We start from the raw sequence: 115,343 nt of genomic DNA on the forward strand, positions 1-115,343 counted from the left end.
GGATGCATGATCATGTTCTTCCACACCAAAGCTGCGACAGGCGGCATGACGAAGAAGGGCGAGATGATCATGATGCGCACGATGCCCTGACCGAAAATGTCATTGTCGAGCAGAAGCGCAATGGCGATGCCGCCGATGACGGTGATCAGCAGCACGCCGCCGACGATCAACAGCGTGTTCCAGATCGACTGGAAGAAGGCCGGGTCGGTATAGAAATACTGGTAATTGAACAGACCGGCAAAGCTGACATTGGCCGGGTTGAGGAGATTGTAGTTCTGGAACGAGAACCACAGCGTCATCGCCAAAGGCACGATCATCCACACCAGCAATAACAGCACCGATGGCGCAAGCATTACCCGCGCAAGGCCGCTCGTGTTTCGTGTTGCCATTGCATTCACCTCCCCTTGGGCGCGGGCGTCATGCGATGCACCCGGCATATCCGGAAGAACCGGCTCATTCTTGTTTTGATTTGAAAGCAAGTGAAGCCGCAGAGCGGCCTTCGGCCCGCAGGTGCGCTGCCCGGCGCTCAGGCCGGACAGCGATCTTCGGGAGGATTACTTGATGTAACCGGCGCGGGTCATTTCACGCGTCGCTGTCGACTGGGCGCCCGCAAGCGCATCGTCAACGCTGGACTGGCCGGCAACAACCGCCGAGAACAGCTGACCGACCGTGGTGCCGAGCGCCTGGAATTCAGGGATTGCCACGAACTGACCACCGGTGTAAGGCACGGGCTTTACAGTCGGCTTGGTAATGTCGGCAGCATCCATGGCGGCAAGCGTCGGCTTGGCGAAGGCGGCGGCCTTTTCATAATCGGCGTTCTTGTAAAGCGAGGTGCGGGTGCCCGGAGGCACGTTTGCCCAGCCTTCCTTGGAAGCGACGAGCGTGGTGTAGTCCTTGCTGGTTGCCCAGGAGATGAACTTTTCGGCGGCTTCCGCCTTCTGCGAGCTCTTCGGGATCGCAAGGTTCCACGACCACAACCAGTTGCCATGGTTCTTCAGTTCACCATGGGTCGGGAAGAGCGCATAACCGACCTTGTCGGCAACGGTGGAATCCTTCGGGTTGGACACGAATGAGGCAGCCACCGTGGCGTCGATCCACATGCCGCATTTGCCCTGCTGGAACAGCGTCAGGTTTTCGTTGAAGCCGTTGGAGGACGCACCGGACGGGCCGGCATCCTTCATCAGATCGACGTAAAACTGCAGCGCGCTTTTCCATTCCGGCTGATCGAACTGCGGCTTCCAGTTTTCATCGAACCAGCGGCCGCCGAAGGAGTTGGTGAGCGCGCTGATGAAGGCCATGTTCTCGCCCCAGCCGGCCTTGCCGCGCAGGCACATGCCGTTGATATCCGTCTTGCGATCGGTAATCTTGCGGGCCGCGTCACCGATGAATTCCCAGGTCGGGTTGTCGGGCATCTTCAGGCCGGCTTTTTCAAACAGATCCTTGCGATACATGATCATGGCGGATTCGCCGTAGAAGGGCGCTGCGTAAAGCTTGCCCTCGGCGGAAAGACCACCACGGATCGCCGGCAGGATGTCATCCACGTCGTATTTGTCGCCGAGCTTTTCGAGCGGCAGCAGCCAGCCCTGCTTGGCCCAGATCGGCACTTCATAGTTGCCGATAGTCATGATGTCGTATTGGCCGCCATTGGTGGCAATATCGGTCGTCACGCGCTCGCGCAGGACGTTTTCTTCAAGCGTGACCCATTCGACCTTGATGTCCGGGTTCTTGGCCGTGAAGTCGGAGGTCAGCCCCTGCATGCGGATCATGTCGCCATTGTTGACGGTGGCGATGGTCAGCGTTTCGGCGGAAGCAAGGGTCGAAAAGGCGAGTGCCGAGCATGCGCCCAGCAAAATGGTCTTCAGTGTCATATCTTCCTCCCAGAAGAAAAATGATGAGCATTCGCTTTGCTCTAGGGCATTTACTCACCCGGAGAGGAAAAAAGTCAAGCGACATCCTGTGCTGCGACGCACATGGAAAAATCAACCAACTGATTTTGTTTGACTAATTTTTGCTCAGTGCGTGAGCAAATATTCACTTGTCACTTCATCTGTGATGAGGCCGTTCAACAGACCGCCCCTCAGCGCCGCAAGAATCGAGGCGTTCTTGCGCGCCCCCTGCGCCATGCCGATGACCGTGCAGGTCTCTCGTGACGGGATTGGAACGGAGGCGACGCGCTCGTTGACGGAATGCTCCAGAATGCGGCCATGGGCATCATACATCCAGCCGCAAATCTCGCCCACCGCACCGCTGGCCATCAGGGCCTTCATTTCATCGACGCCGAGGAAACCATCAACGCAGAGCGGCGCGTTTTCACCGAGTTCGCCGACGCCGACGAAGGTGACGTTGGCGGCAGCACCGAGCGCCAGCGTGGAACGCACCATGGACTGGTCATGCAGCAATTCCCGTTCCTCCGCCGAGGAGCACAGGACCGGCAACGGCATGGGAAAATGCCGCGCCTTGATGGCGTCTGCCATGCTGAAGATGACGTTGTAATAGGCAGCCGAGCCATCCGGCCCGATATTGCCGGTCAGCGACACGATGCGGTGCTGCGGGCATTCCATCGGCGGCAACTGGTCTACGGCAGCCTTCAATGTACGGCCCGTGCCGATGGCGAGCACGACCGGATCGGCATTTTTCAGCCAGCGCTCGATCTCCGCCGCCCCGGCCTCTGCGATGCCCACCGTGGAGGAGACTCCGGCCGGATCACTCGGCACCACCTCAATATATTTGAGGTCGAATTTCTCTTTCAGCCGTTCGGCTTTTTCAAGACAGGCGGCGATGGGGTGATCGAGTCGGACCTTGATCAGCCGCTCGGCGACGGCCAGCGACACCAGCCGCTGCGCCGATTGCCGGGAGATGCCCATGGCTGCGGCGATTTCATCCTGCGTGCGCCCCGCGACATAATAAAGCCAGCCGGCGCGGGCCGCATCGTCCAGCCGTCCATGTGCGTCGTTTCGTCTGGCCATGCCGCCGCCCTCTCAGAATTATGCTTGAGCATTTGCTGGCATTTTTTTGCGGCGGCTGTCAAACGGGAGGTGACGGGGGAGAGTGTTCGGGGGACTGAAATTGCCCGGTTCGACGGGGCGGCGCATTTCTTTTCCCGCCGGGGAGAAGGTGGCCCGAAGGGTCGGATGAGGGGGCACCGTTGCCGAATATCTCTACCCTTGCCCCCTCATCCCGCTGCCGCGACCTTCTCCCCCTCGGGGAGAAGAAACAAGCGGCGGCCGCCCGATTCCCTACCAGCGCTCAGGCCGGAGCCAGCACTGCTCAATCACGCCGCTTCCTGCACCAGATGTCCCGCCGAAACCTCGCGGTAATGGCGCTGCGGCGGCACGTAATCCACCGGGCGGATCGGGCTTTTGATCTCGTCCGTCGCCATGTTGCGGCGGATTTGCCGCCGCGCCGGGTCGGGCACCGGAACGGCGGACATGAGTTTTTTCGTATAGGGGTGCTGCGGATTGTCGAAGACGGCGGCGCGGGGACCGATTTCGACGATCTCGCCGAGATACATCACCGCAACGCGATGGCTGACGCGTTCCACCACCGCCATGTCGTGAGAGATGAACAGGAAGGCCAGATTGAGGTTCTGTTGCAGGTCGAGCAACAGGTTGCAGACCTGCGCCTTGATCGAGACATCCAGCGCCGAAACCGCCTCGTCGGCAACGATGACCTTGGGGTCGAGCATCAGCGAGCGGGCAATGGCGATGCGCTGGCGCTGGCCGCCGGAAAATTCATGCGGGAAACGTCGCATCATATCCGGGTTGAGGCCCACCTTTTCCATCAGGTCAGCCGCCTTTTCGCGCGCCTGCGGTTTGGGTCCAAGTTTATGCTCGATAAAGGGTTCCATGATCGCCGTGCCGATGCTCATGCGCGGATCGAGCGAGGCGAAGGGGTCCTGAAAGATCATCTGCACGCTGCGGCGCATGGTGCGCAGCGTCGTCTTGTCGAGTTTCATCACCTCGTAACCGTCAAGCGTCACATTGCCGGAAGTGGGTTCGATCAGTCGGGTGATCGAGCGCCCGGTGGTGGACTTGCCGCAACCGCTCTCGCCAACCAGCGACAGCGTCTCGCCTTCGGCCAGATCGAAGGAAACCTTTTCCACCGCATGCACGGCACCGGATTTGCGGCCAAAAAGACCGGAGCGGATATCGAAGCGGGTGGTCAGATCCCTGACCGAGAGAATGGGCGTACGCGAACCGGAAACGGTGTCCTTCACCTCCATCACGGGCTGGCTCTCGCCGGTCTTGATATCGATGATCGGGAAACGGGCCGGCAGCACGCGTTCCCTCATCGAGCCGAGCTTCGGCACCGCCGAAAGCAGAGCGCGCGTGTAAGGGTGATGGCCGCGATGGAAGATGTCGTCGGTGGTGCCGGTTTCCACCACGTCGCCGCGGAACATGACGATGGTGCGATCAGCCACTTCCGCCACCACGCCCATATCATGGGTGATGAACAGGACCGACATGCCCTCCTCTTCCTGCAATTGCTTGATGAGGTCGAGGATTTGCCCCTGAATGGTGACGTCCAGCGCCGTCGTCGGCTCGTCCGCAATCAGCAGTTTTGGTTTGGAGGCGAGCGCCATGGCGATCATCACACGCTGGCGCATGCCGCCGGAAAACTGGTGCGGATAATCGTCAAAACGGTTCTTCGCATTGGGAATGCGGACCTTTTCCAGCAGACGGATAACCTCGGCCCTGGCGGCCAACGAAGAAATATCCTGATGCACGGTCAGCGCCTCGGCGATCTGCTTGCCGATCGGGAAGATAGGGTTGAGGCTGGTCATCGGCTCCTGGAAGATCATCGAGATATCCTTGCCGCGAACCTTGCGCATCTCCTCTTCCGGCAGCGCCAGCAGATCGCGCCCGCCGAGCATGACCTTGCCCTCGATGCGGCTGGTTTTCTTGTCGAGAAGCCGCATGATGGACAGCGACGTCACGCTCTTGCCCGAGCCGCTCTCGCCGACGATCGCCACCGTTTCGCGCGGTGCGATCTCGAAACTCATATTGCGGACCACGGATTTCCAGTCGCCATCGACACGGAAGGAGGTGGTGAGATTCTGAACCGAAAGAACCGGGCTGACCGAACCGCCGGTCTGTTCCATGGATGTTGCCGCCAAAAGCATGCCGATCTCCTGAAAAGCGAAAGGCGGCCATGAAGGCCGCCGGATGTCTTACGCAGCAAGTGCTTTTTCGGCCATCGAGACCCAGTAGCTGATGCCGTAGGGCAGTGCATCATCGTTGAAATCATAGGCGGCGTTGTGCAGCCCGGCGGTATCGCCATTGCCGATGAAGATGAACGCGCCGGGGCGCGCTTCCAGCATGTAGGAGAAATCCTCCGCCCCCATATGCGGGTTGGGATTGATGTTGACGGCGTTCGCACCGGCCACGCCTATCGCCACGCCGGTCGCAAATTCGGTCTCGTCATTGTGGTTGAAGGTGACGGGATAACCGCGATGATATTTCACCTCCACGGTGGCACCATGCGCCATGGCCGTGGCAGTCGCCACTTCCTTCAGGCGTTTTTCGGCGAAATCGCGGGTTTCCGGCAGCAGCGTGCGCACCGTGCCGGTCAGCGTCACCGAGCCGGGGATGACATTGACGGCAGTGCCGCCATGGGTGGTGGCGACGGTAACGACGAGCGATTTCAGCGGGTCCGTCTCCCGCGAAACGATGGATTGCAAAGCGATGATGATATGCGCCGAGGTCAGCACCGGATCGATGGAAAGATGCGGCGCGGCTGCGTGGCTGCCTTTGCCGGTGATGACGATCTCGAAACTATCCGCCGCCGCCATGGTCGAGCCCTTGCGGATGGCGAATTGGCCGACCGGAATGCCCGGCTCGTTATGCATGCCATAGACCTGCGAAATGCCGAATTTTTCCATCATGCCGTCGTTCAACATGGCAAGCGCACCTGCCCCACCCTCTTCAGCCGGCTGGAAGATGACTGCGATGGACCCCTTGAAATTGCGGGTCTCGGCCAGATATTGCGCAGCACCCAGAAGCATGGCGGTGTGCCCGTCATGGCCGCAGGAATGGGCCTTGCCGGGAACCTTGGACGCCCATGGCTTGCCGCTGGTCTCGAGGATCGGCAGCGCGTCCATGTCGGAACGGAAACCGATGGTCGGGCCGTCGCCGTGTCGGCCCTTGATGATGCCGACCACGCCGGTCCTGCCGATGCCGGTCTCGACGATGTCGCAGCCGAAGGACGTCAGTTTCTCGGCCACGAATTTCGAGGTTTCGAAGACGTCATAAAGCAGCTCCGGCGTCTCGTGCAGGTGCCGCCTCCAACCGGCAACGTCGTCCTGCATCTCGGCCACACGGTTCAATATCGGCATTCCCATTTTTCCTTTTTTTGTTCCCCGCCGGGTTGTCGGGAACCATATTGCGTTAGGAATTTCTGCTTTTGCAAGTATGAATTTTGCTGCGTGAGCGAAAAATAGGCCAAAAGTTGAATGGCTCAAATTTTGTTCATCAATAGAAGTTTGGGGCTTGCATTTCAAAAAAACTGACAATAGCATCAGCGAGAGTGAAGGAGTATTCCTTAGCAAAGTCAAATACTTATAAAAATAGACCTTGCATCTGACGATGGGAAAAGCGTCAAACATTCAAATAGATAAAATCTCAAAAGGGGAAAAACACGATGAAGAAGCGCAGCGTTCTCTTTGCCAGCACGGTGGCAGCCTTGGCCATGGCAGGCTCTGCCGCCCATGCCGAGCGCGGCAGTGATGGCGAACTGAAAATCCTGTTCTGGCAGGCGGTATCGACACTTAATCCTTATCTTTCCGGTGGCACGAAAGAGATCTACAGCTCGTCCATGGTGATAGAGCCGCTGGCCCGCTACGACGAAAAGGGCGAATTGGTGCCGATGCTGGTGAGCGAGATCCCGACAGTCGATAATGGCGGCGTCGCGAAGGATCTGCTCAGCATGACCTGGAAGCTGAAAAGCGATGTCAAATGGTCGGATGGAACGCCGCTTACCGCTGACGACGTGATCTTCACGTGGAAATATTGCACCGCACCGGATGGCGGCTGCGCGCAGGCCGCTCAATATGAAGGCGTGAAAAACGTAGAGGCCGTCGATGCCCATACCGTCAAGGTCAGCTTCACCGAACCGAAACCCTACCCCTACTCGGCTTTCGTCGGCGCGCAATCGCCGGTCATCCAGAAGAAGCAGTTCGAAAATTGCCTCGGCGCGGCCGCTCCCGGCTGCACCTCGGCCAATTTCGGCCCCATCGGCACCGGCCCCTTCGTGGTCAAGGATTTCAAGCCGAACGACGTTATCAGCTACGTCGCCAATCCCAATTATCGTGATCCGGCCAAGCCTGCCTTTGCGACCGCCACGCTGAAGGGCGGCGGTGACGCGGCTTCCGCTGCGCGCGCCGTGCTTGAAACCGGCGAATTCGATTATGCATGGAACATGCAGGTGGAGCCGGAAATTCTGGCCACCATGGTGGCCGCCGGCAAGGGCAAGCTGGAAACCGCCTTCGGCACCCAGGTCGAGCGTATCAATCTCAACTGGTACAATGCCGATCCTGCCCTGGGCGACAAGCGCTCCACCAAGGAGGGCGGCCCGCACCCGGCCCTTTCCGACCCCGCCGTGCGCCGGGCGCTATCGCTCGCCATCGACCGCGACATCATCGATGAGACGGGATATGGCGAAGCGGGCAAGCCGACCTGCAACATCGTGCCAGCCCCTGAAGCCGTCGCTTCCACCAAGAATGACAGCTGGTGCCTGAAGCAGGATGTGGAAGGCGCCAACAAGCTGCTTGACGATGCCGGCTGGGTGAAGGGTTCAGACGGCATCCGCGCCAAGAACGGCGTGAAGCTGTCCTTCCTCTACCAGACCTCCACCAACTCCGTTCGCCAGGCAGCCCAGGAACTGGTGAAGGACATGTGGTCGCAGATCGGCGTTGCATCCGAACTGCGCAATGTCAGCGCCTCGGTGTTTTTCGGCGGCGATCCGGCAAGCCCGGATACCTTCCAGAAATTTTATGCCGACGTTGAAATGTACACCAACAATTTCGACGGCACCGACCCGGAAAAATATCTGGCGGAATGGCTGTGCGACAAGATCCCCGCCCCCGCAAACGGCTGGCAAGGTCAGAATGTACCGCGTTATTGCAACCCGGAATTCGACAAGCTGGTGGGCGTGCTCTCCAAGACGACGGATTTCGCCAAGCGCGGGGAAATCGCCAAACAGCTGAACGACATGCTGACGGAAGAGGGCGCGCATATTCCGCTCATCCATCGAGGTAACGTTTCCTCGCATTCGCTGACGCTGGAAGGCGTTCGCATGAATGCCTGGGATTCGGAACTCTGGAACGTCGCGGACTGGTCCCGCAAGAAGTAACACGCAGATGCGCCGGCTCCCCGACAAGGGGGCCGGCCTTTTGCATGCCCCTGGACCATGTTCTGAAGACACATTTGCAGCGTCACGGCGAAGATGCTCCCAATTTTCGTCCCGCCGCGCTCTGGGTCTGGAGAGTTTCAGATGTTTGCCTTTACGCTCCGGCGGCTTGCCTTTGCCGTACCGACGTTGCTCGTCATCAGCTTCGTCATCTTCGCGCTGCTCGATCTCGCGCCCAACGACCCGACCGGCGACCTGCCGCTGACCATTCCGCCTGAGGTGCGCGAACAGATTCGCGCCTCACTTGGCCTCGACCAGCCCTTTTTCATCCGTTACCTGATGTGGCTGCAGCAGTTCTTCATCAACGAACCTTTGAACCTCTTCGAAAAGCTGACCGGCTGGCAGATCGGCGATGGCAGCCGTATGCGGGTGCTGTCCTGGGCGACACGCAGCCCGGTGGTCGATCTCGTCATCCAGCGCATGCCGCAGACGCTTTGGGTGGTCGGTCTCGCCTATCTTTTCGGCGCGCTGCTGGCGATCCCGATCGGCGTCATCTCCGCCTATAAGCAATATTCGATCTTCGACCAGATCGGCACCTTCGTCTCGATGGTCGGTTATTCGGTTCCGACCTTCTTCACCGGCGTGCTGCTGGTCGTCATCTTCAGCTCCTACCTGCAATGGTTCCCCTCGGTCTATGACACCAATTTGCAGGTGCGGGACTGGGCAAGTTTCGTGGCGCAGGTGAAGCAGATGTTCCTGCCGGTGCTGGTGCTGACGCTTTACAACGTCTCGCAGATCAGCCGCTTCGTGCGCGCCTCCATGCTCGACAATCTGCATCAGGATTATGTGCGCACCGCGCGTGCAAAGGGCGTGAAAGAAAAATCCGTGCTGCTGGTGCATGTGCTGCGCAACAGCCTGATCCCGGTCGTCACCGTCATTGCACTCGGCGTGCCGACGATCTTTTCCGGCGCCATCATCACCGAGCAGATATTCCGTGTGAACGGGCTTGGCCAATTGCTGATAACGGCCGTTCAGGGTGCAGATATACCGCTGGTGCAGACATTGACCTTCATTTTTGCGGTGCTTATCGTGCTCTTCAACCTGATTGCCGACGTGCTTTACGGCATTCTCGACCCGAGGATCCGCTATGACTGACGCCACCATCGCAGCGCCGACAGTTGCCGCCTCGCCCACGAAATCAGCACTTGCCGATATCTGGAAACAGTTCCGCGCTCACAAGGGCGGCGTGGCGGGCCTGATTGTTTTCGTCTTCATCCTGCTTGCCGTTTATGTCGGCCCCTATATCCACACCGTCGCGCCCAATGTCATCAACGTCAGGGAACGCAACCAGTGGCCGTCGCTGGCCCATCCCTTCGGCACCGATAATCTGGGCAAGGACATGCTGGCGCAGGTTCTGGCCGGCGGGCGCATCTCGCTTGCCGTCGGCATCACCGCCATGCTGCTGGCGCTGTTTCTCGGCACGCTGGTGGGAGTGCTATCAGGCTATTTCCGCAGGCTCGACGGACCGCTGATGCGGCTGACGGACCTGTTCCTGGCCCTGCCGCTTCTGCCGCTGCTGCTCGTCATCCTGATGCTGTTTCGCGATACGCTGCGCGCAGCCTTCGGGCCGGAAACCGGCATCTTCATCCTGATCGTCTTCGTGATCGGGATAACCAGCTGGATGCATACGGCCCGTATCGTGCGCGGCGACGTGCTGACGATCAAAAGCCAGGAATTCATCATGGCGGCGAAATCGAGTGGCATGCGCGAATATCGCATCATCATCAGGCACATCCTGCCGAATGTGCTGAGCTCGATCATGGTCTCGGCCACGCTCGGCATCGCTGCCGCCATTATCACGGAATCGGCCCTGTCCTTCCTCGGCCTCGGTTTCCCGTCCGACTTCCCGACCTGGGGACGGCTGTTGTTCGATGGCGCCAACTTCCTGCAATTGACGCCGTCGCGCGTGTTGTGGCCGGGGCTGGCGATTTCGCTGACGGTTCTGAGCGTCAATTACATCGGTGACGCCGTGCGCGATGCGCTCGATCCAAGGGCGCTGAAAAGTTGAGCGCTCCCCTTCCCTCATCCCTGTGCTTGTCACAGGGATCCAGCCAGTCCAAGTCCTTGGGCTGAAAGGAGTCTCTCTGCCGCGCAGACGCGCGTCGGCTGGATTCCTGTGACAAGCACAGGAATGAGGTTGAGGGGATGCCCAGGCAGATAAAAAACGAACGTGCCCTAGTGATAGTTCAACTTTTCCGCATCAAGAATGCTGTCCGCATCCAGCGCCGCAATCGGAATATCGCTGCGCGCCGGAATATCGCCGGAAAGCTGAAGCGCAAGATAACGCCCGCAGCAAACCCGCAGGAACGAGGTGAAATTGCCGAGATCGTGGCCGGCATCGATCGATTCATTATAAAGCTTGGCGATGAGCTGCACGCTGTTCATGCCATCGCGACGGGCGATCTCGTCCAGCGTCGTCCAGAAGAAGTTTTCGAGCCGCACACTGGTGACCATGCCATCGATCCTGAGCGACCTTGTGTGGCTTTCCCACAGCGCCGGGTCAGCCTTGATGAAAAGCTTACACATGGTTTTCCTCCCTCACCACGCTTCAAAAATAGACGGGAAACGGGGCCGGAAAAAGCCCCGTTTCACCACAGCTTATTTGCCGAGAACCGCCATGAACTGCGAAAGCCAGGCCGGATGGGCGGGCCATGCGGGAGCCGTTACCAGCTTGCCGTCGGTCACGGCGGCATCGATGGCGATATCGGCATAGGTGCCGCCTGCCAGTTCCACCTCGGGGCGGCAGGCCGGATAGGAAGAGCAGGTGCGGCCCTTCAGGACACCGGCGGCCGCCAGCAATTGCGCGCCGTGGCAGACCGCCGCCACCGGCTTGTCGGCTTCAAAGAAATGTTTCACCGCCGCCAGCACATCGGCATTGAGCCGCAGATATTCCGGCGCACGCCCACCCGGAATGACCAGCGCATCGTAATCCGCCACCTTGATATCGGCGAAGGTGGCGTTGAGCGCGAAATTATGGCCACGTTTTTCCGAATAGGTCTGGTCGCCCTCGAAATCATGGATGGCCGTGGCAATGGTCTGGCCCGCTTTCTTGCCGGGGCAAACGGCATGGACCGTGTGGCCGACCGCAAGCAGGGTCTGGAACGGCACCATGGTCTCATAGTCCTCGGCGAAATCGCCGGTGATCATCAAAATCTTCTTCGGCATGTTTTGCTCCTCCCGTTTTCGAATGCCTTCGGGCAACCTAACAGGCGGGGCGCAGGTGTGGTATTACGGCAATACTACATGGGCGACAAAGGCGGGATCAGCGGGCCTGCGGCGGCTCCGGCCAGCGCCGCACACCACCGCCCCAATCCTCGAAAGCCCTGGAGAGTTTGAGCACGAACATATCCTCGTAACGGGGGCCGACAATCTGCAGGCCGATCGGCATGCCGGATGCCGAGAAACCGCAATTGATCGAGGAAGCCGGCTGTTCCGACATGTTCCACGGCACGGTGAAGGCAATATGTTCGAATGGCCTTGCGGGATCATTGGTGGGCGAGGCCCAGTCGGCCGGATAGGAGACGATGGGATTGGTGGGCGAGATCACCGCATCCACTTTCTGCATCAGCCGCCCGCAGGTCTTGCGCATTTCCATGGTCTGGTTGAAACCGAAGACCGCACGGGAGCCGGTAACCTCCGCCCCCTTCTCCGCCCATTCAAGAATATAGGGAAGGATCGCCGCGCGACGCTCCTCACTCAGCGCCACCATGTCGCCCCAGAATTTTGCCCGCCAGAAATCATCCAGCCCGTCCAGCATCTCGCGCGTCAGCACCGGCTCGACCGGGATGACGATGGCGCCGGCCGCCTCGAACAGTTTCGCGGCGGAAAGCACGGCGCCGCGCACTTCCTCGTCCAGCGGCAGGCCGCAGCCGGCATCCAGCATCAGGCCGATCTTCAGGCCCTTCACGTCGATATCGAGATCCATCCAGTCGATGCTGTTTGGCGGCAGTGATGTGCCGTCGCGCCAGTCGGGCCGCGAAAGCGTCGCCATCGCATAGGCAGCATCGACAACGGTGCGGGTCATCGGCCCGGCGCAGCGGCCGGTATAATAGGGATCGACCGGGATGCGGCCCTGGCTCGGCTTGAAGCCGAACAGTCCCGTCCAACCGGCCGGGAGCCGCACCGAGCCGCCAATATCCGTGCCGATATGCAGCGTGCCGTAACCCGCGGCCCCGGCCGAGGCTGCACCGGCACTGGAGCCGCCGGGGTTCTGCGTCGGGTCCCACGGGTTGCGGCTGAGCTTGTGGAAGCTGGAAAGGCCTGATGATAACATGCCGTAGTCTGGGCAGGTCGTCTTGGCGTAAAGGATCGCGCCATCCTCGCGGCAGCGGGCAGCGACGGGCGCATCTTCAACCGCAGGCACCAGTTCGACCGCCCTAGTGCCTAGCGGCACAGGATGGCCCTTGGTGGCGATCAGTTCCTTCAGCGAAACGGGAAGCCCATCGAGCGGGCCGAGCGTTTCGCCTTTTTGCCAGCGCTGCGTCGAGGCCAGCGCCTGCCTGCGGGCGTCTTCGGGATCATAGGCATAGAGCGCGTTCACCGTCGGCTCGAACGCCTCGATCCGCGCCTCCACCGCCTGCCAGTATTCCGATGGCGACAGCTTTTTTTGCCCGTAAAGCGCCAGGATTTCGAGCGTGTTGAGGTCTATGAGATCGGTCATGGCATCGTCTCGTGAGAAAAACAGGAAATAGGGGCGATATCGACTTGAAGTGGTCAGCTGGTATCGCGCGGGTCGAGCAGGTCACGCAGGCCGTCGCCAAGAAGATTGAGACCGAAGACGGCAAGCGCAATTGCAAGGCCTGGCATGATGGCAAGCCAGGGTGCCGCGCCGAGATAGGTCTGCGCATCGGCCAGCATCCGCCCCCAAGTGGCGGCCGGCGGCGGCATGCCGAGACCGAGGAAGGAAAGGCCTGCCTCCGTCAATATCGCAAGACCGAGCTGGATCGTCACCTGCACGATGATCTGGTTGGAAATATTCGGTATGATATGAAAGAGCGTGATCTTGGCACGGTTCTGGCCGATGCTGGTGGCGGCGGTGATGTATTCCCGCGCCCAGATTTGCAGGGCAGCCCCCAGCGTCAGCCGGGCAAACACCGGCACCATGAAGGTGGCGATGGCGATGATGGCGGTAAAACGTCCCGTGCCGATGAAGGCGCCGAGCATCATGGCCGAGAGGATGGGCGGCACGGCGAAGATGATGTCGCAGATGCGCATGACAACGGTTTCGGTGACACCGCGCAGAGCCGCGACCGTCACGCCGATGGCCGTGCCGAGAGCGGCGCCGATGGCGACGGCGGCGATGGCGGTGGAGAGCGAGTTCCACGCACCGGTCATCAACATCGACAGCACATCACGGCCGAAATGATCCGTGCCAAGGCCGCCATAAACGAATGGCGATTTCAGTTTCTGGACAATCTGCATCTTGGTCGGCGAGACTGGCGTCCAGACCAGCGACAGCAGGGCGACAGCAACCAGAAAGGCGGTGACAGCAATACCGAGTACGAAGGCGGGGCGGCGGCGGATCAGTCGCATCATCGCGCACCTGCCCGCAGTCTCGGATCGATGAAGAGATAGGCGATATCGACCACGAAATTCATGGTGATGACCAGTGCCGAGAAAAACAGCACCACCGATTGCATGACGACGATATCGCGCTGGGTCAGCGCCTGATAGGCGAGCCGCCCCAGCCCCGGCAGGTTGAAGACATTTTCCACCAGCACCGCGCCGGCGATAAGAAAGGTGAATTGCAGGCCGATCATGGTGACGACAGGGATCATCGCATTCGGAACCGCATGCCGCCACAACGCCACCCGCTCGCTCAGGCCCTTGGCCCGGGCGGTGCGCACGAAATCCTCATTCATCACCTCCAGCACGGCGGAGCGGCAGACGCGGGTAAGAACACCGGCCTGCGACAGCGCCAGCGCGACCGCGGGAAGTACCAGGGCCTTAAGACTCGCCGAAAAACTCGGTGCCCAGCCGGGAAAACCGCCAGCCGGCATCCAGCCGAGCGTTGTGGAAAAGACGATGATAAGCAGCAGCCCGACCCAGAAACCCGGCACGGCAATGCCGATATGGGAAAACAGCCCGGCCGCGAAATCCACCAGCCCGTTGCGGCTCCTCGCCGCCGCCACGCCGAGCGGAATGGCAATGGCGACCGAAAGGCAGACCGCGAGCAGCGCCAGCGGCAGGGTGACGGCAAGCCGCTCGACGATCAGCCCTGCCACCGGCACGCCATAGGTATAGGATTGCCCGAGATCACCCCGGAAGACGCCGCCGAGCCAGTGGAGGTACCGCAGCGGCAGCGGCTGATCGAGACCCATCTGCTTTTGCAGCGCCGCCAGCGTATCCGGACTGGCGGAAGTGCCGAGCATGATGGCCGCCGGGTCGCCCGGCAAAAGCCCCATGATGACATAGATGATGAGGGAAACGGCAAACAGTGTGATGACGAGGCTTACGAGACGCCGGATGAGGAGGGTTAACATCTGGCATCTTCTCCTTGCTTGGCTTCGTTTGCGGGCGAGCGTCCGGCCGCCTCTCTCCCGTCATTCCGGCCCTGAGCCGGAATCCAGCCGACGCGCGTCTGCGCGACGGGGAGAGCCCTTTCAGCCCAAGGACTTGGGCTGGCTGGATGCCGGATCAAGTCCGGCATGACGGCGATGGAGGATATCGGCAAACCCTACTCTTCCCAATGCACATCCGTCAGCACATTAGAGGGAATGGGCTCGTTTTCCCACAGCCCCTTCACCTTCCTGTCCCAGACACCAAGCTTCGGCATGACGAACAGAAAGAGAGCCGGCACATCTTCGGCAAGGATTTTCTGGGCATCGCCATAAAGCTTTTCCTGCTCGCCGGCATCCGCCGTCTTTTCGACGCTGGCAATAACCTCGTTGAAGGCCGGGTTCTTGTAGTTGAAATAATAGGGATCGCGGGAATAGATATCGATATCCATCGGCTCGGCATGAGCGACGATGGTCATGTCATAATCCGCGCCCTTTAGAACGTCGGCCACCCATTTTGCCGGAAATTCGGTGGTCTCGATGGTCATCGTCACACCGATTTCGGCCAGCATCGCCTGCAGGATTTGCGAGGTGCGCTGGGCATAGGCCATCTGCGGCGCCTTGATGGTGAAGCTGAAGCCATCCGCATAACCCGCTTCGGCAAGCAACGCCCTGGCCTTGTCGACATCGTAAGGGTGCACCCCTGTCGTCTCGATGTATCCGCGGTCATTCGGGGTGTAATGGCTGCCAATGGCCGTGCCGTAACCGGACCACGCGCCTTCAATGACAGTGCCACGATCCACCGCCATCATCAGCGCCTGGCGTACGCGCTTGTCGTCAAAAGGCTTGCGGGCATTGTTCATGCCGGCCACGACCTTCAGCTCGGTATTGCCGACGAAGGTGCCGAGGCGTTTATCGCCGTCAAAGGAGGCCATCAGTTCCGGCGCACCGAATTCCGGGAAGGCATCGATATCGCCAGACTTCAGTGCCGCAGCCTGCGCCTGCGGGTCGGACACGAAGCGGAAAGTCGCCTTGTTGAGCTTCACCGCCACGGCCTTGTCCCAATAGGCGGCGTTCTTCTCCAGTTCCACCTTGTCGCCCTTGGCCCAGTTCAAGAATTTGAACGGGCCGGTGCCGACGGGCGTGGTGCGGTTATTGTCGGCGCTTTTCGGCGCAACAATCACGGAGGCAGGCCAGCCGAGCCAGTAAAGAAGGCTGCCGGCCGGCTGCTTCAGCTTCAGCACCAGCGTTGTGGCATCCGGTGTCTCGATACTGTCGATAGCGGCAAAGAAGCGTTTCTGCGGATTGACGGAGCTATCACCGCGCGCCCGATCCAGCGAAAATTTGGCGACGGAGGAATTGAAAGCCTCACCATCGTGGAAGCTGACGCCCTTGCGCAGCTTGAATGTATAGGTCTTGCCGTCAGGAGAAATCTCCCAGCTTTCGGCAAGCTGCGGCTTCACCTTGCCGTCGCGATCGATCTTCACCAGTCCTTCAAAGACATTCTGCCAGGTGACCTGGCCGATGGCGACGGGGGCGGCGATGGTTGGATCGAGACCGGTTGGCTCGACTGCCATGCCCAGTGTCAGCGCGGTTTTCGGTGCAGCCTCGGCTCGCGCAACCGAAAGCGGCAGCCAGAGCGCCGTGCCCAGGGCGAGGGTCAACGCGGTGCGGCGCGAAAGCGTTGCCGCCTGCGAAAGGTAAGTGCGTGGCATCATTGTCCCCAATCTTGCGGCCGGGGGCATTTTTGCCCTCTCATCGACCGCCCGTTGCAAAAAGAGTGTCATGTTGCAGGCGCACACACAATCTCGATTTTTGTGTGCTCCGTGTAGCTGAAATGGCTACACGGAAATGCGAACGGAAATCAACCTCTAGGACAGAGACATGGGAGCGCCCCGTTTACCCCGCCGTTGCCTCGCGCATGAAGCGCTCGATGAAATCGGCAAGCTTGGACGCGGCGAAGGACAATTGCCTGTCGGGAGCAACGCAGAGATCGATCTGGGTATGAATGCCCTTCTTGCCGGCAAGGGGAACGGCGACCATCTGACCGCTGCGGATTTCGCGCGCTACCGACAAGGCCGGCAGCAGCGTGGCCGCCGCGTGCCCCAATACCAGTTCCTTCAGCATCTCCAGCGAGCTGGTGATAAAGACGGGATCAAGCTCGACATCCGCATCGGCAAACAGCGTATCGAATGCCTGTCGTGCGGCGAAACTCTTGTCCGGCAGGGCAAGCGGCAGGCCGGCCAGTTCCTTCAGCGAAACCTCCGGCTGGGCCGCGAGCGCATGACCGGCCGGGAAGATGACATCGTAACTGATGCGGGTGCGCGAGCGCACTTTCACACCGGAAACCTTTGGGGCAAAAAGGCTGACAACCAGATCGGCCTCCGCCGCACCCAGCGCCTCTATCGCCTGCCGGGCGCTGGTAATATGCACCTCGAAACGCAATTTTGGATATTTCAGGCTGAACTGCGCCAGCACCGGCGCCAGAAGGTTCGCCACCGTTGCGCCATTGGCATAGACCGTGACCCGGCCGCGCTGCAGCCCCTTCAGGTCATCGATCAACTGGTGAACATGATCGAGTTCCCGCAGCGTCTTGCCGGCGCGGGCGGCGAGCAACTCCCCCGCCGCCGTCAACTTCACGCCGCGGCTGGAGCGCTCCACCAGCGGCGAGCCGAAATAATATTCGAGATTTTCGATCTGCCGGCTCACCGCCGTTGGCGCAACATTCAGGTTTTCCGCCGCGGCGCGCATGGAATTGGTGCGGACGAGTTCGTCGAAATACATCAATGCGCGCAGTTGCATATTGGGGGTACCTTGTTCGGATATGCCGGTGTGGCGGGGCAGCATATCACCGCCGCTCGATGAGAGAATACGTCACAGGAGAAGATCGCGTGGGGAACGAAGCTTGCCACTTGTTTCTTCTCCCCGGCCGGGGAGAAGGTGGCGCCCAGCGCAGGTTGAGGGGGCAACGTTGCCGGATTTCGGAGAGCTTGCCCCCTCATCTGCCCCGTTCGGGCCATCTTCTCCCCGGTGGGGAGAAGAAAGGGAGGCACCTTCCCGCCAATCAACCGCGTTTAAAACCCTCACTCGCCACCAGCAGCTGCCTTGTATAATCCGCGCTGAACTCGCGGCTTTCCAGCGCCTCAGCCTCCAGCATTTCCACCACCTTGCCGCTCTTCATCACCGCCAGACGGTCGCACATGTGGCTGATGACGCCGAGATCGTGGCTGACCATGACGAAGGTGAGGTTACGATCCTTGCGCGCCTGTTCCAGCAGGTTGAGGATTTCCGCCTGAATGGAGGCGTCGAGCGCCGAAGTCGGTTCGTCCAGCAGCAGGATTTTCGGCTCGACGATCAGCGCACGGGCAATGGCGATGCGCTGGCGCTGACCACCGGAAAGCTGGTGGGAATACCGAAACCGGAAACCGGAGCCGAGACCCACCTCGTCCAGCGCGCGGGCAATGCGTTGCTCACGATTGTCGAGACCGTGGATAACCAGCGGTTCCAGCAGCAGCGCATCCACCGTCTGGCGCGGGTGAAGGGAACCGTAAGGGTCCTGAAACACCATTTGCACATCACTGTAGAAGCTCTTGTCGCGATGCTTGCTCGAATAGGAGCGACCAGCCACCATCAATGAGCCTTCGTCGAAATGGTTGAGGCCGGCAATCGCCCTGAGCAACGTCGACTTGCCGGAACCGGACTCGCCGACGATGCCGAAGGATTCGCCCTCCGCCACGTCGATGCTGACGCTGTCGAGCGCGATGTAACCGTCGAAGTCGACCACCATGTCGCGGATAGAAAGAACTGTGCTCATGCGCGCCACTCCGGCTTGCGTTCCAGAACCGGCAACGGATGCCGGTGGCCGCCAATCTCCGGCAGGCAGTTGAGCAGACCCTGCGTATAGGGGTGCTTCGCTTCCTTCAGATTGGCCGATGACAGTTCCTCCACCACCTTGCCCGCATACATGACGAGAACGCGGTCGCAGAAAGACGAGACCAACCGCAGATCGTGGCTGACGAAAATCAGCCCCATGCCGCGGTCGCGCACCAGCCTGTCGAGAATGTCGAGCACTTCCAGCTGAACCGTCACGTCAAGCGCCGAAGTCGGCTCATCAGCGATCAGCAGTTCCGGGCCGCAGACCAGCATCATGGCAATCATGACACGCTGGCCCATGCCGCCGGAAACCTCATGCGGGTATAGATCAAACACCCGCTCGGGATCACGTATCTGCACCGCCTCCAACATGGCGAGCGTGCGCTGGCGCGCCTCGCCTGAGCTGACGTTCTCATGGGTCCGCAAGGTTTCCATGATCTGGCGGCCGATGGTCATGACCGGATTCAGCGAATATTTCGGGTCCTGCAGGATCATGGCCATGCGCTTGCCGCGCATGAGCCGCCTTTCTTTCGCCGAAGCGCTGAGAAGATCGATATCGCCGAAGCGCAGCGTATCGGCCTCGATGAGCGCCCCCTTCGGGGTCAGCCCCATGATGGCGCGGCCGGTCTGCGATTTGCCGGAGCCGGATTCGCCAACGATGCCAAGCCGTTCGCGGCCCAGCGTAAAGGATACGCCGCGCACCGCCTCCACCAGCCCGGTGCGGGTGGGGAAGGAGACGCGCAGATTGTCGACGGTCAGAAGCGGCGCGCTCATTGGCCCGCCTCCTTGGGGTCCAGCGCATCGCGCAGGCCGTCGCCCAGAAGGTTGAAACCGAGGCTGACGATCAGGATCGCGATACCCGGCATGGCGGCAACCCACCATTGATCGAGAATGAAACGGCGGCCGGAAGCGATCATCGCCCCCCATTCCGGCAGCGGCGGCTGCGCGCCGAGGCCAAGGAAACCGAGACCGGCGGCGGTGAGGATAATGCCCGCCATATCGAGCGTCACACGCACGATGAGCGACGACATGCACAGCGGCATGACGTGTTTCAGCACGATACGGAAGGGCGAAGCGCCCATGAGCTTTACCGCCGCGATGAAATCGGAATTGCGGAAGGTCATGGTTTCAGCGCGCGCGATACGCGCATAGGGCGGCCATGAGGTGACGGCGATAGCCAGCACCGCATTTTCGATGCCTGGCCCCAGAGCCGCCACCAGCGCCAGCGCCAGAACGAGCTTCGGGAAGGCAAGGAAGATATCGGTGATGCGCATCAGGATGGCATCGACCCAGCCGCCGGCATAACCCGAGACGGTGCCGACGATCAGCCCGATGGGCGCGGCGATGATGGCCACCAGCAACACCACGAACAGAGTGAGCCGCGACCCGTGGATGAGGCGTGAGAGAATATCCCGCCCCTGATCATCGGTGCCGAGAAGATAACCCGCAGTGCCGGGCGGCAAAAGCCGGGCATTGCGCAGATCGCCCTGCACGGGGTTGTGCGGCGCCAGCACATTGGCAAACAGCGCCACGAACAGCAGAGCCGCAATGATACCGAGGCCGAGCAGCGCCAGCCGGTTCTCCGAAAACCGCCGCCAGATGACGTAGGCGCGGCCAAGCCGGGCCTGTTTGCGCGAGGCCGGTCGGTCGGAGAGCAGCCATTCGCGGCTGTAAGGTTTCAATGTATCGGTCGAAATCGTCATCGGCTGCGCGTCCTTGGATCGAGCGTCCGGTAAAGCAGATCGGAAAAGATATTAATGCCGACGAAGATGGCGCCGATCACGATCGTGCCACCGAGAACGGCGTTCATATCCGCATTCTGCAGGGAATTGGTGATGTAGAGGCCGAGCCCCGGCCAGGCGAAGATGGTTTCGGTCAGCACCGAACCTTCCAATAGACCTGCATAGGACAGCGCAATCACGGTCACCAGCGGCACAGCGGCGTTGCGCAGCGCGTGGAACCAGATGATGCGGGTTTCCGAAAGCCCCTTGGCGCGCGCAGCAACGATGTATTCCTGGCTAAGCTCGTTCAGCATGAATGAACGCGTCATGCGGCTGATATAGGCCAGCGAAAAATATCCGAGCAGGCAGGCGGGCAGGATGATGTGGCGGAACAGGTCCCACAACACGTCCCATTGCCGTTGCCAGATCGCGTCGATCAAAAAGAAACCGGTGATCGGCGTGAAGGTGAATTCGTAGACGATGTCCATGCGGCCAGGATAGGCCACCCATTGCAGGCGGGCGTAGAAAAACAGCAGCGCCAGAAGGCCGAGCCAGAAGATCGGCACGGAATAACCGATGAGGCCGATGACGCGCACGATCTGGTCGGCAAAGCTGCCGCGCTTGACGGCGGCGAGGACGCCAAGCGGAATGCCGAACACCGCACCGATGATGGTGCCGAGCGTGGCAAGCTCGATCGTGGCGGGGAAAACCCGCTTGATATCCTCCATGACGGGATTGGTGGTGAGCACGGAAATGCCGAAATCACCCGAAAGCGCCTGCTTCAGGTAAAGGAAAAACTGTTGCCAGAGCGGCAGGTTGAGGCCTAGCTCTTCCCGCACGCGCTCCACCACATGGGCGGGCGCACGGTCACCGACGATCGCCAGAGCGGGATCGATCGGAATGACGCGGCCAATGAAAAACGTCACCGCCATCAGCCCCAGAAAGGTGGTGATGACGGTGATGGCGAAGCCGAGAACGGCTTTGGTGCGGGCGTTGGCACGGCGTTTGCCGTGCCTTGCCCTGCTGTTTGCTTCAACGATGCTCAAGAGACCGATCCTTCCGGATCATTCCTTGGAGATGGGCGAAACGAAGTTGGTGTCGAAGCTCGGTCCAAGCTTCAGGCCCTTGAGCTTGTTCGAATAACCGGCCACTTCCGTCTGCTGGAAGATGATGACGAAAGGACCCTTCGCCAGAACTTCCTTCTGCAGGTTTTCATAAATGGCGGCACGCTTGGCGGTGTCCTTTTCCAGAAGCGCCGACTGCGTTTCCTTGGTCAGGTCAGGAACGTCCCAGGCATTGCGCCATGCGAGCGTCTTGTTCTTGCCTTCATCGGAATTGTCGTAGTTGATGGTGAAGGTTTCGGCATTCGAATTCGGATCGAAATAGTCCGAACCCCACTGGCCGATATAGATGTCATGCGTGCGGGCGCGGTATTTGGTCAGCGTCTGCTTGCCGTCACCCGGAATGATTTCGAGCTTGATGCCGGCCTGCGCCAGCGTCTGCTGCACGCTTTCGGCAATGCCAGTCACCGGCTGCGTGTTGCGCACATCCATGGTTACGGTGAAGCCGTCCTTCAGGCCGGCCTTGGCGAGAAGTTCCTTGGCCTTGACGACGTCGAGCTTGTAGGGGTTCTCGTCAAGCGCGCCGAGCTGGCCCTTCGGCAGGAACGTCTGGTGGACTTCGCCGATGCCCTTGATCAGGGTCGCGCCGATCGCGTCATAATCGACGAGATATTTGAAGGCCTCGATCACCTCAGGCTTCTTCAGGTTCTCGTTCTTCTGGTTGAGGCTGAAATAATAGACGGTGCCCTTGGGCGCTGAAGTGACGGCGAGGCCGTCCTTCTTGGAAACGGCATCCATATCGCCTGGCTCAAGATTGCGGGCGATATCGATATCGCCGTTTTCAAGCGCCAGACGCTGGCCGGAGCTTTCCTTCATGTGACGATAGACAACGCGCTTCAGCTTCGGCTTTTCGCCGTAATAATTCGGGTTTACTTCCAGAGCGACCGACTCGTTGGCCTTCCAGCCAAGGATCTTGTAGGGGCCGGAACCGGCATAACCGGTCTTCAGGAAGGCATTGCCGAAATCGGTGTCGTATTTGTATTCGGCGGTCGGGGTTACCGATTTCGCCTTTTCAGTCACCAGCTTCTTGTCCACCACGGCAGCAACGGTGGCCGTGAGCACGTTAAGCACGAAGCTTGGCGCATAGGGCTTGTCGACCGTCAGCACGAAGGTGTTTGCGTCCGCAGCCTTAGCCTTTTCATTGACGTTCTCGCCCTTGAGGCCGAACTGCGTCAGCAGAAATGCCGGCGACTTGTCGAGCTTGACGGCGCGTTCGAACGAGAATGCCACATCATCAGCGGTGATCGGGTTGCCGGAGGCGAATTTCAGGCCGGATTTCAGCTTGAAGGTGTAGGTCAGGCCATCCTCGGAGGTCGTCCAGCTCTCGGCCAGATCGCCGATTACCTTGGAGGTGTCGTTGAGATCGATGGAAACCAGCTTACTATAGGTGTTGCCGGTGACTTCCGCTGCGGAAAGCTCGAAAGCCTCACCCGGATCAAGCGAGATGATGTCGTCGATGGCGAAACCTTCGACCAGCGTATCGGCCGGAGTGGCCGCAAAAGCGTGCGGCGCAGACAGCATCATCAGCGACAGAGCGGCGCTGGTGCTGAGGATACGCATGGATTTGTTGAGCGATTTGATCATAGGATCTCCCCTTTTGTTATAAGATTGATTTCATTCGCTTTTAGTGGTGTCTTCAGGCCGGCTCGTGCCAGGCCTCGGACAAAACACGCAGCCAGTTTTCCCGGCATATTTTAGCAAGTTCTCCATCACCGTAGCCCGCCGATTTCAGCGCCGCAACCAGATTGTGGTTGCCGCTCGCATCGGCTATTCCGACAGGTACGGTTGCGCCGTCGAAATCCGATCCGAGCGCCACGCAGTCGATGCCCATGCGCTCCACCATGTAGTCGATATGGCGCACCATGTCGGAAAGCGGCGTGTCGGCAATGTCACGGGCATCGGCCCGCAGCATTGTCACGGCATAGTTGAGACCAACCAGACCGTGGCTATCCTTGATGGCGTCCATCTGGCGGTCGGTGAGATTGCGAGCAACGGGGGTGAGCGCATGCGCGTTGGAATGGCTGGCGATCAGCGGCTGGTTGGTGGTCCTGGCCACATCCCAGAAACCCTTCTCGGTAATATGCGCGAGATCGATCAGAATACCGAGCCGGTTGCATTCCTTCACCAGCGCGAAACCGGCATCGGTGAGGCCGGGCGCAGTATCGGGCGACATGGGGTAGGAAAAGGGAACGCCGTGGCCGAAAACATTATGCCGGCTCCAGACCGGACCCAACGAACGCAGGCCGACGGCGTAAAATACCTCGAGCGCATCGAGATCGGCACCGATCGCCTCGCAGCCTTCCATGTGCAGCACGGCGGCGAAAACATCCTCGGCAAAGGCCTTGCGGATATCGGCCGTGGAACGGCAAAGCCGCCAGGCGCCAGCGCGATCGAGCCTCAGCGCAATTGCCGCCTTCTCCATGGCGATATCGAGCGAAGGCAAGCGTTCCAGGGGCGCGGCGAGCGGCGTGTCGTAGTGGCCGCTTTCGTCCGGCTCCTGCAAAATGAGGTCGCCAGAGGGAATGTAGATGGCGCAGATTCCGCCGCCAAGACCGCCGGCCCTGGCGCGAGGACCATCGATATGCCCTTCGCGCGTACCGTTTTTGAATTCCGCAACCGGATCGGCCCCGGCCTTGCTGTTGCGCCACAACCGAAGCAGCACATCATTATGACCGTCGAACACTGCATGCATGTTAAGAAATTCCAGTAAGCGGCAAAACCAAAGGGGGCGGGCAGACGCCGGAATGACACCGAACGAAAGCAAACCGGCGCGTTTTTCGCCGAGCGCTATAATCTGTCAGAGGTGATCTTAGGACGATCTCTCGCGGCTTCGCAAGACGCAAATTAGGCAATGATGAAATTATCACCACTTGCGTTTTTCAGGAATTTGCGCAACGTCAAGCCCGCCAGCCACCTTCGGCTTTTTTCAGCAACGGCGTGGTGAAAACACCCCTCACCCGCTCCGGCCATTCCGGCCCGAAAGCGGCAATTTTTTCCCGCCACCGGTCCGATTGCAGCATGGCTGCGCCGATCGCCACCGGCCGGATGCCCGACGAGGCGAGAAGCGACAGACCCGCAATGATGGAACTGCCGCTGGAGATGACATCATCCACCAGCGCCACCCGCCTGCCTTCGATCAGCGGCAGCATACGCGGATCGATATAAAGCCGCTTTTCCTGTTTGGTAGTGATGGAAGACATCGGCACCGACAGTTCCTCGAGATACCAGAATTTGCGCGAGGTGCCGAGCGGTACGTAGCGGGAATGGCCAAGATGGCGGGCAACGGCGGCGGCGAGCGTCAGACCAAGCGTCGGCAGGCCGATGACGACATCGGGCTCGAAGGGAGCAAGCTTTTGGGCAAGGTCAGCCGCCAGCGCCTCCAGCACATGGAAAGAAGCCTGATTGACGATGAGCGAGGCGAGCGCATGCTCGCCGTCCGCCAGCGGCCTTATCGGCAGGCAGATCTGCCTGTCGTCATCCAGTTCCGCCGGAAAGAATGCCGAATGCGGGCCGGCCGTTTCGAAGGCACGAGGCGGATGAATATCCTGCCAGAATTCGTGTGGCGCTGCGGGCGATGATGTGGATGGCGGCATCTTTCATCTTCTTTCAGGAACAGGACGGCGACACGCGACAGCGGTTTTCAGCCCGTTCGGCATATTCAGAATTCAACAACCGCAGACATGCGGCGGGTTCATTTCATAGGCTTTTTCAGCTAGAAGGGAACAAAGCAACAGGCATTCGGACAAACCCACCTATGACGCGGGTTTTTCCCATATTCAAGGACAAGCTGCCCATGAGACTGCTGGACCGGATCGGTGAAGACCTGCCATTCCTGACGGAGCTTCGCCACGATCTGCACGCGCATCCGGAACTGGGCTTCGAAGAGGAGAGAACCAGCGCCATCGTCGCCGATCTTCTGGAACGGGCCGGGCTGAAGGTGCATCGCGGTCTTGGCGGCACCGGCGTCGTCGGCACACTGCAGGTGGGCAACGGCACCCGCAGCATCGGCCTGCGTGCCGATATGGATGCGCTTGCCATGCCGGAAGTGCCCGACAGGCCCTATAAATCGAAATTTCCCGGCAAGATGCATGCCTGCGGCCATGATGGCCACACCGCCATGCTGCTGGGTGCTGCACGTTATCTCGCAAAGACCCGCGATTTTTCCGGCACCGTGCATTTCATCTTCCAGCCGGCCGAAGAAGGCCGTGGTGGTGCGAAGAAAATGGTGGAGGACGGGCTTTTCTCGCTGTTCCCCTGCGATGCCGTTTACGGCCTGCACAATATGCCGGGCTTAGCCATCGACGAAATGGCGGTGGTGGAAGGCCCGCAGCTTGCCTCTTCCGACAGCTGGCGCGTGACCTTCAAGGGTATCGGCACCCATGGCGCCAAGCCACATCTCGGCCGTGACCCGATAACGGCGGCAGGCACCTTCCTCGCCTCGCTGCAAACGATCGTCGGCCGTGTGATCGATCCGCTGCAGCCCGCCGTGGTCAGCGCCTGTTCGGTGCAGGCGGGTGACCCCAAGGCACTCAACGTCATCCCCGATCTCGTCGAAATCGGCGGCACGGCGCGCGCCTATGCACCCGAGGTGCGCGACCAGCTGGAAGCGGAAATCGGCAGGCTCGCCAAAGGCACGGCAGCGATGTTCGGCATCGAGGCACATTATGAATTCATCCGCCGCATCCCCCCCGTCATCAACGAGACGGAAGCGACGAAGCGGGCGCTGAGGGCCGCAAAAACAGTGTTCGGCACCAAAACCCGCACCGCCTTCCCGCCCTCGACCGCCGGCGACGACTTCGCCTTCTTCGCGGGTGAAGCCCCCGGCTGCTACGTCTGGCTCGGCAACGGCCCGGCAGTGGATGGCGCCCTGCACCACAATACTTCCTACGACTTCAACGACATGGCCATCGTGCCGGGTGTGGCCTTTTGGGCGACACTGGTCGAGCAGGAACTGGCAGTGGAATGAATAAGACCGTTCCGGTCCAAGCCCGGAACGGCTTTCAGATGTGAGATTTTCACATGACAGCCCTTGCCTCACGCTGCGGCGCAGATGAATACTCTGTCATCGCCTACATTCAACAAAATATACACTAATACACAATAGACTCTTCGCTTCCCCTAGTATACATTCAAAAAATAGTCAGATTTATTACTTTGTTTTGGTTCAACAATTTTAAGCAGGCAAGCGTCATGGTGAGACTTGTTGTGCCACAAAGTGCGATCATCGGACGTCTGGCCGGCGCCAAATCGTTGAAAAACCTGCCGCCTGACGATTATCGCGATCGCCTTATCAAATATATTCCGGCGGAATCGGTCGCCCTTTACGTCGCGGTCGATAAAATGGTCAATTCCCATTATGGGCTGAGCCAGCTGACGGCGGATAGTATCGTTCCCATGCAGGCAGTGATCGTCAGCTGGATCATTCTGGGCCTCGGCATCGTCGGCACACCGATCTATCTTCACCGTCGCAAACTGCCGGGCCAGCCGTGGCTTTTGAACGCCAGCATTTCCACCATCGCCTTCGTGCTCTGGGCCTATACGCTGAGCGGCTCGGTGTTTCTCGTGCACGGCTGGTACAGCGTTTTCGCGGCCGGCCTGCTCGCGCCAATATTCACCTTCGTCGCGGGGTTTTTCGAACCCAAACCGGAGTAAGCGCCAATGCCGACCTATGAGGAACTGCGCGGCTATTTCGACGCTTCCGAAGCCATGACGCAACTCGCGCGCCAGGCCTCGGAAATCCCCATCGTCCACGGCTTCACACTCGATGTGGATCCGGTGTGGATGCTGCTTTACGATCTGGAAGACGGTGTGGTGCCGGACAACGAACGCTACTTCTATGACTATCTGCTCGACCAAAGCCCCTTGCACGACCGGTGGGGTGCGCCCTTCTCTCTTCCCTATTGGCCGCTTCAGCTTCCCTATCAGGGATACAGACGCCGCGACCTCACGCGCAAGGTTTCCCTGTGGAACGCAATTCCACACCCCGAGAAAAGCGGCCCGGTCATGATGACAATCGTCTACGGACCATTGAAGACGCCGGTAAAAAACCCCACCACAGCGGAAGAAGACGATAACCTGGCGGCCTTGCGCAACTTGACCACCCTTATCAACCAAAGCCCTGCCTACGCGCGTATCCAAGAGCGCCCGAGGGCAAGGCTTGCCTTTGCGGCGGGCGATGAAATCACCACCAATGCGGGCGCATCCGGCACCTATGGCGGAACGCTGACGGACAGTCTCAGCAACAAAAAATATGGTATGACCTGCGCTCATGTCGCCCAAAGCGGCGACGATATTTTCGATGCGTCGGGAAGCCGGATCGGCACTGCCAAACACCACACGAAGCTCCATCCTCTTCCGGCAAGGACGGTCTGCGATCCGGTGGCGCTGCCGATGCCCACCCCCTACCCCGGCAACGATCCGCCTGTGAACATGTTCGATTTTTCGCTGATCGAGCTGAGCGCCGCACCGGCATCGTCATCATTGGGCGGGGTGGCCGCCAGCCTGACGCCGGGGCAGAATGTGACGCTGAGAGGTAAAAGCGGCGTCTATAAATGCAAGCTCGGCTCGCTGGCGATCAGCTACGCTTTCACCGACGGCACGTCGACCTATTGTTTTCGCGACCAGATCGAACTTCGGCCACAGCCGAGCCTGCCGATCGGCGGCGCCCTGGGGCATCTCGTCACCCCCGTGCCGACACAGGGCGATTCCGGCGGCTGGGTTCTGACGGACGATGCGATACCGCTCTGGGCCGGCGTGTTTTTCGGCGAGGATGGTAGTCGGGGTTATTGCTCACGCGCCAGCTGGGCGCATGACTGGGCCGAAAATGAGGTGGGCAATACGCTTTCGGTATAGCCCACTCCATTTACTGGAATGAGAAAAAAGCACACCGGGAATACCCGGCGTTCACTCCACCACCGCAATCACCGGGCTCTCCATCACCCTTCCCGTCAAAACATCGGCAATACCCATATCCGTCTGGTGTGGGCCGATATTGCAGGCGAGCGTGGCGCCGAAACAGGCCTTGAAGACCAGATAGGGCGGTTGCCATTCAACCACCTTGCCGACGGCGGCGCGCAATTCCTCGAAAGCTTCGGCCACCTCTTTGAGCGGCGCTGAGGAAACGAGACCGGAAAGCGGCAGTGGGAGCAGCGCGGTAACCCTGCCTTCTGAGGCGACGGCCATGCCGCCGCCCGCCTTTATCACCGCGTTGGCGGCCAGCGCCATGTCTTCCGCATTGCCACCGAAGACGGTGAGGTTGTGGCTGTCATGCGAGACCGTGGTCGCGAAGGCACCGTTCCATGTTCCCCAGCCGGTGAGAAAGCCGGTTCTGGTGACGGGCTCGGCCTTGCCGTGGCGATGGGTGACGGAAATCATCGTCACACCCTGGGGCGGAATGACGAAACCGTCTTTTACCGCGGCCTCCGTTTCTCCCCATTGGGTGAAACGCGGACGGTCGATGGTGGCGAGGCGCACCTTCGCACCTTCGGATGCGACCCGGAAATCATCGGGCTCGCGAAGCGGCAGTTTCATCGAGCCTTCGAGCGCGGTTGCGTCGCAGGCGGGAACATCCTCAAGCATGCGGCCGCCTTCAGCGACAGCCCTGCCATTCGAGATCACCTGGCGGGCCGCAAAATCGCTCAAATCCTCGAAAACGACGAGATCGGCGCGGCGGCCGGCGGCGATGAGGCCGAGATCGGCACGGCCCAGCCTTTGCGCAGCATTCAGCGTGGCGGCGCGCAGCGCCCATTCAGGCTTGAGACCGTAACGCACAAGCCGGCGCACCACATCATCCAGCCCGCCGCCTCGCAACAGATCATCCGGGAAAACATCGTCGGTACAGAGCGTTACCGTCTGCGGCAGATGGCCAAGCGCATTCAGCGCTTCCACGAATTCCGGCAGCAGATGATCATGCGAACCGCGCAGCTCGATGGTCAGCCCCGCCCGCAGCTTTTCCATCAGATCTTGCCCCGACACCAGTTCGTGGTCAGAGGAGACGCCCGCCGCCATGAAGGCGTTGAGATCGGCACCTTTCAGACCACGGGCATGGCCGCAGACCAGTTTGTCCGAGACAAGCCCGGCCTGCACGATACCGCTCATGCGCGGATCGCGCTCGATGACGCCGCGCATGTTCATGATTTCCGCAACGCCACCAACCTGCGGCCATGACAGGATATCGGCGAGAATGGTAGCGTCGAAGTCCGCACCACCGCGTTCCAGTCCCGGTGCAGAAGGAACGCAGGAAGGCGCCAGCAGAATAGCGCGCAGGGGCAGATTTTCGATTGCCTTCGCCGCCCAGCGCACCCCTTCCACACCATGCACATTGCCGAATTCATGCGGGTCCCAGACAATGGTGGTGACACCTCGGGCGACCACCGCCGCCGCATAGGCGGCCGGCGTGACCATCGAGCTTTCGATATGCATGTGTGTGTCGATCAAGCCCGGCGCGACATAGGCTCCGGCCGCATCGATGATGCTTGCAGCGTCGCTGCGACTAGCGGGTTCATGGACGCTGGCGATCAGCGAGCCAACGATGCCGATATCGGCGGCGCGCAGCTCGCCGGTCACCACATCCACCAGCGTTCCGCCGGTGATGAGAATATCGAAGGGCTGGTCTCCCCGCGCTGCAGCAACGGCGCGGGCGCGCAGGGTGTCGTCGGTGAGATCATCAGCTTCGCGTATCGGGGATTTGGCGCTCATTGGGCAGCCTCCCGGCACAGCGCCTCGAGAACGGCAGCCTTAGCACCTTCGGCATCAACGGTTTCGGCAAAGTGCGCATTGAAGGTTTCCACCTTGTCGGCACGCGTCTCAACCACCGTTCTGCCTCGGGTCAAGGCGGAATGAAGCTCGACATCGATCCGCGCCTGCCGCCAGCCAATCAGACCGGGCGTAAAGGCAACGGCAGCGACGGGATCATAAAGCGCCATGGCCGCCCTGCCGCGGCTGGTGGCAATGCCGATGAAGCCCTCCAGAAGATCGGCAATCAGCCCGGCATTCTTGCCGCCGGCATCGCGGATCGGCAGCACATCGGCCGGAGAGGCTGTAACCTTGCGGCAGGCGTCGAGATCGACCATGCGCAGCGGCAGGCCGTGAGACAGCACGATGGCCAGCGCCTCCGGATCGGCAAAGGCGTTGAATTCGGCCGATGCGGTGTGGTTGCCGCTGGTCAGGCCGCCCCCCATCCAGGTGAGGTCGGAAATCCGGGCGGCAAGATCAGGTCGGGCAAGGCAAAACGCGGCGATATTGGTGAGTGGTCCGAGCGCGAGGATGCGTTTTTCGCCTTCGCCCTCCAGCCAGTTGCACAGGGCGGCAAAGGCATCGCTTCTCGGCAAGGCCGGCGCATCCGGCAGGCTTTGGCCGACGGTCGGGATGCCACTGTCGCCGAGAATCGACTGGGCGGTTTCGAGCGCACCGAGCACGGGCTTGGCGCGACCCTGATGGATCGGCATGGGCCAGCCGAAAGCGGCAACGGCGCCTGCGGCATTGCCGCAGACCGCTTCCAGCGTCGCATTGCCGAAGACCAGCGAAATGCCGTCTATGGCAAGGCCGGACGATTGCACCACCATGATGGCGGCAATGTCATCGAAGCCCATATCGGTATCGATCCATACACCCATGATCAGTTGAACACCTTGAGGCTTGCCGCCTTTTCGACCGGCAGGTCGAAGGCGAGCGTATCGCCGATGACATGCGCGGCAAGCGCCGCATCGGTTTCCGCCTTGATGAGCCCGAGCGGCGTATCGAGCAGATATTCGCGGCTGTTGCCGGCAAAGGATGTACCGCGCACGGTTCCCTGGAACGGACCTGAACCGAGGGTAACCATGCGCGGCCGCCAGGCCAGTCCAGATGCTGAACGGACTGGTCCGGGAAGCGGTGTTGTGCCGTTGGCGGTTTTCAGCGCGCCGCCTTCCAGCGCGAAGATGTTTTCGAAACCGACGAAATCCGCCACGAAGGATGAAACCGGCGCGTTGTAAATCTCTTCCGGCGTGCCGATCTGCTCTATCTTGCCGCCCTTCATGACGACAATGCGGTCGGCCAGCGCCAAAGCCTCGATCTGGTCATGGGTGACGAAGATCATCGTCACGCCGGTTTCCTTCTGCACACGCTGCAATTCGGTACGCATTTCCAGCCGCAGACGCGCATCGAGGTTGGACAGGGGCTCGTCAAGCAGCAGCACCTTCGGTTCCATGACCATGGAGCGCGCCAGCGCCACGCGCTGCTGCTGGCCGCCGGAAAGCTCCGCCGGCTTGCGCGAAGCGAAGTTCGACAGCCCGACCGACTTCAGGCCGGAGGCAACCTTGTCGTCCAGCGCCTTGCCGCTCATGCCTTTGAGCTTCAGGCCGAAGGCGACGTTTTCGTATACCGTCAGATGCGGAAACAGCGCGTAGGACTGGAACACCAGCCCGACGGCGCGCTTGTTGGCCGCGACCCGGGTAATATCGACGCCATCGAGATCGATGCGGCCGCCCGCCACCGGCATCAACCCGGCAATGGCGCGCATCGTCGTGGTCTTGCCACAGCCGGAAGGTCCGAGCAGAGCCAGAAGCTCGCCCTTGCGGATATCAAGATCGAGATCCTTGACGGCGATGCTGTTGCCATAAGCGAGCGAGACTTTGTTGAGCGAAAGATAATTTGCGTCAGACATAACGGGAGAACCCCAGAAAACGTTCGGCCATGAAAACGATGCCGATGGAAAGGAAGGCGAGCAGCGAGGAAAGTGCGGCCACGGAAGGATCGAAGACGATTTCCATGTAACCCAGCATGTCGATCGGCAGCGTGCGCACGCCCGGACCCGACAGGAACAGCGACACCGGCACCTGATTGAAACTCGTCACGAAACCGAGAATGAAGGCCGACAGGATACCGCCGCGAATATTCGGCAGCACCACCCGGAAAAATGCCCCGAGCCGCGACGAGCCGAGCAGCACCGCCGCCTCCTCGATATCCGAGCGCAGATTGTTGAGGCTGGCAGACACCACCCGCACCGCATAGGGCAGGATGAGCGCTGTGTGGGCGAGAAACAGGGCAAGCGTGATGCCGATGCCGAAAGGCACGACGAAATATCGCAGCAGCGCCAGACCGACGATGATACCAGGCACGATAATTGGCGCGGAAACGATGGTGCGTACCGTCTCAGCGAAAGGCAGCTTGTAGCGTGACATGGCGTAGGAGGCCGGAATGCCAAGGATCAGCGCCGTGAACGTGCCGCCAATGGCGAGGAACATCGACATCGCAAAGCTTTCGCGGAAGCTTTCGACCGTGAAGACCTTGGCGATCCACTTCAGCGAAAAGCCCTGCGGCGGAAAGGCAAGCGTATCGCCGGCCGAAAACGAGGCGGCGACGATGATGAGGAACGGCCCGATGAGGAAACCGACGACAAGAAGAAGCGTGAGCGGAATGAAGAGCTGCCGGGTCATTTCTTGTTCCTTGCGGTGGCGATGCGCTTCAGCAGGATATTGGCGGCAAAGCTCATGACGATCAGGATGAAGGCGATGACGCTGGCGGCAACGAAGTTGTTGGAGACTGTGACCTGCTGATAAAGCAGTGTTTCCAGCATCAGCACCTTCGAGCCGCCGAGAATGGCGGGCGTAATATAGGCCGTCAGCGAACCGGTGAAGACCAGCGTGCCGCCGACGACCAGCCCTTCCTTGGTGAGCGGCAGGATGACCTTCCAGAACACCTGAAACCAGTTGGCGCCGAGCACGCGGGCGGCGGCGATGGTATCCTTCGGCATGTTTTCCAGCGCACTGATGAGCGAGATGATCATCAACGGCAGGAACAGTTGCAGAAGGCCGATAAAAACAGCCGTTTCGGAAAACAGGATGCGGATCGGCGCATCGCTCAGGCCCACCGCCTGCAGCGCCTGGTTAACGATGCCGGTTCTGCCGAGAATGACGATCCAGGCATAGGTGCGGGCAACCGGCGAAATCATCAGCGGCAGTACGACGAGATTGACCACATGGCCCTTCGCCCCCTGCGACAGGTTGATGATGGCGAAAGCCGCCGCATACCCCACCACAGCCGAAACGACGGTGACGAGCGCGCCGAGCTTCAGGGTGCGCAGGAAGACCGTCCGGTTCAGCGGATCGAAAAAGAAATCGGCGTAAGCTGACACTGTCCAGCCGTCAGTGGTGCGGAAACCTTCCGACAGAAGCATGAAGACCGGCACAAGAAAAACCGCCGCCGCGAAAATCGCGGCGGGCAAGGCAAGCGCCAGCGCTTCGGCCCGGTTCTGAAACATTGGTTTATTCCCTGAACGGCCCGTGGCCGGTTACACTTGAAGCCGGAATACCAGCTTGCGGCTTTAAAAGGTTGGAAAAGCGGTCAGGGGACGACCAAACCGCTTTTCCTGAAACGGAGCGAGCCCTTGCGGACGCTGAAAATCACCCCGTTCCTGACTGAATTCGACTATTTTGGCTTATTGCCCGACCTTGGAGTTCCACTCCGACAACCACTTGTCGCGGTTATCAAGCGTCACGTCGGACGGAATGAGCTGCAGGCTGCGTGCGGTTTCATCGCCATAGGTGATGTTGTTCGCCACCTCGTCGGAAACCTTGACCTCTTTATTGGTCGGGCTGTCCACCAGCTTTTCGGCCAGCGCCTTCTGCACGTCGGTCGAGAGCCAGAAATCCATGAATTGCAGCGCCAGTTCCTCGTTCTTCGTGCCCTTCGGCACCACGAGCACGTTCATGCCGCCGGTCTGTCCTTCCTTGGGCGTGGCCCAGGCAAGCGGCAGATCGAGCTTGGTGAAGGGCGCCCAGGAGAAACGGCCAATCGGCGCTGCCCAGATTTCTTCCTGTTGCATCAGCTGCACCAGCTGCGAGGACTTGACGTAGAAAGTGACGATATCGTCCTTCTTTTCGCCCACGGCCTCGATGGCGCCGGCAAGATCCGGCGTGTCCTTGCCGATGGCCTTGCCCAGCATGTAAAGCGCCGGCGGGCCTTGATTGGTGGTGACGTTCGGGAAGGCGACGTGATCGACGATGCCGTCCTTCAGGAGATCGGCCCAGCTATCGATCTTCATCTTGTCGGTGCGGTAAACGATTGACGTGGCGTAGAAATTGACGCCGACGCTCATGCCGTCGCCATTCGGGTCCTTGGCGATGTCATAGAGCTTTTCGATGTTCGGCACCTTGGCGGCGTCGATCTTCTGGATCAGGTCCTTGCGGGTGGCGGAAAGCGCATCCGCCATGGAGACGATGGCAAGATCGACCACCGGATTGGCCTTGTTGGCCTCCATCTTGGCCAGACGCTCAACGCTGTTGCCGGTCTCGACCACCAGCTTGCAGCCGCATTTCTGCTCAAACGGCGTATAGACCAGTTCTTTGAATTCGTCCTGCGCGAAGGCGTAGACCGAGATCGTCAGCGTCTTGTCCTGCGCCTCAGCGGCTCCCATCGTCAGCATCAGGGCAGCGCCCGATGCAAGAATGATCTTTTTCATGGTGTGAGTTCTCCTGCTGTGATTTTTTTGGCTTCAATCGCATCATGCTTTGCTTTGCCGGTGGAGCCGCGCATGATCAGCGCCATCGGTACTTTCGAGATTTCTGCCGTGACATTGATGGCGACGCCGTTTTCACCCGCGCCGTCGATGGCGCGCAGCAGCGCCTCGACCGCCAGATCGGCGATACGGCCCATATTCATGCGCATCGTCGTCAGTGGCGGGGTGACCACGGCTGAAAAAATGAGATCATCGAAGCCGGTGACACTGGCCTCTTCCGGCACGTCGATGCCCTCGCGCTGCAATTCGGTGAGTGCGCGCAATGCGTGGAGATCGGAAACGGCGGCAAAGGCGGTGAACCCCGCAGCGACCCTGTCGGCAAGCCCAAGTCGGCAGCCCGCGCCGCCGGCCTTTTCGATGGCGTCTATCCACAGCGTCTGTGTGTCGCAGGCCTTGCCGAGACCATCGCGAATGCCGCCAAGGCGGTCATTCTGCACGTTGGAATCGCGGCTCCTGCCCACCAGCACCACTTTGCGATGGCCAAGCCCCGCCAGATATTCGCCCACCTGCCGACCGCCATCCCAGTGGTCAGCGGCCACAGTGTTTCCGGGAGTTGAGGGGCTGTCGATCACCGCGACGGGACAATCGACATCGGTAATGCGCGTGCCGCGACGAGGAACGATAACCATTCCATCCACGCCGCGCTCGATCAGCCGATTGATGGCATCCGTCTGCATAGCGATCTCGCCGCGCGAGTCGGCGATCAGCACGCCGTAACCGGCAGTCACCGCCGCCTTTTCGATGGCCTGCGCGATCTGCGGAAAGAGAGGATTGGCAATATCGGGCAGAACCAGCCCCAGAACACCTGATCTGCCGGTGCGCAGCGCCCTGCCCGCCGAACTCGGCACATAACCAAGTTCGCTTGCCGTCTTGCGGATACGCTCCGCCAGATCAGGCGAAACCCGGCCCTTGCCCGACAGCGCATTGGACACGGTTGCCACCGACACGCCGAGTGCCGCTGCTATCGCGCTCAGATTGGTGGCAGGCCGTGAAGACGCCATGATGGACCGAAAGGGCTGATTAAACGTTTAATCAAGATAGTCGAGCGAAACCGCCCTGTCGAGTCCAGCGGGCCGCAAAATGGGCGAAAAGCTGGGCATAAGACATAAATGCCCGAAAAAAGTGCGGTTATTTTTGCAGCGGCGAGCCATTCGCCGCACGATAGTTCTCCACCTGCCGCACCAGCCAGTCGCGAAACAGCACGACTGGAACGTGATTGGCGCGCGAAAGCGGCGCCACCGCGTAATAAGAGCTTGGGCTTTTAGCCTGATGATCGAAGGCTTTGACCAGTTGCCGCGATTTCAGTTCGTTGTCGATCAGGAAAAGCGGCATCAGCGCCACACCCAACCCGGCGATGCAGGCCTGCGCCACGCTGGAAAACTGCTCGAACCGCATGCCCTGCGGCAAAGCCAGCGACAGGCCGAGGCTTTCGAACCAGTGGCCCCATGCGCCCGGACGGGAGGCCATGTGCAACAGCGGCAGGCAGGCAATATCGTCTGCTTTCAGCACCGGATTGGCCCGGAGAAATTCGGGGCTGCAAACCGGGGCAACCATCTCATTCATGAGAAAAGTGCATTCAGCCCCCGGCCAGTCCGCCTGGCCGATATGGATCGCCATATCCAGCTGCTCGCGCTCGAAGTCGAATTGCCCGATGCGGGTGGCGAAATTGATGGTGATTTCCGGGTGGCTGGACACGAAATCCGGGATACGCGGCAGCAGCCAGCGGGTGCCAAAAGTGGGCAGCATGGCAAGGTTCAGCGTATTGCCATGCGTTTTGGTCATGATCTGCAGCGACGCGGAGCGTATTTCGCCCAGCGCCGCGGCAATCGATTTCGCATAAGATTGCCCCTCCGCCGTCAACGCCACGCCGCGCGCGCCACGCTCGAACAGCCGCACGCCAAGCTGTTCTTCCAGTGACATAACCTGCCGGCTGATCGCCCCTTGCGTCAGGGCCAACTCATCGGCGGCAGCGGAAAAGCTGCCGAGCCGGGCAACGGAATCGAAGGCGGCAAGCGCGCTGGTGGAGGGCAGGAGTTTGCGGCTGAGAGATGTCATGAGATATGACTATAGGTAATGCAAAAATGAGTAAACATGGCTTGTGCCGTCAGGATCGATTACCAATAATCCGGCCAGCAAATCCGGAGGCATAAAGTGAGCGAACGCGCAGCATTCAATTGGCAGGACCCTTTCCTGCTCGAAGACCAACTGACCGACGACGAGCGGATGATCCGCGATGCCGCCGCCGCCTTCGGCAAATCCGAACTCATGCCGCGCGTGTCCGAGGCCTATCTTTCCGAAACCACCGAGCCAGAACTGTTCCGCCTGATGGGCCGCACCGGCCTGCTCGGCGTCACCCTGCCGGAAGAATATGGCGCGGCCAATGCGAGCTACGTCGCCTACGGTCTCGTCGCCCGCGAGGTGGAGCGCATCGACAGCGGTTATCGCTCGATGATGAGCGTGCAGTCCTCGCTCGTCATCCACCCGATCTTCGCCTATGGCTCGGATGAGCAGAAGAAGAAATACCTGCCCGGCCTCGTCTCGGGTGAGCTTATTGGCTGTTTCGGGCTGACCGAGCCGGATGCCGGTTCCGATCCCGGCGGCATGAAGACGCGCGCTGAAAAGATCGCCGGCGGCTATCGCCTGCGCGGCTCGAAGATGTGGATTTCCAACGCGCCGATCGCCGATGTCTTCGTCGTCTGGGCCAAATCGGAAGCCCATGACAACCAGATCAGGGGTTTCGTGCTGGAAAAGGGCATGAAGGGCCTTTCCGCCCCCAAGATCGGCGGCAAGCTTTCGCTGCGCGCCTCGATTACCGGCGAGATCGTCATGGATGGCGTCGAAGTCGGGGAAGACGCGCTTCTTCCCAATGTTTCCGGCCTGAAAGGCCCGTTTGGTTGCCTCAACCGCGCCCGCTATGGCATTTCCTGGGGTGTGATGGGCGCGGCCGAAGATTGCTGGTTCCGCGCCCTGCAATATGGTCTCGACCGCAAGCAGTTCGGCAAGCCGCTGGCCGGCATGCAGCTTTACCAGAAGAAGCTCGCCGACATGCAGACTGAAATCGCGCTCGGCCTTCAGGCATCGCTGCGCGTCGGCCGCCTGATGGACGAGCACAGGATGGCGCCGGAAATGATCTCCATCATCAAGCGCAACAATTGCGGCAAGGCGCTGGATATCGCCCGTCAGGCCCGCGACATGCATGGCGGCAACGGCATCCAGATCGAATATCACGTCATGCGCCACGCCCAGAACCTTGAAACGGTCAATACCTATGAGGGCACGCACGACGTTCACGCGTTGATCCTCGGCCGGGCGCAAACCGGCATTCAGGCGTTTTTCTGAGGCGTTGCCCCATCATTCTCAGTAAGAAAAAGGCCTTCGAAGACAGCTTCGAAGGCCTTTTTGTCTTTCTGGTTCGCCCGGCGGCTCAGAAGGTGCCGCGAACACCGATGCCGAACATGCGCGGTTCGGTCATGCTGGCCTCGATGCCGCCAATACCGCGATTTTCCTTCATCAGTGTCGGCGCACGCTCGTCGAAGACGTTCTTGACGTAAGCGTAGAATTCAAGCTCCTCCTGGAACTTGTAGCTCGCCCGCACATCCGCGATCGTATAGGGCTCGATCGCATAGACGGCCTTGTTATCCGTGTCGGAATAATAACCGTCGAGATGGCGCACCTGCCCCGAAACGGTGAACTTGTCCGTCACGTCCCAGCTAGCACCGATGGTAAAGCTGTAACCGGGGGACTTGGCGAATTCCTTGCCGAGATAGGCGGAATTGCTGGAAATCTCGTCGATTTTCGTCTTCAGCAAACCGGCGCTGGCTTTGAGCGTCAGATTGTCGAGAACCTGATAATCCGCGCCGATTTCCAGGCCGTAGGCATGGGCCTCTTCAGCATTGACGGTGTAGGATTCGCTGATGCCGGTGGACACGACGATCGGCACGTTGAACTGCGCATCCTTCATGTCCATGTAGAACAGGTTGCCGTTAATCGTCAGCGTATCATCCAGCAGGCTGGCGCGGGTGAAGAGCTCATAGTTCCAGATGGTTTCCTTGTCGAAGGTCCGCCATTTGCTGGTCGTCAGGTCAAATGCGACACCGCCGGGATTATAACCACGGCTGATCAAACCGCCCACCGTCCAGTCATCATTCACGGCATAAGCGAGCGAGGCCTTCGGCAGAATTTCAGAGAAAGTCTCGTCATAATTGACCGAACTTCTGCTTGTGGCGCTCAGCGTTCTGTAACCGCTGCGCTGAATCTGGTCCTGCTGGTAGCGCAGACCACCCGTCAGGGTCCATTGATCGGTCAGGCGATAGCTCAGTTCGCTGAAGAGACCGAGATTGTCCTTGGTGTCGTTGAAGCGCGATGTTCCGCGCAGATAAAGCACTTCGTCGGCTTTCGTATGCGCGTAGAAGATACCCGCTACGCCGCTCAACACATCCTCCTGATCACCGAAGGTCACACGGGTTTCGTGGGAGGTGTTCTTCAGGTCGATATCGGCATCGCCGGTATTGGCAATGCCGACCCTGCGCTTGGCGATGGACGAGGAAAACTGCGTCTGGTTGAACAGTTTCACACCATTCTCGAAATCGTAGTTGATGTCGAGAATGCCGGTATTGGTATACTGGCTGAAGCTCGGCATCGTGTTGGTGATGTGATTGAGATCCTCGAAAGGACGCGACGCCGCTTCCTGGCTTGGACGATTGGAAGCGTTATAGGAATAGGTGAGCTTGGTCGAAAGACCGGGGATTTCCGAAGGTTCCCACAGAAGCTTGAAACGACCGTTGAACTCCTTGAAGTTCTGATCCGTGCCGTCATGGGCAAAAGCGGAATTGATATAATCGATGAAGGTGTCACGACCGGAATAGTCGATCGCCATGCGCGCCGCCAGTTCGTCTTCGATCAGAGGACCGGAAAAGGCGAAGGAACCGCGCTTCTGGTGATAATTGCCGATCTCGGCCTGATAGCTCGCTTCCGGCGTAAACGTCGGGTCTTTGGTATTGACGAGGATGGCGCCGGCAATAGCGTTCGCGCCCTGTGAGGTGGTCTGCGGACCGCGGAAGACCTCGATGCTGTCGACATCCCAGATGGAGGTCGCGCCATAGATGAACTCGTTATAACCGAGATAGTGACCGTCGACATTGATCGTGGCGCGCGGCACCGTGCCGGTGAAGAAGGCGATGGAACCAGTATTCGGCCCCTGCGTGTCCTGTCCGCGAATGATCGGGGCGCTGACATTGTCGGTGTAAACGACGTTCGGAATATCCTTGATCGCATCCGAGACGGTCGGGTCGCCGGTCTTTTCCTTTTTGATTTTCTCGCTGGATATGACCGAAACGGACGACGCCGTATTCCTCATATCGCGCGCCACTTTTTCACCGGTCACGACGATCGGTTTGAGAACGGTCGTCCCCGCTGTCTCAGCCTGCTGATCCTGACCCAGGACCGGCGTTACAAACAGCGTCGCCAGCGTCAGAACGCTGACCCCGTTCATCAAACGACCGTTAGAGCGAAACCCCATAACACACCCCCAAAATAAACATGAGTATTAAAGTCATATTCAAGTAACGGAAGCGTTATCTGTTTCGCAATAGAGAATACGTTCTGCATTGCGGACAATCGGGGTTCCGTAACGGGATGTGCCATATTTACAACAAAATTTATCGACCACCCGTCTGCATCACGATTGGCAAAGCGGCGTAACGGCCTGTTTTCCTGCCAGAAATCAATTCCGGTTTTCGAGCCGATGCGTTAGGCATGTTCAGTCCAAAAATGAGGGAATCTGTTTGAACGCCATGAATGACGATGCCGATGACCTGCATGAGAACGACGGCGAGAAGCGTTCGGCACTCATTCAATCCGTGTCGATCGCGGCGCGTTTTCTCGATCTTCTTGCAAAATCGGAGACGGCAGTCGCGCTTGGCGAACTGGCCAAACGCGCCGGCACCGGCCGTTCAACCGCACACCGTTATATGCAGAGCCTGGTGCGGGAAGGACTGGTGACCCAGGATCCGGCAAGCGGCTGCTACGATCTCGGGCCGGCCGCACTTGGGATAGGCATCAGCGCGCTGAGACGAATCAATCCGGTCGAGACTGCCGGTCGCCAGATGAAAAATCTGGCCTCGCAGATCGGCGCCAGCTGTGGCGTGGCGATCTGGACCGATCGCGGCCCGACCGTGGTTCAATGGCACAGGAGCGCCAGCTTCTCCATCAGTACCGTGGCGCTCGGTGATGTTCTGCCGCTGGACAACAGCGCCTGCGGGCTGGTTTTTCAGGCTTACCTGCCGCCGGATAGAATTGCAGCCGTGCGCAAATTGCAGCCGGACGCCTTTCGCGGCGCACGCCCCGAGGTGAAGGTTCTCAACACCATCCGCGAAACAGGCGGTGCGGAACTCAACGAACACCTGTTTTCCGCCCTGACGGGCAAGGCGGCCCCGGTTTTCGACGCCCAGCGCGAAATCTGTTGTGTCGTCACCACCGTATCCTTCCTGGCGACCGCCGAGGCCGAAGGACATTTTTCGCGACTGCTCGAAGCGGCCACAAAGGCGACGGGCGAATCCGGCGGATCGTAATTCTATTCGGCCAGATGCTCCGCAAAGGTGTGGCCGGAATAGCCGGTGCGAAAAAGCCCGGCATCGGCAAGCCTGGGAAGCAACCGCTCCAATACCAGCCGCATCGAAGCGACAGACCCGCCGGGCACCGCGACAAAACCGTCTATCGCACCCGCCTGCGCCCATTCCCGAATGCTTTCAAAAGCATCCTCGACGGTGCCGATGATCTGCCAGTGGCCTGACCCCATCACTTCCGGTCGTTGCAGCAGGTCCCCGACGCTTAACGTTTCCCGCTCGATCAACCGGCGGAGCAGATTGGCATGGGTGCGGCTTCTGGGTGTTTCAGGCGGCGATGGCAAATCCGAGGCGGTTACGATCCGTGTGAGCGGCCAGTCAGAGAGATCTAGGCCTGTCATGTCGCGGATGGAGGCAAAGGCACGGGCACGGTTGGCGCGGGCATGGGTCTCCGCAAAGAGGTCTTGGGCCTCCTTGCCGGTCTCCGCCAGATAGAGGCTGAGGCCCGGCATCAGCTTCACCCCATCCGGCTTGCGGCCATGCCCCTCGGCCCTTCGGCGCAGATCCGCCCTGAGTTCGATGGCCGCCTGCATATCCGGCGTCGAAGCAAAAACCGCATCCGCCACCGACGAGGCGAAATCACGGCCCTCGGGAGAAGCACCGGCCTGCACCAGCGGAATGCGGCTGGCATGGGCCGGCAGGTTGAGCGGGCCTTTGACGCTGAAGTGCGGCCCTTCATGAGCCACCGGCCGCACCAGCGATGAATCGGCAAAACGCCCGCTTTCCCTGTCGAGCTTCAACGCCTCGTTCGGAAAACTTGCCCAGAGCTGCCGCACCACGTGTGTGAATTCCGCGGCGCGTTCATAGCGCGCCTGCGGCGACGGCATCTCTCTCAGACCGAAATTTTCGTGGCCCTCCAGCGCCGTAACGATGTTCCACCCCGCCCGGCCGTTGCTCAGCCAGTTCAGCGACTGAATCTGGCGGGCAACCACATAGGGCGGCAGAAAGGTCGTCGAAACGGTGGATAACAGGCCGACGCGACTGGTCTCCCGGGCGATTGCGGCGAGAAGCATTGTCGGGTCCATGCTGGCAAATCCGCCGCCGGTTTCCAGCCCCTCGGTGCGCAAAAAAAGCGTATCGGGCCGAAAGACGAAATCCACATGCGCCGCCTCGGCGCGCTGCGCCAGATCGACGAAATAGTCGCTGGAAAACACCCTATCTATATCGCTGTCCGCGCGCCGCCACGCCTCGCCGCTGAGCCAGGTTGGGGCCAGCGACATACCGACATGGAGCTTGGCTGCGACTGACATGATGCACCTCGACTGAAATAACCGGGAAGAAATCTGCGGGTTGAATCGGCAAATTTCGATTTGTGGAGAGTTTTACTATAGTTTAGTGTTACTTCAAGATCAGAGCGTCGCGCTTGCCTGAACGAGACCCGTTTTTCGCAAGATCGATATTTAAATTCAAATGCTTATAACGGCTGTGCGGCGTCTCGACGCATGGCCGCATGAATAACAGGAGTTGTATCCGGTGCTTGATGCGACGGACCTTCACGCCAGCTACGGACACGTCCCCGTCTTGAGAGGATTGTCCGCCCGCTTCCAAACCGGCCGGGTGACGGCGCTGGTCGGCCCCAATGGCTGCGGCAAGTCGACGCTGTTAAAAACCATCATGGGTTTCGTACCCTTGTCATCAGGCAAAATAAGACTTGGCGAGCGTTTGATCGGCGAAATCGGACGCCGGGAACTCGCCCGCCGCATCGCCTATCTGCCGCAGGAATGCCATTGCCCTGACTATATGACGCTCGGCGAGTTGGTTGAGCTTGCCGGTTACGCCCGTTACGGGCTTGGCGGCGGTCCATCTGAGCGCGACCGAGCGCTTTTTGCCGAGGCGCTGAAGACCGTCGGGCTGGAAGACAAGGCGAAGGCGCAGGTCAACACGCTATCCGGCGGCCAGCGCCAGCGCGCCTTCATTGCCATGGTGCTGGCGCAGGATACCGACGTGATCCTGATGGACGAGCCGGTCAACCATCTCGACATGAAATATCAATATGCCGTTCTCGGCCTCGTGCGCGAGTTGACCGACAGGCACGGCAAAACCGTGATCGTCGTGCTGCATGACCTCAACCTCGCCTCCACTTTCGCCGACGATGTCATCATGCTGAAAGCCGGACGGGTTCTGGCGTCAGGGCCGGTTGAAAAAACGGTCACCCCTGAAAATGTCGCCGAGGTCTTCGATCTCGAAGCCGATATCTTCTCCCGTCAGGGGCGGCTCATCTGCGTGCCCCGGCTGGACCGGCAGGAACAGGCCATTTCAGCATGACCTCGAAAGTAATGCTGATTTTTGCCGCCGCGCTGCTGCTGGCCGCCATTCTCACTATTAATCTGCTCGTCATGACCGGCGATATGCCGCTTGCCGAAATCGCGGCGACGCTCTGGCGTGGTGAGGCCGACACCTATGAACAGTCGGTGCTTCTCTATCAGCAAATCCCGCGCTTACTGATTGCGATTTATGTGGGCGCCACCACCGCCGTCAGTGGCTGCGTGCTACAGGGGCTTGTCCGCAATCCCCTCGCCTCGCCCTCTACTCTGGGCTTGAATGCTGGCGCGACGCTTTTTGTGGTTGCCGGCGCGCTGGTGTTCGATCTTTCTCCCGACGTGCAGGGATTAGCGGCTCTCGCCGGCGCCGGTCTCGGCTTTGGCGCCTGCTTCTTCGTCGCCCGACTGGCCGGGCGGGCAAACGATCCGCGCGGCCTGTCGCTCATCCTTGCGGGTGCTCTGGTTTCGATGCTGCTGATCGGCGTGACCAATGCCCTGCTGTTATCAAATCCGACACGGCGCAGCGAATTTCTGAGCTGGGTGGGCGGCAATATCAACCACGTCTATGCCGCACGGCTCACCGATTTCTGGTGGATCGGAGCCATTGCGCTGGCAATATTGTTGTCGGTCGCCCGGCCGCTGACGCTCGTTCTGCTGGGCGCGGAAAAAGCCGCCTCCGCCGGTGTGAACGTGACTCGTATTTCCCGGCTCGCGCTCTTCGCCACCATGCTGGCGTCGGGCTCAGCGGTGGCGATCTGCGGCCCAATCGGTTTCGTCGGCCTTATCGTGCCGCATATGATCCGGCCGCTGGTGGGGGTGAACTTCACGCTCGCTCTGCCAGCTTCCGCCCTTGTCGGCGCGGCTCTCTGCGTGCTGGCCGATCTTGGTGCGCAGACCCTGTTTGCGCCTTATGTGGTCAATACCGGGCTGTTCATGGATCTGCTCGGCGGCCTCGTCTTCATTGTCATCGTCAAGCGCTTCTATCTTTCGCCTTCGCAAAGGGGGCTGTCATGAAACGCCATTTCGCCACCGACGGCAAAGCGGTGCTCAGACTGCCCAGCGGCCTGCAAATCGGCATCGGCAATCTGAAAGCCGGCCTCGCGTTGATGGGGCTGGCGCTTGTGCTCGCCGCCATATCCGTTAGCCTCGGCAATACCGAAACGGGTCTATTCGATCTTTTGCGCGGCCTTGCCGGCGGGCATCTGGGCGACGATCAGGCCTATGCACTATGGACGGTGCGGCTGCCGCGCATTCTGCTCGGTTTCATGGCCGGCTGGAGCGTGGCATTGGCAGGGGCCATGCTGCAATCCGTCGCCCGCAATCCGCTCGCCGATCCCGGCCTGTTTGGTCTGAGCCAGGGGTCGATGACCACCATCATGCTGCTTCTGGTGCTGATACCGGCAGCGCCGAAAACCATGGTAGCGCTGGCGGCCGTCGGCGGCGGTCTGGCAGTGGCCTTCCTCCTGATCACCCTCGTTGGACGTGAACGATCGAGCGGTCTGGCCATCCTGCTGATGGGCATCGCAATCGAATCCGCCCTCTCGTCCGTTTCCTCGGTGCTTCTGCTTTACACGCCGGCGGAAACTTCGCTTTCACTGGCCGACTGGATGGCGGGTTCGCTGTTTCAGGCAAGCTGGTCCACCAATCTCGTTTTTGCTCCCCTCTTTGCCGCAAGTCTCGCCGGCATCTTTTTGCTCGGTCGGGCACTTGCGGTCTTCGATCTCGGCAACGAGATGGCCATGGCGCTCGGCGAAACCGTCAGGCATTCACGCCCGCTCGTCATCGTGTTCGCGGTTATCCTCAGTGCCTCATCTGTCACGGCGGTCGGCCCGCTCACATTCCTCGGCGTCATAGCCCCACATCTCGCCACTTTCGTTTCGCCCGCCGTCGGCCGCGCCAGGCTTTTCCTGTCGGGGCTCACCGGCGGCATCTTGGTGGTAACCGCGGATACGCTGTCGCGCGGGCTGGTGGCTGATACGCCGATGCCGATCGGCCTTGCGCTGACGCTGATCGGCGTGCCGCTTTTCATCCTCACGCTGCGCCTGCAGGCGTTGCGCAGAACCAACAGCCATTAAATGAACTGAATAAAGGGAATGCCATGCGAATTGCCATCCTACTCGCCGCCTTTCTGGCCGCTGGAACGAGCCTTGCCGCCGAGCGCAGCGTGACCGATGCCGCCGGCCGCACCGTCACCGTTCCGGAAAAGCCGCAGCGCATCGTCGTCATGCACGAACCGCTCCTGGGTGTGCCGCTGATGGATCTCGGCGCCAATGTGGTCGGTGCCTATGGTCGCAATAGCGACGGCAAATTCGCCACCGCCGTCGATTTTATCGATACCGTTCTTGGCGAAGGCCGTACGAAACCCAAAGGTTTTGGCGCAGTCGGCCAGATTGATCTCGAAAAGCTGCGGGCGTTGCAACCGGACCTGATCGTGGCAACGGAAATGGATGGTGGCAAGGCCGAGCAGCTTTCCACCATAGCCCCCGTCTATCTGCAAAAGGTCAGCACCGGCCATGCCTATGGTTTCAACGTGGAAGAAAATCTTGCCGGTCTCGTGGGGCGGAGCGACGCTTTCGCCGAACGCCGGAAGGCCTATGACACCGAACTTGCCGCCATCAAAAAGACGCTGGGCGATGATGTCAAAGGCAAGACCTATCTGGCGATCCTGCTGACCGACCAGATCAATGCTGTCGGCGACATGTCCGGCGCAGTGCAGGCACTGGAGGATCTGGGTTATGCCCGATTGAAAATCGACAACGCCGCCTCTTCCGGCGGGCTTGGCTCCACCCTTACCATGCCGCTGAGCGCCGAGGCTTTCGGCAAACTCAATCCTGATCTGCTGGTGGTGATGAACAGCTATAACAGCCCTGCCCGCGGCGAGGATGGAACGCGCGCGGCACTGGAAAAGATCATTCCCGGCTGGGAACGTTTCGTGAAACCGGCCCGCGAAGGCAGGATCGTGTTCCTCGATTCCACCAGGGTCACGACGCCTTCCATTCCCAGCGCCCTGCACACGCTGGACGCGGTGGAAGGCTGGGCGGGCCGGCCCTGATATTCTTGAAAACAGCGCGTACCGGCGCGTATTTCATGTGCCGGCCATAAACTTGAGTTTTTGTGTAAAGTTATATTGCGACGGTCGGAAGCGCCTGTTATGGTTTACACATCTTGACGCAACGATGCCGGATTATCGCACCGGATGACACTTCCGACTAGCGATCATCCCGCACGCCGATCCGGGACAGCGAGACTGCCGAACCCGTCGGCAACATCCCACGAAAGACAACAGCATGAGCATAACCGACAGCATTGAAACCGCCGTTCCGGACCGTACTCCGAAACGTCATCGCCACGCCGTCAAGCTGCGCTGCCTCGATGTTGCGCGGGTGGAACAGCTCAGCCGGTCCATGGTGCGCATAGTCCTCACCGGAGCGGAACTGGAGGGCTTTGCGAGCCTCGGTTTTGACGACCACGTCAAGATGTTCTTCCCGCTTCCCGGCGAAACCGAGCCGAACCTGCCGGTGATCGGCCCGAACGGCCTTGAATTCCCGGAAGGCGCGCCGCGCCCGCTGGGGCGCGATTATACGCCGCGCAGCTTCGATGCAGAGAAAGGCGAACTCGCCATCGATTTCGCCACCCATCATGAAGGCCCCGCCAGCAACTGGGCGAAAGCCGCCAAAGTGGGCGACCGGGCGTGGATCGCCGGTCCACGCGGCTCTTTCACCGTTCCCTTCACCTATGACTGGCATTTGCTGATCGCCGACGATACCGGCCTTCCGGCGCTGGCGCGGCGGCTCGAAGAAATGCCGCAAGGCACACGGGCCGTGGCGCTGATAGAGGTCGAGACGGATGCGGATCGTCTGGACATCGCCACAAAGGCTGATGCTTCGATCGTCTGGGTGACGCAAAACACCGCAAGCGGAACCGATCACGACGCATTGACGGGCGCGCTGCGCAAGCTTGAGCTGCCGAAGGGTGATTTCTGCAGCTGGGTCGCCTGCGAATCGAAGACCGCAAAGGAGGTACGCACCCTCCTGATCGAAGAATTCGGTGCAAACCCCAAATGGACGCGCGCCTCCGGTTACTGGCGGCGGGGCGCCAGCGGCGTTCACGATCATTTCGATGAATGAACCGGCGGTCGCGGCAGATGCCATGCTGGAGGCGGGAACGATGCTGACGGACCTCAAGGCCCTTCTTGCCGGGGTTCTGGAGGATGAGGTGCGCGATATCGAACCGGGGGACAACCTGTTCGGCCACGGGCTTCATTCGCTTGCCCTCATGCGCCTCATCCCGCCGCTTTCGCGGCTTGCCGGAACGCGTCTCGACTATGACGATCTGGCCCGCCAGCCCACGCTTGCCGCCTGGCAGGCGCTGATCAAACCGGCGCGCGTGGGAGACTGATCCCCGCCAACAGGATTTTTCGCGCCTGGCGCGATGTCCCTGAACATTTCCCGGAACATGTCCAAGGAGAGGACCATGGCAGCAGACAATACGCGTATGCTCGCACGTCGCATCGAACAAAGCTTCGACAGAGGCGATGCAGTACCGCCGAGCCAATATGAAGAGCGGATCTGGTTCAAGCAGTTTCAGGATCCCGATCAGGTCTTCCGGCATCTTCTCGCCTACCGAATCGGTGAAGAATGCGACCTGTTGCGCCTGACCGCAGCGCTGAAGACGATCGGCGAAGCCTGGCCCGAGCTTCGCGCACGCTTTACTTTCGGAGAGGATGGCGCCCTTTCAAAAAGCATCGAAGCGCTGTCCGCATCCGATGTGCAATTGCTGCAGGTGCGATCGTCAGCGGAAGCCCTCGCCCTTCTGCACGACCTTCAGGCAAGGCCCTTCGACGCCGAAACCGACCCATCCTTCCAGGCGGTGGTGCTGTTGAATGAAGGGGAAATCCTGCTGGCCTTTCTGGTCCATGGTCTGCTCGGCGAAGTCCTTTCACCGAAGATATTGCTGGATGGCATTTCCGCCGCCTATGCCGGTGAGACACCGAAACCGCTTTCCGCTCGCAAGGTCGAAGATGGCGACATCAACCCGCTTCCACTCGGCTGGCTGCAGCGCCCGGCCTCCGGCTCAGCCGTCGTGGCGTTGCGGCAAAACAGGCCGGAGAGGCCGGCAAGCCACAGCCACGGCGTCGATCTTCCCGCCACCCTGCTCGGCCTCAACAGTTCTACCGCGACGAATGCGCTTCTGGCACGTGCCGGTGCGCGTTTCGCCCTGTTCCTCGCAGCAGGCGACGGTCCCGAAACCGTGACGCTCCGCCTGCAATCCGATGCCGCTACGCCACCTTCAGCGAAGGCTGCATCACGGATGTCGATCTCGCGTCACCAATCGCCCGAACAGGCTGAAAAAGCCGTACTGGCGGGACTGGAACAGCGAAACGGCAATGATGACGAGGCCACCACCTTCACGCTGCATGCGCTGGCGGCACCTGTTCAGCCCGTATCGGAGCATGGCCTCCAGTTCGAACCCCTGCTCCTGCCCTCCCTGCAATCCGGTCTTGGCCTCACCCTTGCCGCCGGCCCGACAGTCGCTGGCGACATCCGTCTCGAACTGACGGGCGGTAAGGAAATGTCGCCGCATGCGACGGCCTTCCTCCTGGAGCGTTTTGTCAGCCATCTCGAAGGCGGCGCGGATTTTTCCGGCATCGTACCTCAAAATGCCTCCGCAGCACCGGAGCAGCCGGCTCGCCTATCCGCCCCCCTTGGCGATGACGCCACCGCCGCCGCCATCCTTGCCGAATTCCGCGAGGCGCTCGCCTCACCCGATATGGGACCGGACGATGATTTCTTCGATTTCGGCGGTCATTCGTTGATTGCCACCCGCATCATCGGACGTCTGCTCAGCAATCACGGCATAGAGCTGCGTTTCAACGACCTGTTCAGCTATCCAACCGCCGCCGCGCTCGCCACCCAGGCGACCCGCCTCGAAACTGCAGCGCCTGCGCATGCGGAAGCGACGGAAACCGGCTCACAGACCGCGCCGCTCTCGCTGGCGCAGATGTCTCTCTGGAAGGCCTATGCCGCCTTTGGTTTCGGCGAGATATTCAACATCCCCTTCGCGCTCGATTTTCTCGATCCCGTCGATGAAAACGCTTTCGAATGCGCCTTCCTGGACATCATCGAGCGCCATCCCGGCCTGCGGACCCATTTTTACGTAGAGAACGACACGGTGCTGCAGAAGATCGTGCCGATGCATGATCTGCCCGGCTACAAATGGTTCTGGACCAGCGAAGAAAGCCAAGGCGTGGACCGGCATTCGGAAGCCGGCTGGCGGTTCGATCTTGCGCGTGAATTGCCGATACGGCTGCGCTTCCTGCGGGATGCGCAGACCGGCAGGCAGGTGCTGTCCTTCCTCTTCCACCACATCGTCCTGGACGAATGGTCGGTGAACCTGATGATGGACGAACTGACCGAGGCCTATAGGGCAAGGGCGGCGGGCAAGGCCCCGGTCTTTGCAACCAACCCTGCCCCCTTCCATGAATTTGCCAGAAAACAGGTCGTATCAGGCGTCAATACCGGCCACCTTGCCTATTGGACCGATATGTTGCGGGATGCGCCGAAGGGCCTTGCCCTCAACGGACAGGGTAGCGCGCCGCACGAGGCATCGCAGGACGAAGCACCGGCGGGCGGCTGGGTCGAATTCAAGCTTGAGAAGCACGTCAGCGACGGGCTTTACGCCATTGCCAAACAGAACAGCGCCTCGCTGTTCAACGTGGTTTATGCGGCAATCGCCGCATCGCTGCGTCACCTGGGTGGCTTGACCGATCTCGTGGTCGGCACCTCGGCTTCGGGCCGTACGGATAGTGGTTATTTCGACACCATCGGCTATTTCACCACGGTCGTTGCCCATCGCGTGCGCTTCGGCGAGAACATGACCGTTGGCGAACTGATTTCTTCGGTGAAGAACACCATCAACGGTTCGCTGGAACACAGCGAAATCCCGATCGATCTCGTTGAGGAAGCACTGGGCATGACGCCGGGCCGCGACCATCTGTTCGAGGTCTTCATCCAGATTCACGCCAGGAACAAGCTGAATGGCACGCTTGCCAGACCAGATGGCAAACCGGTGGAGTTCCGCCAGATCGATCCTGACAAGCACGAATCCATGCTTGGCCTGCAATTCGAGGTGATGGAAGAAATGATCGGCGGTGAACGCTCCATCCGCGTGCTGATGAGCTACCGCTCCGACCGTTACGGACCCAACGACGTCGAGCGGCTGCGCAACACTACCAGCGGCGTCTTCAGCCGCTTTGCCGAAGCCGGCGCTTCGAGCAAGGTGCTGACAACGCTCGCCTGAAACGCACAAAGGCAAATGGAAAACCCGGCTTCGCGTTGCGAGGCCGGGTTATTTTTTTGCTTATGACTGCTGATGCGAAAGTATCGTCACAGCCTCGGCATCCACGCGCCGACACACCGGATCAAATCCGGCAGGGCGGAGATCAGTCGCTCAAACCGCCAGACGGACGCTCGAGGACGCCTCTTCCACCGCAAGCGTCAGCGCTTCCCCCTGCAACATGGCATCGAGGAACAATGGCAGTTCCTCGCGATAACGCGCGAAATCCTCCGCTTGCGTCAGTGCCGAATCCGCATCGATATGCAGGTCCAGATCGCTGCCGTCATCTTCGCCACGGAAGGTAAGGTTGAACCCATCGCCGGGACCATTGGCAAGAATGTGCCGTGAGACGCCGAGCCCGGCAAAGACCGGCGCGCTGAAGGGCAGGACATTGATGAGCGGCGAGAAGAAAAAGCGCCGGCCCTTCGATATTTCCCGGTCGGCGGCAATCTGCTCGATGCGGTAACGGCCATGCAGGCGCTGGCGGCGCAGATTAGCGGCATTGCGCGCCAGAAATGCGCCAACGCTTTCCTGCGGCTCGATCGTGAGGTGGAAGGGCAGGATATTGACGAGCATGGCCGGCATATGCGCACCGACACTGCCCCAGCGGCTCATGAAAGGCAGCCACAAGGTCAGCACGTCACGATCCGGACGCGGCAGGACCCGGTGAAGATAAAGACCGGACAGCAGTACCAGAAGATCAGGCCAGCCGATTTCCAGACGGCCGGCTATCTGCTGTAACCGCGTGCTGAAACCCTGCGGCAAGGCCGCATCGGCATGCAGGCCGCCGCCGCCGTAATCTTCGCAATCCTTGTCCAGCACGGGCAGATCGGCGGATGCGACGAGATAGTCCGTCCAGAAATCGCTGTCCTTTTCGAAACGCCGGCTCTGCCTGTAGGCATCCTCTTCGGCAAGGAAACTGGCGAAGGGGTGGAAATCCGGTCCCGCTTCGCCCTTGCCGCAATAATGCCCGTAAAGCTGGCCGCAGCGCTGCTCCACCAGCGTCAACCCATAGCCATCAACGACGATGTGATGGGCGCGGATGTACCAGAGATAACGATCATCGGCGATACGGTAGAGCAGCTGCGCGGAAAGCCTGTCGGTTCTGAGATCCAGCCTCGCCTCCACATCGGCGTTCATGCGTCGCAGCGCCTCTTCAAAGGGCGCCGGGTCCGTGCGGAGATCGACAAGCGCCACCACCGGGGCATGGCCGGCATCGCAGCATTGCTGCGGCGTCTCGCCATCCTCACCGGTACGAAAACGGATCGACAGAACCTCGGACTCGCGCACCGTGCGGGTGATCGCCTGAAGGAGCGCGCTTTCGTTCACCGCACCGGAAAGATCGATGTAGTGGGCGACGGTGGAAACCGGCTCTTCGGGATGGAAGGAAAACTCCTCCCAGAAATCGAGTTGCGGCTGGGTCAGTGGAAGCCAGCCGCCGGCAGGATCGATATGCGCCATCTGTTTTTCCTTGAACTATTCCTGTTGCCGGGCGCCGCCCGAAATGGTTGGGATCACGCCGCCTTCGCAGCCAGAAGCGAAGTCACCTGCCTGGCGTTGCGGCACCGCAGAAGCTGCTGCGGCGTCAGTTCAACGCCGAAGGCGGTGCGGATTTCTGCCGAAACGGCCTTCAGATGCGATGGCAGGAGGCCAAGCGCGAGCAGGTCGCTGCCTGCATCCACCATCGCCGATTTTTTGCCCAGCACGCCAAGATAGATATCCAGCACCCGGCGGTCGCCCTGATCGACAGCGGCAGCCGCAGGTGCGGAGATTTTTACCGGTTCCGCGCCAACGACCGCAGCCATCAGCAACTCCCGCGCCCGGCGGCGATCCGGCTTGCCATTGGCCGAAAGCGGCAGGTCATCAACCTTGAGAAGCCGGCCGGGCACATGCGATTCCGGCAGATGGCTGCGGGCGAAATTGCGCAGATCAGCGCTGGAGAGTTCCAGGCCGGGCGCGGTGACATAAAGCACGCCAATAGCCGCCTCGCCCTTTTGCTCGACGCCATAATCCACCACCAGCACCCGCTGGATGGCGGGATGGCGAATGAGTTCGTTTTCCACATCCGGCAGCGAGACGCGCACGCCGCGCACCTTGACGTAGCCATTGACCCGGCTTGCAAACATGATCTTGCCATCCGGCCGGTAGCGACCCCGGTCGCCGGTACGGAAGGCGCGCACCGGCTTGCCTTCGGGATCATCCACCGTGACGAAATCAGTCTGGGTGATGGCGCCGTCCTCCAGATAACCGATCGCCACATTCACGCCGACCGTATGGATGCGGCCAACCACACCCGCCGGGCAGTGCTGGCCCTGATCGTTGAGGATGAAATAACGATTGGCTGGCAGGGGATGGCCATAGGGGATGGCCGCGACATCCTCCGCAACAATCTCGTGCCAGATGCTCCAGATCGTCGTTTCAGTCGGGCCGCCGAGCGATATCAGCCGCAGATCGGGCTTCAGCCGGCGCAACTCTTCGATGATGGCAGGCTTGATGTAATCGCCGCCCTGCGCCACGAGCCGGAGTGAAGCAAGCTGGTCGCCACGGCGGCAGGACAGCAGCATTTCAAGGATGGCCGGCACCGAGCACCAGAGCGTCACGCCATGTTCGGCCACCAGTTCGTTCCAGCGCACCGCATCCTTTTCTTCGCCGGGTTCCGGCAGCACCAGAGTCGCGCCTGCGACCAGCGCGCCGAAAACATCGAAGACCGACATGTCGTGATGCAGCGGCGTGACGGAAATGAACACGTCTTTTTCCGTCACCGCCCATTCAGCAAGCGTGCTGCCGATGACATTGGCGGTGGCGCGGTTGGAAAGCACGACGCATTTCGGCTTGCCGGTGGTGCCTGACGTGTAGAGATAATAGGCCGGTTCCTCGCTGCGGGAAAGCGCCCCCAGTTCCGCCAGGGCAACAGGCGTTCCCGCCTGTGCGGGCGTGGCGAGAAGCACCTCCGGATCGACGGCCTCGAAGCCCTGCGGAACGCTGCGGGCAACGATGATGGCCGGGCGGCAATTGGTTAGCAGATAGCACAGCCGGTCTTCCGGCGAGCTGGCATCAACAGGCACCCAGATGGCGCCGGTCAGTGCTGCGGCGAGTGTGATAGCCGTATGTTCAGGACTGCGCGGCAGGCACACCGCCACGACATCTCCCCGACCGATACCACGGGCTTTGAAGCCCGCCATCGCCCCGGCCACCATCTCACCGAGTTCGCCGTAGGAGATGCGCCTTTTGCCGCTGACGAGCGCGGTGCGCGACGGGTCACCCTCGAAAAGATGCGCGGCGATCCGTTCCAGAAATGGCGGGCAGACGAAACTCCGCTCGTCGCTATTCAGCCGATAATGGGACAGATCGACAATATCGCGTGCTTTGAAAGAGTAAGCGCCGCTATCCGTGATCGCGGCAATCGTGCGCTCGATGGCAGCGAGAATATTCCCGACCATCGCGGCATCGATCGCCTCTTCCGCATAGTCGATATCGAGGACGAGATCACCCTGCGGATTTTGTGAAAAGCGGAAATCCAGCGCCACCTGCGGCGTCTGTGTGAGACCATCCGTCCAGCGCATGGTCGATTCGGACGACAGCGTCGGCCAAGTTAGGCCATTGGTGATGACAACAGGCAAAGCGAGCCCGCCCGCATTGGCGTTGAGAAGCACGCGATTAAGATCGATACCGGAAAAAGCGAGGTGGTTCAGCCCTTCCAGTACATCCGTCTGCAGCCCCGCGGCCCGCTCGGCAAACTCGCCCTTGGCTCCTTCCCATTTGACCGCGATGAAGCTTGAGCGATTGGCAAAAGCCCCTTCCACCTGCGGCGCAACGGGAATGCCGACAACAAGCGCCCCCTCGTTCAGCCAGAGCGACAGCACATCGAGGATTACCGCCGTCAGCGCCGAATTCTTGAACAGCCGCTCTTTTGCGCCGATGCGTGAAAAGGCGGCGAAGCGCTGCTTTTCCACCGTCAGGCTTTGGCGGCTGTAGCGGGAAACGGAAATGGTCTCGAGCGCGGCCTTCCACGGCAGTTGCGAGGGTACCTCCGCATCCTTCAGCTTGTCAGCCCAATAGGCGGCGTCCTCGGCACGAGCCGCCGCGATATCCGCCTGCGGCGTGGCTACGGCAGCAGCGGTTTCCAAGGGCAGAACGCCGTCGAAAAGTTCCGCCGCCAGGCTGGCGATGGCTCGCCCGTCGAGGATAAGCGCATCAAAACGCAGGAAGGCCACGACACGGTCAGCCGTTGCCTCACGCGCTGGCAGGCGGAAGACCGTGACCTGCCAGGGAGAGGCGGAAAGATCAAAATGGGCATGAGAAAAATCACGGCGCACGGCGTCCATCCGCGCTTCCGCTTCGGTGGGAGACAGGGCGGAAAGATCAACAATATCAAGGTTGATCTTCAGCTCTTCGCTGACGACCTGCAACAGACGCCGCTCGTCGATGCGGGTGCGCAGGCTCTCATGCCGCTTCACCATTGCGGCGAGACGCGATTGAAGCAGCGCCGGATCGATGCTGCCACGATATTCGCGAAACTCCTGCATCGCCACGCCACTGAGCGGCAGATGGGTGCCACGACCAAGAAGATAGGCCTGTTGCAGGGGCGAGAGCGGGCGTTCCATCAGTTTTCCTTTTGTTTCGGCTGTGGCTTTCGACACCTGTGCGCCGAATCGCTCCGCATTCGCGGAGATGAGATCGGGGCTGGCAGCCAGTTGGCGAAGAAGGGCAGTGTAGGTGTCGAACAGGACGCGGAGCCAGCGTTCCGGCAGGGCGTCGAGCCGCACATCCCAGTTGATCAGCAATCCGCCATCCACCGCCGCGACCTGCGCATCCAGCGCGACACCCGGCCCCTGCGAGACGGTATGGACCATCTGACCGAACACCCGCCCAACCTTTTCCGAAAACAGCTCTCCTCCCCCCAGATCGACACCGGCGGTAAAGACGATTGGCGAGGTCTGCAAACCGCCGCGCAGACGCGAGAGGTCACGCATGACGCTGACGCCCGGATAGGATTGATGGGCAAGAACGTCGTTCATCTCGTTAAACAACCGCCGGAGCAGCGCTTCGAGGCTTTCATCCGGCCTGATATCGACGCCAAGCACCAGCACATTGGAAAATTCGCCGGCGATGCCATCGACCCCTTCCACCAGCGGCGCACGCCAGAAAGCCGGCACGGAGAGCCTGAATTTCTGCGCCTGTGTCGCCTGCGACAGCGCCACGGCGAAAATACCGAGCAACAGGGCCGATGTCGTCACCGAGCAACGCCGCGCCGCCTGTTCCAGACTGCCTCGTTCGGCCGCTGAAAGCGTGGTGGCGAAGCGATCCGTGTGAACGGCACGGGTGGCGTCTTCCGGCAAAAATGGCAGCGGCGGCGCATCGGGAATATCCGCAATATGCTGTCGCCACCACAATCGGTCTCTTTCACGCAGGGTCCTCTGCTCCGGATCGGAGGCAAGACGCTCCACCCAGTCGAAAAAGGAGGGCGTCACCTCTCCCGAAAGCGCGGTTTCGTCTTTGCCTTCGCCCTCTTCGTAAAGCCGGGCGAGGTCCTCCATCACGATCCGCACACTGGCCGGATCGATCGCCAGCATGTCGGTGTCTACATGCAGCCGGCTGCGTCCCTGCGGCAGCAGGCTGAGCGAGACCGCCGCCGGTGATGCGATGCGCAGATCCGTTTGCCGATGGCTCCAGTCCCGCCGTTTTGCCTCGAGCCGGTGCGCAAGCGCCTCCGAATCGAGGGCGGCCAGGTCCTCGACATCAAGGCGGAGCGGCCTGCCGGCAGGATCGACGGATTGACGCCCTTCAGCATCGATCCTGAGGCTCAGCATGGGGTGACGCCGGCAAAGCTTTTCGACCGCAACAGCCAGTTTTTCCACGTCAAACGCCCGCCCCTCGAACTCGAGATAGAGATGGGGCGTAACTTTTCCGAGTATCCCATCTGCCTCTCGGCCGACCCAATAGGCTACCTGCATCGGGGTTAAATTTAGCATGTGAGTTTGCACCGATTGACAAAACATGATTATCATAATCAAGTATAAGCCATCGTCAACCACTCGAACAGGAGGCATCCCATGAAAACGGGAGCACTCAGGACGAATGACGTCGAATCCGACGAAATTACTGATTTTAATAGAGAATTTTTGTTCACCTCCGGCACGGGGCAGTTGCGGGCCGAAGGTATTCGCGAAAGGATAACCCTTCCAGCCCGCGGTGGCGAAGACATGGCAAGCCCTTTGCAGCAGGCGATTAAGGGCGCTTTCGAACAGGCGCATCGGGCTGGACAGGACAATCCGATCGCTATCGGCGCAATCCCCTTCGATGTCAGCGAACCATCATGCCTTTACATCCCCAACAACTATGAGTGGAGCCCGCGCGAAGCGGTTCCGGTTGCCACTGATTCGGCCATGCCGGCGCTTGTCGGCCAGAACAGCCTGCCGGACGAGGCCGGTTTCAAACATGCCGTCGAGCATGCCATCATCAATTTCCGCCATTCCGAAGTGCGCAAGGCGGTGCTTTCCGTCATGCGTGAACTGACCTTCGCCTCCGAGGTCAATGTGGAAAGATTGCTGGCCAGCCTCGCCAAGCAGAATCGCGAGGGCTACCAGTTCCGTATTCCGCTTCCAGATGGCGGCGACCTGATCGGCGTCAGCCCGGAACTGCTCATCCGCAAGCAGGGTGAGAAGATCATCTCGAACCCCTTGGCCGGATCGGCAAAACGCATGACCGACCCGGTGGCGGACAATGCCAATGCGGACCGGCTTTCGGCGTCGGAAAAAGACCATTACGAGCATAGTCTGGTGATCGAGGATATCCGCTCGCTGCTTTCGCCATGCTGCGCGGAACTCGACGTTCCGGAAAAACCCTCCCTCATCAATACGGCCGCGCTCTGGCATCTTTCCACGCGCATAGAAGGCCGTCTTGCCGATCCCGAAACCAACGCGCTGCAACTGGCGTGCCTGCTGCACCCGACACCGGCCGTTTGCGGTTTCCCGACCGAGCGCGCCCATCGTCTCATCCGTTTCGTTGAACCCTTCGAGCGTGGCCTGTTCACCGGCATGGTCGGCTGGACGGATGCGCAGGGTAACGGCGAATGGGTAGTGACGATCCGCTGCGGCACCGTGCAGCGCCAGACCGTGCGGCTTTTCGCCGGTGCCGGCATCGTGGAGGCCTCGGAACCCGAATCCGAATGGGCAGAAGTGCAGACCAAGCTCAAAACCATGCTGAACGCCTGCGGTCTTTCCGCCTGAGCGCGACCGAATTTTTCCAGGGACAAACCATGACAATCGAATTTGAACGCTGGCCCGACGATCTGGCGCGCCGATACCGCGAGCGCGGCTATTGGATCGACAGGCCATTGAGCCGCATCCTCGCCGAACAGGTGCAGCGCCAGCCGGATGCGACGGCGCTGATCTGCGGTGAGCGCCGCTTCACCTATGCCGAACTCGACCGGCAATCCTCCAATCTCGCCGGCCATCTTGCGGCGGCAGGCATCGGCAAGGGCGATACCGCGCTGGTGCAATTGCCTAACATCGCCGAGTTTTATCTCGTCTTTTTCGCATTGATGAAAATCGGCGCGGCACCCGTCAACGCACTCTTCAGCCATCGCCGGCTGGAAATGACCTCCTATGCCGAGCAGATCGCGCCGAAGCTGGTGATCGCCTCGCGCAGCCATGAGCTTTTCGCCAATGACGCGTTTCTGGACGGGCTTAAGGCTACCTCTCCGCAGCTCTCCCTGACCCTGTTGCTGGGCGCGACGGAGCCACAGCGCGGCCTTGAACCGATGCTTGCCGCGCCTGCGGATAATCCGCCGGCCTACGCCTCCTCGGCGGCAGACGAGGTTGCGCTGTTCCAACTCTCCGGCGGCAGCACCGGAACGCCGAAACTGATCCCCCGAACGCATAATGACTATGATTACAGCGCCAGGGCCAGTGCGGAGATTTGCGAACTCTCGCCGCAGACCCGTTTTCTTTGCGCCATTCCGGTGGCTCATAATTATCCGATGAGTTCACCCGGCGCGCTCGGCGTCTTTCACGCCGGCGGCACGGTGGTCATGGCGGCCAATCCGGAACCGCTTGCCTGCTTCGATCTCATCGAAAAACACGGCATCGACATGGTGCCGCTGGTACCGCCGGCCGTGGCGTTGTGGTTGCAGGCAGCACCCGCACATCGCCAAAGGCTGAAATCCCTCAGGCTGTTGCAGGTTGGCGGCGCAAGCTTCGCCGAAGCGCTGGCCCGCCAGGTGCCGGAAGTGCTGGGGTGCGCGCTGCAGCAAGTCTTCGGCATGGCGGAAGGTCTGGTGAACTATACCCGCGCCGGTGATCCCGACCATCTCGTCTTCACCACGCAAGGGCGGCCGATCAGCCCGGATGACGAAATCCGCATTGTCGACGAGGATGGCAACGATGTGCCCGAAGGCGAAGCCGGCATGCTGGCAACCCGCGGCCCCTATACGTTCCAGGGTTATTACCGCGCCGCCGAGCACAGTGCCCGGGTCTTCGACAAACAGGGCTTCTATTACTCCGGCGATGTCGTGCAGCGCACGCCCGAAGGTTATCTGCGGGTCGTCGGCCGGGTGAAGGACCAGATCAACCGCGGCGGCGAAAAAGTTGCCTCGGAAGAGGTGGAAAACCTGATCCTGCGGCACCCTGATGTGACGCATGCCGCGCTGGTGGCGATGCAGGACGAACTTCTCGGTGAGAAAAGCTGCGTCTTCGTCGTCTCGCGCAATCCCGCGCTGAAAGCGCCGGCCATCCGCCAGCATCTCGCCGCTCTCGGCGTCGCGGATTACAAGCTGCCGGATCGGGTGCGTTTCATCGACGCGATGCCGCTCACCGCCGTCGGCAAGATCGACAAGAAACACCTGCGCGACCTACTTGCGGCACCCGTCGCCGTCAGTGCCTGACACGCGCTCATATCGAAAGGGACGCTCAACTGGGCGTCCCCAAACCACGAGATTACGCGCCGCCCGGCGCGCCAAACCACCGAGGTCTTCATGACGATCCCTACTATCTCCGATTATCCGATGCCGGTTGCCACGAGCTTTCCGACCAACAAGACAAAATGGCAGCCCGATGCCAAGCGCGCCGTGCTGCTCATTCACGACATGCAGCGTTATTTCCTGCGGTTTTACGAAGCCGACGGCAAGCTGATGACGACCCTCATAGACAATCTCGCGAAGGTGAAGGCCTGGGCGGTTCAGAACGGCGTACCGGTCATCTACACGGCTCAACCGCATGAACAGCCGCCGGGCGACCGGGCGCTCCTGAACGACATGTGGGGACCGGGCCTTACCGTCGTCGACCCGGAACTGCAGAAGGTGGTGGATAAGCTCGCCCCGACACCTGATGACGTGGTGCTGACCAAGTGGCGCTACAGCGCCTTCCAGCGTTCCGATCTTACTGAACGCATGAAAGGCTGGGGCCGCGACCAGATCATCGTCGGCGGCGTTTACGCCCATATTGGCTGCATGATGACGGCGGTGGAAGCTTTCATGAAGGATATCCAGCCCTTCATGATCGGCGACGGGGTTGCCGATTTTTCGGAAGCCGAACATCGCATGGCGCTGCAATATGTAGCGACACGTTGCGGCGTGGTGATCGACACCGCACGCCTCACCGGCACCGAGCAGGCCACAGACACCCGCGATTGGCTGAAAGCCCGCGTTCTGCAAATGGTGGAGGACGAAAGCGAGATCGACCCGGATGAAAACCTGATCTTCTACGGGCTGGACTCGCTGCAGGTCATGAAGCTTGCCGGCGAGTTGAAGGAACGCGGCGTCACCGTCGGCTTTGATGAGCTTGCGCGTGTGCCCACACTTTCCGCCTGGTGGGCGCTGATCGAAGAAAAGCGGCTTGCAGCCTGAGCGGACGGACAAGATGACGCAACATAGATTTACCGGGCGGCGTGTGCTGGTGACAGGCACGGCCCAAGGCATCGGCCGCCGCATCGCCGAACGTTTCATCGAGGAAGGGGCCGAGGTTATCGGCCTCGATCTTCTGGCCGACACAACCGAAGCCTCCTTCCGCCAGATTACCCTCGATATCACCGACGCTGCGGCGGTGGAAAGAGTAGGCAAGGCAATCGAAAGCGAATGGGGTGGTCTTGATATTCTCGTCAATGCCGCAGGCATTTTGCGGCTCGGCGACAGCGAAAGCCTGACGCCGGAAGACTGGAAAGCCTGCATGGATGTCAATGCCGCAGGCCCGTTCTATCTGCTGCGGCAATGGAGCGGCATCTTCAAGCGGCAGCGGCGTGGCGCAATCGTCAATGTCGGCTCCAATGCCGCCGTGGTACCGCGCATCGGCATGCTGGCCTATTGCGCTTCCAAAGCGGCGCTGGTCAGTCTCAGCCATTGCGCCGCCCTTGAGCTTGCGCCCTATGGCGTGCGCTGCAATGTGGTCTCACCCGGCTCCACCGATACGCCGATGCTGGCCGGTATGCTGAACGATCCCGACGGCAAGGAGCGGCTGGTTGCTGGCTTGCCGGGGCAGTTCAAGCTTGGCATTCCACTCGGCAAGATCGCAAGGCCGGACGATATTGCCGATACGGTGCTGTTTCTCGCCTCCGATCAGGCTGGCCACGTGACGATGCAGCAGATCGTGGTCGACGGCGGCGCAACGCTCGCCGCCTGACCTCGACCGCTGGATGAGGGTGACGGACATGGCCATCGCAACAGCGTTTCATCGCAAAGCCGCCTCCGGCGATCCACCCGAGGCCATCTGGCCTTGGCCGGGCGACAGATGCGATTGCCATTGCCTCACCCTTCGTTACAGCGACGACGAAGGTTGCGGCGGCGAGGTCCCTCCCTTGCCGCCGCAGCTTTTGCACGCTGCGGCCCGACGCAGGGCGGAATTCATCGCCGGGCGCAGATGCGCGGCGGAAGCCATACGCCATCTCACCGGCCGGCCCATTTTTCCAGGCATGGGAGAGGACCGCGCGCCGATTTGGCCCGAAGGCGTGGTCGGCGCGATTTCCCACAGCCGCGACCGGGCGATTGCCGTTGCTGGCTCCGACAGGCGCTTCTGCGGCATCGGCATTGATATCGAAAAGCTTTTGACCGAAGAGGAAGCCCGCGATATTGCCCCACAGGCTTTGACAGCGAATGAGCGTCACAAGCTAGGAAAAGGCATTGATCCCTTCATGACCGGGCTGATTTTTTCAGCCAAGGAAAGCCTGTTCAAGGCGCTTTATCCAACTGTGAAACGGCTTTTCTTTTTTGAGGCGGCCGAATTATCCGCTTACGATGCCGATGGCTCGGGCTCACTTCGACTGACCGCCGACCTCACCGGCAATTGGCGTGAGGGAACTGAGATTTCCTTCCGCTTTGGCCATTTCGACGGCCTCGTGCTTACGCGCGTCCTTCTCCCGCAATGAGGGAAAAATGGCAAATTCTGTTCTCACAATCTCATATTTAAAGCCACTCCTCCCGTCATCCGTGTGAAATACTCAAGCGGTACGCAGCTTGTTGGAATGATTCCAAACATGTAAACGGTGGAGATACGATATGACCGACATCGATACGAGCAAGCTGTCCTGGGACGAATGGGATGAACTGCAAAACCCGCCGCCGGCCGAAACCGATTTCGACCGCGTGGTCGAGACCGCGATTTCCCGCCGCGGTTTCCTCGGTGGCGTGCTGGCCTTCGGCTCGGCCGCAGCTGCCATGGGCACGCTCGGCAACCTGATGACCAGCACTTCGGCCGAAGCGCAGGAAGCCGCCGCCGGCCGCTTCCCCTTCAAGCCGGTAGCCGCCGCCACCGACCACACCATTCACGTGCCGGAAGGTTACAGCTGGAAGCCGGTTGCCAAGTGGGGCCAGCCGCTGTTCTCCAACGTTCCCGATCTCGACCCGGCCAAGGCTGTCAGCGTTGAAAACTCCGACAAGGTCTTCGGTGAAAACACCGACGGCATGGAACTCTTCATGGTCGGCGCCCATCAGCTGATCGCCGTCAACCATGAATACGTAAACCCGGAAATCAACCTCCCGCACACGGACAAGGGCAACCCGAAGACGGCCGACGACGTGAAGATCCTGCAGAACATGCAGGGCGTTACCGTCATGGAAGTCGCGGAAGGCAACGAAGGCTGGGAAATCGTTCTCGACAGCCCGTTCAACCGCCGTATCCACCACAATACACCAATGAAGCTTTCCGGCCCGGCCGCAGGCTCCGATCTCGTCAAGACCGCCGCCGATCCCGATGGTGTCGACTGTCTCGGGACCTTCAACAATTGCGGTGCCGGCCGCACGCCCTGGGGCACCTACCTCACCTGCGAGGAAAACTTCAACGGCTATTTCGGCACTGCCGATACCGCCTTCAAGTTGCCCGATGACTACAAGCGTTATGGCATCGTCGCCGAGACGCGCTACGCCTATGAGAAATTCGACGCACGTTTCGACGTTGCCAAGAACCCGAACGAACCACGCCGCGCCGGTTACGTGGTCGAGATCGATCCTTCGGACGCCTCCTCCACCCCGATCAAGCGCACCGCGCTTGGCCGCATCAAGCACGAAAACGCCGCCATGGTGATTGCCCGTGACGGCCGCGTCGTCGTTTACATGGGTGACGACGAGCGTGGCGAATTCCTCTACAAATTCGTCTCCAACGGCATCTATGTTCCGGGCGGCGATACCTCCAAACTGCTCGACGAAGGCACGCTCTACGTCGCCAAATTCTCCGAAGACGGCGCTGGCGAGTGGATGGCTCTCACGCCTGAAACCACCGGCATGAAGATCGACGAAATCTGCGTCTTCACCCGTCAGGCCGCCTCCAAGGTGGGTGCGACCACCATGGACCGCCCGGAATGGGTCGCCATCAACCCGGTCGCCATCGAAGCCTATTGCGCGCTGACCAACAACAGCCGCCGCGGCGAAATGAAGGACGGCAAGCTGCGTGCGAATGCCGGCGGCGACGCCATGGCAATCAATGCCGCCAACCCGCGCGAGAAGAACGAATATGGCCAGATCGTGCGCTGGTATCCGGAAAATGACGACCATGCCGATCCAAAGTTCAAGTGGGACCTGTTCTGCATGGCCGGCAACCCTTCCGTTCACAAGGACGCCTTTGCCGGCTCCTCGAACATCAACGAAGGCAACATGTTCAACTCGCCCGACGGCATGATGTTCGACAGTACCGGTCTCCTCTGGATCCAGACAGACGGTGAAGACAGCAACGAAGGCAACTTCGCCGGCCAGGGCAACAACCAGATGCTGGCGGGCGACCCGGCCACCGGCCGCATCGAGCGCTTCCTGACCGCGCCAAAGGGTTCCGAAGTCACCGGCCAGACATGGTCCGGCGACAAGCGCACCCACTTCGTCGGCATCCAGCACCCCGACGCCCCCTTCCCGGACGGCGAAGGCAAGCTGCCGCGCTCTGCCGTCATCGCCATCAAGCGTGACGACAACGCGCAGATCGGCTGACGCATAAGCACAAAAGAACCGGCTGCCCGTACAATGGAAAGCCGGTTCTATGATAAAAAACGCCGTGCGCCTGAAGGATGCACGGCGTTTTTCTTGAGGGTAATATCGACGCTTCGTTTTTTCGGAATTCTGTGTGGCCGGCTTTTCGTCACAAGCCGCATCGTTTTCAGAAAGAAATGCCGGTTAGGTCGGCACTGAGCTTCTGCTCACCCTCATCCCAACCGTTTACGGGAAGGATGGGCAAGACCTCTGCTGGCCGCCTGTCCTTCCCGTCGCGGCGCTTCTGCCGGCCGATAACCCGACGCACAAACCGTCAGACCTCGCGGAACGTCCGGTTAGCCTGATCGAGCAGAGGCTTGAGAAAATACGACAAAACGCTTCTCTCACCGGTAGTGATAAAGGCTTCCACCGGCATGCCGGGCATCAGGCTGAATTCCCCAAGCCGCTTTATCTGCTCCGGAGAGGTTGCAACACGCACCACGTAGTGGCTGGCACCTGTTCGCTGATCCACCGTCACATCCGCAGAAATACGCTCCACCGTTCCGGTGATTTCCGGCGTGGTCTTCTGGTTGAAGGCGGAGAAGCGCAGGTTCGTCAGCTGACCATAATAAATCTGGTCGATATCCTGCGGCGCAACCTTGGCCTCAACCACCAGCTTGTCCACCTCCGGTACGATCATCATGATCGGCTCACCGGGCGCCACAACACCGCCGACGGTGTGCACTGAAAGCTGATGCACGACGCCATCCTGCGGCGCGATGATATCGACACGTTTCAACTGGTCTTCAGCCGCCACGCGCCGCTCGACATATTCGCCGATGCGGGCTTCCATTTCACGCAGGTCCGAGCCGACCTCTTCCGACCATTGCTCATCAACCTGAAGGATTTGCAGTGCCGTTTCACTGATCTTCGCCTCGACGCCGGCAATGCCCGCCATCAGCCGACCGATATCGCCTTCGATATCCGTCGCCTGACGCTCCAGCGTGCTGAGCCGGCTTCTTTCCATCAGGCCCCTTTCGTGCAGGGAGCGAAAGCGGTTCAATTCCTCATCGACCATCCCTTGCTCGCGGAAATTTGCTGCCCGCTCAGCCTCCATGCCGGTTATCTCATCACGAAGCTGTCGCACACGCTGTTCGAGCTGGCTTTTTTTGCTTTCACGGACGGCCTTGCGGGTTTCATAAAGACGCTGCTCCGCGTTCATCGCCGCGGCAATCTCGGCATCATCGGCCCGAACGAGCAAAGCCTGCGGAAACACCACGCTACCGGCTCGGTCGCGCTCAGTTTCAAGCCGCGCCTTGCGAGCGGTAAATTGATCGAGGCTTTTGACGACGATGGCCAGATTGGCCTTCGTCATTGTCGCATCAATGCGCATCACCACATCGCCAGCCTTTACCCGGTCGCCGTCGCGCACCATCAGCTCGCTGACGACGCCGCCCGCCGGATGCTGGACTTTCTTGAGGCTGGTTTCAACCACCAGCGATCCCTGCGCAATTACCGCGCCGACAATCTCCGTGCCAACCGCCCAACCGCCGAACAGGCCCGTCAGGGTCAGAAATCCGAGACCTCCGACAACAAGGTGATTGCGGATCGAGCGCCTGAGTGTCTGCCATTCATCCATTTTCAAGCCTTTCCTGTTTCCGCCGCCTGCACGACCTTGAGCGCGCCTGCCGTGCCGCCAACCGGGCGCAGCACCTTGGCAAGCACTTCCTCCTTCGGACCGAAAGCCTGCTGGCGGCCGTCGGCAAGCATCAGCACCTTGTCCACGGCAAAAAGCGCGCTTGGACGATGGGCGATGATGACGGCCACGCCGCCACGTTCGCGAACCCCGAGAATGGCCGCGGTCAGCGCATCCTCACCCTCTGAATCGAGATTGGAATTCGGCTCGTCGAGCACGACCAGAAACGGTTCACCATAAAGCGCTCGCGCAAGGGCGATCCGTTGTTTCTGCCCCGCCGACAATTGCCGTCCGGTTTCTCCGACCTCGGTGGAGTAACCGTCCGGCAGGCTGACAACGAGATCGTGAATTCGCGCCGCACGCGCCGCCGTGATGATCTTTTCCGAACTCGCTTCCGGATCGAAGGAGGCGATATTTTCGGCGATTGTGCCGTCCAGCAGTTCGACAGATTGCGGCATGTAGCCGATATGGCGGGCCAACGCCTCGGCCGGCCACTGGTCCAGCGTCGCACCATCCAGCCGAATGGCGCCTTTGAGCGGCCGCCAGAGGCCGACGAGAAGCCGTGCCAGTGAACTCTTGCCGGAGCCGCTTGCGCCGATCACACCAAGGGCGCTGCCGGCTGCGAGTGTGAAGACGATGTCCTGCAGCACCGGTTCAGTCGCTTCGGGCGGCATGGCGCCCACCCGCTCGACCGAGAGAAGGGCGTGCGGCGCGGGCAGATCCATGCGCGCGGTCCCGTCCGGCAGCAGCGCCAGCGTTTTTTCGAGACGTCGGCGGCTTTGCCGGGCGGCGATGAAACCTTTCCAGTTGGCGATGGCGAGATCGACCGGCGCCAGCGCCCTTGCCGACAGGATGGAACCGGCAATGATGATGCCCGGCGTTGCCTGTTCGTTGATGACGAGCCAGGCACCGACCGCCAGGATGCCGGATTGCAGCAGCATACGCAGTACCTTGCTCGCCACGCCGAAACCGGATGCGACATCGCTTGCCGATCTCTGCTCGCGGACATAGGCGCGGTTATCCGCCTGCCAGCGTTCGCGTAGTGGCAAAGCCATTCCCATGACGGAAATAATATCAGCATTGCGGCGGCTGGTTTCGGCCAGTCGGTTACGTTTGGCGGAGTGGCGCGCCGCCTCCTCCACCGGACGCCGTGACACCAGCTCCGTCATCAGCGTGAAAATCGTCAGGATGGCCGCACCGGCAAGCGCGGTAACACCGAGCCAGAAATGGAAAGCGAAACAGATGGCAATATAAAATGGCAGCCAGGGCAGGTCGAACAACGCAAGCGGCCCGCTGCCAGACAGGAACGAGCGGATCGTATCAAGATCGCGAAGCGGCTGCGCCTGACGGCCGCTAACGGGCAGGCGCAGCTGAAGGCCGAGAACCGCATCGTAGATCTTCGATGACAGCGCCTGATCGAGACGATCGGAAAGCCGCACCAGCAAACGGCCACGCAGGGCATCAAACAGGCCTTGAAACGCGTAAAGAACCACGACGATGCCGAACAGGGCGACCAGCGTCGGCAGGCTGCGGCTTGGCAGGACGCGGTCATAGACCTCCATCATGAACAGCGAGCCGGTGAGATAAAGAATATTGACCAGAGCGCTCATCAGCCCAATGCCGATGAAAGCGCCGGCACAGCCGGCGAACACACCCTTGATCTGGCGAACATTATTATTGGCAGAGTGAAAACGCATTTTTACTATCCGTTGAGATCGCGATGGCGATATCAGCCGGCGATAACGCGCCGGTGACAGATGCCTGCGAGCGAAAAAAGGCGCATCCGATCGGATGCACCTTTCATGGTTCAGGCGAAGCGGAAGTCGTCGATGGCGAATTGTTCTGTCTTCACATTGGCGAAGGTGATGGAAGAGCCATCGTTGAAGGTAACCTCAGCGCCGTTTTCCCCATTGGTGAAGGAACCGGACGCGATGAGCGTCTGGTAGTCCGCGAAGATATCCTTCGAGAGCTGAACGACATCCTTGCCCTCGGCACCGGCCTGAAAGTCGGTGACGACATCGCGACCATTACCGGCGGCGAAAACAAAGGTGTCGGCGCCGCTGCCACCCGTCAGGGTATCATTGCCGGTGCCACCGCTCAGCGTATCATCACCTGCGCCGCCATTCAGCGTGTCGTTTCCAGCTCCACCGCTTATGACGTCGTTACCGGATCCGCCCATCAGCACGTCATTGCCCGCGCCGCCGTCGATCACATCATTGCCCTCGCCGGCGAGAACACGGTCGTTACCGGCGCCGGCATCCACCATGTCGTTGCCTTCACCGGCAACCATCGTGTCGTCACCATCGCCGCCTTCGAGCATGTCCTTGCGGCTGGTCCCGATCAGCATGTCGTCGCCATTACCGCCTTCAACGATGTTGTATTCGGTATAGCCGTCCACGGTGACCGTCGTGGTGCCCTTGGCTTCGCCGCCATTTGCATCACGAACCGTGTAGCTGAGCGTCACGGTCGCCAGCTGCCCATCCTCCAGCGCCGCAAAGGCGGAGGAAGGATCGACAACCAGCTTGCCGTCCACCGTCGAGAAGGCGGCAGCCGCCTGCTGATTGGTTATGGCAAGGCCCGCAACCGCCGTCACGGCGATGCTGACGAGTGCAAGACGGTCGCCTTCCACGTCGGTGTCGTTGGCGACGAGATCGAAAGCGGCCTTGTCCTTTTCCGCCAGCGCAATCCTGTCCGCAACAGCAACAGGCGCATCGTTGACGGGAGCTATCGTCAGGGTCACCACGCTCTCGACGCTGCCGCCCTTGCCATCCGAAACGACAACCGTGAAACTGTCGGTTCCGTTGACATTTGTGTTCGGCGTATAGGCCCATTCACCGGTTGCGGCATCCATCGCGACAGTGCCCTTCGAGGCATTTGCGCCCGTCTTGATGGCATAGGAAAGTGTGTCGCCATCGACGTCGGAGGCAACGATATTGCCTTTAAGGGCGATATCCTCGTCGGTAGTCGCGGCGATCGAGGCGGCGACAGGCGCGTCATTGACCGGCTTGATGGTGAAGGCCGCAGTCGCTTCGCTGGAACCGCCGCGACCGTCAGCGATCTTGTAGCTGAAAGATGCCTTGCCGTTGAAATTGGCGGCTGCCGAAAAGCGGATGCCGGTTTCTTCCAGAACAGCAGTTCCGCCAACGACACTGAAAACGCTGGCCACTGTCAATATGTCCAGATCGGCGTCCTTGTCATTCGCAAGCAGGGCGCTGAACGGAATGAGGAAGGATGCGGCATCCTCATCGATCGCGGCAAGCGTTTCAGACACCGCGACCGGACGCCGGTTCACGAGGCCCTTGGCGATGGCCTCACGGCTGAGGTTTGTACCATCAGCGAAACGCAGCATTTCGATACCGCCATCCGCCAGCTGGTTGCGCAGCGACAGTTTTTCGCCGCCCGCCAGTTCGATTTCGACGGACTGGCCATATTTGCGCAGAACGGCTTCATTTCTGGCAATATCGTGCAGGTAAAGAATGTCGGTCGCCCGAGATGCCGGCGCAGCCTCGAAGATGGTGTCGGAACCATCGCCGCGTCCGTAACGATAGAGGTCCGATCCATCACCGCCGATCAGCAGGTCGTTGCCGCGGCCACCCTCGATGAAATCGTCACCAAGACCACCCGAAATCATGTCGTCGCCGGCATCGCCCCAGAGCTTGTCATCACCGGCACCGCCGGAAAGCGCATCGCGGCCCGCGCCGCCAATCAGCGCATCATCACCATTGCCACCATCCAGACGATCATCGCCTGTTGAGCCGAGGAGCGTATCATTGCCGTCACGGCCGAGGATCGTCGTGTCGGCAGTTTTGGCTTCAAGTAAGTCGTGCCCATCGGTACCGTTGACGATATTGCCTGCATCAAGCCCGAATTTCAGGTCGACGACAGTCAGATTGTCGAAGGTCAGACCGGCATTGCCCCAGGAATAAAGGCCGAAGGTACCAGCATCGAGTTCGCGGTCGCCGATCGGATAGGCGAACAGGGCCTCGTCATTGAGGAAGGCGGTGATCTTGTCGGCGACGACCTCGACGCGCAGTTTCATCGCCTGGCCGGGTTCGTATTTACCCGGAACCTGGGCCAGAATTTCCTCGATGCCGTTCTTCATGCGCACGAGGTTGAAGATGCTGCCGGCGCCGTTTCTTGGACTGCGGTCGAGAATGCCGTCAGCATCCAGTTCCAGCTTGTAGTAATTCTTGCTGTCCTTGTAGCGGAACAGGAAGCCGAGACCGTCCTTGTCTGGCGTCTGGATTGTCGCCTCAATGGCGTAGTCGGTCCAGGCAAGCGCCGCCGGGTCATTGAACAGGGCGTAGGTGCCGAGACGAAGGACGTTAACGCCATCGCCAAGCGGGCTCCAGCCGCGCTGCCAGTAGTCTGTTGCCGTTGCTCCAGTCCACGTCAGTTCGCGGCTGGCAAGTCCGGTCGTCTGAAGCAGTTTGCCATCGGAGACCAGCCATTCGGACGCTTTGCCGTCCGGTCCGATACCGCCGAGTTCGCCCTCGTCGACAACCTTGAAACGCGCCATTGCCTCGGCCGAGGAGAAATCCTCGGCGACCAGGATTTTCGTCCGGTCGACGATCGTGACATCGATGCGATCCGTCGAAACGGAACCATTGGCGGAGGTCACTTTCAGAAGCAGCTTGTTGACGCCCGCATCGAGGGCGACATCGGCCTTCTTGCCGGTTGCGACGACATTGCCCTTGAGGTCCGTCCAGACGAATCCGGTGAGTTGCTCAGGTCCAAAGGAACCCGACGCATCGAGCGTGACGGAAGCCTTGCCGTCGCCATCGATGTCATAGGCTCTTTGGTCGATACCCGCTTTTGCGGTCGTAACGGCCCTGGTGACAACGATATCGTCAAAGACCGAAGCGCGCTGGCCACTGGAATAGACGCCGATAGTGCCGCCGGAAAGCGGTGCGGTCGCGTCCATGAGGGGGCCGCCGAACACGTTCTTGTCACCGAGGAAAATGTTGATGGCACCGCCAACTACGGCAACCGTCAGCGGGATTTCCATGTTATAAGGCGTGCCTTCTTTGACCTCGGCAAGCAGGACCGCCTTGCCATCGGCGACCTTTACCAGCTGGCGACGGTTTGTTTCACCGTCCATGGCGAAGCGATAATAATTATTCGCATCCTTGTAGTAGAAATAGACGCCCATCGCATCGTTATCGAGCTGAGTGAGCGTCGCCTCCAACACGTAGTCGCTCCAGCCAGCCGATTGAGCGCCGATATAAACGAGCTTGTTGCCCACCGCATCGCTCTGGTCGAAAAGCGCGGCTTCGGGGGCGGCGAGATTGGCGCTGGCGGTCGGCCGGGAAAATACCGTTCCCTTTAGCAGGAAAGCTCCGGTATTGCCGTCGGCGCCGCCGAAATCGGTGGCCCAGCCGTCGGCCTTGCCGTCGTTGAAGTTTTCAACAAGCAGAGTGCGGTCGCCGCGCACCAGAACATCGACTGTGTCTCTGGTCTTGACGCCGTTCACATCCGTTGCCGTCAGGGTCAGCTTGTGCTTGCCGAGAGCGAGATCGGCCACCGCTTCCTTGCCTTCGGCGACGATATCGCCATTTTTGTCGGTCCAGACGAAGCTCTGAACCTCACCCGCGAGCAGCGACTTTGCACCGGATAACGCGACGCTTGCGGAAGACGCGCCAGCAGTGGCGTTGGCGACGATGTCGTCCCCGGCCTCGGCCATGGCGCGCGCCGTGCCCTTGCCGACATAGACATTCTCAAACACTTCCTGATGGCCGCGATAATAACCGGTCAGGCCGTCGCGATCGAGTTCCGGCTTGGTGCGATAACCGTCGAGATAGTCGTCGAAGGCGGTGAAATAGGTTTCGGTGGTGATGCGGTTATTGTCGGGATCGATTGTGATCAGGCGTATCGCGCCGTTACCGCCATTATCACCCTTGTCCTGATCGCCATTGCCGGTAATTTCGCGCGACACGCCGTTCTGGTAGTTGACGAGGAACTGGAAGACCGGTTCGCCATACTGGTTGTAGGTGATGTCCGTTTCCGCGCCGTCGCCGAAAATATGGCCGGAGAAGGTCATGACGATGTTGGGATAACGCGACAGCAATATGCGGGCGACATATTCGCCGTCGTTTGCGCCGCGCTGGTCGGTGCGCATGCCATAGTCGTAACCGGCGCCTTCGTCATAAAGCGGCAGGGCCAGATTGTCCTGGCGCGTCGCATAGCTTGTCAGCGAATGCGTCGCCAGCATGACGCGATGGTCGGGATATTTCTCGATCACGTCGCCCGCCCAGCGGATCACGTCGTCACGCGGGCCGAATTCGAGCGAGATCGACAGCCACTTGGTGCCGTCAGGCGCGGTGAAGGTGCTATAGGTATTGCGCCCGGCAGCCTGCTCCTGATCGTAAGCGCCACCGAAGACGCCGGGATTGGTGGCGGCCTGCTTTTCCGCCGAGAAACGGCGATCCAGTTCGTTGGAAGAATGGTCGGCGGCACTTCCGCCATTCGCCTGATCGTGGTTTCCGGGCAGGATCGCGTAAGGAAGCTTGCCGTCGAGCTTGCGCAGCGCCGCCTCGGCGATGTCCCATTCGCCGCTCTGATTGTTCTGGGTGACGTCACCCACATGGCTCATGAAGACGATCTTGTGGTTCTGGCGGTTGTCGATCAGCCATTGCGTCATCTCGCCGAATACATGCTTGATGCCGTCATTGGACGTATAGTCCTGCGTATCGGGAAAAACGGCGATGGTGTAGGCATTGGGGCCTGCCACACGCACGCGGAAGTCGTCCGTCACGCTTGTGCCGGCGGCGTCGGTGGCCGTCACGCGGATGTCGGAGTGGCCGAGAGCCGAAAAGTCTAGCACCAGCTTGTTTCCGTCCGTCACCGCCGCGGTGAGGATCTCGTTCTTGCTGTTCTGCACGGTAAAGGTGAGGTTTTCACCGGAGAAATGCTTGGAAAGGTCAAGCGTGACATTCTGCGCATCGGGCGTCACCATCATGTCCTTGATGGCGGCGGTCTTGGCGGCGGCGGCCGGATCGACCGGCGCAGGCAGTTCGCCGACAGCCGGAATTCCAGCGTCCTTTGCCGTCGTGGTCGAAAGCTCTACATTCTTGCCGCCGATGGCGCCCTCGCCAATGGCCGGTGCGGTGGAACCCTCTGTGAACCGGAATTCAAGCGGGGCGGAGGCGAGAACCGCCTCTCTCATCGTATCCGGCAGAATACCGCCCGCCTTGACGCCGCCAAGGACCGCCATCTCGTCCTGCGTCAGCGCGCCTTTCAAGAAGAGAAGATTGCTGAGGTAACCGGCAGAGGTCTGCCCGTTGTCATCGGAGAAGATCAGGAAGCCCTTGGCGAGGTCGATTGCGAAACGTCCCGCGCCGGAGGCGGCAATCTTCTGTTCCGAGATGAAATCGCCGTTAATGTATTTCTTCATCGATACGCCGCCGCTGGCGTCCTTTTCGATCGTCAGACCGATACGGTTCCAGGCGTCCAGCTTGGCCGTGCCGCGGAAATCGCCGCTTGTGCCGAGGCCGTAGCGTTCCATGCCGACGGTCTTGCCGAAAATATCGTTGTCGCTGGCATTGGTGGGATCTGTCTGCAGAAAGGGTATCCACTTGGCGCCGTTCGCCGCAAAACCGCCCGTCGGGAAGTAGGCGTCGTAAACGAGGCTGTAGGAGGTCGCGAGGCCAATGCCGTTCGGCGAAATGAGAATGCCCTGCTCGCGCGACAGGCGAGGAATGGCCAGCAGCCAATCAGAAGAGGATTCGATGGGATTGGCGATCGAGTTTTGAGGTGTCGTCATCTCATTGGCCTTTTTGCGTGAAACGGGTTGGCCCTTTGGCCATGCCGGCACGATTAAGGACAGCGACTAACGCGCCGATGACGAATTCCTAACAAATCGTAAACGCGCCATAGCGATTTCCCATGCCCGCCATCGGTTTCGCAGTGAGGTTAATAAAGTCATCCCGCAGGCGTCACGGAGTTGTCAGCGTTTTCACCGATAATTACTCCGCATCGGCGCCAGTCGTGTCGACCGGCGGCAGAACAGGACCCCATGTCGACCACGCAGCTGAAGGCCTTTCATATCGTCGCGCAATCGGGTGGTTTTTCCCAGGCTGCACGGGACATGGCGATAAGCCAGTCCACCCTTTCGGCCCATGTGCGGGAACTGGAGGCGATCAGCGGCGTGAACCTTCTGGAAAGAAAACCGCGGGGGGTAAGCCTTAGCCCGCAGGGCGAACGCCTGTTCGAAATCACAGCGCGCCTGTTCCAGGCGGAAAATGAGGCGAGAGCCCTCCTTCGCGGTGGGGAAAGTGCCGCGGGCGGGCACCTGCGCGTGGCAGCCGATGGCCCAATTCTGCCGCTTCCCATTCTTTCGCGGCTGAAGGCCGAGCGGCCGCAGCTGACCTTTTCCCTTTCGGTCGACAATTCGGCACGGGTGGTGGAGCAGATCATCGATTACCGGGCCGATGTCGCCATCACCGCCCGCGCGCCCGACGATCCGCGCCTTTACGGCGTCAAGTTTCTCAGCATGCGGCTTGGTCTATGCGTCCCCGTCTCGCATCCGCTGGCTGCGCGGCAGAACGTTCTTATGGCCGAACTGGAAGGCCTGTCCTTCGTCATGCGCGAGCGCGGATCGCGCACGCGTGAAATCTTCGAAAAAAACCTTGCCGATCACGGCATCACCATCCAGCCGGTGATCGAAATCTCCTCCAGAGAAGGCGTGCGGGAAGCGATTGCCAACGGGGTGGGATGCGGCGTGGTCGCCGATCTGGAATTCGGCCACGATGCGCGGCTTTCCTTCGTTCCTCTGGGCGATGCCCGCGAACTGATCGACGAATACGCCGTCTGCCTTGCCGAAAGACGGCATCTGCCGCTATTGCGCCGGTTCATCGAGGAAGCCGGACGGGCCTGACCCCGGCTTCCCATGCCCGCACCTGATGCTCAGAAAACGTTCCGGTGCACATCGCTCATGGCGCGGCGCAGATCATCGACCGCAGACGCCGTCTGTCCCGGTTCATCGTTGAGCGCCGGCGGCATTTTCCAGCCGGGATCGATGCCTTCCATATTTGGCAATTCATGGGCGATGCCCTTGTGGCAATCGATGCAGGTGGCCTTGCCCGTCAGCAGATATTTAGAATGGATGTCTGCGGCACGCTGCGTCTGCTTGGTAAAGTCCATGGCGGCGGATGAGTGGCAGTTGCGGCATTCAAGGCTGTCATTTGCTTTCAGGCGCGACCACTCATGCTGTGCAAGCTCCAGGCGATGGTCGAGAAACTTCTTGCGCGTATCGATGGTGCCGAAAATCTTGCCCCAGACCTCCTTGGAAGCCTGCATCTTGCGGGCAATCTTGTCGGTCCATTCATGCGGCACATGACAATCCGGGCAGGAGGCGCGCACGCCGGAACGGTTGGAGAAATGCACCGTCCGGGTCAGTTCCTCATAAACATTCGCACGCATCTCATGACAGGAGATGCAGAAGGCCTCCTTGTTGGTCATTTCAAGCGCCGTGTTGAAGGCGCCCCAAAACATGACGCCGCCGACGAAACCGCCGAGCGTGAGGAAGGCGAGGCTGAGCGTGGCGGCCGGCGTCGTCAGGACCGTCCATAGCCAGGCGAGGAGCTTTTTCACTCGGGCGATCATCATTCGCTACCCGCCGGTTTGACGCCCATCGTGCTCATGTCCTCAAACGTGTTGGGCACGAGCGGCCGGGTATCGGCCTGCGGCACATGACAGGCGGTGCAGAAATAACGCCGTGGCGAAACATCCGCCAGCATCTGGCCCTCCCGCGTCATGTAATGGGTGACGCTGATCATCGGTGCGCCGGAATCCTGCGTAAATTCGCGCTTGTGACAGGACAGACAGCGATTGGCATTGACCGACAGCTGATAGCCGTCGATCGAATGCGGGATGACCGGCGGCTGTTCGGGATAGGCGCGCATGCGCCTGATATCGTCGATTACCCATTTCGGCAGGGGTTTGGCGGGCTCGGTCTTCATGGCGTCGCCACGCGGACCGGACAATTCCGGCACCATCTGCGCAACGGCCCCCGTCGCCAGGGCCACGACCAAAAGCGTGGCGGCGATCCATCCGTGCTTCCCGATCATGCGACTGGCTCTATCTTGACTGCGCATTTCTTGTAATCCGTCTGCTTGGAGATGGGATCGGTTGCGTCGAGCGTCACCTTGTTGATCAACTGGCTGGCATCGAACCAGGGAACGAAGATGACGCCGGGCGGCATGCGGTTGCGGCCGCGCGTTTCCACGCGGGAACGAATTTCGCCACGGCGCGAAACGATGCGGATTTCAGCGCCCTGATTGAGCCCACGCTTGCGCGCATCATCGGCATTCATGAAACAGCGCGCGCCGGGAAAGGCCTTGTAGAGCTCCGGCACGCGCATGGTCATGGAGCCGGAATGCCAGTGCTCCAGCACGCGGCCCGTCACCAGCCAGGTATCGAATTCCTCGTCAGGTGATTCCGCCGGCGGCTCGTAAGGCACGGCGATGATGACCGCCTTGCCGTCCTTGTTGCCGTAGAATTTCACGCCCTCACCCGGCTTGACGTAGGGGTCGTAACCCTCGCGGTAACGCCACAGCGTTTCCTTGCCGTCCACCACCGGCCAACGCATGCCGCGCACTTCGTGATAAGCATCGTAAGGCGCCAGATCGTGGCCGTGACCGCGCCCGAAGGCGGCATATTCCTCAAACAGACCCTTTTGCAGGTAGAAGCCAAAATCCGTGGATTCCTGGTTCTTATAATCCGCATTGATTTCGCTCAGCGGGAATTTGCCGACATCGCTGTCCTTGTAGAGAACCTCAAACAGCGTCTTGCCGCGATAAGCGGGATTGGCGTCCAGCAGTTCCGCCGGCCAGACCTCATCCGTGGTGAAGTGTTTGGAAAACTCCACCAGCTGCCAGAGATCAGAGCGCGCCTCGCCTGTCGCCTCCACCAGCTGGTGCCAGACATGGGTGCGCCGCTCCGCATTGCCGTAGGCTCCTTCCTTCTCCACCCACATGGCGGCGGGCAGGATAAGGTCGGCGCTCATGGCGGTGATGGTCGGATAGGCATCCGAGACCACGATGAAGTTTTCGGGATTGCGATAACCCAGATAGGTCTCGTTCTTGGTGTTGGGACCGGCCTGAACGTTGTTGTTGACCTGCACCCAGTAGAAATTCAGCTTGCCGTCATGCAGCATGCGATCCTGCTGCACGGCGTGGTAACCCGGCTTTTCCGGGATGATGCCGTGCGGGATGCGCCAGATTTCCTCGGCATGTTTGCGGTGTTCCGGGTTGGTCACCGTCATGTCCGCCGGCAGGCGGTGGGCGAAGGTTCCCACCTCGCGCGCCGTGCCGCAGGCAGACGGCTGGCCGGTGAGTGAGAACGGGCTGTTGCCCGGCTCGGAGATTTTGCCCGTCAGAAGATGGATGTTATAGACCATCTGGTTGGCCCAGACGCCGCGGACATGCTGGTTGAAACCCATGGTCCAGAGCGACATGACCTTGCGTTTCGGGTCGGCGTAAAGTTCGGCCAGTTCCTCCAGAAACCCGGCTTCCACTCCGGTCATGGCCGCGGCCTTTTCCAGCGTATAGTCCGACACGAAGGCCTTGAAGGTCTCGAAATCGATCGCTTCCGTCTTCGTCGGATCGGCGGAATTGGCGGCATTCACCTCCACCGGATTGTCGGGACGCAGGCCATAACCAATATCGGTGACGCCGCGCACGAATTTCGTGTGGTTCTTCACGAAGTCTTCGTTGACGCGGCCGGTCTTGATGATGTGGTTGGCGATGTAATTGAGGATGACGAGGTCCGTACCCGGTTTGAAGATGATCGGAACATCGGCCAAGTCCATGCTGCGATGAGTGAAGGTCGAAAGTACCGCCACCTTCACATGGTTGAAGCCCAGACGCCGGTCGGCGATGCGGGTCCACAGAATGGGATGCATCTCCGCCATGTTCGAACCCCAGAGCACGAAGGCGTCGGCATGTTCGAAGTCGTCATAACAGCCCATCGGCTCGTCCATGCCGAAGGTGCGCATGAAGGCATAGGCCGCAGAGGCCATGCAGTGGCGGGCATTGGGATCAAGATTGTTGGAGCGGAAACCGGCCCGCATCAGCTTGGTCGCGGCATAACCTTCGAAGATCGTCCACTGGCCCGAACCGAACATGCCGACGGCCGTCGGCCCTTTCTCCTTCAACACCCGCTTGCACTGCTGCGCCATCACGTCGAAGGCCTCGTCCCAGCTCACCGGCTCGAACTCGCCATCCTTGGCGTAGACGCCGTTTTTCTTGCGCAAAAGCGGGGTCTGCAAGCGGTCCTTGCCGTACATGATCTTGGACAGGAAGTAACCCTTGATGCAGTTGAGGCCGCGATTGACCTCCGCCTGCATGTCGCCATGGGTGGCGACAACCTTGCCTTCCTTGACACCAACCATGACGCCGCAGCCCGTGCCGCAGAACCGACAGGGCGCCTTCGACCATTTGATCTGCAATGCGGACACACCGCCCGGCACCGGCTGGGCGGCGGCCGGCAATGCAATGCCCGCCGTTGCCGCCGCAATGCCGGCGGCATGGGCCTTCAATAGATCACGCCGCGTCAGTTCGCTGCTCATCGCCGCCTGTCTCCTCTGTGTCGACGTGTTCGAAAACCATGTTGGCGGCAATCACACCGTCGAGTGTCGAAATATAAGTGAGCGTATCGCCCAGCATGCCGGTGCTCGTGCCGTCTATGACGATGACGATCTTGCCGTTGCCCTCGGCATGAACCTCGACATTGTCGAGGGTTAATAGCGTTGCGAACACGGCGTCCCGCATCTGCGGCATCACCGCCACGACAGCACTTGAAACATGATACCGGCCTGTATTTTCAGGCATATTGCATCTCCGTGGCTGTTTCCTTGATCTTGATCACACCCGTCGGGCAGACGGACACGCAGGCCCCGCAGCCGGTGCAGGCATCCTCGATAAGCTCGGGCACGAAGGGGCCGCCACGGCGGGGACGAAACCGAATGGCTTCGGTCGGACAGGCATCGCGACAGGCCTGGCAATCGACATTGCCGAAGGCGAGACACCCATCGCCAATCGCCATGACATGATCGAAGCGCTGCGCCGCAGGGACGGCAAAAACCGGCTCGGGACAGGCCTCCGCGCATTTGCCGCAAAAGGTGCATTCCCCGGCCGAGAAATCGACCGAAGGCAAGCCACCCGACATGGTGATGATGCCGGTGGGACAGACTTCCGCGCATTTTGCGCAACCGCTGCAGGCGGCGAGGTCGCTCAACGCGACCCCGGGGGGACAGATACGTGTTTCCCGTTTTTGTCCGCCGCGCAGAAAGTCACGCCGGCTGAGAGAGACTTCCATCGTCATTTCGCCCTCAATGGCCGGGTGGTCCCGGCGGCCCGTAAATGATCTGGAACATCCAGACGATAAAACCATAGGCTCCGACAAATCCGACCGCCAGCACAGGCCAGATTCCAAAGGCCAGAACGGCGAAGGTAATAAGCTCCCTCGTCCGGCTCGGCTTTCCATCTGCGTGCAGAGGCGCGACTATTTTAGGCATATTCGCGTTTCCCTGTTCGGTTCGAGTCATCATCGGCCAAAAGGCGGAAATATTCAACCACTTGATTTTATTGATTATTTATTAGAAATAACATTCATCAATAGGGCCAACCTAAGTCACTGATTTCATATTGTGCTTTTGCCAAAAAAATAATCAGGCGACACGAAGGCGTGGAAGGTGAGAGGAACACGTTGCACCTCAGCCACAAGCTCCCCCTGCATCAACACCGGGCGCACGCATGAAGGGCAGGAAGCCCTGAAGCCAGACGCCGAAACTTGCCGCCCACAGGATAGCACTGAGGCCGTGATGATAGGGTGACACGAACGCTGCGAAATCGAATTCCGGCAGGATGCGGATCAGCCCGGCCGTCACCATCAAGGCCGCGGCCATATGCGCCTGCCACGGCAGATATGTCAGGTTGCGTCCGGTATGCCGCAGCCCGGCGATGATGAACACGGCCATGATGGCGCAGCCAAGCGCGCCCACCGACAACAGGTGCAGGCCAGCAGCGGGCGTGACGGAAAAACCGAGCCGCACCGCACCGAGCGCCAGAAAACCCGCACCGGCAAAGGCATTGCCGAGACCGAGCAGCAGCACCTCGGTTTTGAAGGCGGCGCGCCCGATGAACCATTCCGCCAGCCGGTCAAAAAATGCCGCACCGGCCGCAAGCGCCAGCCAGGCGCAGACATCGCTTTCGGGAAAGAAGAGTTTCGCCACCATGTATAACGTCACCATGGCGCCCGCCATGTGCTGGCGGCCGGGATGTGGCCGGTAAGGCGTGGTCTCGCCGCTCGGATCGAGCGCCAGATTGATGACGACCACATTGATGCGGGCGGCCGAGAGCGAAAACAGCACGGTGAAGACGCACAGCGCCGCCTCCAGAAAGCGGGCTGCAAGTTCCAGATCACCGATCCACCAGGCGTAGCGCACGCCCGTCTCCATTGCCGCAAACAGAATGAGCCAGACGAGGAACGCCAGATGTCTCGTCGTTCGCCGCACCAGCATCGCCTTGCCGATAAGCACGGAGAGCGCGAGCAGAAACGCCAGATCAAAAAAGCCCGCCAGCAGGCTCCACGCATCGGCCCCGACGAAGCCGATCAGGCGACCCGGCAGCCAGAGGCCGGCGAGACAAAACAGCGTGCGGCCCGCTGCCGCTTTCGTATCGGTCCATTCAGGCACTGCCGAACCGAGAAAACCGGCGAGCGCCATGCCATAGGTGCCGAAAATCATTTCATGGGCATGCCATTGCGATGGGGGAACGACATTGGCGAAAGGCAGGGCATAGCCGCCGATGACGATCCACAAAAACGGCCAGACCGCGCCATGCAGGGCGGCCAGAGGGAAAAACAGCCGCAGGGCTTCCGAAAGGATCGGTGGCTGTCTCATCGCATCCGCTCCTTTGCCGAAAACAATTCGGCGAAAGCCGGGCTCTCGGACAGGAATTCCACTTCGTCGAACACCGCGCGCGCCATGCGCCGCCCCGGCGAACCGGCCGGAGTATGTGCGGCAACAACGCGGCCATCGACACCCGAGAGCACGATCAGCCTGTCGGCCACCAGCAGCGCTTCATGAAGATCGTGAGTGACGAGCAGCGTGGAGAAACCACGCCTGCGAGCGGCATCCACCAGAAGCTCCTGCAAATGCCGGCGCAGGCCGACATCAACGGCACTGAAGGGTTCGTCCAGAAACAGCATGTCCGGCTCCACCGCGAGCGCCCGCGCCACCCCGGCACGCTGGCGCATGCCGCCGGAAAGCTCGACCGGATATTTGTGAAAATCCGTCTCCTCCAGACCGACTTCCAGGGCAAACTGCCCGGCGGTCTCCCGCCGTTGCCGTTTCGGCATGCCCGCCGCAGCGAGACCATAGGCGATATTGTCGATCAACGTCATCCATGGCAGCAACCGCGGCTCCTGAAAAACAAGACCCTGCCGGTGGTAATTGCGCCGCACACGCCCGCGAACGGGATCGATGATGCCGGCCGCGATCTGCAAAATCGTTGTCTTGCCGCTGCCGGAGGGACCGAGCAGGGCCACGGTTTCCCCCGATGCGATGCGCAGATCGAAATTCTCGAACAGGCTGCGGCCGAGAAAGGCATGGCCGACATGCTCGAAACTCAAGACGGAATGGTCGCTCATCGTTTGACCCCCCATGGCAATCCGGCGGCGCGCCAGCGTTCCAGCGCTTCGCGCAGCAGATGCAGCAGGCCGTAATCGGTGATGAGCGCCAGCGCGACGGTGATGGTGAGCCAGGCGCTGACCTGCGCGATATCGAACAGTGCCCGTGCTGTTGCCAGTTCACCGCCGATGCCGCCGGAATTCGACAGAAGCTCGGCCATGACGGTCACTTTCCAGGCGCTTCCGGCCGTGGTCGTCCATGCCGGGAAGAGATAGGAAAGCACATGCGGCATGGTGACGGTGCGCAGCCGGTAAAACCACGGAGCGCCAAAGGCCTGCGCCATCACCTCCAGCTGACGGTCCCGCTTGGCCACCCCTTCCAGCGCGCCTGCGAAGGAAACGGGGGCCGAGGCGATGACAACGGTCATGACGGCAGTACCGCCCGACGAACCGAACCAGATGAGCGCCAGCACGATCCAGCCGATGGGCGGCACGCCGAGAAGGACGGTGACAACAGGCTTCATCAGCCGCATGGCAGCGAATGAATAGCCCGCCGCCACACCCGCCACCGTGCCGATGCCGGCGGCGATGGCAAAACCGGTCAATGCCCTGACAGCACTCTGCGACAGGATGGCGAAGAAATCCGGCCGCGCCGCCAGAAGCCCGATTGCCGCGAAAGTCTCACCCGGCGAGGGCAGGATGAAGGAGCCGTAAATCTCATGCCCCGCCTGCCAGGCGGCGAGAAAACAGAAAATGCCGGAAAGCCCGGCCCAGCCCGCCCAGAGATAGCGGCCGGTCCAGCCAAGACTTTCAAGAATGCGGTCCATACCTGCTACACCAGATAAAAGCCGTCATCCGGCCGCCGCCCCCCGATGATTGCCGGGTCGGCCTTGGCGAGCTCGTCGTAAAACGCCTCGAGATCGGCGCGCGCCGCACTCGCCTTCAGTGCCGACAAATGGCTTGTCGGGAAGGAAGCGGCGATGATTTCCGGTGGGAAACCTAGGGCATCGGCCGCGCCGGTGGCCGCCGTTTGCGGGTCAGCGGCGGCACTGGCAAGTGCCGTTTCCATGCCCGCCTGCAAAGCCTCTATACCCGCCTTGCCGAGCTTTTGCTGAACCTGCGACGTCAGGGCGAGACCCGCCTGCGGGATTTCCGGCTTGCCCGCCACCTTTGCCCATTCCTTCTGGATATCGATGGTGCGGTGAACGGTCATGAAAAACGACTTTGCCTTGATCAACACAGCGGTCGCAGCCGGTTCACTGAGCAGGGCCGCATCCACCCGGCCCGTCAGCAACAATTGCACGGCTTCCGGTGGCGAAGCCGCATATTCCAGCGTGATATCGCCGGGCTTCAAGCCGTTTTCGGCAACAAGGCGGCGCAGCACGAAATCGGGCATATCGTTCTTGAAAGGCAAAGCCAGCGTCTTGCCGGAAAGGCTTTCCAGCGACGTCAGCGTCTCGTCCTTCGACACGACGTAAAGCAGACCGGTGGTCAGCACGTTTAGAAGCCCAAGGCCAAGGCCGCGATTATGGAGATTGGCGGCACCATAACTCGGCATCACTACCGCCCCCATGGAGCCGGAGGCGACAGCGGCGCGCATTTCATCCGGCGTTTTCCATGCCTTGAAGACGGCCTCAGGCGCGACATCCTTCAGGAACCCACCTTTTACAGCATGGGCCAGCACGGCTGAGGGCGCGGCAGGAGGGCCATAGAAGGTAAGCGGCGTTTCCGCCTTCAGAAGATGCGGCGCGGCAAGTGTCGCCACCGTCAATCCCGAAAAGGCCGAAAGCGCCTGACGACGGGTGAGATAAGCCATGGTCCTGATCCTTGTTCGCGCCGAACGCGCCGTGATGCGTGTGACGCCCACTCGGGTCGATCTTCCGGCCACAGGCGCGTCACCCATCTGGAAGTGACATTTTGCAAGCGGTCGCTCTTTGCGCAGGATCAAACAGCGCCGGAAAGCAGGCCTATTCGCCTGTCTTGAGAGACAGGGCGTCGCGCAGAATTCGCGATCCTTCCTGAGCGGCGGCGGCGATATCGAGAAACATCAGGCTCGCCGTTTCGACGACACCTTCATCGACCGTATCGTCCTCGGCAAAATCCGCCAGCATCTCGATCAGAAGCCCGATCTTGCGCCGCTCCTCGCGGGCGGCAGCCAGAAGCTTGACGATATTGCGCTGGCGCTCAAAATCCTCAAGTTCGCGCAGCGCCTCATGCACCTTGTCGCGGCAACCGCAATCGAGTGCGCTCTGCAAAACGACATTGCGCACCAGATGGATCGCCGCCGCAATATCCGCCCCGCCCGGTGCTACGGCCGCTTGCTGGTTTTGTCCGCTCATCATCATAGGTTCGCTCCATGCGCCGTGTTGCGGGCACGGGCGATCCAGGCCGCCCCTTCCTGCCCGTGGTGAAAACCATTGGAAAAAGGCACGTCGGGATAGGCTTTTCGCAGAAGGTGGAGACCGTTTTCCACATCCACCCTGCCGGCGAGAACATCGTCGTGAATCTGCGCCACGGCCACCATGTCGCAATCCTGCGGCGACAGCCGGAAGCGGGCGATGCCGGCAACGGCCAGATCCTGCAATTCGCCAAGCAGCGACTGGCAGGTGTGCGACACCGTCTGCACGCCGTTCAGCGCCAGAAACGACTGCCGGTCGAGGGTGCGGACCGGTAGTCCGTCCGGATCGTCACCGCAGACGAACTGGCAATTATCCTTGATATTGCCCTTGGCGCGGGCATGGGCGCAGCGCGCCGAAATGGCGAGCGGCAGGCGGCCGAAAGCGAAGATTTCGAACTCCACATCAGGCGTTTCCGCTACGATACGCTCCACCGAAGTTACCGGCAGTTCCGGCGGCAGGCATATAGCGGTCGCGCCGCGAGACGAAAGCAGCCGCGCGGTGGCGGCATTATAGACATTCACCATTGGCCCGACGACATGCGGCGTGCCTTGCAACATACCGAGCGCGGAAAGGTCGTTCGCCTCGACGGGATAGGGGCTGTCGGCGATCAGGCCGCGCAGCTGGCGGCTTTCCCGCTCCAGAGTCACCAGTGAAAGTGTCGAGAGGATCACCTGTTTTCCGGCACTCTCCAGCCGCTCGATCACCTCGGCCAGATGCGGCTCGGTGAAATGAAACCGTTTGGAACAGACGGTTTCGCCGAGATAGACATGGCTGACAGGAGCCTCATCGGCGATGCGGAAATAGAAATCGCGCCATTTCTCGCCCTGCCAGAGATAAAGGACCGGGCCGAGCGCCAATGTGGCCTTTGCGGTTTTTGCCATCGCCATCACCTCCAGCGTTTCTCGTAAGCACCGACAGTTGTGCGCTGGCCTTCGCTTAAGAGCCGCAGGCGTGAGAGCAGCCGTCCCCGCTCTTCGGCGCTGGCGGCCAGCGCCCGGTGCAGGGTGGACACCACCTCCGCCACATAGGCCTTGCCGCGCTGGCGGCCCTCGATCTTCAGCGCGCTCACACCCGCGTCGCGCAAGGCATCGATCTGGTCCATCACGTCAAGCGATACCGGGTCCTCGAAGGCATAGGACTTGTCGTCGGCAATCTCGAAACGCCCCTTGCACAGCGTTGGGTAACCCGCCGCCTCTCCGTCCGGAAAGCGGTTGATGGTGTAATCGCCGAGCTCCGACACCAGCTCCTGCCCATCCTGCCGGTAACGCACATGGCTCGCCGGCGAGCAGACGCCGTTCATGTTGGGTGATTTTCCGGTGGCGTAGGATGAAAGCGAGCAACGCCCCTCCGCCATGACGCAGAGGCCGCCAAACACGAAGATTTCGATCTCGCAGCGGATTTGCCGCGCCAGCCGGGCGATGTCGGCAATCGTCAGCGTGCGCGGCAAGACCACACGCTTCGCACCGAAGGCATCGACGAGAAAGTTCACAGCGTCCGCATTGGAGGCGGAAGCCTGCACGGAGACATGGATGCGCTGTTGCGGATGGTGTTCCGCCACATGCGCCATCAGGCCGAAATCGGCAAGGATCAACGCATCCGCTCCCGCCTTCACTGCATCGGCCGCGCCGCGATACCAGATATCCTCATTGCCAGCACGCATGAAGGTGTTGAGCGCCACGAAGGTCTGCACGCCGCGTTTCTTCGCGTAAGCGATGGCTTGGGCAAGCTCTTCGCGGGAGAAATTGAGGCCGGGGAAATTGCGGGCATTGGTCTCATCGCGAAACCCGCAATAGACCGCGTCTGCGCCGGCATCCACGGCCTCGCGGAACGCGGCGGGCGTTCCCGCCGGACAGATCAGTTCCATGCCTGCTCTCCCCGCGTTTCGGATAGAACATGGCCACGCAAGCGGTTCGCGAGGCCCGTTACCACCGGCGCAAAGGGTCCGGCAAATGAACCGAGATCACGCGGCAGGTCGATGCCACTGTCATCGAGCGCATTGCGCAGCGCCAGCGTCGCCTCCATGTCACCGGTCACACTCAGATCACGCGAGAAAAACAGCGCATCGGCATCCTGCCGCCCCTCCATCAGTGCAAGCAGCATGAAGAGCGGCCCCTCGACCGCCGCATCCGCCTTCGGCAGGCGGCCCTTGCGGCTGACGGTGATGGCGGGACGCGCCGGTTCCACCATGAAGGCGAAGGGCAGATCGACGGGAAGAAAGGCAAAACGCTTGTTGCAATGTTCTCCCAGCCGACCGAACAGATCGGGATGTCGTTTCATGATCTGCGCCAGCATCGCCGCCGTCGCTCGCTGCACCACGGCAAGGGGCAGAAAATTCATGGGGCGGGCGATGGCAGCGGGAAACGGTCTCATAGATGGTCCTGTCAGGTCAGTTGCGGGCAGGAACCTAACCGCAGCGCGCCAGCACCGGTTTGAGCGAACGCAAAGATAGGGAGATTTTCGGGTGCGACTTCACAAAAGCCGCTATAAATCATTCACTTGCCAAGCGAAGGAGGCCGCCCATGTCCGAGATAAGGATCAAACGGATTTACGACGCCGCCAGCGATGATGACGGCGCACGCATTCTGGTGGACCGGCTGTGGCCACGCGGCATGCGCAAGGAAACCGCACAGCTTTCCCTGTGGATGAAGGAAATCGCGCCCAGCAACGAATTGCGCAAGAATTTCTCGCATATGCCGTCACGCTTCGCGGAATTCACCCGGCACTATCATGAAGAGCTGGCCGCCAATCCCGATGCCGTGGCGCGCATGAAGGAGCTGATGGCGAAGGGCCGCGTCACGCTGCTTTATGCCGCCCATGATACCGAACACAACCACGCCCTCGTTCTCGCTGACTATTTTCGTTCGCACTGAAGCCGCATTTGCGGCAGCGCAAGGACATGCCGCATTGGTGCCTGCAAACAGGCGGCATGAGAGACGAGAAAACAGAAACTAAACCCGTCTGCGCCGCCGATCTGTGTAGCTTCATCCGGCTGCTGGAGGAGCGCGGGCAGCTACGGCGAATCCGCCAGCCAGTCTCGCTGGTACACGAAATCACCGAAATCCACCGCCGTGTGCTCGCCGGTGGCGGGCCGGCGCTGCTGTTCGAGCAACCCGTCGACCATGAGGGCAAGGTGCGGGACATGCCGCTGCTTGCCAATCTCTTCGGCACGCGGCAACGCATCGAATGGGGGCTGGGGCTGGAAACGGGCGGCCTGCCCGCGCTTGGACAAAAGCTCGCCGAATTGCGCGAGCCAAGGCCGCCGAAATCCATGGCCGAGGCATGGGGTAAGCTGCCTTTGCTGAAGGCAGCACTGTCCATGCGGCCACGCAACGTCGCGCGCGCGCCGGTGCAGGAAAAGGTACTGACGGGTGATGCAGTCGATCTTGCCTGCCTGCCGGTGCAATGGTGCTGGCCGGGTGAGCCGGCCCCGCTCATCACCTGGCCGCTGGTCGTCACCCGTTCGCCTGATGATCCCGACGATATCAATGTCGGCATCTATCGCATGCAGGTGCTGGGGCCGGACAGGGTGATCATGCGCTGGCTGGCGCATCGCGGCGGCGCGCATCACCACCGGCTGTGGCAGGCGCGCGGGCTGGATATGCCAGTTACCATCGCCATCGGTGCCGACCCCGCCACCATTCTTTCCGCCGTCATGCCGCTTCCCGAACATATCAGCGAGCTTGGTTTTTCTGGCCTGCTGCGCGGCTCAAAAAGTCGCATCGCGAAAGCTTTGACGGTGCCGATGCCGGTACCAGCCAACGCTGAGATTGTGCTGGAAGGTACTGTTTCGGCCACGGAAACGGCAATGGAAGGCCCCTATGGCGACCACACCGGCTATTATAATTCCGTCGAGCCTTTCCCGGTCATGACGCTGTCGGCGATCACCACGCGCCGCGACCCGATCTATCTTTCCACCTATACCGGCCGGCCGCCGGATGAACCCTCGATTCTCGGGAAAGCCATGCTCGAGATTTTCCTGCCGCTCGTCAAAAGACAGTTTGCGGAAATCGTCGATCTGTGGATGCCACCCGAGGCCTGTTCCTATCGCGTCATGGTCGCCTCTATCGACAAACGTTATCCGGGGCAGGCAAAGCGGGTGATGATGGGCCTGTGGTCGATGTTGCCGCAGTTCAGCTATGTGAAGCTCATCATTCTGGTCGATCCAGACATTGATGTGCGCAGCTGGGCGGATGTCATCTGGGCGCTCTCCACCCGTTTCGACGCCTCGCGCGATACGACGATCATCGACAATACGCCGATCGATTATCTCGACTTCGCCTCGCCGAAAGCCGGCCTCGGCGGCAAGATGGGGCTGGACGCCACCCGCAAGCTTTCGCCGGAGACGGAGCGCGAATGGGGCCGCGTGCTGTCCATGACGCCTGACGTGATCGCGAAAGTCGATCTGATGTGGCGTGATCTCGGCCTTGGAGAACGTCCATGACCCCGTGCCGCGTCGTGGTCGGCGTTACCGGCGCTTCGGGCGCCGGCATTGCGCTGCGCATCATCGAGCGTCTCGCCGCGATGAAAAACGTCGAAATCCATCTGGTCCTGTCGCAATCCGCCAAGCGTACGGTGTTGCATGAGGAAGGTGCTGAAGCCATGGGGCGGATGTTCTCGCTCGCCAGCGTCAATCATGCCGTCGATGATATCGGCGCGGCGATTGCCAGCGGTTCTTTCCCGACCACTGGCATGATCGTTGCGCCCTGCTCGATGCGGACGCTCGCGGCCATAGCAACCGGGCTTTCGGACAATCTTCTCACCCGCGCCGCCGATGTGCATTTGAAGGAACGCCGGAAGCTGGTGCTGATGACCCGCGAAACACCGCTGCATCTCATCCATCTGCGCAATATGTGCGCGGTGACGGAAGCAGGCGCCGTCGTGATGCCGCCGGTACCGGCCTTTTACAACAGGCCGCAAAGCGTCAACGATATTGTCGATCAGCTCGCCGCCCGCGCCATTGATCAGCTTGGCATCGCTTCCGCACCGCAGGCGGCGATATGGCAGCCGCATGTGGTGAAGGCACCCTAAGCGATCAGAGATAGGCCATAGGGTCCACGCCGAAGAGCGCGGCATGGCCACCTGCCAACAGCCACCAGACCGTCAATCCCGTCAGCGCCGCGGCTAACAGCATCGGCCCATCCACGGCGATGCGGGTTTTACCGGTGAGAATCGCTGCGAAAGGAACCGTAGCGCTTCCGGCGGCCGTAGCGTTCCATGCACCGCCCAGTCTTTTGCGGGCGCGTTTTTCGGTCATGGCCATTCCGCCAAGCGAAAACAGCGCAAAGCCGCCGAAGAGGATAACGGAGCGCAGATCGCCATTCGGCACGACATGCCCCAGAGACCAAAACAGAAAACCGACAAGCACCGGGTGCCGCGTGATGCGCACGATTGCCCCCGGCTTCTCTCCCTGCCGCACGGAAATGGAGAGCGGATTGACACTGAGAAGACCGGCCAGCACGAAAAACAGCCCAATCGGCGCTGCCAGAAAGGTGACATGCGCCTGCCAGGGCGCGACATCCCAGAGCGGAATGTAATCGACTGACAGCGCGGCATAAAACACCCAGCCCAGCGCCAGAAGCGAGACAAAGGAATAGAGACCGAAATAGGTGGGCCTGCCGATGGCCGCAATCAGCCGGCCGCGCACGGCAGGCACGGCGGGAATGGAATGCAGCGCCACGAAAAGCGAAAGAGCGGCGACAAGTTCAAGCATCCGACTGTCTTCTCACTGGTTCAGGAACAGCACCGAAGCAATGGCCACGGAGGCAAGCACGACGGAAACCGCGCCCATGCGCTGCAACACTCCCATACGGTACAACAGCACCGCAAAGCCAATGATAATAGGGGTTGCGACAATCAGCCCGACCTGTGCGTCGTTCATGGGATGCTCCATTTTCCAGAGTTGCGCTTTGTCATGACAATACGGCTTTGCGCGCTCCCTTCTTTGATCGACCGCAAAGAAGCGGGGTTTGAGGACGCCTATGCGTGGCTTGCTGTTTTACAATTACGGACGAGGCCATGGCGATCAATACAGAAGAGGAAAGCGGAAATCTGCTCCTGTGGATTCTGGTGTGGAGCGAACTTGCAACCTTCGGCGCGCTGACCGGGGCGTTCATCATCGCCTTCGCGCTCAACCCTGATGCGTTCGCCGCCGCTCGCCAGCATCTTCAGCCGCAGCTTGCCGGCCTCAACACTCTGATTTTGCTGGCGAGCGGCTGGCAGGCGGCCGTTGCGGCCAGCCGTCACACCGCGCTGCCGGGCAAAAGGCGGGCGCTTGTCCTTGCTGGCCTGCTGGGTTTCGCTTTCGTCGGTGTGAAACTCCATGAATATTCCACCGAAATCGCCTTCGCGTCCGATCCCGCCTATGGCGCGTTCTTCGAGCTCTATTTCCTGCTCACCGGCTTCCACCTGCTGCATGTCGTCTTCGTGGCGATCCTGCTGTTCATCGTCGCCTGCTGGCCCAAAAACGAGAATATCACGCTGGTGACGACGCTGTGGCATGTCATCGATCTGGTCTGGATCGTCATCTTTCCCGTCGTCTATCTGGTTTGACAATCATGATCCACCGCACCTCCCGCCAGCTTGCAAGAAGTTTTGCAGTGCTCGCCATTCTCGTTCTCGCCGGCACAGCCGTCGTCACCTCGTGGAAGGCGGCGCTTCTGCCGCCAGTCGCCGCCGCCTGCCTGATGCTGCTTTTCGCACTCATGAAATCCAGACGCATCATCGACGATTTTCTAGGTTTTCGCGAAGAGCGAGGCCTGTTGCGTACGGCACTTCTGGCATGGCCTGCCATCTTCGCCGCCGCAGCCCTTTTTCGGGCGTTCCTGCAGAGCATTTTGTCGCTTTGAAAAGGCCGGCGGCACCACCTCTCCCGTTGTTTGCCAAATGGCAAAGAACGCCGGCGGCCAGCGGCTAGAAAGGCTTCAGACCCCACCGCATTCCGCCAGCCTACTGGCAAATTCCGGCAAGAGGGTTCGATCAAGCCAGTCCGCATAAGCGGTCTTCCGGATGGAAAGGACCATTGGCATGGCAGAACGCCTGACCAAAACAGGAGCACGAAACGTCTTTTACGGCGGCTCCATCTTCTTCTTCGCCATATTCGTCGGGCTGACCGCCCATAGCCACTATTACATGCGCACCACCTCGACGGATGAAAGCACGCTGACGGAAAGCGTCGCGCGCGGCAAACACGTGTGGGAGAAAAATTCCTGCATCAACTGTCACACGCTGCTCGGCGAAGGCGCCTATTTCGCACCCGAACTCGGCAATGTCTGGAAGCGCTATGGCGGCGTGGAAGACAAGGAGACGGCGCGCGATTCCATCAAGGGCTGGATGGCCGCCCAGCCGACCGGCATCGAGGGCAGACGCCAGATGCCGCAGTTCAATCTCACCGAACAGGAACTCGATGATCTCGTCGACTTCCTCGAATGGACGAGCCGGATCAAGACGCAGAACTGGCCGCCGAACGAGGCGGGTTGAGGTTGACGGCAAGGAGATGACGAGATGAAATACCAGACACAAAAAGTCGCCATGCTGTATTTTTACGGCGCAATCGGGCTGTTCGTGGCGCAGATCCTGTTCGGCGTCGTCGCCGCGACGATCTACGTACTGCCCAACACCCTTTCCGAGCTTCTGCCCTTCAACATCGTGCGCATGATCCACACCAATGCACTTGTGGTATGGCTACTGATGGGCTTCATGGGCTCGACCTTCTATCTTCTGCCGGAAGAGACGGAAACGGAGCTTTACAGCCCCAAACTCGCCATTGCGCAGTTCTGGATTTTCCTGGTGGCGGCGGCCGTTGCCGTGGTCGGCTATCTGTTCCGCATCCATGAAGGCCGGGAGTTCCTCGAACAGCCCTTCGCCATCAAGGTCGGCATCGTCCTTGTCGTGCTGATGTTCCTGTTCAACATCACCATGACAGCGCTGAAGGGCCGCAAAACCACCGTCATCAACATCCTGCTGTTCGGGCTGTGGGCTCTCGCGGTCTTCTTCCTCTTCGCCTTTTACAATCCCATCAATCTGGCACTCGACAAGATGTACTGGTGGTACGTTATTCATCTGTGGGTGGAAGGCGTGTGGGAACTGATCATGGCCTCGATCCTCGCCTTCCTGATGATCAAGCTCAACGGCATCGACCGCGAAGTGGTGGAAAAATGGCTCTATATCATCGTCGGCCTTGCGCTCTTCTCGGGCATCCTCGGCACCGGCCACCATTATTACTGGATAGGCGCGCCGGGTTACTGGCAGTGGATCGGCTCGCTGTTCTCGACGCTGGAAGTGGCCCCCTTCTTCACCATGGTCATCTTCACCTTCGTCATGACCTGGAAGGCCGGCCGCAAGCATGAGAACCGCGCCGCGCTGCTGTGGTCGATCGGCTGCTCGGTCATGGCCTTCTTCGGCGCCGGCGTCTGGGGCTTCCTGCACACGCTGTCGTCGGTGAATTACTACACCCACGGCACGCAGCTCACCGCCGCCCACGGGCACCTCGCCTTCTTCGGCGCCTATGTGATGCTGAACCTTGCGATGATGGCCTATGCCATACCCGAAATGAAGAAGCGTGCGCCCTACAATCAGTGGCTTTCGATGACGAGCTTCTGGGTCATGTGCACGGCCATGTCGGTCATGACCTTCGCGCTGACATTCGCCGGCGTGGTGCAGATCCAGCTTCAGCGGGTCATGGGTGAAAGCTTCATGGATGTGCAGGACCAGCTGGCGATCTTCTACTGGATCCGTCTCGGTTCTGGTCTCGCGGTTCTCATTTCGGCGGTCATGTTCATCTGGGCAATCCTGGTACCGGGCAAGCAGAAACAGGGCGACGTTGCCCGCCTCGTGCAGCCCGCCGAATGAGAAACGGACCGGCTCTCCTTTTCCCCCGGAGAGCCGGTTCCTTACCACCAACCATGGAGATGACCATGAATACGATTTTCCGCCCCGCGCCGCAGCCTTTGCCGGACGCACCTTTTTACACACCGCTCGGCAATGAATGCACGCTGTTCGAAAGCGCCTGGGTGCGGCAATTGCCGCTGCTGCTGAAAGGTCCGACCGGTTGCGGCAAGACCCGTTTCGTCAGCCATATGGCAGCGAAACTCGGCCTGCCGCTTTCCACCGTTTCGTGCCACGACGATCTTGCTGCCGCTGATCTGACCGGCCGTTACCTGCTGAAAGGCGGTGAAACCGTGTGGATGGACGGCCCGCTGACGCGATCCGTGCGGCAGGGCGGCATATGTTACCTCGACGAGATCGTCGAGGCGCGCAAGGATGTCGCGGTTGTTCTGCATCCGCTCACCGATGACCGCCGCATCCTGCCGCTGGAGCGCACCGGCGAGGTGCTGGAAGCGCCCTCCGGCTTCATGCTCGTCGTTTCCTATAATCCCGGATACCAGAATCTTTTAAAGAGCCTGAAACCCAGCACCCGCCAGCGCTTCGTCGCCATCGAATTCGATTTTCTGCCGAAAGAACAGGAAATCGCCGTGGTCTCGCATGAGAGCGGGCTGGATGCGCGCGATGTCGAACCGCTTGTCGATCTCGCCCATCGGCTGCGCGGCCTGAAGGGCCACGATCTGGAAGAAGGCGTCTCCACCCGGCTGCTCGTTTATTGCGCCAGCCTCATCGATACCGGCCTTCCCGCCCGTCAGGCCGTGCGTGCGACCATGATCGAACCGCTGACCGACGAGCCTGATGTGAAGGCCGCGCTGCATGAAGTCGCGGATGCGATCATCCGATAGCGCGCTTTGATATCCACACCGGAATGCGCGGTGGCCCCGCGCATTCCGGTCCGATGCCATGAAGGATAAACCATGCTGGACTTTCTGGAACTGGAAGAAACCGTCGGCCGCGCCTGGCACAGGCTGATCGGCGAAACCGGCACATGGCTGCGCTTCCCGGATCACGCCGTGAAGCTGGAGGATATGCAGGCCGTGCTGGCCATCTGTTTCCGCGGTTTTGGTGGTGAACATGCGGTGCAGATCGCGCCGGCCCGCGCCCGTACCTCCACGCACCGACTAAGGCTTCGTCAGCGCATGGGCCTTGGGGAAGAAAAGCTGGCCCAGCCGGGCCGCGATCACGCCACGCTGATGTTGCCGCCCGTACTCGATCTGTTTCCCGACCGCCGCCTCAACCGCGATCTCTATCTCTGGCTCGCTGCTGCCATGGCACTGATGCCGCTTGAACCAGTCATGGCCGCCGACCCGCTTCGCAACGATCTTGCCCGGCTCGACCGCGCCACAGAGCTGGCAAAAGCCGTCACCCATGCGTTTCCCGGCATGAAGACCCGTTATCGCCGGCTTTGCGCCGCGATGCTCGCGGTGCGCCAGAAGCGGCCGCTGCCCCAGACGGAGCAGCAGGTGGAACAACGGGTGCTTTCCATGCTGGCCGATGCAGCAGGGATCGAGGGCCATACGCCGCCCGCCGGCTTCCCGGAAAAGGCCCCGCCGCGTTATCTGCCGATGCTGCCGGTGCCGCTGTGGCCGGATACGCTGCTGCGAGAAACATCCGAGGCCCGGCAAGGCGAGGACCAGCCGGCCTCCAATGCAGCGCCGCAGAGTGCGGAAGCAGCTCGCCATATTGCCGTGCGCGAAAAGGCCGAGAATCGCCAAACCGAACGCAGCCCCTTCATTCTCAACCGTTTCGAAAAAATCCTCGCCATGGCGGAGATGGTCAATGTCGACCGGCCGGGTGACGACAGCGACGATGCCGACGGCAGTGCGGCGGATGAGCTTGACGATATGACGCTGGGTGAAAGAAAGGGAAGACCTTCCGCCCGCTTCCGTTTCGATCTCGACCTGCCACCCGAAGCGCTGAACCATACGCCGCTGACGGCGGAACTGACCTATCCCGAATGGGATTATCGCAGCGGCGCCTATCTCGCCGACCATTGCCGGGTCATTGCCGGACCGGCGAAGGACGCCGAGACGGCACCGGAACCCGACCCGGACACCAAAAGCCTCATCCGCCGCGTCAGGCGGCAATTCGAGGTGCTGAGGCCACGCCACGAAATGCTGCGCGCCCAGCTCGACGGTAACGATCTCGATCTTGACGCCGTGGTTCGCGCCAGAAGCGATATCGCCGCCGGAGGACAGGGCAGCGACCGCATTCATATGGCAAGCCGCCCGCAGGCGCATGATCTTGCCGTAACGATCCTCGTCGATGTATCCCTGTCCACCGATGCCTGGTTCGACAATCACCGGGTGCTCGATGTGGAGAAGGAAGCCCTGCTGGTGCTTGCCCACGGGCTTTCCGCCTGCGGCGACAGCCACTCGATCCTGACCTTCACCTCCCGCCGTCGTTCGTGGGTGCGGGTGGAAACGGTGAAGGATTTCGATGAGCCGATGGGCCACACTATCGAGCGTCGCATTGCGGCGCTAAAGCCCGGTTTCTACACCCGCATCGGCCCCGCCATCCGTCATGCCAGCGCCAAGCTGCGTGAAAGACCGGAACGCCGCAAGCTGCTTCTGCTGCTGACGGATGGCAAGCCGAATGATGTCGACCATTATGAGGGCCGCTTCGCCATCGAGGACAGCCGCCGCGCGGTTTCCGAGGCGCGACGCTCGGGCGTCAGCGTTTTCGGCGTCACTGTCGATAGCAAGGCGCAGTCCTATATTCCGGCCATGTTCGGCCAGAACGGCTATGCCATCGTCAACAGAATAGCGAAGCTGCCATCGGCGCTGCCGGCGATCTATCGCAACCTCGCCGGCTGAGACCTCGAGCGATTCCGCTTTTCTTTGAAACGCGAAAACGTTCTAACTCTTTGTTTTTACGCATTGTCCGGACGCAAAACCGCTCCGCACTTTTGCTGGAAATGCTCTAATCTGACGAATCTCAGGTTTATTTGCGCGGCAACAATGTCGCCAGACGGCACGGCGGATAGGTTTTTCCAGTCCGCCGGCCGGCCGCACCGCCGGACATTCCCACTATGCGCGGCCATGGAGCCAGCCTATGTCCGAAGCCCAGACCACAACCAATATAGATGTGCGCATCATTCCGCCTCGCGAACGCCATCCGCGCATTTTCGGCGCGCTTGGCGCATTGACCGAAGGTCAATCGCTGCAGATCACCAGCGATCACGATCCCCGTCCGCTGCTCTACCAGCTGGCCACCAATTTCCCCGGCCAGTTCGGCTGGGAATATCTCGAACAGGGTCCGGAAGTCTGGCGTCTCGATATCGGCCGGCTGGAAGAACAGGCCGAAGGTTCCGAGGACGATATGTCCGGCTGCGAATGCTGCTGCGGATCCGAACATTGACCCCTGCCCCGGCGATGTGGTGAAAAGACCTCTGGCGGACGGCCCATGCCGCCGCCAGCCGACAGATGAGGTGAAGCAATGACGGAAATGATCAGGGAACTCGATGTCCGGCCGCTTTTGCGGAGCGGCGGCGAGCCGTTTCCGGCCATCATGGAAGCCGTGGCCGGGCTTGCTCCCGGTGAGGCGCTGCGCTTATACGCCACCTTCCGGCCCGTTCCGCTGTTCAAGGTAATGGCCGAGCGCGGTTTCGACCATCAGGTGAGAGAAATCGGCGGCGGTGACTGGGAAGTGCTGTTTACGCCGCAATCCACTGAGACCGAACAGATTTCCGTTTCGCCGGCGCTTGCTGGCAATGCCGAGGAGCCGCAGATATGGCCCGATCCGGTCATCTATCTCGATCTGAGCGATGAGACGGCGGAAGGCCAGGCGAGCCGCACGCTTGCCGCACTCGGCCGTCTTCCGCCGGGCGCCGTGATCTTCGTGTTGATGCCGCAGGAGCCGACCTTTCTTTATCCGGAACTTCTGGCCCGGGGCCATCAATGGGCCGGCAATTTCGACGAGGCGCGCACGGCGTTTCGCATCTTTATCCGTGCCGGTGTGGGCGCGCATTAGGCGGGATATCAAGTCCCTCGAAAACGAAACGCCCTGGAAATTGCTTCCGGGGCGTTTTGTTTTGGCGGTGTCGCGATAAAGCCTTCTATGCTTTCAGCGGTTTGCGTTCCCGCATCAGGATCGGCCCATATTCGATGCAGAAGAGACCGAAGCCCACGATCCAGAGAAGCGCGGAGCAGGCGTAAAGATGCATCATCGCACCGGGGAAGAACTCGGCTGCCGGTCTCAGCAGCGCGCAGGCGATCAGCGCCACATAAGCGGCAATGGTAACCCTGCTGGCCGCAAGCTTGCGCCCGGTATGACCAAGGCTTGCTCTCGTCATGACAGCAAGCATCATGCAGCCGATGACCCCGACGGTGAAGATATGCAGGACGGAGCGTGTGTCCATGACGTCAAGAGCCGCCAGCGCTATGGTGATGAAACCGACGGGAATGAAGGCATAGGCCACATGCAGCACCACCAGCACCTGCTCCGGCCATGTCGTCCAGCCGCGCCAGCGGATCAGACGCACGGCGTGCATGAATGCCGCCAGAAGTGCCGTGGGTACGGCCAAGATGCTCTCGGGTTCTATTGTCCAGACGGCCAGCGCTGCGATGCCAGTCAGAATGGCGGCGGTATCGAAACCGTTATAAGGAACGGGGAAATCCGTGCGACCGAAACGGTTCAGCCAGTTGCGGGTAAAACTCGGCACGATACGGCCGCCGACGATGATGACGAGCACGGTATAGGCCGAGACCGCCAGGCGGGTCGCGATCAGGCTATGATCGCCCCCAATCGCAGCAACGTGGAATACGATATTGGCGACGGAAAGCGCCAGAAGCCCGCCCAGCACCTTCAGGTCCTTCCATTTGCGCCCGGCAATGACCTCGCGCGCGCAGATCGTTAGAAGTGCCGGCAGGAAAAGCCCGTCCACGGCTGCGGCGGTGACCACGCCCACCGTGTCCGGCACGAGCAGGAAAAGCCGGCCGGCACACCAGAGCGCAAACAGCCACACCAAAGGTTTGCCCGATACCGGCAGCCGCCCCGTCCAGTTCGGCACAGCCGTCAGAAGAAAGCCCGCCAGCACCGCCGAAGCGAAACCGAACAGCATCTCATGGGCATGCCAGTTCGGTGCACCATAATCCCCGCCAAGGTCGACGAAGCCGGAAAGGGCTGCGATCCACAACACCATCGCCACGATCGCCCAGATGGCGCCGCCGAGGAAAAACGGCCGGAAGCCGTAAGAAAAGATAACCGGGCCGGTGCGCGCCAGCCCTCTTGGAATGCCGCCCTTGGGCCGGGGCCGCCCTTGGGTGAGAACGGTTTCGCTGCCACTCATTATAATGCTCCTTGCTTGGTCTTGACATATGTCTAGACCCAAGCCCGTCCAGCTTCTTTGCGAACAGGCAAAGAGGAGGTGCAACGCTTCCGCACCGGTCCTCAATCGACTGCCAAAATGTCGCAGGTCGCCGCCAGGGTAGTTTGTTCCATCTCAAATTGTATTTCTGCATCTCCGCTACAAATGTTGTGACAGAGCGAAAGATGCTCTGCCCTAAGAGGGACAGGAGAAATATGATGACGGACGGGTTCCACATCACACGGCGTAATATTCTCGCAGGCGCAGCATTTGCAGGGGCTGTAGCACCCATGATCATGCCTTCGGCAGCAAGCGCGGCAGAGGAAAAGAAGGCCGCAGCCAAGCCATTGACGAGCGCGGAGATTGCAGCGCTACCTCGCGTAAAGGTTGATCTCGTCAAACCGCCCTTCGTACACGCCCATACGCAAAAAGCCGAAGGCGGACCGAAGATCGTCGAGTTCACGCTGACGATCAAAGAGCAGAAGATGGTCCTCGACGACAAGGGTACCGAAGTTCACGCCATGACGTTCAACGGTTCGGTTCCCGGCCCCTTGATGGTCGTGCATCAGGACGACTATGTCGAACTGACCCTCATCAACCCCGATACCAACGAGCTACAGCACAATATAGATTTCCATTCGGCCACCGGGGCGCTCGGCGGCGGCGGGCTGACCATCGTCAACCCCGGTGAAAAAGCGATCCTGCGCTTCAAGGCGACCAAGGCCGGCGTCTTCGTCTATCACTGCGCACCTCCCGGCATGGTGCCGTGGCACGTCACCTCGGGCATGAACGGCGCGATCATGGTGCTGCCGCGTGAGGGCCTGACCGACGGCCACGGCAAGGAGCTTGTTTATGACAAGGTCTATTATGTCGGCGAGCAGGACTTCTACATCCCGCGTGACGAGAACGGCAATTTCAAGAAATATGAAAGCGCCGGCGACGCCATGGCAGATACGCTGGAGGTGATGCGCACGCTGACGCCAACCCACATCGTCTTTAACGGCGCAGTCGGCGCCCTGACCGGGGAACACGCCCTTCAGGCCGCAGTCGGTGAAAAGGTGCTGATCGTCCATTCGCAGGCCAACCGTGATACCCGCCCGCATCTTATCGGCGGCCATGGCGATTATGTCTGGGCCACCGGCAAATTCCGCAACCCGCCTGATCTCGACCAGGAAACCTGGTTCATTCCCGGCGGCACGGCGGGTGCGGCCTTCTACACCTTCGAGCAGCCCGGCATCTATGCCTATGTCAACCACAACCTCATCGAGGCCTTCGAACTGGGCGCGGCCGGCCATTTCAAGGTAACGGGTGAGTGGAACAACAGCCTGATGCAGGCGGTGCTCGCCCCGTCGAGCATCTGACACGACCAGCGGCGCGCCGCCAGCATGAGGTGCGGCGCGCTTCCCCTCCGGCTTTATCCGGCCTGAACGCAGGCCCGAACTTTAGCGTTCCCGCAACGCAGGCAGGTTCCCATGGGCATTCCCGGCAACAGCCTTTTCCCAAATACAGTCTCGCTTCTTTTGCCGCTCTCGCTTGCCACACTGCTGGCGGCGGCCATCGGCTTCCAGTCAGGGATCATCCGCAGCGGCACCGATCCACGCGCAGTCATGACCGCGCCTCAGGTCGTCACCGTTCCGCCGGCCAGTTTCAGATACCGGGCGGAGGGCGAATATTTTCGCAATGGTTATGCCGTCGATGGCCCGATGGTCGACGTGGCGATACGGCAAAATTTGACGATCATGAAATATCAGGTATCGAGCGCGGATTATGCGCGCTGCGTGGCGGAAGGCGGCTGCCAGCAGCCGGAACCCGGCTTTGCCGCTCCGGTCGGCGGCGAGATACCGGCAACCGGCATCAGCCAGGATGATGCCCGCGCTTATGCCAAATGGCTGAGCGAGCGGACAGGCGCTGTCTGGCGTCTGCCGAGCGACGCCGAACTTGCCTTTGCCGCCGGGTCACTTTTCCCGGATGAGACGCTCGGTGTCGCCGCGGACAGTGAGAACCCGGCTTTGCGCTGGCTGGCCGATTACGAGCGGCAGACCAGCCGCAAGGCCTCGGGCAATCCCGTTCCGCAATCCTATGGCAGCTTCGGCGAAAACGAATATGGCCTTGCCGATTTCGGCGGCAATGTCTGGGAATGGACATCGAGCTGCAGCCACCGTGTGACGCTCGGCAAGGATGGTGAGGCAATCGATAGCGTCGCCTCCTGCGGTATCCCGGTCGCTTCGGGAAAACACCGGGCGGCGATGAGCGCCTTCGTCAAAAACCCGAAAAGCGGCGGCTGCGCCGTCGGCGTACCGCCGGACAATCTCGGTTTCCGGCTGGTAAAGGACACACGGTGGTATGCGCCGCTTCTCGAAAAGCTTCGTGCCACCACCCTGTTTTCTTGATATTCATCAATTAAAACAAGCGCTTGATTCATATCATTTGATCTTCTGCCGCCGGTGATAGTGCTGTATGCTGACAATACAGAAAAGGCCGATCTCCGATTGCCAATGCAATCATCCTGAGGATCGTCCAATCACCGGAGAGGGTGCAAGTGAAGATTGACCGAAGCGTCATCCGGTCGCTGGCCTTGTTTGCCAAGATGGCCGACGATGAGCTGGACGGACTGCTGACCCACGCCACATCCCGGCTGGTGCCGCCGGGCGAAGCCATTTTCGAGCAGGGCCAATCGGCAACACATTTCTTCCTGCTCATCCACGGCCGCCTGAAGGTGACGCAGGTGACGCATGACGGTCAGCAGATCATCGTGCGTATGGTGCATCCCGGTGATCTCTTCGGTTTCGCGCGAGCACTGCAACGGTCCGATTATCCCGGCACAGCCACGACAGCTGCCGAAAGCGTCATCCTGTCGTGGCAGACGGACCTCTGGCCGCAATTTGTCGAGCAGAACCCGCATCTCGCCGTCTCCGCCATGCAGACCATCGGCCAGCGTCTTGAAGAAGCCCACACGCGCATCCGCGAAATGTCGACACAGGAAGTGGAGCGCCGGGTGGCCCATGCCGTGCTGCGTCTTTCGCAGCAGGCGGGACGCAAGGAGGAGGACGGCATCCGTATCGATTTCCCGATCTCGCGTCAGGACATCGCCGAGATGACCGGCACGACGCTGCACACGGTCTCGCGCATCCTTTCCAGCTGGGAGTCCAAGGGACTGGTGCAGGGAGGGCGGCAGAAGCTGCTGGTGTGCAATCTGCCGGGGCTTGCCCAGCTGGCAGAGGGCGAAACAAGCCAAGTATAATTGGGCGTATCCCTGGTCTCGTCGCGCCCCACCTTTTCGTTGTCACTCGGCCGGTTTCGAAGCCACGCTTTCGATATAGGTGATGAGGTTGTCCAGATCTTCCGACTTGCTGATGCCGGCCAGCGCCATCTTGTTTCCAGGTATTTTCTTTTTCGGCGCGCTCAGGAAATCCCGCAATTCCTCCGGTGTCCAGACGAGACCGTCCTCGCTCGCTTTTTTCATCGCACTCGAATAATTATAGTCCGATACGCCACCGGCAGCGCGGCCAATGATGCCGTTAAGCTGTGGGCCAACCCGGTTTTTGGCGCCCTCGCCAATGGCGTGGCAGGCGGAACAGCGCTTGAACACCGCCTCCCCCTTGGCAACATCGCCCTCCGAGAGAGCGGGAATGGCGCTTGCCGCGAGCATTGCCGCCGCGATGATTGTTGTATTGCGCATCGTGTCATCCTTGTCTTGCCGCATGAATACGGCCCGCCCGCAAAGGCGGACGGGCCGTAGGTTGCTCAGTTCAGGTCGTACCCCACGCGGGCGTGCCCTTTTTGTAGGGCACACGATCTTCGAAACCGCCGGGGATCTCGTCATAAACGAGAACTTCCGTCGCGCCGATCTTCGAGGTGAAGAAACCGAGCAGCGTCAATTGCTTGACGAGTGTGAAGGCGTGCGGAGCGGTCGGCGTCTGTTCCGCCTTGGCCTGTTTGTCCAGCGCCGCAAGCAGCGTCTGCCGCTGCTGATCCGTCAACTCCAGAAATGCCTTTTTGTGCTCGGCCTGACTGCGCTTCTCGATTTCGGGGATTGCCGAGAGGAAGAGTGTCCGCTGCTCCTCGGTATAACAATCGGCCGCGTAAACCGCCATGAATGCGCCGACAGCGGCATCCTTTGCACCCGGCGTGGACGTGCGGGGAATAATGGTTTCCGCAACCTCATCCAGAAACCGGATATCCTCCGGGCTGAACACATGGCCGCCGGCGGGCTTGGCGGCGTTTTCCGCAGCCGTGAGGATATCCGCGCCGATCAGCGGAAGGCCGGTGGCAATGGCTATCAGTTTCAGCAGTTCGCGTCTGTTCATCACAGGTTCCCCTTCTTGCGTTCGGAAACGGCAAACTCGGCGGCACGCGCCGTCAGCGCCATATAGGTCAAGGACGGGTTGACGCAGGAGGCCGAGGTCATGCAGGCACCGTCGGTCACGAAGACATTCGGCGCATCCCAGACCTGGTTATTGCCGTTGAGGACGGAGGTTTTCGGGTCGCGCCCCATGCGGGCCGTTCCCATTTCATGAATGCCCATGCCGGGGGCGTAGGTGCCCCGCGAGGGCTTGACGTTCTTGATGCCGACCGCCTCGAACATCTCGACTGCGTCATTGACCATGTCCTCGCGCATATCGAGTTCGTTCTGCTTCATCTCGACATTCATCGACAGGACGGGAAGGCCCCATTTGTCCTTCTTGTCCTGATCCAGCTTCACGCGGTTCTCATGATACGGCAGCATTTCGCCGAAGGCGGTCATGCCGATCGTCCAGCCGCCCGGCTGGGTCAGCGCCTCCTTATAATCGGCGCCGATGTTGAGTTCGGCGATTTCCCGCTCCCAGCGCGACCGGCTGGCGGATCCCTGATAACCGAACCCGCGCAGATATTTGCGCTTGTCGTCGCCGGTGTTGCGGAAGCGGGGAATATAGAAGCCCGCCGGGCGGCGGCCCTTGAAATAGAAATCATCGAAACCCTCAACCTGGCCGGTGGCCCCCATGCGGAAATGGTGGTCCATCACGTTATGGCCGAGTTCGCCGGAGCTGCTTCCAAGCCCGCCCTCCCAGACGTCGGTGGCGGAATTCATCAATACCCATGTCGAGTTCAGCGTCGATGCGTTGAGGAAGATGATGTCGGCGGTATATTCATAGGTCAGGTTCGTCTCGGCATCGATGATCTCGACGCCACGCGCCTTCTTCTTGTCCTTGTCGTAGAGGATTTCCTTGACGATAGAGAAAGGTCGCAAAGTGAGATTGCCGGTAGCGACCGCCGCAGGCAGGGTCGATGCCTGCGTGCTGAAATAACCGCCGAAGGGACAGCCCAACCGACACTTGTTGCGGAATTGACAGCGGGTGCGTTCCTGATCCGGAAGTTCCTGGGTGATGTTGGCGCAACGCGAATTAATGAGGTGGCGCGTACCTTTGAAAGCTTTCTTCAGCCGGCTGGCAACATCCTGCTCGACGAAGTTGAGCGGAATGGGCGGCAAAAATTCACCATCGGGAAGAATATCCAGCCCTTCTCGGCTGCCGGAAATGCCGGCAAAACGCTCGACATAATCATACCACGGAGAGACGTCCTCATAGCGGATGGGCCAGTCGACGGCGATGCCGTCTTTCGCATTGGCCTCGAAATCGGTCTGCGACCAGCGATAAGTCTGGCGTCCCCAGAGCAGCGAACGGCCACCGACGTGATAACCGCGGAACCAGTCGAAGCGTTTTTCTTCGACATAGGGCGTTTCCTGCTCATCGGCCCACATGCCGAGCGTGGCTTCTTCCAGCAGATAATCGCGGCTGAGAACGGGGTATTTCGCCTTCATCTCCTGCGTGGCGCGGTTGCGATGGGGATAATCCCAGGCTTCCTTGTCCGCATTCTGATAGTCGGTGATGTGCTCGATGTTGCGGCCGCGCTCCAGCAGCAGGACCTTCAGGCCCTTTTCCGTGAGTTCCTTTACGGCCCAGCCTCCACTGATACCTGAGCCGACAACAATCGCATCATAATGATTGTTCGCCATGATAACTCCTCCGATGTGTACGTAGAAAAAAGCGACAAGACGTAGCGTTTCCCGTCGCGGTGCGGCGGAAACTGGGTATGCGTCTGTCGAACCTCATGCGCCCCGGCGAAACCGGCCGCCGGGGAGCGGTTCTGGTTTTACTGGCAGTGATTACTGAAGGGTCGGCAGGCGTTCATTGAGGAACGCGTTCCCCTTGGTCACGACAGCTTCGGCATCGAGCGGAAGGTCGTGTTCAAGGATGAACCACTTGACGCCGGCCTGCTTGGCCGCCGGCAGAATTGCCTTCCAGTCGAGAACGCCGGTTCCAAGCGTTGCAAAGCCGCGCTCGTTTTCCGCCGTGCCCGCAGGCGCATTATCCTTGGCGTGGATGGCAAAAACCCGGCCCTTCAACGTGCCGAGGAACTCAGCCGGATCATTGCCGCTGCGCGCCACCCAGGCGACGTCGAGTTCGCTCTGCAGCTTCGGGCCGGCAGCATTGAGCAGCAGCTCAAGCGCCGTCTTGCCGTCGAACTTGACCATTTCAAAGTCGTGGTTGTGGTAAGCCATGGAGAGGCCCGCCGCAGACAGCTTGTCGGCATATCCACCAAGCTCCTTGCCGAAGGCGGTCCAGCCAGCGGCGTCCTTCGGGCGATCTTCGGGTTTCAGGAACGGCACGGTCACGACCGGGTTGCCGACGGCCTTCTGCTCGGTGATAACCTCATCGAGGTTGCCGCGCAGCTTGTCGATCGGTACATGCGAGGAAATGACCTTGATCTTGTGCTTTTCCAGAAGCGCGTTCAGCTCGCTGGCGCTGACCTTCTGCATGTCCACCGTTTCCACGGCGGAAACGCCGGCGCGGTTGAGGATGGCAAGCTGCTCCTCAAGTGTTCCCGCATTGCGCAATGTGTACATCTGCGCGGCGATCGGCAGTGTCTTGCTGTCTTCAGCAAAAACCGGGTTTGCGATACCGGCCGCCAATGCGACGACGACTGCCATGCTTGCGAATTTTGACTTGAACGTTTTCAAACGCGTAACTCCCTTTCCGTTTGATCAATGTGACGACACGTGTGCCCACGCGTTTCCCGGCCTTCTGACCGGGTCATGCCGGGCACCGCCTCCTGTGCCCTGCGTCGTCTGTCCTCGGCATGCGATGATCTAGATGTCTATCCCTACCCAGGACGAGGTCCGGCTGGACCGAACGGCCGCATCGATGAATGCGAGACCCGCAAGGCCGTCCTCTATGCCGGGATAAATCACATCCCCGGCGGCTGTCTTTGCCTCCCTTTTTGCGATGATTGCGTCTGCGGCTTCGCGGTAAATCGTCGCAAAACCCTCGAGATATCCCTCCGGGTGCCCGGATGGCACGCGGCTGACACGGTTGGCGGCAGCACCTGCCCCCGCGCCGTTACGGGTGATAAGCCGTTTCGGCTCTCCATAAGGCGTAAACCACAGCTCGTCTGGTATCCGGTGGTGCCACTCAAGTCCGCCCCTGTCGCCATAGACCCTGAGCGACAGCGCATTTTCATTGCCGACCGCGATCTGGCTCGCCCAGAGCATCCCCTTCGCGCCGCTGTCGTAACGCAACAGAATATTGGCGCTGTCATCCAGCTGCCGGCCCGGCACGAACGAGGTCAGATCGGCATAAAGGCTCGTCGGGATTTCACCCGTCACGAAGGCGGCGGCGTTGAAGGCATGGGTGCCGATATCGCCGATTGCCCCGCCCGCGCCGGAGCGGCTGGGGTCGGTGCGCCATTCCGCACCCTTCGCGCCGGTCTTTTCCACCGCTTCGGTCAGCCAGTCCTGCGCATATTCCGCCTGAACATGGCGCAGCTTGCCGATATCGCCATTCGCCACCATCTCCCGCATCTGCCGCAGCATGGCATAGCCGGTGTAATTATGCGTGAGAATGAACAGCCGGTCGGATGCGCCGACGATCTTGGCAAGCGCCCTCGCCTCGTCCATCGTCGCGGTGACGGGCTTGTCGCAGATGACGTGGATGCCAGCTTCGAGAAACGCCTTGGCCGGGGCGAAATGCAGATGGTTTGGCGTGACGATTGCGACTGCCTCAATGCCGTCTTCACGTCCGGCTTCGGCCGCAGCCATGTCCTCAAACGACGCATAAGAGCGCTCCGGCCCAATGCCAAGCAGGGTCGCAGAAGCGCTAGCGCGGGCCGCATCAGAGGAAAGCGCGCCGGCCACCAGTTCATAACGGTCGTCCAGCCTTGCGGCGATGCGATGCACAGCGCCGATAAAAGCGCCCTGACCACCACCCACCATACCGAGACGGATACGGCGGCTATCGAATTTTTTTGTGCCGGAAGACATGGCTATCCCTTTCAAAGTCCAAGAAGGCGACGGTTGGCGGCATCATCGACGCCGCTCTTGGCGAAATCGTCGAAAGCCCGCTCAGTCACGCGGATGATGTGGTTTTCAATAAAGCCCGCACCTTCACGCGCCCCATCTTCCGGATGTTTCAGCGCGCATTCCCATTCCAGCACCGCCCAGCCATCGAAGTCATATTGGGTGAGTTTGGAGAACACCGCACCGAAATCGACATGCCCGTCGCCGAGCGAACGGAAACGCCCCGGCCGGTCGACCCAGCTCTGATAGCCGCCATAAACGCCGGAACGGCCGGTCGGATTGAACTCCGCATCCTTGACGTGAAAGGCGCGGATGCGCTCGTGGTAAATATCGATGAACTCAAGATAATCCATCGCCTGAAGCACGAAATGCGAGGGATCATAGAGAATGTTGGCGCGTGAATGATTGCCGGTGGCCTCGAGAAAACGCTCGAAGGTGACGCCGTCATGCAGGTCCTCACCCGGATGCAGCTCGTAGCAGAGATCGACGCCATTCTCCTCGAAAGCATCGAGAATCGGTGTCCAGCGCTTGCCCAGTTCCGCAAATGCCATTTCGACAAGACCAGCCGGACGCTGCGGCCACGGATAAACGAAGGGCCAGGCAAGCGCGCCAGAGAAAGTTGCGTGGCTTTTGAGGCCAAGATGCTGCGAGGCTTTCGCCGCACACTTCAGCTGGTTGACCGCCCATTCCTGCCGCGCCTGCGGTTTGCCGCGCAGCTCGGCCGGCGCAAAACCATCAAACATTTCATCATAGGTGGGATGAACAGCAACAAGCTGGCCCTGAATATGGGTGGAAAGCTCGGTGATCTCGACGCCTTTCTCGGCCAGACGACCCTTGATATCATCGCAGTACGTCTTGGAGGAGGCAGCTTTTTCGAGATCGAAGAGTTTTGGATCGGTCGGCAGCTGGATGCCCTTGTAACCGAGCGAAGCCGCCCATTGGCCGAGATTGTCGAGCGTGTCGAAGGGGGCTTCGTCCCCGACAAATTGCGCGAGGAAAATCGCGGGGCCTTTGATCGTCTTCATGTCCTTACACTCCTTGCATTCACAATTTCGGCGTAGCCGCTACCGATGCGGCGGGCGGCGGCAGGGCGCGACCGAGCCGCGCACCACCAGCTCCGTATCCAGCACGATGGTTTCAGCCGTGCGCTTGCCGTTCAGCCGGTCAACCATCAGCGCCATGGCCCTGCGGCCCATTTCCTGCCGGGGCTGGCGTACCGTCGTCAGCGGCGGCTCAAAGGCGTTGGCAAAGATGATATCGTCGAAGCCAATGACCGAGACATCGGTCGGAACCGAAACGCCACGCGCCCGCAACTCGCTGATCGCGCCAATCGCCATCTGGTCGCTCGATGCGAAGATCGCAGTGAAGGCAATGCCGTTTTCGAGAAGGCCGGTTATCGCCTGACGACCGGCTTCGATACTGTAATCGCCCGTCACCACCAGCTTGTCGGAATAGCCAATACCGGCTTCAACCAGCGCATCCCGATAGCCTTCGAAACGCTCATTCGCCAGACTCTCCGGGAACGGACCGGCAAGATGCACGATCTCCCTATGCCCCGCCTCGATCAGATGCCGCACGGCGTTTCTGGAAGCGGCGCGGTTATCCACCTTGACCGTGGGCAGCGCGATGCCGGGCACGGTTTCCGACGCGATGACGATCGGCGGCAGCGTGTCGGCCTGATCGAGAAACTCTGAAGGAAACTGACCGGTCATCAGGATCAGGCCATCGGCATGTTTCTGGCGCACCATATCGATATGGGTCGCCACGCGGTTCTCGTCATTGCGGGCGTCGCCCATCAGCACCTTGAAACCGGCTTCACCCGCAGCTTCCTCCACACCCTTGTAGATTTCGAGATAAAACGGGTTGCCGATATCGCGAACGAGAAGGATGACGGTGTTGTTGGATTGACGCCTGAAGCTCGCGGCCTGGGCGTTGGGAACAAAATTTGCCAGCCGGACGGCGTCGAAAACCTTTTTCCGGGTTTCCGGGCGAACCTTGTCGGGTTGTTGCAGCGCCCGCGACACGGTCGCGATGGAAACGCCCGCGAGAGCTGCAACTTCCCTGATATTCGAACCTTGGTCTTTGCTCATCTGTCACACACGCAACTGCTTTTGGCGGCCATAAAGCAGCATCAGCGCTAACAACGTGACACCGAATATGATCTGCCGTGCCCATACATCGAGGTTGAGCGTTATCAGTACGCTTTGCAGAATGGTGAGCGCAACCGCCCCGGCCATGGTTCCGACATAGCCGCCCGCACCGCCGGCAAGCGAAGTGCCGCCAATGACGACCGCGATGATCGACGGAAGGACATATTGGTCGCCGACGGAAATGAAGGAGGTGCCGGTATAACCGATCACGCAGACCCCGGTCAGCCCGGCAAACAGGCCGGACAAGCCGTAAAGCAGCGTGCGGATCAGGGAAACGGGCAATCCGGTAAGCGTCGCCGCCCGCTCGTTCGAGCCGATGGCGTAAACCGCGAAACCGAAGGCCGTGCGGCGCAGCACGAACAGCATGATCGCGGCAATGCCAAGCCAGACGAACAGCACGCCGGGAATACCGAAGATGAGCGGACGATTGATGAAGCCCGCCAGAAGGGGGGCTGCCGCACCTGACGGAACGCCCTGCGAATAAACAACCAGCCCGCCCTGTATCACTGCCGTCATGCCGAGTGTCATGACCAGCGGCGGAATGCGCACGAAGGTAATGCCGAGGCCGTTGATGAGGCCGATGAGGAACGGAACGCCGCCCGCGACGAGAATGGCGAGCGGGATGCCCGCATTCTGGCCGTTCATCATATTGCCGGCAAGGACCGCGCCGAGCGAAATCATCGCGCCGACGGAAAGATCGATGCCTTCGCGTCCGCCGAGGATCACGAGGTTCTGTCCCGCCGCGACGATGCCGAGAATGGCGGCGATCGTCAGCAACCGCACGATCTGCGACCCCTGCGCGAAGCCAGGCGACAACAATTCGCCGACCAGCAGCAGGAAGACCGACGCGCCAATAGCAATGGTCAGGGGATCGGTGATGATGGATTTGATTTGCAAGCCGGGATTGGTCATGTCAACGCCTCGTCACCAGAACGCCGCCGGCAAGCGCCGTCAGCACGATCAAGCCCTGCACCAGTGTCTGGTACTCGAAGGGCAGGCCCGCAAAGAAAATCACATTACCGATCATGCCAAGCACCAGTGCTCCCGCAATCGACCCTGTCGAGCTGCCGAAGCCACCGGAAAGCGCGGTGCCGCCCAAAACTACGGCCGAAATGGAGGACAACGCCAAGCTCGCACCGAGCAATGGATCGCCCGAGGCCGTCTCGCCCGTCAGGCACAGCGCCGCCAGCGCCGAAAACAGTCCAGAGATCATGTATGCGCCGATGCGGATGCCCGAAAGGCGCAGGCCCGTCTGGAAGGCGCCGGTTCGATTGCCGCCAACCGCCAACAAATGGGCGTGAAACGGAATGCGCGACACGATCAGCGTGAAGGCGATGCCGGCCAGCAGCACCCACAACACGAAGGGCAGGCCGATGAAGCTGCCGGAATAGGTCTGCCAATAGGCTTCCGGCACCGGAAGGCCAGCCTGCGGCAGGACCCAGATCGCCAGTCCGGCGAAGATGATGCCCGTCGCGAAGGTGGTGACGATCGGCTGGAAGCGTAAGCCCGATATGAACAGGCCATTGACCAGACCACAAAGCAGCCCGACCGCAGCCCCTGCCGCCATGCCGGCGAAGACGGCACCCGTCGTGCCGCCAAGCGCGGCGATGACGCTGACGGTGACGACATTGGCAAGCGCCACGATGCTGCCGACCGACAGATCGATATCACCCGCCAGAATGACATAGGTCTGGCCGATGGCGACGAGGATCAGGGGCAGAAACGTCGTCAGGTTCGACTGCAGCACGGAAGGCTGCACGAAGGACGGCTGCAGAAACGTGTTCACAGCAATGAGAACCGTGAGAACGAAGAGGGTTATGATCCAGGGTTGCTTGCGCAGAAAACCGGAGGAACTCATGCGGCGTCTCCGTAGGCGGCGCGGGTCATGTTGACGGATGTCATGTCGGCTCCGGTCAGTTCGGCGGAAATTTGTCCGCCGTTGAACACGAGAATGCGGTCGGCATATTCGAGGAGCTCCGCATCTTCCGAAGAATAGAGAAGAATGGTCGCGCCGGCATCGGCCTGCTGTCGCATCAGCGCAAACAGGTCGGCCTTTGCGCCAAGATCGATGCCCTTGGTCGGGTCATCGAGCAAAAGCAGTTTCGGCGATGTGGCAAGCCAGCGGGAGATGAAGATCTTCTGCTGGTTGCCGCCCGAAAGCGTGCCGATGGCCATGTCCATGCCGGCAAACTTCGTTTTCATATCATCCGCGACCTTTTGCATACGCGGTTTCAGCGCCGCTGGCCGGATCAGCCGCATCTTTTCGCGCACCATCAGCGCCGCCACGAGATTTTCGAAGATCGACCTTCCCTGAAGGGAGGCGTCGCGCCCACGATCACCCGAGACATAGGCAAAACCGTTGTGAACCGCCTGCGAAGGCTTGCCGATGGTGATTACACGGCCCTCGAACCGGACTTGGCCGGCGGCAAAGGGGCTGGCGCCGAAAAGGCCCTTCAGCAAGGCCGACTGCCCCTGTCCCTGCAGGCCGGCGAGACCGATAATTTCACCCGGATAGGCTTCCAGACTGACGCCGCGAATGCCCTCGCCCGCAACTTCCGTCACCTTCAGGCTGGGCGCTGCAGCAGCGCGTCCCTGCTGGCGGGCGGGTGCGGCGCGGACATCGCCGACCATATCGTGCACGACGGCTTCGCGGGTGGTGGCTGCCGTTTCAAGTTCGGAAATCGTCGCGCCGTTGCGCATCACGGTGATGCGATCGCAGACGGCGAAAACTTCGTCGAGACGGTGGGAAATCATGATGGTGGAGATACCGTCCGCCTTCTTGGCCCTCAATATCTCGAAAAAGCGCTGCGACTGGCGGCCATCAAGCGCCGCTGTCGCCTCGTCCATGATCATCAGGCTGGCATTCTGGGCAAAAACCTTGAGGATTTCGACAAGCTGGCGCTGATCCGGCGGCAGGTTGCCGACGATGGCATCCGGCTCCAGCCCATTGCCTGCAACCCCGTCGAACAGCGCGATCAGCCTGGCCGCTTCGGCTTTCAGGGCTTTGCCGTCGACAAAAACGCCGCGCTTCGGTTCGCGCCCGAGAAAAATATTGTCGGCGACGGAAAGTTGCGGAATGAGGCTCAGTTCCTGATAAAACAGGGCGATACCGGCATTTTCGGCGTCACGCGGGCTTTTGAAGCGCACTTCCGCGCCGTTGAAGCTGATCGTGCCGCTGGTTGGCGAGACCGCGCCCGCAACGATCTTGCAGAGCGTGCTCTTGCCGCAACCATTGGCGCCCAGCAGCGCGTGAATTTCGCCGCGACCAACCGTCAGCCTGCCGTCAGAAAGCGCGCGCACGGCGCCAAAATTCTTCGTTATGCCGGCCGCTTCCAAAGCGTTCGCCATCGCATGTCCCCGAATTGTAACTGTCATTGTTCTTGTCGTGGGCGGACACGGAAAAGAACACATGGTCCTGCACCTGAAGTCCGCACTCGAATTGGAAGATTCGGGCTGGCAATTGCCGCCAGCCCGAAGCCGTTCTTACTTGAAGAACTCGCCAGCCTGCTCCGGCGTTACGGTTGCCGTGACGGACCAGTAGCCAGGCTTGCCATCGGCGGCCTTGATATTGTCGGCAAGGTTGTCGTTGCTGACGAAGGGGATCGGAATATAGATGGCGTTACCATAGGTGCCGCCAAAAATACCGTCCTTGAATTCCTTGCCCTGCAGCTTCAGCACAGCGACGTTGAGCGCGCTTGCCATGACGCCGGGAGGATTGACCGACGCGCCGGAATTGAACTTTTCTTTTTCCCAGCGGGTCATGAAGTCCTTGCGGATTTCACCGGTGGCGGCAATGTCCTTGGTCTTGCCGGCAGCTTCGATTGCGCGCCATGCGCCATCGGCCATGCCGTCCTGCACCCACACGCCGCTGATATCGGGATAGGTAGCGAGCAGGTTCTGCATGGCCTGCTGGCCCTGCGCCTGATCCCAGCTGGCATTGGCTTCGTTCAGCACCTTGATGTCAGGGTATTTCTTGAACACTTCGCGATAACCGGCAACGCGGGCTTCGTTGGCGGGGTTGCCAGCGATGCCGTTGATGGCGACGACGCTTCCCTTGCCCTTCAGCGCATCCGCAAGCCATTGCGCGGACTGCGCCGCCCATGCCTTCTGGTCGATGCCGACATAGAGCGCGTCCTTCGAGGACACTTCGGCGTCGGTTGCGATGACGAGAATGTTGCGCGCCTTGGCCTGCGCGAAGATCGGATCGAAAGCCGTCGGGCTGCCGGGATTGATGAGGATCGCATCAACGCCCTGGTTCATGAAATTGCGGATATGACCGATCTGCCCCTGCACATCGACATTACCGCTCTGAACGACAACCTCTACCTTGACGCCCTTTTCGCCCCACGCCTTTGCGGCAGCCTGGGCTTCCTCGATCATCTGCGTGCGCCATTCGCTGCCGACGAACGAGTTGGAAAGGCCGATCTTGAAGCTCTGCTCCTGGGCGTACGCCGACGTGCCGGCCGCCAGCACCAAAGCGGCGGCAGCCATCAAATGTCTAAACATGAAATTTGCTCCTCCAAGCACGGTTTTTAACTAATGAAACCGTTTACATGAGCAAATGTAACCGTTTTCATAATTGAGTCAATCCCGAGCGCGATTTTTCTCGCAGCGTCTGGAAGGAAGGCAAAATCAATGCTGACAGTGTCGCAAAATACGCGCAAAAGAGTGCGATAACCCATCAAAATGATCGAAGCCGGCGGCTTCAAAAAATGTCTGCAGCCTCTCCGCTCGATTGAACGCCCCTGTGGACAACAGGGAAATTCCCGCCTCAAATCACCACACGATTCCAATCAGGAGAATGACCATGGAAATATTGCGCGCAGGAACCCGGGCATCCGCCAAGGGACCCGAGGACTGGTTCACCGGCACGGTCCGCATTGATCCGCTGTTCAATCCCTTCGATGCAGAGCGGGTTCAGGGTGCACAGGTCACCTTTGAGCCCGGCGCCCGCACAGCCTGGCACACCCATCCACTCGGCCAGACACTGATCGTCGTCTCCGGCTTTGGCCGCGTGCAGCGCGAGGGTGGCCCGGTGGAAGAAATCCGCCCCGGAGACATCGTGTGGTTCGCACCCGGAGAAAGGCACTGGCATGGCGCCGCACCGAATGTCGCGATGACCCATATCGCGCTTCAGGAAGTCAAGGACGGCAAGGTGGTGGACTGGATGGAGAAGGTGACGGACGACCAATATGGCGGCTGACACCGCCGTTCCGGGGGGACAGTTGCCCACCTGAAACGGGTACGCCCACATCATCCGCCGAACGATACGCGGTGATGGCCAAACCCGGAAAGACCGAAATATTTCAGGCGTGCAATTTAAACTTTGACTTGTATCCGCAATGGGTGAAACCTTCATTTCATTACGGATACAGGGTGGAGAATCGTGATCATACCGGGTGAAAGTTTTATCGCCTCCATCGGCGTCGAAACGGTTGCAACCCCATGTCCGTGACATTCGACCGGCGTGATGTGATTGCTGGATTGTCGATCGCCGGCCTGATGCTGCCGGAAGCGATCGCCTATTCAGGAATTGCCGGTGTTCCGGCCCAGCACGCCATTCTCGCAGCCATTGTGGGCTGCATCGTTTATGCCATTTTCGGCCAGAGCCGGTTTGCGGTCGTTTCGCCCACATCTTCCTCCGCCGCAATATTGGCGGCGATGCTCGCCACGCTTTCCGTCACACCGGCGCAGAAGATGCTGCTTGTCGCTATTTCGGTCGCATTGGTGGGCATCCTGTTTCTTGTAGCAGCGGCCACGCGGCTCGGCGCGCTGTCGAGTGTGATTTCGCGCCCGGTGCTGCGCGGTTTCGCTTTCGGCCTCGCCATTCTGATCACGATCAAGCAATTGCCGAGCCTCTTTGGAATCAAGGAGCAAACGGGAGAACCGCTGGCGATCCTGTTGCAGATACTCTCCCATCCGCGAGACTGGAGCCTCGAAAGCATCGTCGTCGGCCTCACGGCGCTTGCCGTACTGCTCCTCCTGCGTAAACGCCCGATCCTTCCCGGCAGCCTTGTGGTGATCGTGGCAGGCATTGCCGTCTCGATGCTGCTTGATCTGCATAACCGCGGCGTTGCCATTGTCGGCACCATCGATCTTGCCGGAATATGGGCTGGCCCGCTTTCAGTGTCGCTCGATGACGTCGCGCATGTCGCCCGCTTTGCGCCGCCGCTGGTCCTCATTCTCTTTGCGGAATCCTGGGGTACGATCCGCAGCTTTTCGCTGCGCCATGGCGAGA

100 protein-coding genes (1 of these 100 running past the window's edge) are annotated in these 115,343 nt (G+C 60.5%); 38 read left to right on the top strand and 62 right to left on the bottom strand.

Translation table 11 applies throughout. From position 1 onward, the window contains the following. From JZX89_RS12685 to JZX89_RS12705, 5 genes are all read right to left on the bottom strand, one after another. Positions 1-389: carbohydrate ABC transporter permease (locus JZX89_RS12685; RefSeq protein ID WP_207134236.1), on the bottom strand; the 389-nt coding region annotated here is incomplete at its 3' end. A gap of 165 nt (positions 390-554) precedes the next feature. After that, the gene (locus JZX89_RS12690; protein WP_149900893.1) at positions 555-1,868 is read right to left on the bottom strand and encodes an ABC transporter substrate-binding protein; all 1,314 of its coding nucleotides are present in this window, start codon (positions 1,866-1,868) and stop codon (positions 555-557) included. A gap of 144 nt (positions 1,869-2,012) precedes the next feature. Then, positions 2,013-2,966 carry a sugar-binding transcriptional regulator gene (locus JZX89_RS12695; RefSeq protein ID WP_207134237.1) on the bottom strand — a complete coding sequence of 318 codons (954 nt, stop codon included), beginning with the start codon at positions 2,964-2,966 and terminating at the stop codon, positions 2,013-2,015. A 305-nt stretch (positions 2,967-3,271) separates the two neighbouring features. Beyond that, a complete protein-coding gene (locus tag JZX89_RS12700; protein ID WP_207134238.1) occupies positions 3,272-5,122 on the bottom strand; it encodes an ABC transporter ATP-binding protein in 1,851 nt (616 codons plus the stop codon). A gap of 48 nt (positions 5,123-5,170) precedes the next feature. Then, positions 5,171-6,334, bottom strand: coding sequence for a M20 aminoacylase family protein (locus JZX89_RS12705; protein ID WP_207134239.1), 1,164 nt, complete (start codon positions 6,332-6,334; stop codon positions 5,171-5,173). Positions 6,335-6,639: 305 nt separating this feature from the next. Here JZX89_RS12705 and JZX89_RS12710 point away from each other — a divergent pair, with 305 nt between their 5' ends. From JZX89_RS12710 to JZX89_RS12720, 3 genes are all read left to right on the top strand, one after another. Further along, positions 6,640-8,349 (top strand): peptide ABC transporter substrate-binding protein, encoded by a 1,710-nt coding sequence (locus JZX89_RS12710; RefSeq protein WP_174374588.1) that lies wholly within the window; start codon positions 6,640-6,642, stop codon positions 8,347-8,349. A 141-nt stretch (positions 8,350-8,490) separates the two neighbouring features. Continuing rightward, the gene (locus JZX89_RS12715) at positions 8,491-9,501 is read left to right on the top strand and encodes an ABC transporter permease (RefSeq protein WP_149900889.1); all 1,011 of its coding nucleotides are present in this window, start codon (positions 8,491-8,493) and stop codon (positions 9,499-9,501) included. Further along, complete coding sequence (locus JZX89_RS12720) at positions 9,494-10,414, top strand: ABC transporter permease (protein WP_174374586.1); 921 nt, start codon at positions 9,494-9,496, stop codon at positions 10,412-10,414. The genes JZX89_RS12715 and JZX89_RS12720 overlap by 8 nt, the downstream gene beginning before the upstream one ends. A 167-nt stretch (positions 10,415-10,581) precedes the next feature. Here JZX89_RS12720 and JZX89_RS12725 read toward each other — a convergent pair whose 3' ends face one another. From JZX89_RS12725 to JZX89_RS12790, 14 genes are all read right to left on the bottom strand, one after another. Next, the gene (locus tag JZX89_RS12725) at positions 10,582-10,932 is read right to left on the bottom strand and encodes a ribbon-helix-helix domain-containing protein (RefSeq protein ID WP_174374585.1); all 351 of its coding nucleotides are present in this window, start codon (positions 10,930-10,932) and stop codon (positions 10,582-10,584) included. Between the two features lie 72 nt (positions 10,933-11,004). Next, entirely contained in the window at positions 11,005-11,571 is a 567-nt protein-coding gene (locus JZX89_RS12730; RefSeq protein ID WP_174374584.1) for a DJ-1/PfpI family protein, read from the bottom strand. Between the two features lie 97 nt (positions 11,572-11,668). After that, positions 11,669-13,066, bottom strand: coding sequence for an amidase (locus JZX89_RS12735; protein WP_207134240.1), 1,398 nt, complete (start codon positions 13,064-13,066; stop codon positions 11,669-11,671). A 53-nt stretch (positions 13,067-13,119) separates the two neighbouring features. Further along, complete coding sequence (locus tag JZX89_RS12740) at positions 13,120-13,941, bottom strand: ABC transporter permease (RefSeq protein WP_194287670.1); 822 nt, start codon at positions 13,939-13,941, stop codon at positions 13,120-13,122. Next, complete coding sequence (locus tag JZX89_RS12745) at positions 13,938-14,888, bottom strand: ABC transporter permease (RefSeq protein ID WP_149900885.1); 951 nt, start codon at positions 14,886-14,888, stop codon at positions 13,938-13,940. The genes JZX89_RS12740 and JZX89_RS12745 overlap by 4 nt, the downstream gene beginning before the upstream one ends. Before the next feature lie 194 nt (positions 14,889-15,082). Continuing rightward, on the bottom strand, positions 15,083-16,618 hold the full coding sequence (locus JZX89_RS12750) for an ABC transporter substrate-binding protein (RefSeq protein ID WP_369809549.1): 1,536 nt from the start codon (positions 16,616-16,618) through the stop codon (positions 15,083-15,085). Positions 16,619-16,802: 184 nt separating this feature from the next. Continuing rightward, entirely contained in the window at positions 16,803-17,705 is a 903-nt protein-coding gene (locus JZX89_RS12755; protein WP_207134242.1) for a LysR family transcriptional regulator, read from the bottom strand. A gap of 262 nt (positions 17,706-17,967) precedes the next feature. Continuing rightward, entirely contained in the window at positions 17,968-18,717 is a 750-nt protein-coding gene (locus tag JZX89_RS12760; protein WP_149900882.1) for an ABC transporter ATP-binding protein, read from the bottom strand. After that, a complete protein-coding gene (locus tag JZX89_RS12765) occupies positions 18,714-19,550 on the bottom strand; it encodes an ABC transporter ATP-binding protein (RefSeq protein ID WP_149900881.1) in 837 nt (278 codons plus the stop codon). Before JZX89_RS12765 ends, JZX89_RS12760 begins: the two co-directional genes overlap by 4 nt. Then, complete coding sequence (locus tag JZX89_RS12770) at positions 19,547-20,479, bottom strand: ABC transporter permease (RefSeq protein ID WP_149900880.1); 933 nt, start codon at positions 20,477-20,479, stop codon at positions 19,547-19,549. Before JZX89_RS12770 ends, JZX89_RS12765 begins: the two co-directional genes overlap by 4 nt. Then, entirely contained in the window at positions 20,476-21,543 is a 1,068-nt protein-coding gene (locus JZX89_RS12775; protein WP_149900879.1) for an ABC transporter permease, read from the bottom strand. Before JZX89_RS12775 ends, JZX89_RS12770 begins: the two co-directional genes overlap by 4 nt. A gap of 18 nt (positions 21,544-21,561) precedes the next feature. Continuing rightward, positions 21,562-23,202, bottom strand: a complete 1,641-nt coding sequence (locus tag JZX89_RS12780) for an ABC transporter substrate-binding protein (RefSeq protein WP_207134243.1) — start codon at positions 23,200-23,202, stop codon at positions 21,562-21,564. 52 nt (positions 23,203-23,254) lie between these two features. Beyond that, on the bottom strand, positions 23,255-24,310 hold the full coding sequence (locus JZX89_RS12785; protein WP_207134244.1) for a dipeptidase: 1,056 nt from the start codon (positions 24,308-24,310) through the stop codon (positions 23,255-23,257). A gap of 205 nt (positions 24,311-24,515) precedes the next feature. Beyond that, entirely contained in the window at positions 24,516-25,211 is a 696-nt protein-coding gene (locus tag JZX89_RS12790) for a phosphoribosyltransferase (protein ID WP_149900876.1), read from the bottom strand. Between the two features lie 200 nt (positions 25,212-25,411). Here JZX89_RS12790 and JZX89_RS12795 point away from each other — a divergent pair, with 200 nt between their 5' ends. The 3 genes from JZX89_RS12795 (at position 25,412) to JZX89_RS12805 (ending at position 28,470) form a co-directional block, all read left to right on the top strand. After that, entirely contained in the window at positions 25,412-26,584 is a 1,173-nt protein-coding gene (locus JZX89_RS12795; protein ID WP_207134245.1) for a M20 aminoacylase family protein, read from the top strand. Positions 26,585-26,808: 224 nt separating this feature from the next. Further along, positions 26,809-27,270: a hypothetical protein gene (locus JZX89_RS12800; RefSeq protein WP_207134246.1), complete on the top strand. Its 462-nt coding sequence runs from the start codon at positions 26,809-26,811 to the stop codon at positions 27,268-27,270. Positions 27,271-27,276: 6 nt separating this feature from the next. Then, positions 27,277-28,470, top strand: coding sequence for a hypothetical protein (locus tag JZX89_RS12805; protein WP_207134247.1), 1,194 nt, complete (start codon positions 27,277-27,279; stop codon positions 28,468-28,470). Positions 28,471-28,521: 51 nt separating this feature from the next. Here JZX89_RS12805 and JZX89_RS12810 read toward each other — a convergent pair whose 3' ends face one another. The 8 genes from JZX89_RS12810 to JZX89_RS12845 form a co-directional block, all read right to left on the bottom strand. Then, the gene (locus tag JZX89_RS12810) at positions 28,522-30,315 is read right to left on the bottom strand and encodes an adenine deaminase (protein ID WP_207134248.1); all 1,794 of its coding nucleotides are present in this window, start codon (positions 30,313-30,315) and stop codon (positions 28,522-28,524) included. After that, positions 30,312-31,232 carry a nucleoside hydrolase gene (locus JZX89_RS12815; protein WP_207134249.1) on the bottom strand — a complete coding sequence of 307 codons (921 nt, stop codon included), beginning with the start codon at positions 31,230-31,232 and terminating at the stop codon, positions 30,312-30,314. Before JZX89_RS12815 ends, JZX89_RS12810 begins: the two co-directional genes overlap by 4 nt. Before the next feature lie 2 nt (positions 31,233-31,234). Beyond that, a complete protein-coding gene (locus JZX89_RS12820; protein WP_207134250.1) occupies positions 31,235-32,260 on the bottom strand; it encodes an ABC transporter ATP-binding protein in 1,026 nt (341 codons plus the stop codon). After that, on the bottom strand, positions 32,253-33,032 hold the full coding sequence (locus JZX89_RS12825; protein WP_006315562.1) for an ABC transporter permease: 780 nt from the start codon (positions 33,030-33,032) through the stop codon (positions 32,253-32,255). Before JZX89_RS12825 ends, JZX89_RS12820 begins: the two co-directional genes overlap by 8 nt. Next, a complete protein-coding gene (locus JZX89_RS12830; RefSeq protein ID WP_153515829.1) occupies positions 33,029-33,856 on the bottom strand; it encodes an ABC transporter permease in 828 nt (275 codons plus the stop codon). Before JZX89_RS12830 ends, JZX89_RS12825 begins: the two co-directional genes overlap by 4 nt. Before the next feature lie 177 nt (positions 33,857-34,033). Beyond that, positions 34,034-35,056: an ABC transporter substrate-binding protein gene (locus JZX89_RS12835; protein ID WP_207134251.1), complete on the bottom strand. Its 1,023-nt coding sequence runs from the start codon at positions 35,054-35,056 to the stop codon at positions 34,034-34,036. After that, on the bottom strand, positions 35,053-36,114 hold the full coding sequence (locus JZX89_RS12840) for a LacI family DNA-binding transcriptional regulator (protein WP_207134252.1): 1,062 nt from the start codon (positions 36,112-36,114) through the stop codon (positions 35,053-35,055). Before JZX89_RS12840 ends, JZX89_RS12835 begins: the two co-directional genes overlap by 4 nt. Before the next feature lie 127 nt (positions 36,115-36,241). After that, on the bottom strand, positions 36,242-37,168 hold the full coding sequence (locus tag JZX89_RS12845; RefSeq protein ID WP_207134253.1) for a LysR family transcriptional regulator: 927 nt from the start codon (positions 37,166-37,168) through the stop codon (positions 36,242-36,244). A 96-nt stretch (positions 37,169-37,264) separates the two neighbouring features. Here JZX89_RS12845 and JZX89_RS12850 point away from each other — a divergent pair, with 96 nt between their 5' ends. Then, positions 37,265-38,452 (top strand): acyl-CoA dehydrogenase, encoded by a 1,188-nt coding sequence (locus JZX89_RS12850; RefSeq protein ID WP_111817865.1) that lies wholly within the window; start codon positions 37,265-37,267, stop codon positions 38,450-38,452. Between the two features lie 85 nt (positions 38,453-38,537). Here the strand turns inward: JZX89_RS12850 and JZX89_RS12855 are convergent, their stop codons facing one another. Then, the gene (locus tag JZX89_RS12855; RefSeq protein WP_149900865.1) at positions 38,538-40,604 is read right to left on the bottom strand and encodes a TonB-dependent receptor; all 2,067 of its coding nucleotides are present in this window, start codon (positions 40,602-40,604) and stop codon (positions 38,538-38,540) included. A gap of 301 nt (positions 40,605-40,905) precedes the next feature. Between JZX89_RS12855 and JZX89_RS12860 the strand changes: the two genes are divergently transcribed. After that, positions 40,906-41,682, top strand: a complete 777-nt coding sequence (locus JZX89_RS12860) for an IclR family transcriptional regulator (protein WP_207134407.1) — start codon at positions 40,906-40,908, stop codon at positions 41,680-41,682. Positions 41,683-41,684: 2 nt separating this feature from the next. Here the strand turns inward: JZX89_RS12860 and JZX89_RS12865 are convergent, their stop codons facing one another. Then, positions 41,685-42,986, bottom strand: a complete 1,302-nt coding sequence (locus tag JZX89_RS12865) for an NtaA/DmoA family FMN-dependent monooxygenase (protein ID WP_207134254.1) — start codon at positions 42,984-42,986, stop codon at positions 41,685-41,687. Between the two features lie 214 nt (positions 42,987-43,200). Between JZX89_RS12865 and JZX89_RS12870 the strand changes: the two genes are divergently transcribed. From JZX89_RS12870 to JZX89_RS12900, 7 genes are all read left to right on the top strand, one after another. Beyond that, positions 43,201-44,001 carry an ABC transporter ATP-binding protein gene (locus JZX89_RS12870; protein ID WP_153515835.1) on the top strand — a complete coding sequence of 267 codons (801 nt, stop codon included), beginning with the start codon at positions 43,201-43,203 and terminating at the stop codon, positions 43,999-44,001. Next, positions 43,998-45,011, top strand: a complete 1,014-nt coding sequence (locus JZX89_RS12875; protein WP_153515836.1) for a FecCD family ABC transporter permease — start codon at positions 43,998-44,000, stop codon at positions 45,009-45,011. The genes JZX89_RS12870 and JZX89_RS12875 overlap by 4 nt, the downstream gene beginning before the upstream one ends. Continuing rightward, the gene (locus JZX89_RS12880) at positions 45,008-46,072 is read left to right on the top strand and encodes a FecCD family ABC transporter permease (RefSeq protein ID WP_153515837.1); all 1,065 of its coding nucleotides are present in this window, start codon (positions 45,008-45,010) and stop codon (positions 46,070-46,072) included. Before JZX89_RS12875 ends, JZX89_RS12880 begins: the two co-directional genes overlap by 4 nt. A 23-nt stretch (positions 46,073-46,095) precedes the next feature. Beyond that, on the top strand, positions 46,096-47,049 hold the full coding sequence (locus JZX89_RS12885; protein ID WP_153515838.1) for an ABC transporter substrate-binding protein: 954 nt from the start codon (positions 46,096-46,098) through the stop codon (positions 47,047-47,049). Between the two features lie 235 nt (positions 47,050-47,284). Continuing rightward, on the top strand, positions 47,285-48,124 hold the full coding sequence (locus tag JZX89_RS12890) for a siderophore-interacting protein (RefSeq protein ID WP_207134255.1): 840 nt from the start codon (positions 47,285-47,287) through the stop codon (positions 48,122-48,124). Beyond that, positions 48,117-48,395, top strand: coding sequence for a phosphopantetheine-binding protein (locus JZX89_RS12895; RefSeq protein WP_207134256.1), 279 nt, complete (start codon positions 48,117-48,119; stop codon positions 48,393-48,395). The genes JZX89_RS12890 and JZX89_RS12895 overlap by 8 nt, the downstream gene beginning before the upstream one ends. Before the next feature lie 75 nt (positions 48,396-48,470). After that, a complete protein-coding gene (locus tag JZX89_RS12900) occupies positions 48,471-51,296 on the top strand; it encodes a condensation domain-containing protein (RefSeq protein ID WP_207134257.1) in 2,826 nt (941 codons plus the stop codon). Positions 51,297-51,446: 150 nt separating this feature from the next. Here JZX89_RS12900 and JZX89_RS12905 read toward each other — a convergent pair whose 3' ends face one another. After that, the gene (locus tag JZX89_RS12905; RefSeq protein ID WP_207134258.1) at positions 51,447-52,793 is read right to left on the bottom strand and encodes a condensation domain-containing protein; all 1,347 of its coding nucleotides are present in this window, start codon (positions 52,791-52,793) and stop codon (positions 51,447-51,449) included. A 53-nt stretch (positions 52,794-52,846) separates the two neighbouring features. Continuing rightward, complete coding sequence (locus JZX89_RS12910) at positions 52,847-57,304, bottom strand: amino acid adenylation domain-containing protein (RefSeq protein WP_207134259.1); 4,458 nt, start codon at positions 57,302-57,304, stop codon at positions 52,847-52,849. Between the two features lie 81 nt (positions 57,305-57,385). Between JZX89_RS12910 and JZX89_RS12915 the strand changes: the two genes are divergently transcribed. The 6 genes from JZX89_RS12915 to JZX89_RS12940 all read left to right on the top strand — a co-directional run bounded on the left by JZX89_RS12915 (position 57,386) and on the right by JZX89_RS12940 (position 64,731). Continuing rightward, a complete protein-coding gene (locus JZX89_RS12915; RefSeq protein WP_207134260.1) occupies positions 57,386-58,561 on the top strand; it encodes an isochorismate synthase in 1,176 nt (391 codons plus the stop codon). 29 nt (positions 58,562-58,590) lie between these two features. Further along, a complete protein-coding gene (locus JZX89_RS12920) occupies positions 58,591-60,216 on the top strand; it encodes a (2,3-dihydroxybenzoyl)adenylate synthase (RefSeq protein WP_207134261.1) in 1,626 nt (541 codons plus the stop codon). Between the two features lie 90 nt (positions 60,217-60,306). Next, a complete protein-coding gene (locus JZX89_RS12925; RefSeq protein WP_207134262.1) occupies positions 60,307-61,176 on the top strand; it encodes an isochorismatase in 870 nt (289 codons plus the stop codon). A gap of 13 nt (positions 61,177-61,189) precedes the next feature. Further along, positions 61,190-61,945, top strand: coding sequence for a 2,3-dihydro-2,3-dihydroxybenzoate dehydrogenase (dhbA, locus tag JZX89_RS12930; protein WP_207134263.1), 756 nt, complete (start codon positions 61,190-61,192; stop codon positions 61,943-61,945). Positions 61,946-61,973: 28 nt separating this feature from the next. After that, entirely contained in the window at positions 61,974-62,687 is a 714-nt protein-coding gene (locus JZX89_RS12935) for a 4'-phosphopantetheinyl transferase family protein (protein WP_207134264.1), read from the top strand. Positions 62,688-62,817: 130 nt separating this feature from the next. Further along, on the top strand, positions 62,818-64,731 hold the full coding sequence (locus JZX89_RS12940; protein ID WP_207134265.1) for a PhoX family protein: 1,914 nt from the start codon (positions 62,818-62,820) through the stop codon (positions 64,729-64,731). 313 nt (positions 64,732-65,044) lie between these two features. Here JZX89_RS12940 and JZX89_RS12945 read toward each other — a convergent pair whose 3' ends face one another. From JZX89_RS12945 to JZX89_RS12955, 3 genes are all read right to left on the bottom strand, one after another. After that, positions 65,045-66,349, bottom strand: coding sequence for an HlyD family type I secretion periplasmic adaptor subunit (locus tag JZX89_RS12945; protein WP_153515850.1), 1,305 nt, complete (start codon positions 66,347-66,349; stop codon positions 65,045-65,047). A 2-nt stretch (positions 66,350-66,351) separates the two neighbouring features. Then, the gene (locus tag JZX89_RS12950) at positions 66,352-68,103 is read right to left on the bottom strand and encodes a type I secretion system permease/ATPase (RefSeq protein WP_207134266.1); all 1,752 of its coding nucleotides are present in this window, start codon (positions 68,101-68,103) and stop codon (positions 66,352-66,354) included. Between the two features lie 110 nt (positions 68,104-68,213). Then, a complete protein-coding gene (locus JZX89_RS12955; protein WP_207134267.1) occupies positions 68,214-74,168 on the bottom strand; it encodes an Ig-like domain-containing protein in 5,955 nt (1,984 codons plus the stop codon). Between the two features lie 252 nt (positions 74,169-74,420). On the opposite strand from JZX89_RS12955, the gene JZX89_RS12960 reads away from it, so the two are divergent. Further along, positions 74,421-75,281 carry a LysR substrate-binding domain-containing protein gene (locus JZX89_RS12960; RefSeq protein ID WP_207134268.1) on the top strand — a complete coding sequence of 287 codons (861 nt, stop codon included), beginning with the start codon at positions 74,421-74,423 and terminating at the stop codon, positions 75,279-75,281. Between the two features lie 29 nt (positions 75,282-75,310). Here the strand turns inward: JZX89_RS12960 and JZX89_RS12965 are convergent, their stop codons facing one another. From JZX89_RS12965 to ubiT, 14 genes are all read right to left on the bottom strand, one after another. After that, entirely contained in the window at positions 75,311-76,006 is a 696-nt protein-coding gene (locus tag JZX89_RS12965) for a NapC/NirT family cytochrome c (protein ID WP_369809554.1), read from the bottom strand. A gap of 2 nt (positions 76,007-76,008) precedes the next feature. Further along, positions 76,009-76,500, bottom strand: a complete 492-nt coding sequence (locus JZX89_RS12970; protein WP_149900843.1) for a nitrate reductase cytochrome c-type subunit — start codon at positions 76,498-76,500, stop codon at positions 76,009-76,011. Continuing rightward, positions 76,470-78,974, bottom strand: coding sequence for a periplasmic nitrate reductase subunit alpha (gene napA / locus JZX89_RS12975; RefSeq protein WP_207134270.1), 2,505 nt, complete (start codon positions 78,972-78,974; stop codon positions 76,470-76,472). Before napA ends, JZX89_RS12970 begins: the two co-directional genes overlap by 31 nt. Beyond that, complete coding sequence (locus tag JZX89_RS12980) at positions 78,949-79,236, bottom strand: chaperone NapD (RefSeq protein ID WP_149900841.1); 288 nt, start codon at positions 79,234-79,236, stop codon at positions 78,949-78,951. Before JZX89_RS12980 ends, napA begins: the two co-directional genes overlap by 26 nt. Continuing rightward, complete coding sequence (locus tag JZX89_RS12985) at positions 79,229-79,729, bottom strand: ferredoxin-type protein NapF (protein WP_207134271.1); 501 nt, start codon at positions 79,727-79,729, stop codon at positions 79,229-79,231. The genes JZX89_RS12980 and JZX89_RS12985 overlap by 8 nt, the downstream gene beginning before the upstream one ends. 7 nt (positions 79,730-79,736) lie before the next feature. After that, positions 79,737-79,922 (bottom strand): periplasmic nitrate reductase, NapE protein, encoded by a 186-nt coding sequence (gene napE / locus JZX89_RS12990; protein ID WP_046800942.1) that lies wholly within the window; start codon positions 79,920-79,922, stop codon positions 79,737-79,739. Positions 79,923-80,120: 198 nt separating this feature from the next. Next, positions 80,121-81,308, bottom strand: coding sequence for an NnrS family protein (locus JZX89_RS12995; RefSeq protein ID WP_207134272.1), 1,188 nt, complete (start codon positions 81,306-81,308; stop codon positions 80,121-80,123). Next, complete coding sequence (locus tag JZX89_RS13000) at positions 81,305-82,057, bottom strand: ATP-binding cassette domain-containing protein (protein ID WP_207134273.1); 753 nt, start codon at positions 82,055-82,057, stop codon at positions 81,305-81,307. Before JZX89_RS13000 ends, JZX89_RS12995 begins: the two co-directional genes overlap by 4 nt. Continuing rightward, positions 82,054-82,863: an ABC transporter permease gene (locus JZX89_RS13005; RefSeq protein WP_153515859.1), complete on the bottom strand. Its 810-nt coding sequence runs from the start codon at positions 82,861-82,863 to the stop codon at positions 82,054-82,056. Before JZX89_RS13005 ends, JZX89_RS13000 begins: the two co-directional genes overlap by 4 nt. A 5-nt stretch (positions 82,864-82,868) precedes the next feature. Then, positions 82,869-83,852, bottom strand: coding sequence for an ABC transporter substrate-binding protein (locus JZX89_RS13010; RefSeq protein ID WP_207134274.1), 984 nt, complete (start codon positions 83,850-83,852; stop codon positions 82,869-82,871). Positions 83,853-84,003: 151 nt separating this feature from the next. After that, entirely contained in the window at positions 84,004-84,381 is a 378-nt protein-coding gene (locus JZX89_RS13015) for a hypothetical protein (RefSeq protein WP_207134275.1), read from the bottom strand. Next, a complete protein-coding gene (gene ubiV, locus JZX89_RS13020; protein ID WP_207134276.1) occupies positions 84,378-85,316 on the bottom strand; it encodes a ubiquinone anaerobic biosynthesis protein UbiV in 939 nt (312 codons plus the stop codon). Before ubiV ends, JZX89_RS13015 begins: the two co-directional genes overlap by 4 nt. A gap of 5 nt (positions 85,317-85,321) precedes the next feature. After that, positions 85,322-86,299 carry a ubiquinone anaerobic biosynthesis protein UbiU gene (ubiU, locus tag JZX89_RS13025; RefSeq protein ID WP_207134277.1) on the bottom strand — a complete coding sequence of 326 codons (978 nt, stop codon included), beginning with the start codon at positions 86,297-86,299 and terminating at the stop codon, positions 85,322-85,324. After that, positions 86,290-86,805: a ubiquinone anaerobic biosynthesis accessory factor UbiT gene (gene ubiT / locus JZX89_RS13030; protein ID WP_207134278.1), complete on the bottom strand. Its 516-nt coding sequence runs from the start codon at positions 86,803-86,805 to the stop codon at positions 86,290-86,292. Before ubiT ends, ubiU begins: the two co-directional genes overlap by 10 nt. A 149-nt stretch (positions 86,806-86,954) precedes the next feature. On the opposite strand from ubiT, the gene JZX89_RS13035 reads away from it, so the two are divergent. The 3 genes from JZX89_RS13035 to JZX89_RS13045 are packed head-to-tail and all read left to right on the top strand — an operon-like array spanning position 86,955 to position 89,463. Continuing rightward, on the top strand, positions 86,955-87,305 hold the full coding sequence (locus JZX89_RS13035; RefSeq protein WP_207134279.1) for a DUF488 domain-containing protein: 351 nt from the start codon (positions 86,955-86,957) through the stop codon (positions 87,303-87,305). Positions 87,306-87,361: 56 nt separating this feature from the next. Then, positions 87,362-88,876: a UbiD family decarboxylase gene (locus JZX89_RS13040; RefSeq protein WP_207134280.1), complete on the top strand. Its 1,515-nt coding sequence runs from the start codon at positions 87,362-87,364 to the stop codon at positions 88,874-88,876. After that, entirely contained in the window at positions 88,873-89,463 is a 591-nt protein-coding gene (locus JZX89_RS13045) for a UbiX family flavin prenyltransferase (protein WP_207134281.1), read from the top strand. Before JZX89_RS13040 ends, JZX89_RS13045 begins: the two co-directional genes overlap by 4 nt. Positions 89,464-89,467: 4 nt before the next feature. Here JZX89_RS13045 and JZX89_RS13050 read toward each other — a convergent pair whose 3' ends face one another. Beyond that, a complete protein-coding gene (locus JZX89_RS13050) occupies positions 89,468-90,145 on the bottom strand; it encodes an NnrU family protein (RefSeq protein WP_207134282.1) in 678 nt (225 codons plus the stop codon). 12 nt (positions 90,146-90,157) lie between these two features. After that, on the bottom strand, positions 90,158-90,313 hold the full coding sequence (locus JZX89_RS13055) for a hypothetical protein (RefSeq protein ID WP_207134283.1): 156 nt from the start codon (positions 90,311-90,313) through the stop codon (positions 90,158-90,160). Between the two features lie 137 nt (positions 90,314-90,450). On the opposite strand from JZX89_RS13055, the gene JZX89_RS13060 reads away from it, so the two are divergent. The 8 genes from JZX89_RS13060 (at position 90,451) to JZX89_RS13095 (ending at position 97,287) form a co-directional block, all read left to right on the top strand. Further along, positions 90,451-90,984: a cytochrome c oxidase subunit 3 gene (locus JZX89_RS13060; RefSeq protein WP_207134284.1), complete on the top strand. Its 534-nt coding sequence runs from the start codon at positions 90,451-90,453 to the stop codon at positions 90,982-90,984. Positions 90,985-90,989: 5 nt separating this feature from the next. Then, positions 90,990-91,280: a hypothetical protein gene (locus JZX89_RS13065; RefSeq protein ID WP_207134285.1), complete on the top strand. Its 291-nt coding sequence runs from the start codon at positions 90,990-90,992 to the stop codon at positions 91,278-91,280. A gap of 178 nt (positions 91,281-91,458) precedes the next feature. Further along, entirely contained in the window at positions 91,459-91,911 is a 453-nt protein-coding gene (locus tag JZX89_RS13070) for a c-type cytochrome (RefSeq protein ID WP_149900826.1), read from the top strand. Between the two features lie 24 nt (positions 91,912-91,935). Then, positions 91,936-93,282 carry a nitric-oxide reductase large subunit gene (locus tag JZX89_RS13075; protein WP_207134286.1) on the top strand — a complete coding sequence of 449 codons (1,347 nt, stop codon included), beginning with the start codon at positions 91,936-91,938 and terminating at the stop codon, positions 93,280-93,282. A 65-nt stretch (positions 93,283-93,347) separates the two neighbouring features. Then, entirely contained in the window at positions 93,348-94,160 is an 813-nt protein-coding gene (locus JZX89_RS13080) for a CbbQ/NirQ/NorQ/GpvN family protein (RefSeq protein ID WP_153515871.1), read from the top strand. A gap of 72 nt (positions 94,161-94,232) precedes the next feature. After that, the gene (locus tag JZX89_RS13085) at positions 94,233-96,131 is read left to right on the top strand and encodes a nitric oxide reductase activation protein NorD (RefSeq protein WP_207134287.1); all 1,899 of its coding nucleotides are present in this window, start codon (positions 94,233-94,235) and stop codon (positions 96,129-96,131) included. A gap of 238 nt (positions 96,132-96,369) precedes the next feature. Then, positions 96,370-96,675 carry a DUF2249 domain-containing protein gene (locus tag JZX89_RS13090; protein ID WP_207134288.1) on the top strand — a complete coding sequence of 102 codons (306 nt, stop codon included), beginning with the start codon at positions 96,370-96,372 and terminating at the stop codon, positions 96,673-96,675. A gap of 78 nt (positions 96,676-96,753) precedes the next feature. Further along, complete coding sequence (locus JZX89_RS13095) at positions 96,754-97,287, top strand: DUF2249 domain-containing protein (protein ID WP_207134289.1); 534 nt, start codon at positions 96,754-96,756, stop codon at positions 97,285-97,287. Between the two features lie 85 nt (positions 97,288-97,372). Here JZX89_RS13095 and JZX89_RS13100 read toward each other — a convergent pair whose 3' ends face one another. Continuing rightward, positions 97,373-98,605 carry an NnrS family protein gene (locus JZX89_RS13100; RefSeq protein WP_207134290.1) on the bottom strand — a complete coding sequence of 411 codons (1,233 nt, stop codon included), beginning with the start codon at positions 98,603-98,605 and terminating at the stop codon, positions 97,373-97,375. Positions 98,606-98,841: 236 nt separating this feature from the next. Between JZX89_RS13100 and nirK the strand changes: the two genes are divergently transcribed. The 3 genes from nirK to JZX89_RS13115 all read left to right on the top strand — a co-directional run bounded on the left by nirK (position 98,842) and on the right by JZX89_RS13115 (position 101,864). Then, positions 98,842-99,984 carry a copper-containing nitrite reductase gene (gene nirK / locus JZX89_RS13105; RefSeq protein ID WP_153515876.1) on the top strand — a complete coding sequence of 381 codons (1,143 nt, stop codon included), beginning with the start codon at positions 98,842-98,844 and terminating at the stop codon, positions 99,982-99,984. Between the two features lie 111 nt (positions 99,985-100,095). Continuing rightward, positions 100,096-101,013, top strand: coding sequence for an SUMF1/EgtB/PvdO family nonheme iron enzyme (locus JZX89_RS13110; protein ID WP_207134291.1), 918 nt, complete (start codon positions 100,096-100,098; stop codon positions 101,011-101,013). A 149-nt stretch (positions 101,014-101,162) separates the two neighbouring features. Beyond that, positions 101,163-101,864: a Crp/Fnr family transcriptional regulator gene (locus tag JZX89_RS13115; protein ID WP_137454302.1), complete on the top strand. Its 702-nt coding sequence runs from the start codon at positions 101,163-101,165 to the stop codon at positions 101,862-101,864. Positions 101,865-101,906: 42 nt separating this feature from the next. On the opposite strand, the gene JZX89_RS13120 is transcribed toward JZX89_RS13115, so the two are convergent. From JZX89_RS13120 to JZX89_RS13170, 11 genes are all read right to left on the bottom strand, one after another. Beyond that, positions 101,907-102,302: a c-type cytochrome gene (locus JZX89_RS13120; protein ID WP_207134292.1), complete on the bottom strand. Its 396-nt coding sequence runs from the start codon at positions 102,300-102,302 to the stop codon at positions 101,907-101,909. Between the two features lie 70 nt (positions 102,303-102,372). Then, the gene (locus tag JZX89_RS13125) at positions 102,373-102,930 is read right to left on the bottom strand and encodes a gluconate 2-dehydrogenase subunit 3 family protein (protein ID WP_207134293.1); all 558 of its coding nucleotides are present in this window, start codon (positions 102,928-102,930) and stop codon (positions 102,373-102,375) included. Next, positions 102,930-104,615, bottom strand: a complete 1,686-nt coding sequence (locus JZX89_RS13130) for a GMC oxidoreductase (RefSeq protein WP_207134294.1) — start codon at positions 104,613-104,615, stop codon at positions 102,930-102,932. The genes JZX89_RS13125 and JZX89_RS13130 overlap by 1 nt, the downstream gene beginning before the upstream one ends. Positions 104,616-104,765: 150 nt before the next feature. Further along, positions 104,766-105,620 (bottom strand): sugar phosphate isomerase/epimerase family protein, encoded by an 855-nt coding sequence (locus JZX89_RS13135; RefSeq protein WP_194287676.1) that lies wholly within the window; start codon positions 105,618-105,620, stop codon positions 104,766-104,768. Between the two features lie 129 nt (positions 105,621-105,749). Beyond that, the gene (locus JZX89_RS13140; protein WP_207134295.1) at positions 105,750-106,919 is read right to left on the bottom strand and encodes a Gfo/Idh/MocA family protein; all 1,170 of its coding nucleotides are present in this window, start codon (positions 106,917-106,919) and stop codon (positions 105,750-105,752) included. Positions 106,920-106,930: 11 nt separating this feature from the next. Then, positions 106,931-107,980: a sugar phosphate isomerase/epimerase family protein gene (locus JZX89_RS13145; protein WP_207134296.1), complete on the bottom strand. Its 1,050-nt coding sequence runs from the start codon at positions 107,978-107,980 to the stop codon at positions 106,931-106,933. A gap of 39 nt (positions 107,981-108,019) precedes the next feature. Next, the gene (locus JZX89_RS13150) at positions 108,020-109,045 is read right to left on the bottom strand and encodes a LacI family DNA-binding transcriptional regulator (RefSeq protein ID WP_174374517.1); all 1,026 of its coding nucleotides are present in this window, start codon (positions 109,043-109,045) and stop codon (positions 108,020-108,022) included. Between the two features lie 3 nt (positions 109,046-109,048). Continuing rightward, complete coding sequence (locus tag JZX89_RS13155) at positions 109,049-110,017, bottom strand: ABC transporter permease (RefSeq protein ID WP_149900810.1); 969 nt, start codon at positions 110,015-110,017, stop codon at positions 109,049-109,051. A gap of 1 nt (position 110,018) precedes the next feature. Then, entirely contained in the window at positions 110,019-110,963 is a 945-nt protein-coding gene (locus tag JZX89_RS13160) for an ABC transporter permease (protein ID WP_153515885.1), read from the bottom strand. Beyond that, on the bottom strand, positions 110,960-112,453 hold the full coding sequence (locus JZX89_RS13165; RefSeq protein ID WP_207134297.1) for a sugar ABC transporter ATP-binding protein: 1,494 nt from the start codon (positions 112,451-112,453) through the stop codon (positions 110,960-110,962). Before JZX89_RS13165 ends, JZX89_RS13160 begins: the two co-directional genes overlap by 4 nt. Positions 112,454-112,588: 135 nt before the next feature. After that, positions 112,589-113,611 carry a substrate-binding domain-containing protein gene (locus JZX89_RS13170; RefSeq protein ID WP_149900807.1) on the bottom strand — a complete coding sequence of 341 codons (1,023 nt, stop codon included), beginning with the start codon at positions 113,609-113,611 and terminating at the stop codon, positions 112,589-112,591. Positions 113,612-113,912: 301 nt separating this feature from the next. On the opposite strand from JZX89_RS13170, the gene JZX89_RS13175 reads away from it, so the two are divergent. Then, complete coding sequence (locus tag JZX89_RS13175) at positions 113,913-114,308, top strand: (R)-mandelonitrile lyase (RefSeq protein WP_052819220.1); 396 nt, start codon at positions 113,913-113,915, stop codon at positions 114,306-114,308. A 242-nt stretch (positions 114,309-114,550) separates the two neighbouring features. After that, positions 114,551-115,343, top strand: partial view of a SulP family inorganic anion transporter gene (locus JZX89_RS13180; protein WP_207134298.1) — the 5' portion only. 839 nt of this gene lie beyond the right edge of the window; 793 of the gene's 1,632 nt are visible here — the first part of the coding sequence; its start codon is at positions 114,551-114,553; its stop codon lies beyond the right edge, outside the window.

The organism is Agrobacterium burrii (assembly GCF_017313405.1).
Lineage (GTDB): Bacteria > Pseudomonadota > Alphaproteobacteria > Rhizobiales > Rhizobiaceae > Agrobacterium > Agrobacterium burrii.

Coding starts and splice junctions, on each gene's coding strand:
- JZX89_RS12805 (WP_207134247.1), top strand. CDS start 27,277: ATGCCGACCTATGAGGAACTGCGCGGCTATTTCGACGCTTCCGAAGCC.
- JZX89_RS13060 (WP_207134284.1), top strand. CDS start 90,451: ATGGCGATCAATACAGAAGAGGAAAGCGGAAATCTGCTCCTGTGGATT.
- JZX89_RS12700 (WP_207134238.1), bottom strand. CDS start 5,122: ATGCTTTTGGCGGCAACATCCATGGAACAGACCGGCGGTTCGGTCAGC.
- JZX89_RS12810 (WP_207134248.1), bottom strand. CDS start 30,315: ATGAGCGCCAAATCCCCGATACGCGAAGCTGATGATCTCACCGACGAC.
- JZX89_RS12825 (WP_006315562.1), bottom strand. CDS start 33,032: ATGACCCGGCAGCTCTTCATTCCGCTCACGCTTCTTCTTGTCGTCGGT.
- JZX89_RS12740 (WP_194287670.1), bottom strand. CDS start 13,941: ATGATGCGACTGATCCGCCGCCGCCCCGCCTTCGTACTCGGTATTGCT.
- JZX89_RS13175 (WP_052819220.1), top strand. CDS start 113,913: ATGGAAATATTGCGCGCAGGAACCCGGGCATCCGCCAAGGGACCCGAG.
- JZX89_RS12770 (WP_149900880.1), bottom strand. CDS start 20,479: ATGACGATTTCGACCGATACATTGAAACCTTACAGCCGCGAATGGCTG.
- JZX89_RS12945 (WP_153515850.1), bottom strand. CDS start 66,349: ATGGATGAATGGCAGACACTCAGGCGCTCGATCCGCAATCACCTTGTT.
- ubiV (WP_207134276.1), bottom strand. CDS start 85,316: ATGGCAAAAACCGCAAAGGCCACATTGGCGCTCGGCCCGGTCCTTTAT.
- JZX89_RS12865 (WP_207134254.1), bottom strand. CDS start 42,986: ATGTCAGTCGCAGCCAAGCTCCATGTCGGTATGTCGCTGGCCCCAACC.
- JZX89_RS13015 (WP_207134275.1), bottom strand. CDS start 84,381: ATGATGATGAGCGGACAAAACCAGCAAGCGGCCGTAGCACCGGGCGGG.
- JZX89_RS12815 (WP_207134249.1), bottom strand. CDS start 31,232: ATGGGTGTATGGATCGATACCGATATGGGCTTCGATGACATTGCCGCC.
- JZX89_RS12890 (WP_207134255.1), top strand. CDS start 47,285: ATGAGCATAACCGACAGCATTGAAACCGCCGTTCCGGACCGTACTCCG.
- JZX89_RS13095 (WP_207134289.1), top strand. CDS start 96,754: ATGACGGAAATGATCAGGGAACTCGATGTCCGGCCGCTTTTGCGGAGC.
- JZX89_RS12950 (WP_207134266.1), bottom strand. CDS start 68,103: ATGCGTTTTCACTCTGCCAATAATAATGTTCGCCAGATCAAGGGTGTG.
- JZX89_RS13110 (WP_207134291.1), top strand. CDS start 100,096: ATGGGCATTCCCGGCAACAGCCTTTTCCCAAATACAGTCTCGCTTCTT.
- JZX89_RS12820 (WP_207134250.1), bottom strand. CDS start 32,260: ATGTCTGACGCAAATTATCTTTCGCTCAACAAAGTCTCGCTCGCTTAT.
- JZX89_RS13005 (WP_153515859.1), bottom strand. CDS start 82,863: ATGGACCGCATTCTTGAAAGTCTTGGCTGGACCGGCCGCTATCTCTGG.
- JZX89_RS13120 (WP_207134292.1), bottom strand. CDS start 102,302: ATGCGCAATACAACAATCATCGCGGCGGCAATGCTCGCGGCAAGCGCC.
- JZX89_RS12750 (WP_369809549.1), bottom strand. CDS start 16,618: ATGCCACGCACTTACCTTTCGCAGGCGGCAACGCTTTCGCGCCGCACC.
- JZX89_RS12745 (WP_149900885.1), bottom strand. CDS start 14,888: ATGTTAACCCTCCTCATCCGGCGTCTCGTAAGCCTCGTCATCACACTG.
- JZX89_RS13070 (WP_149900826.1), top strand. CDS start 91,459: ATGGCAGAACGCCTGACCAAAACAGGAGCACGAAACGTCTTTTACGGC.
- napA (WP_207134270.1), bottom strand. CDS start 78,974: ATGAGCAGCGAACTGACGCGGCGTGATCTATTGAAGGCCCATGCCGCC.
- JZX89_RS12960 (WP_207134268.1), top strand. CDS start 74,421: ATGTCGACCACGCAGCTGAAGGCCTTTCATATCGTCGCGCAATCGGGT.
- JZX89_RS12995 (WP_207134272.1), bottom strand. CDS start 81,308: ATGAGACAGCCACCGATCCTTTCGGAAGCCCTGCGGCTGTTTTTCCCT.
- JZX89_RS12730 (WP_174374584.1), bottom strand. CDS start 11,571: ATGCCGAAGAAGATTTTGATGATCACCGGCGATTTCGCCGAGGACTAT.
- JZX89_RS12860 (WP_207134407.1), top strand. CDS start 40,906: ATGAATGACGATGCCGATGACCTGCATGAGAACGACGGCGAGAAGCGT.
- JZX89_RS13050 (WP_207134282.1), bottom strand. CDS start 90,145: ATGCTTGAACTTGTCGCCGCTCTTTCGCTTTTCGTGGCGCTGCATTCC.
- JZX89_RS12760 (WP_149900882.1), bottom strand. CDS start 18,717: ATGAGCACAGTTCTTTCTATCCGCGACATGGTGGTCGACTTCGACGGT.
- JZX89_RS12915 (WP_207134260.1), top strand. CDS start 57,386: ATGAAAACGGGAGCACTCAGGACGAATGACGTCGAATCCGACGAAATT.
- JZX89_RS12720 (WP_174374586.1), top strand. CDS start 9,494: ATGACTGACGCCACCATCGCAGCGCCGACAGTTGCCGCCTCGCCCACG.
- JZX89_RS12755 (WP_207134242.1), bottom strand. CDS start 17,705: ATGCAACTGCGCGCATTGATGTATTTCGACGAACTCGTCCGCACCAAT.
- JZX89_RS13065 (WP_207134285.1), top strand. CDS start 90,990: ATGATCCACCGCACCTCCCGCCAGCTTGCAAGAAGTTTTGCAGTGCTC.
- JZX89_RS13010 (WP_207134274.1), bottom strand. CDS start 83,852: ATGGCTTATCTCACCCGTCGTCAGGCGCTTTCGGCCTTTTCGGGATTG.
- JZX89_RS12835 (WP_207134251.1), bottom strand. CDS start 35,056: ATGAAAAAGATCATTCTTGCATCGGGCGCTGCCCTGATGCTGACGATG.
- JZX89_RS13125 (WP_207134293.1), bottom strand. CDS start 102,930: ATGAACAGACGCGAACTGCTGAAACTGATAGCCATTGCCACCGGCCTT.
- JZX89_RS13090 (WP_207134288.1), top strand. CDS start 96,370: ATGTCCGAAGCCCAGACCACAACCAATATAGATGTGCGCATCATTCCG.
- JZX89_RS12955 (WP_207134267.1), bottom strand. CDS start 74,168: ATGACGACACCTCAAAACTCGATCGCCAATCCCATCGAATCCTCTTCT.
- JZX89_RS12765 (WP_149900881.1), bottom strand. CDS start 19,550: ATGAGCGCGCCGCTTCTGACCGTCGACAATCTGCGCGTCTCCTTCCCC.
- JZX89_RS13055 (WP_207134283.1), bottom strand. CDS start 90,313: ATGAACGACGCACAGGTCGGGCTGATTGTCGCAACCCCTATTATCATT.
- JZX89_RS12885 (WP_153515838.1), top strand. CDS start 46,096: ATGCGAATTGCCATCCTACTCGCCGCCTTTCTGGCCGCTGGAACGAGC.
- JZX89_RS12795 (WP_207134245.1), top strand. CDS start 25,412: ATGAGACTGCTGGACCGGATCGGTGAAGACCTGCCATTCCTGACGGAG.
- JZX89_RS12800 (WP_207134246.1), top strand. CDS start 26,809: ATGGTGAGACTTGTTGTGCCACAAAGTGCGATCATCGGACGTCTGGCC.
- dhbA (WP_207134263.1), top strand. CDS start 61,190: ATGACGCAACATAGATTTACCGGGCGGCGTGTGCTGGTGACAGGCACG.
- JZX89_RS12735 (WP_207134240.1), bottom strand. CDS start 13,066: ATGACCGATCTCATAGACCTCAACACGCTCGAAATCCTGGCGCTTTAC.
- ubiT (WP_207134278.1), bottom strand. CDS start 86,805: ATGAGACCGTTTCCCGCTGCCATCGCCCGCCCCATGAATTTTCTGCCC.
- napE (WP_046800942.1), bottom strand. CDS start 79,922: ATGCCTAAAATAGTCGCGCCTCTGCACGCAGATGGAAAGCCGAGCCGG.
- JZX89_RS12910 (WP_207134259.1), bottom strand. CDS start 57,304: ATGCTAAATTTAACCCCGATGCAGGTAGCCTATTGGGTCGGCCGAGAG.
- JZX89_RS12970 (WP_149900843.1), bottom strand. CDS start 76,500: ATGCGCAGTCAAGATAGAGCCAGTCGCATGATCGGGAAGCACGGATGG.
- JZX89_RS13080 (WP_153515871.1), top strand. CDS start 93,348: ATGAATACGATTTTCCGCCCCGCGCCGCAGCCTTTGCCGGACGCACCT.
- JZX89_RS13035 (WP_207134279.1), top strand. CDS start 86,955: ATGTCCGAGATAAGGATCAAACGGATTTACGACGCCGCCAGCGATGAT.
- JZX89_RS12695 (WP_207134237.1), bottom strand. CDS start 2,966: ATGGCCAGACGAAACGACGCACATGGACGGCTGGACGATGCGGCCCGC.
- JZX89_RS13165 (WP_207134297.1), bottom strand. CDS start 112,453: ATGGCGAACGCTTTGGAAGCGGCCGGCATAACGAAGAATTTTGGCGCC.
- JZX89_RS12705 (WP_207134239.1), bottom strand. CDS start 6,334: ATGCCGATATTGAACCGTGTGGCCGAGATGCAGGACGACGTTGCCGGT.
- JZX89_RS13160 (WP_153515885.1), bottom strand. CDS start 110,963: ATGAGTTCCTCCGGTTTTCTGCGCAAGCAACCCTGGATCATAACCCTC.
- JZX89_RS13150 (WP_174374517.1), bottom strand. CDS start 109,045: ATGAGCAAAGACCAAGGTTCGAATATCAGGGAAGTTGCAGCTCTCGCG.
- JZX89_RS12725 (WP_174374585.1), bottom strand. CDS start 10,932: ATGTGTAAGCTTTTCATCAAGGCTGACCCGGCGCTGTGGGAAAGCCAC.
- JZX89_RS12790 (WP_149900876.1), bottom strand. CDS start 25,211: ATGCCGCCATCCACATCATCGCCCGCAGCGCCACACGAATTCTGGCAG.
- JZX89_RS12980 (WP_149900841.1), bottom strand. CDS start 79,236: ATGCCTGAAAATACAGGCCGGTATCATGTTTCAAGTGCTGTCGTGGCG.
- JZX89_RS12940 (WP_207134265.1), top strand. CDS start 62,818: ATGACCGACATCGATACGAGCAAGCTGTCCTGGGACGAATGGGATGAA.
- JZX89_RS13000 (WP_207134273.1), bottom strand. CDS start 82,057: ATGAGCGACCATTCCGTCTTGAGTTTCGAGCATGTCGGCCATGCCTTT.
- JZX89_RS12920 (WP_207134261.1), top strand. CDS start 58,591: ATGACAATCGAATTTGAACGCTGGCCCGACGATCTGGCGCGCCGATAC.
- JZX89_RS12840 (WP_207134252.1), bottom strand. CDS start 36,114: ATGGCGTCTTCACGGCCTGCCACCAATCTGAGCGCGATAGCAGCGGCA.
- JZX89_RS12880 (WP_153515837.1), top strand. CDS start 45,008: ATGAAACGCCATTTCGCCACCGACGGCAAAGCGGTGCTCAGACTGCCC.
- JZX89_RS12985 (WP_207134271.1), bottom strand. CDS start 79,729: ATGACGATGGAAGTCTCTCTCAGCCGGCGTGACTTTCTGCGCGGCGGA.
- JZX89_RS12845 (WP_207134253.1), bottom strand. CDS start 37,168: ATGACATCTCTCAGCCGCAAACTCCTGCCCTCCACCAGCGCGCTTGCC.
- JZX89_RS12925 (WP_207134262.1), top strand. CDS start 60,307: ATGACGATCCCTACTATCTCCGATTATCCGATGCCGGTTGCCACGAGC.
- JZX89_RS12710 (WP_174374588.1), top strand. CDS start 6,640: ATGAAGAAGCGCAGCGTTCTCTTTGCCAGCACGGTGGCAGCCTTGGCC.
- JZX89_RS13085 (WP_207134287.1), top strand. CDS start 94,233: ATGCTGGACTTTCTGGAACTGGAAGAAACCGTCGGCCGCGCCTGGCAC.
- JZX89_RS12895 (WP_207134256.1), top strand. CDS start 48,117: ATGAATGAACCGGCGGTCGCGGCAGATGCCATGCTGGAGGCGGGAACG.
- JZX89_RS12830 (WP_153515829.1), bottom strand. CDS start 33,856: ATGTTTCAGAACCGGGCCGAAGCGCTGGCGCTTGCCTTGCCCGCCGCG.
- nirK (WP_153515876.1), top strand. CDS start 98,842: ATGACGGACGGGTTCCACATCACACGGCGTAATATTCTCGCAGGCGCA.
- JZX89_RS13045 (WP_207134281.1), top strand. CDS start 88,873: ATGACCCCGTGCCGCGTCGTGGTCGGCGTTACCGGCGCTTCGGGCGCC.
- JZX89_RS12855 (WP_149900865.1), bottom strand. CDS start 40,604: ATGAACGGGGTCAGCGTTCTGACGCTGGCGACGCTGTTTGTAACGCCG.
- JZX89_RS13145 (WP_207134296.1), bottom strand. CDS start 107,980: ATGAAGACGATCAAAGGCCCCGCGATTTTCCTCGCGCAATTTGTCGGG.
- JZX89_RS13075 (WP_207134286.1), top strand. CDS start 91,936: ATGAAATACCAGACACAAAAAGTCGCCATGCTGTATTTTTACGGCGCA.
- JZX89_RS12690 (WP_149900893.1), bottom strand. CDS start 1,868: ATGACACTGAAGACCATTTTGCTGGGCGCATGCTCGGCACTCGCCTTT.
- JZX89_RS12905 (WP_207134258.1), bottom strand. CDS start 52,793: ATGGCGCATATCGATCCTGCCGGCGGCTGGCTTCCACTGACCCAGCCG.
- JZX89_RS12780 (WP_207134243.1), bottom strand. CDS start 23,202: ATGATCAAATCGCTCAACAAATCCATGCGTATCCTCAGCACCAGCGCC.
- JZX89_RS12785 (WP_207134244.1), bottom strand. CDS start 24,310: ATGCATGCAGTGTTCGACGGTCATAATGATGTGCTGCTTCGGTTGTGG.
- JZX89_RS13040 (WP_207134280.1), top strand. CDS start 87,362: ATGAGAGACGAGAAAACAGAAACTAAACCCGTCTGCGCCGCCGATCTG.
- JZX89_RS13130 (WP_207134294.1), bottom strand. CDS start 104,615: ATGGCGAACAATCATTATGATGCGATTGTTGTCGGCTCAGGTATCAGT.
- JZX89_RS12715 (WP_149900889.1), top strand. CDS start 8,491: ATGTTTGCCTTTACGCTCCGGCGGCTTGCCTTTGCCGTACCGACGTTG.
- JZX89_RS13155 (WP_149900810.1), bottom strand. CDS start 110,017: ATGACCAATCCCGGCTTGCAAATCAAATCCATCATCACCGATCCCCTG.
- JZX89_RS13100 (WP_207134290.1), bottom strand. CDS start 98,605: ATGAGTGGCAGCGAAACCGTTCTCACCCAAGGGCGGCCCCGGCCCAAG.
- JZX89_RS12875 (WP_153515836.1), top strand. CDS start 43,998: ATGACCTCGAAAGTAATGCTGATTTTTGCCGCCGCGCTGCTGCTGGCC.
- JZX89_RS13170 (WP_149900807.1), bottom strand. CDS start 113,611: ATGTTTAGACATTTGATGGCTGCCGCCGCTTTGGTGCTGGCGGCCGGC.
- JZX89_RS12935 (WP_207134264.1), top strand. CDS start 61,974: ATGGCCATCGCAACAGCGTTTCATCGCAAAGCCGCCTCCGGCGATCCA.
- ubiU (WP_207134277.1), bottom strand. CDS start 86,299: ATGGAACTGATCTGTCCGGCGGGAACGCCCGCCGCGTTCCGCGAGGCC.
- JZX89_RS12900 (WP_207134257.1), top strand. CDS start 48,471: ATGGCAGCAGACAATACGCGTATGCTCGCACGTCGCATCGAACAAAGC.
- JZX89_RS13140 (WP_207134295.1), bottom strand. CDS start 106,919: ATGTCTTCCGGCACAAAAAAATTCGATAGCCGCCGTATCCGTCTCGGT.